Source organism: Klebsiella sp. GFKo11 (assembly GCF_056490265.1).
The window spans coordinates 1209045-1324387 of the sequence record NZ_CM151369.1; the positions used below are offsets into that span (position 1 = coordinate 1209045).

Consider the following 115343-nt stretch of genomic DNA (forward strand, 5'->3'; position numbering starts at 1 on the left):
GCGACCGCGACATCGTCAATATGGGCATGGCCGAAATGGCGCAGTGCCCGGTGATCCTCGTGGCGGATATCGACCGTGGTGGCGTCTTCGCCTCCATTTACGGCACCCTCACACTGCTGCACGACCACGAACGTGCGCGGGTCAAAGGGGTGATCATTAACAAATTTCGCGGCGACGTGACGCTGCTTTACTCGGGTATCGAGCAGATAGAAGCGCTGACCAACGTCCCGGTGCTCGGCGTGATGCCGTGGCTGGATGTTGATCTCGAAGACGAAGACGGCGTGGCGCTGCAAAAAGGCAAATACCTGCGCACCGACAAGCGTGACATTGAGATTGCCGTGGTCCAGGTACCGCATATTTCCAACTTTACCGACTTCAACGCGCTGGCGGCGCAGCCGGACGTTCGCGTGCGCTATGTTCGCCAGCCGCAGGAGCTGGCGGGGGTTGATATGGTGATCCTGCCGGGCAGCAAAAATACGCTCGGCGATCTGGCCTGGCTGCGCGAAAGCGGGATGGCGCACGCGGTGCTGCAGGCCCGGCGTCAGGGCGTGCCGGTGCTGGGGATTTGCGGCGGCTACCAGATGCTCGGCGAAACCATTATTGATGAGGTGGAATCGGGACTTGGCACCCAGCCCGGGCTAGGGTTGCTCAATACCGTGACCCACTTCGCACAGCGCAAAACCACCACTCAGGTCACGGCGACACTGGCTCCAGCGCTGCCGGAGTGGCTGGCGGCAACGGCAGGGCTTGCCGTACGCGGCTATGAAATTCATATGGGCGAGACCGAGCTGCACGACGGCTGCCGTTCACTGATGCAATTACATAAAAACGGGCTGAGCGTGGCGGACGGCGCGGTGAGCGACGATGGTCTGGCGTTTGGTACCTATCTTCACGGCTTGTTTGATAGCGATGAATTCACCCGCGCGCTGGTCAACGGCCTGCGCCAGCGTAAAGGTCTGGCGGCGCTCGATAGTGACTTCCAGTATGCGCAGTACAAATCCCAGCAGTTCGATCTACTGGCCGACGCGATGCGCCAGAATATTGATATCGAAAAAATCTACGCCATCATGCGCCAGCATCAGGAGCCCGTATGCTGACTTTAGTCACCGGCGGGGCGCGCAGCGGTAAAAGTCGTCACGCTGAAGCGCTGATCGCCCACTCGCCGCAGGTGCTGTACATCGCCACTTCACAGATTTTTGATGATGAGATGGCGGCGCGGATCCAGCACCACCGCGACGGCAGGCCCGCGCACTGGCGCACGGCTGAGCGCTGGCAGCAGCTTGATGAGCTGATAACGCCGGATAACCATCCCGAAGAAGCGATCTTGTTGGAATGTATTACCACCATGGTCACCAATTTGCTGTTTGCGCTGGGCGGCGACAGTTCGCCGGACGGCTGGGATTACGCGGCGATGGAGCGGGCTATTGACGCCGAAATCGCGGTGCTGATTACCGCCTGTCAGCGCTGCCCGGCTCACGTGGTGCTGGTAACCAACGAGGTGGGGATGGGGATCGTGCCGGAAAACCGTCTGGCTCGCCATTTCCGCGATATCGCCGGGCGGGTGAATCAGCGCCTTGCGGCGGCGGCGGATGAGGTCTGGCTGGTGGTGTCGGGCATTGGCGTAAAAATCAAATAAATCAGGCGCTCCGTACCGGGAGTTATTCTTCCTGCTGGCTCTGCCATGAGCCAGCCAACATGACGAGAACCTCTATGCAAAGCTTAACCTCTCTACTGGGCGCGATCCCTGCGCTTGATGAAAATGCGATGGCGCGCGCGCAACTCCATATTGATGGCCTGCTTAAGCCGCCGGGAAGCCTCGGACGCCTTGAAGACCTGGCCGTACAGCTCGCGGGAATGCCCGGTCTTGAAGGTGTGCCGCAGGTGAAAAAGAAGGCGCTGCTGGTGATGTGCGCCGACCACGGCGTTTGGGATGAAGGGGTGGCGATTTCGCCCAAAGTGGTGACCGCGATTCAGGCGGCGAATATGACGCTGGGCAAGACCGGCGTTTGCGTGCTGGCGGCGCAGGCAGGGGCGGAAATGCATGTGATTGACGTCGGGATTGATGCCGAGCTGATTCCTGGCGTTATCAATATGCGCGTGGCGCGTGGTTGCGGAAATATCGCCGTCGGCCCGGCAATGAGCCGTGGTCAGGCCGAAGAGCTGCTGTTGGAGGTGATTCGCTATACCCGTGGGCTGGCGGAAGATGGCGTCACGCTGTTTGGCGTTGGTGAGTTGGGGATGGCGAATACTACTCCGGCGGCGGCGATTGTCAGCGTTCTGACCGGTAGCGATGCGCAAGAGGTGGTGGGGATTGGCGCGAATTTACCGCTGACCAAAGTCGGTAACAAAGTGGAAGTGGTGCGTCGAGCCATCGCCGTTAACCAGCCTGACGCGAATGATGGCCTGGACGTTCTGGCGAAAGTGGGCGGTTTTGATTTATTGGGGATGGCGGGCGTGATGCTGGGCGCGGCTTCCTGTGGGTTGCCGGTACTACTCGATGGCTTCCTGTCTTACGCGGCGGCGCTGGCGGCGTGCCGAATTGCGCCGGAAGTGAAACCCTATCTGATACCGTCGCACTATTCGGCAGAGAAGGGCGCACGCACGGCGCTGATGCATCTGGAGCTGGATCCGTATCTCAATATGGGTATGCGCCTGGGAGAAGGCAGCGGCGCGGCGCTGGCCATGCCAATTGTCGAAGCGGCCTGTGCGATGTACCACGATATGGGCATGCTGGCGGCAAGCAATATTGTTTTGCCAAAAGGCTGAGGAGATTTGCGGGGACGGTGCTAAGCCGTTCCCGTGAAAGGTCTGGGATTTGCGGAACGCAGAAACAAAAAAACACCCTTGAGGGTGTTTATGATGTTGGTTGCGGGGGCCGGATTTGAACCGACGACCTTCGGGTTATGAGCCCGACGAGCTACCAGGCTGCTCCACCCCGCGTCCGTCTTTACTCTTCATCGAGTAAACTTGCATCAGATTTTAATTGGTTGCGGGGGCCGGATTTGAACCGACGACCTTCGGGTTATGAGCCCGACGAGCTACCAGGCTGCTCCACCCCGCGTCCGTCATTACTCTTCCATCGAGTAACGTTACTTCTCTGATTTTAATTGGTTGCGGGGGCCAGATTTGAACTGACGACCTTCGGGTTATGAGCCCGACGAGCTACCAGGCTGCTCCACCCCGCGTCCGTGGAAGCGCACTATACTCTGCTAACGTTTTGATGCAACCCTTTTTCATAGAAATCGTCAATTTTGTAAGAATTGATGCATATGGAAGCATTGTTAGTCTGTTTTTTGCGCAAAACTGTCTTTGCCGTGCCTAAGCGCATTTCATTAGCCCTGGGGGTTTGTTATCTTCATCACGCACCCGGGCTTAGTTGCATAAAGAAGAGATACCATGAAAGGACGTTGGGCAAAATACGCAGTAACAGGGGCAATGCTGGCAATGCTGGCCGCCTGTTCCTCAAAACCGACCGATCGCGGTCAGCAGTATAATGAAGACAAACTCACCCAGCCGTTTTCATTGGTTAACCAACCTGATGCGGTCGGCTCACCGATTAACGCTGGTGACTTCTCCGAGCAGGTGAGCAAAATCCGTAGCGCCTCGCCGCGCCTCTATAATAGTCAGAGTAACGTCTACAACGCGTTGCAGGATTGGCTGCGCTCCGGCGGTGATACCCGCACGCTGAGCCAGTTTGGTATCGATGCCTGGCAGATGCAGGGGACGGACAACTACGGTAACGTCCAGTTTACTGGCTACTACACGCCGGTGGTGCAGGCGCGCCATACTCGCCAGGGCGAGTTCCAGTATCCGATTTACCGTATGCCGCCCAAGCGCGGTAAGCTACCGTCCCGCGCCAGCATTTACGCGGGCGCTCTGAGCGACAACTACATCCTGGCCTACAGCAACTCGCTGATGGACAACTTTATAATGGACGTGCAGGGCAGCGGCTATATTGATTTTGGCGACGGCTCGCCGCTGAACTTCTTTAGCTATGCCGGGAAAAACGGCTGGTCCTATTACAGCATCGGTAAGGTGCTTATCGATCGCGGCGAAGTGAAGCGTGAAGATATGTCGATGCAGGCGATCCGCGAATGGGGTGAAAAGCACAGCGAGGCGGAAGTTCGTGAACTGCTGGAGCAGAACCCGTCGTTCGTCTTCTTTAAGCCTCAGTCTTTCGCACCGGTGAAAGGCGCCAGCGCGGTGCCGTTGATTGGTCGTGCATCGGTGGCCTCCGACCGTTCGATTATTCCTGCGGGAACCACGCTGCTGGCGGAAGTGCCGCTACTGGATAATAACGGTAAGTTTAACGGCCAGTACGAGCTGCGCTTAATGGTTGCTCTGGACGTTGGCGGTGCGATTAAGGGTCAGCACTTTGATATTTACCAGGGCATTGGCGCAGATGCCGGGCATCGTGCCGGTTGGTATAACCACTATGGTCGCGTATGGGTGCTGAAAAACGCGCCGGGCGTTGGCAACGTCTTTAGCGGTTAACGCGCACCTGGCCGATATTTTGTAGCCCGGGTAAGGCGCTTGCGCCGCGACCCGGGAATTCCCACTAATTCTGAGGTTTTATGTCTGTTGTAATCAGCGATGCCTGGCGTCAGCGTTTTGGCGGTACGGCACGTTTATATGGTGAAAAAGCGCTGCAGTGTTTTGCCGATGCGCATGTCTGCGTGGTCGGCATCGGCGGTGTGGGTTCCTGGGCGGCGGAAGCGCTGGCGAGAACCGGGATTGGCGCGATTACCCTTATCGATATGGATGATGTCTGCATGACTAATACCAATCGCCAGGTTCACGCTCTGGGCGGTAACGTCGGGCTGGCGAAAGCGGAAGTGATGGCGGAACGCATTCGCCTGATCAACCCCGAGTGTCGGGTGACGGTGGTGGACGATTTTGTCACCCCGGAAAACGTCGCGGAGTATCTCGGCGTCGGCTTTAGCTACGTGATTGACGCCATCGACAGCGTGCGCCCGAAAGCGGCGTTGATCGCTTACTGCCGCCGCAATAAGGTGCCGCTGGTGACTACCGGTGGCGCGGGAGGGCAAATCGACCCGACGCAAATTCAGGTCGCTGATCTGGCGAAAACCATCCAGGACCCGCTTGCAGCCAAGCTGCGCGAGCGGCTAAAAAGCCAGTTTGGAGTGGTGAAGAACAGTAAAGGTAAGCTGGGCATTGATTGCGTTTTTTCTACCGAAGCGCTGGTGTATCCGCAGGCAGACGGCAGCGTGTGCGCAATGAAAAGCACCGCCGAGGGCCCAAAACGGATGGATTGCGCATCCGGATTTGGCGCGGCGACGATGGTGACCGCGACCTTTGGTTTTGTCGCCGTGTCCCATGCATTGAAGAAAATGCTGGCGAAGATGGCGCGTGAAGCGGCAGCTACTGCCGGGTAATTCCCCGGAGGCGGTGCTGCGCACCTGTCCGGGCTACAAAACCGCACCACCCCGGGGAAAGCGCGCACGATATTTCAGGCAGAGACATCCCTGGATTGCGGCTGACGCCTTATCCGGGCTACCAGAGCGCGGAGATTCGTGGCTTGCATACCTGTCCGGGCTACAAAACCGCACGAACCCGTAGCCCGGGCAAGGCGCGTCAAGCGCCGCCCCCGGGGTGAGCTTAAACCTCGCGGGCGGCGGTGAGAACCGCTTCGCTCAGCGCATTCAGCCCCTGGCTGCGCGAGGCGCTGAGCTGACCGCGTAGTCCCAGCTCATCAAACAGCGTCAGCGGGTCCCGTGCCAGCAGTTCCCCGGCGTTTTTCCCCTCAATGGCGGTTAATAACACCGCCAGCATGCCGCGCACAATGCGGCCTTCGCTATCGCCGTAGAAATGCAGTTTGCCCTCGGCATCAATGAAATAGCCCAGCCAGACGCGGTTTTCACACCCGGCAATCTCTTTGGCACGGGCTTTCAGGTCGTCCGGCAGCGCCGGAAGTTGCTTACCGAGTAAAATCAGCTGGCGGTATTTATCCTCCCACTGGGTGAGTGGAGTGAAGGTCTGGCGCAAGGCCTCTTCAGTAATGTGGGTACCAAAAGGGTGAGAAGTCGTCATCAATCCACCAGTATTTGCAGGGCGCGGTCAACGGCGTGCACCAGCGCATAAACATCGTCTTGCGTATTATAAGGCGCGAACGAGGCTCGCAGGGTACCGCTGACGCCAAGCGCCGCCAGCAGCGGCTGAGCACAGTGTTGACCGGCCCGCAGTGCGATGCCGGACTCCGCCAGTAGCGTGACCATGTCGCTATGGTGCACGCCGTCAAAATCAAACGCCAGCAGGCTGGAGTCCTGGCAGCGGAAGGAACGGAAGCCCGGACGCTTCGCCAGCTCCTCTTCCGCCAGCGTAGCCAGGCTGCGGCTCCAGTTTTCCGCCTGGGCAATATCGGTTTCTTCCAGCCACTCCAGCGCCGCGCTCAGGCCAATTACTCCGGCGATATTTGGCGTTCCTGCTTCGAAGCGGTAAGGCGCAGGCTGGGTTTTGAAGCCGTCGAAGGTGACTTCAGTAATCATTTTCCCGCCGCCGAGCCAGGGCGACATCTCGGCCAGCAGTTCGCTTTTGCCATACAGCGCGCCGATGCCGGTTGGTCCGTAAAGCTTATGACCCGAGAAGGCATAAAAGTCGATATCCAGCGCCTGCACGTCCGCCGGGAAATGCACCGCGCCCTGCGCGCCATCCACCATCACTACCATATTGGCAGCGTGGGCCAGACCAATCGCCAACGCCAGATCCGGACAGCCGCCGGTGACGTTGGACATCTGGCCGATAGCCAGCACCCGGCTGCGCGGCGTAATTAGGGAGCTCAGTTGAGCCACATCCGGCAGGCGATTGGCCGCAAGCGGAAGCTTCACCACCCGGGCTCCGGTCTGCTCTGCGACCATCAGCCACGGAACCAGATTGGCGTGATGCTCAGCTTCGCTGACGATAATTTCATCGCCCGGCTTCAGGCGCGGACGGACGTAGCTCTGCGCCACCATGTTGATGGACTCAGTGGTGCCGCGCGTCCAGACAATATCCTTGCCGGAAGGGGCGTTAAGCAGCGCTGCCACGCGTTCGCGCGCGTCTTCATAGCGTTCGGTTAAGCGTTGAGCAGCGGCGAACTGGCTGCGATGGACGTTACCCGCGCTGAGCCGATAAAACTGGTCGCTGGCCTCGATTACCGCCAGCGGCTTAAGCGCCGTTGCTGCGCTATCAAGATAGACGCCAGCATCGGCCAGCGCCGGAAACTGGGCGCGAAATTGGACGGGGTTGAATGCGTTCATGAGCTCCTCATTTTGATTCGGCGATCGTCGCGCAAATCGGCTGGCGATACAAGGTTTCTGCTAACGAGTGGAATTTTCTGAATGTGACTTCGGTGGTGTAAAAGATGGTTATGCTAAATAGTGTTGGGTTTGCGTTTTAACCTGGTGATGAATGAATCATAAACAGTATAAATAGTCGTAAGGAGAGAAAGATGAAAATGAATAAGACTGCCGCCATTATTTCTGCCTGTGTGCTGACCTTCAGTCTGAGCGCCTGTTCTTCCAACTACGTGATGCACACTAATGACGGGCGCACCATTGTGACGGACGGGAAACCGCAAACGGACAATGATACCGGGATGATTTCCTACAAAGATGCCTGGGGCAATAAGCAGCAGATTAATCGCTCAGATGTAAAACAGTTGGGCGAACTGGATAAGTGATTGACATTTAGCAGGCAAAAAAAAGCACCGCGCATTGCGGTGCTACATTAAATCACTATGGACAGACAGGGTAAATGTACAGGAAGTGAAAAAGGGGTAGCTTAGCTACCATGGTCCGCACACACAGACCAATTGCAAACACAACAACACAACATCACAACCGTAAGCCAAAAGCTTGTTGGAACACGCATTCCAAAAAAAGCTCTTCGTTCCGGCTCAGGAAGTGCCGCCACTATAGGTATTTGCTGGTAGAACCTCAACGGACAAATTATAATGGCTCAGATAAAAAAAACTAATAGGTTAACTGTTGTTTCCTGTTTGTTAAATTGCCTTAACATCTAAGCCAGAATAACTATGTCAAAGCGTTTGCCACCTCTGAATGCATTACGTGTTTTTGATGCAGCCGCACGTCATCTTAGCTTCACTCGCGCCGCCGATGAGCTTTTTGTGACCCAGGCCGCAGTCAGCCACCAAATCAAGTCCCTGGAGGATTTCCTCGGCCTCAAGCTGTTCCGTCGACGCAATCGTTCTCTTCTTTTGACGGAAGAGGGACAGAGCTATTTTCAGGATATTAAAGATATTTTTTCCCAGCTCACCGAGGCGACCCGCAAGCTTCAGGCACGAAGTGCAAAAGGGGCGTTGACCGTCAGTATGCTGCCCAGTTTTGCCATACAGTGGCTGGTGCCGAGACTCACAAGCTTTAACTCAGCTTATCCGGGAATCGATGTCAGAATCCAGGCGGTAGACCGTCAGGAAGACAAGCTGGCGGATGATGTCGACGTGGCGATTTTTTATGGCCGCGGCAATTGGCCGGGGCTGCGCGTTGAAAAATTATACGCCGAATATCTGCTCCCGGTTTGCTCGCCATTGTTGCTTACCGGTGACAAAGCGTTGAAAACACCTGCCGATCTGGCGCAACATACGCTGTTACACGATGCTTCCCGTCGCGACTGGCAAACTTATACCCGCCAGTTGGGTCTAAACCATATTAATGTGCAACAGGGACCGATTTTTAGCCACAGCGCAATGGTGCTGCAGGCCGCAATCCATGGACAAGGTGTCGCTCTGGCCAACAACGTGATGGCGCAGTCCGAGATTGAGGCAGGCCGTTTGGTCTGCCCGTTTAATGATGTTCTGGTCAGCAAGAATGCGTTTTATCTCGTTTGTCATGACAGTCAGGCTGAACTGGGTAAAATAGCTGCCTTCCGCCAGTGGATTCTGGCAAAAGCGGCTAATGAACAAGAAAAATTTCGCTTTCGTTACGAACAATAAATCATTGTAGGGTAATCACATGACCAGCCGTTTTATGCTGATATTCGCCGCGATAAGCGGTTTTATCTTTGTGGCTCTGGGCGCTTTTGGTGCGCATGTTTTAAGTAAAACGATGGGCGTTGTGGAAATGGGCTGGATCCATACCGGCCTGCAATATCAGGCTTTCCACACGCTGGCAATTTTTGGTCTGGCGGTGGCGATGCAGCGCCGTATCAGCATCTGGTTTTACTGGAGCAGCGTGTTTATGGCGCTCGGTACCGTTCTTTTTAGCGGCAGCCTGTACTGTCTGGCGCTATCGCATTTACGCCTGTGGGCGTTCGTTACGCCGGTGGGAGGCGTCTGCTTCCTTGCCGGTTGGGTATTAATGTTAATTGGTGCAATTCGTCTGAAACGTAAGGGCGTTGTTCATGAATAAAGTTGTCCTCTATTGTCGCCCTGGGTTTGAGAAAGAGTGCGCAGCAGAAATTACCGATAAGGCTGGCCGCCTTGAGGTATTTGGTTTTGCCCGAGTCAAAGACGACTCCGGCTATGTGATTTTTGAGTGCTATCAGGCTGAAGACGGCGAAAAGCTGGTGCGTGAACTGCCGTTCAGTTCGCTGGTGTTTGCTCGTCAGATGTTTGTTGTCAGCGAGCTGCTGCGCGACCTGCCGCCGGAAGACAGGATCACTCCGATTGTCGGGATGCTGCAGGGCGTGGTCGAAAAAGGCGGCGATCTGCGCGTTGAGGTCGCTGATACCAACGAAAGCAAAGAGCTGATGAAGTTCTGCCGTAAGTTTACGGTACCGCTGCGTGCGGCGCTGCGCGAGGCGGGGGTGTTGACCAACTATGAAACGCCAAAACGTCCGGTGGTGCATGTGTTCTTTATCGCCCCCGGCTGCTGCTATACCGGCTATTCGTTGTCCAATAACAACTCGCCGTTCTATATGGGTATTCCGCGCCTTAAATTTCCGTCGGACGCGCCGAGCCGTTCAACCCTCAAGCTGGAAGAGGCGTTTCATACCTTTATTCCGGCAGATGAGTGGGATGAGCGTCTGGCGAACGGTATGTACGCGGTAGATCTCGGGGCTTGTCCCGGCGGCTGGACCTATCAGCTGGTGCAGCGCAACATGTGGGTCTCCTCGGTGGATAATGGCCCGATGGCGCAAAGCCTGATGGATACCGGGCAGGTGACCTGGCTGCGTGAAGATGGCTTCAAATATCGTCCGACGCGCAACAACATCTCATGGATGGTGTGCGATATGGTGGAAAAACCGGCGAAAGTGTCGGCGCTTATGGCGCAGTGGCTGGTGAACGGCTGGTGTCGTGAAACTATCTTTAACCTTAAACTGCCGATGAAAAAACGCTATGAAGAGCTATCGCGCAACCTGGCTTATATTCAGGAGCAACTGGACGAGCACGGTATTAACGCGCAAATCCAGGCGCGCCAGCTGTATCACGATCGCGAAGAAGTGACCGTTCACGTGCGCCGCCTGTGGGCTGCCGTCGGTGGTCGTCGCGACGAACGCTAGTTTTGTCGATTTTTGCAGGCCGGGTAAGGCGTTAAGCTATTATCCGGCGCTGCAAATAGCCGTTATGACTGCGATACATCAGAAACAATATGCGTCACATCATTCAGATGGCCGATCCGCGCCTCCCCCGAACGATTAAATTTGCTCTTATCAATCAACAGTAACGATTGCGAAGCCCGCTTCAGCAGCAGCGATTTAAAATCGGCATTGACCGTATTCGAGTCCCAAAGCGCGCCGTCGCTGTCGATGCCTTCACACGAAAAAATAAACAGGTCGATTTCCAGCGATTTGAGCTGCGAGATAAGCGACGAGCTGACGTAACAGCCATATTTGCGCTGGAGCGTACCGCCGGAGCAGGTGAGCTGAATATTTTCGCGCTTGCTCAACTCCTGGCAAATCGGCTGGCTATTGGTAAACACATGAAGGTCGATATCCGGCAGCTGGCGGGCCAGATACCAGCAGGTTGAGCTGGCATCAAGGGCGATAACCATCCCTTCTTCTATCCACGCAAGGGCTTCACGCGCGATATCTGCCTTGTGGGCGTAATGACTTTTAAGACGGATGTGAAAAGGGTCGCCGCTATCCTGGTTTTCCCGATGAATCACTTTTGCCCGACCGTGGTTGCGCAGCACTTTCCCCTGGGACTGGAGTTCGCTGAGGTCGCGACGAATGGTTTCCCGGCTGACGTTAAGCTGTAGCGATAAGGCTTCGGTGGTCAGGCTGGTATGGTTCATGAGCAGGTCTAGAATCGCTTGCTGTCGTGCCGCTTTCATTTTTCTCACCCTGGCGTTCGATGAGCGCCCGCATTGGACGGGCGCTGCGGCATGAGATTACGGCGTTACCCCTTTTTTTAAAAGAATATTCCCGTACTTGGCACGCTCACCTGTGATAACGATCGCAAAGGCTTTTTGCGCCCGCTCGTAGAAGGCAAAGCGGTCGATGCGGGTGATATCCGGGCAGGGTGCAGAGCCTGAAAGCGCATCGCGATAGCGCGTTTCAACCTGCGGGTCGAGCGTATCGCCTTCTACCGCAGCCATCATCACCAGCGGCGGGGCGTAGCTGTCGAGTTCAAATAACGGAATAATGGCTTTCAACAGATCGCTAACTAACAGCCCGTCGGCGCGAATCACCTGCGGCCCCATGCTGTGCGCCGGGAAGTGGGCATCGGAAAAAATGATCTCATCCCCATGCCCCATTTCCGCCAGCACTTTCAGCAGTTCTGGAGAGATTAACGGTGAAATAGTCTTTAGCATCTCAAATTCCCTCAATCAGTTCGGGTTCGGTTTGCGGATAAAAATAACGGTATTGGTAGCTCACCTGCGCTCTGGCATGTTCCGGGCTGGTAAATTCACCGACGCCGTACCAGCCGAACATTGCCGCTCCGGCCACGGTGGTTTCGGCATCATCCAGCACCTTAATCGGAATATCGAGCACATTGGCTTTGATCTGATTCCACAGCGCGTTACGGCTGCCGCCGCCGACCAGCAGCAGTTCGGTCGCTTTAAAGTGGCCAATTTTTTGTAGCGTTTGCAGGTTGCGCGCAAGCTGTTCCGTTAACCCTTCCAGCGCAGCGCGATAGAAATGACCGCGAGTGGTGTTGAGCGTCACGCCCTGCCACCCCGCGTTTTGGCAGGCGAGCAGGTCGCATTGCATCTTCACGCCTTCAGCTCCCTCAGGAATAACCCGCGCCTCTTCAATCAGCGTCTGCCACGGCGTTTCCGACGTCCACAGCAGCTTGCGCACCCATTCGAGCACGCCGGAAGCCAGCCATTGCATGCCCGGATTATAGAGATCTACCTGGCTATCCAGCTCGCAGGTGGAACCTGCGTAGTGGCTAAGCAGCGGTGTGTTGACCTGGGCGCTGCGCACCATCAGAATTTCCCAGGTGCCGGATGAGAGTACCGGTTCATCCTGCTCTGCGCCCGCGCCAAACAGCGCAAACTGCGTGTCGTGTCCGGCGGAGATAACCGGAATACCGGCGGGTAAGTCCAGTAAGTTCGCGGCATCAGATTGCAACATGCCTATTTTCTCGCCCGCTTCGACCAGGCGGGGAAAGAGGCGGCGCGGCAGACCGGTGGCTTGTAAGATTTCCGTGCTGAAATCCCGCTGGTGGATGTCCAGCATCTGGCTGGTGCCCGCCATCGTGATATCGGTGGTGAATTCCCCAGTCAGCCGGTGGTTGATGAGCGAGGAAATAAACAGCCAGGCGTGGGCCTGCTCCAGCAACTGCGGGTGGTTCTCTTTCAGCCATATCAGCTTATACAAGGTGTTGAAGCTAAACGCGCCGACGCCGGTGATTTGCTGGAGCTGCTGCGGGGGCATAAAACGGCTGATACTTTCCATAACGGCCGCGGTGCGCGGGCATTTCCAGCTGATCACCGGATAGAGCAGCTCGCCGTGTTCATCAACCAGCGCGCCATCGACGCCGAAGGTGGTGACCGTGATGCCGCGAACCCGACAGGAGGACAGCTCGCTGCGAATCTGCCGACAGCACTGTGCGAAGCGTTGCACAATGGCCTCCAGCGACCACTGGTGCCAGGCGCTGTTCTCCACGGCAATATCGCTGGCGTTTGCGGTGGCGGCACGGGCAATAATTTTTCCTTGTCGGTCAACGGCAATCGCCCGCACGTTGGTGGCGCCGCAGTCGAGGACCAGGATGACGTCTTTTTTCATATATAACTCCATAAACGTCGCCGGATGGCGCTGCGCTTATCCGGCCTACGGTTCACGCGCCCGTAGGCCCGGTAAGCTTGCGCCACCGGGCAAAGCCGCATTAACGTTTATACAGCGGGCCATAGTTCTGGCAGGCGCGGTAATCCTGGCCTTCTGTGTCCATGCCGTGCGCAGACCAGGTGGAAGGGCGATAAATTTTCGCCTCTTCGACGTTATGCATGCACACCGGAATACGCAGCATAGACGCCAGGGTGATAAAGTCGGCGCCGACGTGGCCGATGGTCAGCACGCCGTGGTTAGCGCCCCAGTTCGCCATCACTGAATAGACGTCGGAGAACGGGCCTTTACCGGTCAGGCGCGGTGCAAACCACGTGGTAGGCCAGGTGGAGTTGGTGCGGGCATCAAGCTGGTCGTGCATCTCTTTCGGCAGCTCAACGCTCCAGCCTTCGGCGATTTGCAGTACCGGACCAATGCCTTTGATGATATTCACGCGGGTCATAGTGAACGGCACGCCGCCTTCGGTCAGGAAGCGGGAAGAGAAGCCGCCGCCGCGGAAATATTCATGAATCGCCGGGCACCACTCGGTGGCTGCCAGGCAGGCATCGGCCTCCTGTTGGCTGATTTCCCAGTGTGGTTTCATGGTCGGTTTGCCGTTGTCATCTCGCTGTTTACAAGATCCATCCAGCGCCGCCGAGCCGGAGTTGATCAGGTGGATGATGCCGTGCTCAGCCAGCCCAGTCAGCGGTTTTCCGGTGACGCGTTCTACCGCTTCCGGCGACCAGTAGGTGCGGACGTCGGCAAACACTTGAGCGGTACCGGTTAGCTGATGTCCCATCAGCATTGCCACGCCGTTGAGGCTGTCGTTCTCGGTGGCGACGACAAACGGCTCACGTACGCCGTTCCAGTCGAATGAACTATTGAGCAGCGCTTCGGCGGTATCGCCGTTGGGGTATTGAGCGGTCCAGTGACGCTGGCCCTGGAAGCCGGCGGCGATGGCGTTATAGCCCAGAGACTCTTCCACCAGCCCTTTTTCCGCCAGCTTCTTGTTGCCCTGCATCATGTCGCGGATGCACATCGCCATCAGCAGGCTCTCTTTGAGCACCGCGCGGCTCTGCTCTTCATTACGCTTGTACTGCTGCGCGTTCTGGTCTTCGCCATAGCGGAAGTTTTTATCCGCCCACGCCAGCGCCATTTCCAACTCGGCTTCGTCATAGATTTTCTGATCGATACGGCGGCGCAGTTCGGTCATATCCACCGCTTGCACCTTCATGCCGAGCCAGGATTCGAAGAAGTTGTGATCGACAATGGAACCGGCGATCCCCATCGACACGCCGCCGACGGAAAGGTAGCTTTTGCCTTTCATGCTGGCGACCGCTAAACCGGCGCGGGCAAAGCGCAGCAGTTTTTCTTCGACATCTGCCGGAATGGAGGTGTCATCGGCATCCTGCACGTCATGGCCGTAAATGGAGAATGCCGGAATGCCTTTCTGGCTGTGCGCCGCCAGCGCTGCCGCAAGATACACCGCGCCAGGGCGCTCGGTGCCGTTAAAGCCCCAGATGGCTTTTGGGCGCAGCGGGTCCATGTCGATCGTCTCGCTGCCGTAGCACCAGCACGGAGTGACGGTAATGGTGACACCGACGTTGTGGCTGCTGAATTTCTCTTCACAGGCGGCGGATTCGGCCATTCCCGCGATACAGCTATCGGCGATCACGCATTCAATTTGTGCGCCGCAGGCGTGGCGGAGTTTCTCGGTGATAAGCGCGGCGGTGGCTTTCGCCATATTCATGGTTTGCTCTTCCAGCGACTCGCGCACTCCCATGCGACGTCCATCAATCACCGGGCGAATACCAATTTTCGGTAAGCTGATTTTTTTCATTACAGATTCCTCACGTTATTCGGATAAATGTTTAGTTAGCTGCCGTTTGTGAACGGAAACGGGCAAAGATGAAGATGATGGCAAAGCAAAGTGCCGGAATGAGCTCTGCGGTCGTAATACTGCCTGCGGCGTCGCTGACAAAACCCATGACCGGGGTAACGATGCCGCCGCCAATGATGGTCATGACGATGAAAGAGGAGCCGTATTTGGTGTCCTGTCCCAGATTTTTGATACCCAGCGAGAAGATGGTCGGATACTGAATCGACATAAATGCGCTGCACAGCGTCAGGGCCAACAGGCCGATTTGGCCGCCCGTGAAGGCTGAAATCAGGCACAGGATCATGGCAAGCAGGGCGTAGGCTGCCAGGACTTTATGCGGCGCGAAGCGGCTGACAAGCCAGGTACCGGTGAAGCGACCGATAAAGAAGCACACCATGGTGCCGGTCAGATAGTTGGCGGCAAAGCCTGGGGTCATGCCGGGGATCTCTTCGATAGCGTAGCGAATCAGATAGCTCCAGCAGGCGGTTTGCGCGCCGACGTAGCAGAACTGCGCCAGTACCGCCCAGCGCCAGTGGCGAATGTGCACCAGGCGGGAAAACGATGCTGAAAATGAACTCTGTCCGACATCACTATGATCATCACTTTGCAGGGCTGGGAATTTGGTCAACATAATCAGCAGAGCGACCAGTAAGACGACCGCGACGATGATCATATAAGGGGTTTGTACCGATAACACCAGGCTGTGCTTATAGGCGCTGAGCTGTTCGGGCGCCATTTTATCGAGCACTTCCTGAGATTGATGCGGCACGTTAGACAAAATAAGATTTTGCCCAAAGACGACGGCGATAATGGCACCAAAAGAGTTAAAAGTTTGCGCCAGATTAAGTCGGAAGTGTCCACCACTTTCTGGCCCTAAAACGGTAACAAAAGGATTCGCCGCCGTTTCCAGACAACCTAAGCCTGCGGCGATAATAAATAACCCAATCAGGAATAAGGTGTAGTTCATCACTTCGGCGGCTGGCCAGAATAATGCTGCGCCTAAAGCATATAAGAATAATCCGGTAATAATTCCTGCTTTGTAACTTAATTTCTTCATCAAGATCCCTGCAGGGATAGGAATGACGAAGTAGCCAAAATAAAAAGCGGATTGGATTAGTCCGGCCTGAAAATTAGTTAGCGTAAAAGCTTGTTGAAATTGGGGTAATAAGATGTCATTCAGGTTATTGGCGACTGCCCAAAGGAAAAATAGCGAGCACAGTAAGGCGAAGGGAATAATGTAGCGCTTGCTTTGCCCTGTATCTACCGCACGAAAACTCTGCGTTTGTATTGTTGTGTTTCCCATAGCATCCTCATTGGTTCAGAAGCGTGTTCAGCAGCATTAAAGTGTGGTTGGTTATACCCACCAGACCGCAAAAATCAGGGGAGTTCCGGTGACGGTGTAAACAGTGAAATAAACATCACGGAATGAACTCATGAATGCATTTTCAAATAAAAAACGTCTTTTAATATGATGGTGGTCACACTTAGCATCTATTGAGTGATTTTATGTGATTATCATCACTTTAATAATCAGGAAAACATGACCGTTTGAGAATGTTAATTCTAAAACCCACAAAGAGAATGACCGATTAAATTTATAATGTGGAAAACGGGCAGTTGTTACAATTATCGCTAAAATGCCCGTTTTTTAATGTATCAGTAATAACGGGCATTTTTGAGAAATTTAAAATGAGTTATCTGTTTTTTTTAGCTTTAAATAAGTGAGGGGTATCACAGAACGTGGTGATGTAAATTCCTTTCTCATTATTCAGGATGATGATGGTGAACAATTATTCGCATTATTCAACAGCGCCAGGGCGTCATGCCAGGTGAGTCGTCTGTTGTCGTATTGAGCATCATAAAGAGAGGTAAGAAATGGAACGAAATAGACTGGCCCGGCAGATTATTGATACCTGCCTGGAAATGACCCGCCTGGGATTAAACCAGGGAACCGCAGGTAATGTGAGCGTGCGTTATCAAGGGGGAATGCTCATAACGCCTACGGGCATCGCTTATGAAAAACTGACCGAAGCGCACATTGTTTATATTGATGCCGACGGTCAGCATGAACAGGGCAAACTGCCGTCCAGCGAGTGGCGTTTTCATATGGCGGCTTATCAGACGCGTTCTGACGCTAACGCGGTGGTGCATAACCATGCGGTTCACTGCACGGCGGTTTCGATCCTCAACCGTCCTATTCCGGCTATTCACTACATGATTGCGGCGGCGGGCGGTAATTCTATCCCCTGCGCGCCATACGCCACTTTTGGGACCCGCGAGCTGTCTGAATATGTGGCCGTAGCCCTTAAAAACCGTAAAGCGACGTTGTTGCAGCACCATGGCCTGATCGCCTGCGAAGCGAATCTGGAAAAAGCACTGTGGCTGGCGCATGAGGTGGAAGTGCTGGCGCAGCTCTACCTCAGCACGCTGGCTATTGTCGATCCGGTTCCGGTGCTTGATGACGAGGCGATCGCTATCGTGCTGGAAAAATTCAAAACCTACGGATTACGTATCGAAGAATAAAGCTGTAAGAGAACGTGTTCTCCCCGGGGGCGGCTGGCGGCGTATCGCCTTATCCAGCCTGTGTTTGATGCCGCTTTGTGGGCAGGATGCAACAGGTTTACCGCCGTCTGCGGGATGGTAGCCCGGACAGATGCGCAGCATCGCCTCCGGGAAATTCTGCCCCTCTGCACTCTGCTCCCGGGGGCGGCGCAAAGCGCCTGCCCGGGCTACGGGGTAGCCGCCGTCTGTGGGCAGGATGCGCCATCCGGGCAACGGGTTTACCATCGTCTGCGGGCCGGATAGCGCTACCGTGCCAGACGCAGCTGTTGCAGGTTGCCATCCAGCTGCAAATCGGTTTGCAGGCGTGCAATCTCACGGCAGGTAAACGCCATCTCTTTATGTTCTTCCAGCTTCTTACGCCACTTATCCGGCACTTCCGCCAGTCGCGCGTAGATCCCTTCAAGATCCTGATAATCGGTTAACAGTTGGGCGGCGCTTTTCGGCCCAATCCCCGCCACGCCGGGAACCTTTGAGCTGCTGATGCCCGCCAGCCCCCAGTAATCAGGCAGTTGCTCGGGCGTGACGCCGAACTCTTTGGCGATAAACGGCGCATCCAGCCAGCGTTTCTGGAAATAATCGCGAATGCGGATAGTTGGCGACAGCAGCTGGCAGTAGCCTTTATCGGTGGAAACAATGGTGGCCTGATGCCCGGCCTGCGCCACTTTCACCGCCAGAGTGGCGGCAAGGTCGTCGGCCTCGCTGCCGGAGATCGCCCAGCAGCGGAACCCACGCTGCTCGAACGCCGCTCGCAGTGCTGGCATCTCCGCTTCGAGGGTTTCCGGCATCGGTGCGCGTCCGGCTTTATAGTCCGGCAGGCGCTGATGTCGCCAGCCGTGAGCGCGGTCTTCATCATCAAACACCGCCACGACGTGAGTCGGCTGGCTATGGACAACCAGTTGTTCAAGCGCGTGCAGGCAGGTATCGGCGCAGGGCGACCCCTGCACCGCGTGGATGCGGCGAATGAGATTAAGTGCGTCGACGATGAGTAGATGAACGGCCACGGATGTCCCCATAGATAGGCTCCTGTTCTTAATGCCTTTTAGGGTAACATCGCTGCGCGGATGAGGCTATTGGCACCAGGAGAATCAGGAAGATGACTCGCAGTTTCGACCTAATCGACGTGCATCAGCAGGCTGGGTTCGCTATTAGTGGCGTCGCCGTACCAGACCGCTTCGCGCACCGAAATCGGTTTGTTGATAAGCCCCAAGGCGTAAAAACGATCGGCGATACTTTGCTGGGCGCGAATCACGTTGAGTTCCATCGGGCGTGTACGATGGCTGCGGCGGCCTAATGCTCGGGTCAGCGAAGCGGCGTTAATCCCCAGCTCCGCAGAGAGCAGGTTTGCAGCTTCATCACGGTGCTGGTCGATAAACTGCCCGGTCTGCGTTAATTCGGCTACCAGGCGCTGCATAATATCGTTATTGCGGATGGCGTAGTCGCGGCGCGAGAGGTAGAAATGGTGGTTGTTGACGCGCCCCTCGCCGCTGGTGACGACCCGTAATTCACCGCTATATTCCGCATCGCTGAGTAGCGGATCCCACATCATCCACGCATCAACTGTTAGATAATCGCTGGCGGTTAGCGGGTATTTCGGTGGAATGTAGACCACTTTGACGTCATTCAACTCTAGCCCGGCCTCTTCCAGAATATGCAGCAGCAGCCAGTGAACGTTAGAGCCTTTATTCAGCGCGATGCGCTTGCCGCGCAGGTCGGCAATGGTGTGGATATCGCTGTGCTGCGGGACGACCATCGCCACGCTTTGCGGTGCGGGCGGCTCCCAGGCGACGTAGACCAGATCGCTGTTGTTGGCCTGAGCGAAGACCGGAGGCGCTTCGCCAGTGGTACCGAAATCTATCTCATCGCAGGCCAGCGCGTGCAGCAACTGTGGCCCGGCGGGGAACTCGCTCCACAGCACGCTGACGCCGTGGCTGGCAAAGGCTTTCTCCAGACTTTGCCGCGCTTTCAGGATACCGAGGTTGCCGAAACGCTGAAAACCGATGCGCAGTTCCCGGTCATGACTGTCACTATTTATTACCGCCGGACGATAAGTCGGCTCCAGCCTGCGGCGGCCTTTAATCATGCCAAAATTCGCCAGCTGCGTGCGCAGCGTGTGGCGACTAATGCCCAGCAACGCCGCGGCCTGGCTTTGGTTATCGTCGCAGTGGGCCATCGCGCCGCGAATCAACGCCCCGGTGACCCGCTCCCACAGCGGCTCGCCCGGGAGGGAGAGCTGGTGGTGAATAAAGTCGTCCAGTTCATTATCGCTGGCTGCCGGTAGCGCACTGCTTAGGGTCGTCAACCGTAGCTGGGCAGGGCTAATGACCTCTTCTTTACTGAGTAGCACCGCGTTATGCAGGGTGTTCTCCAGCTCGCGGATATTGCCCGGCCAGGGGTAATCCATCAGCCTTGCAAGGGTTTCCGGGGCCAGACGGCAAACCGGGCGACCCAGACGATGGGCGTAGAGCGAGAGGAAATGGTCCGCCAGCACGGGAATATCCTGACGGCGCTGGCGCAATGGTGGCAGCGGCACGATGGCGATATTCAACCGGTAGTAGAGGTCTTCGCGGAAACGACGTTCGCGGATGGCCTGCATCAGATCAACGTGGGTGGCGGCGATCACCCGCACATCGACCTTGATCGCTTTGCGTGAGCCGACGCGGGTGATTTCGCGCTCCTGCAGGACGCGCAGCAGCTTGACCTGTAGCGACAGGCTCAGCTCGCCGATTTCATCGAGCAGCAGCGTGCCGCCTTGCGCTGCCTCGAACCAGCCAGGATGGCTTTGTATCGCGCCGGTAAAGGCCCCTTTTTCATGACCAAACAGCTCCGCTTCCGCCAGGCTTTCGCTGAGCGCGCCGCAGTTGACCGCCAGAAACGGCCGGTGACGGCGCGGGCTGTGGTGATGCAGGTAGCGGGCGACAACCTCTTTACCGGTGCCGGTTTCGCCGACGATCAGCACCGTCGCTTCGGTAGGGGCCAGTTTATCCAGCAGACTCTGAAACGCTTTTGACGCCGGGTCGATTAGCACGGGCGTAGCGGATGGGAATTCAGGGTTCAGCATGGCGGATCTCCGGTAGTTGATGCCCTGAACTTATCCTGTGCCGACGGCGGAAACCAGAGGGTAAACTCGCCGGACTGTTGCAAAAACGACAATCTGGCCGCATTGGTTGGCGTATTTGCAACAGCAAGGTGAAATTTAATCTCTGCCAACGCACTGAATTTGTTTGGTTAATTTTTTATTTACCATTGGCATGATTATCGCTAACACTCATATAACTAAATTAAAACAACACTTCGATAAATATCGAATATGGTTATATAGGAAAGAGATAATGACGCAAAAAGCCGACGAGAAAATCAATGTGTTCTGGTTCCTGCCTACCCACGGTGATGGCCGCTACCTGGGCACCGCAGAGGGGGGACGCCCGGTTGATTTGCCTTACCTGCAGCAGGTGGCGCTGGCGGCCGATAGCCTTGGCTACTACGGCGTGCTGATCCCCACCGGGAAAAGCTGTGAAGATTCTTGGCTGGTGGCCTCGGCGCTGGCGCCGCTGACCCGCCGTCTGCGCTACCTGGTCGCCGTCCGTCCAGGCCTGCAACCGCCGACGCTGGCGGCGAGAATGGCGGCGACGCTCGATCGCCTGTCTGGCGGTCGGCTGCTGATTAACGTCGTCACCGGCGGTGACCCAGTGGAGAACAAAGGCGACGGTATATTCCTCAGCCACGGCGAACGCTATCAGGTAACCCGCGAATTTCTCGACGTCTACTCCCGTCTGCTGAAAGGCGAAAAGGTGGACTATCACGGCGAGCATATTCATGTTGAAGGCGCGGAAGTGCTGTTTCCTCCGGTGCAGGAAAATGGCCCGCCGCTCTATTTTGGCGGTTCTTCTGAAGATGCCATCGATGTTGCCGCTGGCCAAATCGATACTTACCTGACCTGGGGTGAGCCGCCCGCGCTGGTGGCCGAAAAGCTGGCCGTAGTGCGCGAACGTGCCGCCGCTCGTGGACGCACGTTGCAATACGGTATTCGTCTGCATGTGATTGTTCGTGAAACCGAAGAGGAAGCGTGGGCTGCTGCCGATCGCCTGATTTCTCATCTTGATGACGAGACTATCGCTCAGGCGCAGAAAATTTTTGCCCGCATGGACTCCACCGGACAGTCGCGGATGAGCGCACTGCACAAAGGGTCGCGCGACAATCTGCGCATTGCGCCAAACTTGTGGGCGGGCGTAGGGCTGGTACGAGGCGGGGCAGGGACGGCGCTGGTTGGCAACCCACAGCAGGTGGCGGAGCGCATTCGTGAATATCAGGCGCTCGGCATCACCAACTTTATCTTCTCCGGCTATCCGCATCTGGAAGAGGCGCATCGCTTCGCAGACCTGGTGATGCCGCTACTGCCGCTGGCAGGCCATGATCATCCGAAAGCGCGTAGCGTGAATACCGGCCCGTTCGGTGAAACTATCGGCGGCGACAAGCGTCCGGTAAAACAGGTTAGTGCAAGCTGAAGGGGGGCCGATGTATGCAAACTGAACCCCATGTGGTGATTGTCGGCGGCGGATTTAGCGGCGCGGCGGTGGCGATTCATCTCCTGCGACTGGCCCCGGTTGGCGTGCGGGTGACGCTACTGGAACCGCGCGAGATCCCCGGCGCGGGCGTGGCCTATTCCACGACGGAGCCGAGCCATCGGATCAACGTTCCTGCCGCGCGGATGCAGCTGGCGGGGGAAGAGGACGGTGCATTTGATAGCTGGTACCGCCACCAGCCTGCTTTTGCTGACGATCCGCAGGCCCTGCTTGCCGACGGCGCGGTTTATCCGCAGCGCGGGCAGTTTGGCCGTTATGTGGCCGAGCGTTTTGCCGGGGCGGTGCGGGCCAGCGGAGGACGGCTGGTACATCTGCGCGAACAGGCGCTGAGCTTTAATGATGGCGAGGTGGTCACCGACGGAGGTCGTCGGTTATCAGCCGATCTGCTGGTACTGGCGATAAGCCATCCGCCGCCTTCTTTACCGTTGCTGGCTAAACCGTTTGAGAAACATCCGGCGTTAATCGCTAACCCCTGGCGAGCGGGCGCTCTGGAAAATATTGCACCAGAGACGAGCGTGGCGGTTATGGGGACTGGCCTGACGATGGCGGATACCATCGCCACCCTAACGCGCCTGGGTCATCGGGGGCCGATTACCGCGTTTTCACGCCGTGGGCTGCTTTCCCGCAGCAACCTGAGTGGCGGCGGCGAGCCCTGGTCAGGCGAATACGGCGAGGGCTCTCTGCGCCAGCGGCTACGGCTGATCCGCAATGATATCGACTGCGCAGTGGAGCAGGGATTGGCCTGGCAGGTGGTACTGGACGCGGTGCGCAACCAGGGGCAACGCATTTGGCGGGGACTGAGGGTTGCCGATCGTCAGCGCTTTCTGCGCCATTTGCGCAGCTACTGGGATGTTCACCGCTACCGTATCGCCCCGCAGGTGGCTGAGGTGCTTGAACAGCGCCAGCGTGATGGCAACCTGAGCGTACAGGCCGCGAGATTGACGGCGCTGGAAGCCGACGCGCAAAAGCTGACGCTAACCCTGTCGCCCCGGCGCGGTGAACCGCAACGAGTGACCGTTGATCATTTAATTTTAACCACCGGCCCGGCGCACGGCGCGTTGACCGACAGCCAGCCGCTGCTGCGCCAACTGAGCCAGCGCGGGCTGATTTGTGCCGATGCCCTTGGGCTGGGGCTGGATGTTGATGAGCACTCCCGCGCCGTTGATCGGGAGGGCCGTACCGTGCCCAACTTGCTGATCTCCGGGCCTGCCGCGCGGGGTTCTTTGGTGAACTGATGGGACTGCCGCAGGTGGCTGACCATGCCGCCGACGTCGCCGCCGAAGCTCTGCTAACTCTGGGCATCAAACAATCCACCCGATGTCCGGCGTTCTGAACGTCTTTTATCCCTGATTCCCTTAATGATTATGCGTGCGTCCCGTTGCCGGGGCGCACCGTGGAGAAGTGCTATGTCATCACAACGTGAAATCCGCCTGAACGCTTTTGATATGAACTGCGTCGGCCATCAGTCGCCGGGGCTATGGGCCCATCCGCGCGACCGCTCCTGGCAGTATAAAGACCTTGAGTATTGGGTCGATCTGGCGCGGTTGTTGGAGCGCGGTAAGTTTGATGGCCTGTTTATTGCCGATGTGCTCGGCGTTTACGATGTGCTGAACGGCAATGGCGATGCGGCGCTTCGCCAGGCGGCACAGGTGCCGGTTAACGATCCGCTGGCCCTGATTACGCCGATGGCGCTAGTGACGGAGCATCTGGGATTCGGCCTGACCGCTTCGCTCTCCTTTGAACATCCGTATCCGTTTGCCCGTCGTCTGTCGACTCTCGACCATCTGACCAAAGGGCGGGTCGGCTGGAATATTGTGACTTCATACCTTGAGAGCGGTGCGCGCAATATTGGCCAGAAAGCGCAGACCGACCACGACGCCCGCTACGACTATGCCGATGAGTATCTGGAGGTGGTCTATAAGCTGCTGGAGGGCAGTTGGGAAGACGGTGCGGTGCTGCGCGATAGGGAGCGTAAGATCTTCAGCGATCCACGAAAAATTCACCCGATTAACCACCAGGGTCATTTCTTTTCGGTACCGGGGATCCATCTTTGCGAGCCGTCTCCGCAGCGCACGCCAGTGCTCTATCAGGCGGGCGCTTCCAGCCGCGGTAAGCAGTTTGCCGCCGGGCATGCGGAGTGCGTGTTCGTTGGCGCGCCGTCGAAGGTGCTGCTGAAAAAGACGGTGGCGGATATTCGCCGTCGTGCCGAAGAGGCCGGACGCGATCCGCGCAGCATCCTGATCTTCAATATGCAGACGGTCATCGTCGGTGAGACCGACAGCGAAGCGCAGGCGAAATGGCAGGAGTATAAACCGTACGTCAGCTACGAAGGGGCGCTGGCGCTGCTCTCGGGCTGGACCGGAATAGACCTCGGTCAGTATCAGCCAGATCAGGTTCTGGAGTATCTGCATACCAATGCGATTCAGTCAATGGTGGAGGCGTTTTCTACCGCTGACCCGAATAGCCAGTGGACGGTGCAGAAGCTGGCGGATTGGGCCGGGATCGGCGGCTTCGGCCCGCTAGTGGTGGGGAGCCCACAGACGGTTGCCGATGAATTGCAGTCCTGGGTGGAGGAGACCGATGTCGATGGCTTCAACCTCGCCTATGCGGTGACGCACGAAACCTTCCGCGACGTGGTCGACCTGCTGATCCCTGAACTGCAAAAGCGCGGTGTGTTCAAGCAGGAGTATCGCGAAGGAACCCTGCGTGAAAAGCTGTTTGGCGCAGGTCCACGGCTCACAGCGCCGCATCCGGGGGCCAGCTATCGCCACGGCGCACCGGTCGCGGTCGGGAGCGAAGAGAAGGTGGGTTGAGTTTTACCAGGCCAGTACAGATGGTGCAGTTGGTTCCCCTCACCCTAACCCTCTCCCCAAAGGGGCGGGGGACTGGCTCGTGCGGTTTGTGGGGCCGGAGCGCTTTCCCGGAGGTGGCGCTTGACGCGCCTGTCCGGGCTACCGATCCGTGCAGTCTGCGGTTTCGTAGCCCGGGTAAGGCGCTTGCGCCGCCACCCGGGGATGGGAGGCTAAGTTACTGTTTATCCAGCGACCAGGTAGCGCTGCGCACATCGACTTTCACCGGCAGCAGGCCGATGCGGGTGAAGGTATCCGCCAGCGCCTGCTGTTCGTTGTAGACCGCTGGCGTCATGCGCTCGGCACCGTAGGGCAGGCGGGCCAGCGTCTTCAGCCAGATGGCCTTATCCAGCCCGGTTGAGGTGGAAAGGATCCCGGCGGCATCATCCTGATGGCTATTGGCCCATTCGCTGAGTTTATCCAGTTCATCAACCACTTGCTTCGCAGTATCCGGATAAGTATCGGCAAATTTACGGCTTGCCAGATAGAAGGTGTAGTGCGGCACCAGCCCTTCGGCGTTGCGTATCTGTCGGGCTTTAGCATTGGTTTCCACTTCCGCCAGGAACGGATCCCAGATAACCCACGCGTCAATGGCGCCACGCTGGAAGGCGGCGCGGGCGTCGGCAGGCGGTAGGTAGACCGGGGTGATATCTTTATAGCTCAGTCCGGCTTTTTCTAGTGCGGCCACCAGCAGGTAGTTCACGTCGGAGCCTTTGTTTAACCCCACGCGCTTGCCTTTAAGATCGGCGACAGTCTTAATCGCTGAGTTTTCCGCCACCACAATGGCTTCTGTTTTCGGGTTCGCCGGTGAATGGGCCAGATAGACCAGATCTGCCTGTGCGGCCTGGGCGAAGGCCGGTGGCGCATCACCGGTCGCGGCGAGGTCGATGCTGCCGACGTTCAGCCCTTCCAGCATTTGTGGCCCAGCCGGGAACTCTATCCAGCGCACGGCGATCCCCTGCTTTTTAAAGTTCTCATCAAGAGTGCCGCGGTATTTCAGCAGGGCGAAGATATTGGCTTTCTGGTAGCCGATATTGACGGTTTCCGGCGTTTTCGCCAGCGTGGAAGTGGATAAGCCAGCAAGCAGTAGCAGCAGGGCCGGGCGAGATAGTTTGAGCATGATTCGTTCTCCTTAAGCGGTTTTGCGTAAGGTAACAAATCGTCTTTATAACCAATAAATAACTAAATTTTCATTTATATAACGTAAATGAAGGAGAGAGGCCCGGTATGCTGCAGCATACCGGGCGTGAGCGTTAATCGCAGGCGACAATCTTCATCGCCAGGCCGCCGCGAGAGGTTTCGCGGTATTTGGCATTCATATCTTTGCCGGTTTCGTACATGGTTTCGATGACTTTATCGAGGCACACGCGCGGCTCGCTGGTGCGGCGCAGGGCCATACGCGCGGCGTTGACGGCTTTAACCGCAGCGATAGCGTTACGCTCGATGCACGGCACCTGCACCTGCCCGGCCACCGGGTCGCAGGTCAGGCCGAGGTTGTGTTCCATGCCGATTTCTGCGGCGATGCACACCTGACCGGGGCTGCCGCCCAGCAGTTCGGTCAGACCGGCCGCAGCCATTGAGCAGGCCACGCCGACTTCACCCTGGCAGCCTACTTCAGCGCCGGAGATCGATGCGTTCATTTTATACAGTGAGCCAATGGCGCTGGTAACCAGTAGATAGCGCGCCAGCGAGTTGGCATTCACTTTGCGGATAAACTTGTCGTAGTAGGCCAGCACCGCAGGCACGATGCCGCAGGCACCGTTGGTCGGCGCGGTCACCACGCGGCCACCGGCGGCGTTCTCTTCGTTGACCGCCAGGGCGAACATGTTGATCCAGTCCACCACCGCCATTGGGTCGCTATTGGTGTTGTCCTGACTTACCAGCATCCGGCGCAGCGCGGCGGCACGACGCGGTACGCGCAGCTTGCCCGGCAGGACGCCTTCGGTGGTGATTCCGCGTTCAATCCCGCCGCTCATCACTTCCCAGACCGCAGTGAAGTGCTGTTCCAGCTCTTCTTTACTGTGCAGCGCCAGCTCGTTTTGCATCATCAGTCCAGAAAGCGACAGCCCGCTTTCCTGGCAATGGCGCTGTAAATCGGCGGCGTTTTTGTAGGGATAAGGGACGGCGACCGACGCGTCGTTGGTCAGGCCGAAATGGTCTTCGTCGACGATAAAGCCGCCGCCGATAGAGTAGTAAGTCTGGCTGTAGAGAACCTGGTCGCCGCCCAGGGCGGTAATCCGCATGCCGTTCTCATGCAGCGACAGGTTGTCGGCATGGAAATTCATGCATTGATCGACCGGAAACGCGACTTCCTGCTGGCCGTTTGCCAGCATCAGACGGCCATGGGTGTTGACGTCCTGGATAAAGCCAGGGATAGCGTCGATGTCGACGGTATCCGGCAGGTTGCCCGCCAGGCCCATAATAATCGCGATGTCGGTGTGGTGGCCTTTACCGGTCAGGGAAAGGGATCCGTAGACGTCGACGATGACTTTGGTTACCTCGGGAAGTAGCCCGCGCTCAATAAGATCGTCCGTGAATTGTTTGCCCGCTTTCATCGGTCCAACGGTGTGGGAGCTGGAAGGGCCAATGCCGATTTTAAAAATATCGAATACGCTGATCATGATGCATCCAGTGCTGTCTGCGCCGCCGTTAGGCGGCGCGAGGGGATATTAGCTAAACAGAGAGTAGAAAATCGCGGAGATAGCAATCAGGCCCATCAGCACCACGAAGACGTTGCTGATGTGGCCGCTGTATTTGCGCATTGCCGGGACTTTCTGGATGGCGTACATCGGCATCAGGAACAGAATCATCGCAATAATCGGGCCGCCAAGGGTTTCGATCATCCCGAGGATGCTCGGGTTCAGGGTCGCCACAATCCAGGTGGTGACCAGCATGAACAGAGCAGTGATCTTGTTCAGTTTGGTGATTTCGATGGATTTTCCTTTACCGCGCAGGGATTTAATCACCATGCCGTTAAAGCCTTCACGAGCGCCCAGATAGTGGCCGAGGAAGGATTTGGTGATAGCAATCATCGCAATGATCGGGGCCATCCAGGCGATAACCGGCGCGTTAAAGTGGTTTGCCAGGTAAGAGAGGATGGAGATGTTCTGGTCTTTCGCTGCCGCCAGGTCTGCCGGAGAGAGGCTCAGTACGCAGCTGAAGACGAAGAACATCACGGTCAGCACCATCATGATGTGCGCGCGCGCCAGAATGCTTGAACATTTTTTCTCTGCGCCCTGGCCGTACTCTTCGCGTTTTGCCACGGCGAAGGAGGAGATGATCGGCGAGTGGTTAAAGGAGAACACCATCACCGGAATCGCCAGCCACAGAGTCATCCACAGGCCGTTGCCGGTAGAGGCTGCACTACTCAAGGACAAGGTTTCCAGCGCAGAGCCGTTCCACTGAGGGATCAGGTACAGAGCCAGAATCATCAGCGCCACAACGAACGGGAACACCAGCACGCTCATCGCTTTGACGATCATATGTTCGCCGAAGCGCACAATGGTCATCATACCGACAATCAGAATCAGGGAAAGAATGGCGCGCGGCGGCGGCGTTATGTGCAGCTGGTGCAGCATAAAGCTCTCGACGGTATTGGTGATCGCCACGCTATACACCAGCAGAATCGGGTAGATAGCGAAGAAGTAGAGCAGGGTAATCAGCTTGCCTGCACCGACGCCGAAATGCTCTTCGACCACTTCGGTGATGTCTTCACCCGGATTTTTACCGGACAGCACAAAACGAGTCATACCGCGGTGGGCGAAGAAGGTCATCGGAAAGGCCAGAATCGCCATGATGATCAGCGGGATCAAACCGCCTACGCCCGCGTTGATCGGCAGGAAAAGTACGCCCGCGCCGATAGCCGTGCCGTACAGGCCCAGCATCCACATGGTGTCCGTTTTACGCCAACCGCTACGGGTAGCATCCGAAACGATGGTGCTGGTTTGAGTGGTTTCCATCTGTATCTCCTGGAGGAAGCAACAAAATCTAATGAAGAAAAACGACTGAATAATATGAAATTCGTTTGTTTACGGTTTTTTAGGCATTTTCTCCGTAACAATTGGTGCGGGAAGATACATTTATATGGTGAATTCATCAGTGATCGCGATCCCAAATGCAATAATCCACTTTTAATGTGCGTATTTTTAGTTCAACAGCCTGTTTGTGGTTGTCAGCTAGTTATTTGTGGCGCGGAGGCTATCATTTTCAGCATATGAGATAATAGTAGGCTTGCGTAATAACGAGGTTTTTACTGTGGAAACACGATGTTCTCGACGTTTTTGCGTTAAAAAGTATTTTTTATAGTGATATTTATTGCTTTTTTTGGAAACGCAAACGATTGGCTATGCAAAAATGTTTTAAAAGATTCATAAAGAAATAGAATTTATTGGAAAGCATGCGGACTGATTAATGGACGAGGGAACAGGGCTTTTGTGCAGAGTGAGGCTTTACCGGTTTGTGAGGAAGGGTAGCCCGGATACCTTCGGGAAACTCAGCCCCTCTGCGCTCTGCTCCCGGGGGCGGCGCGATGCGCCTGCCCGGGCTACAGGTGCTACGGGTCTACCGGCGTCTGCGGACTGGTAGCCCGGACAGATGCGCAGCATCGCCTCCGGGAAATGTGCCGGACCTGAGATTTCACCGCGGCTTCTTCCCGGCTCGCGCTGCGCTTAGCCGGACTACAGGTTTACAGCTATCTACTGGAAGGTAGCCCGGACAAGGCGTTAGCCGCTGTCCGGGGTAAAAGAACTCAGGAGCAGATTTCGTAGCAGGGGATGTAGGCGGTACCGCCAGGCAGTTTCATACGATGCTGAGCAACAAAGCCCTGCAGCAGGTCATCCATGCGGCGCATCATCGCCTGATCGCCATGAATTTTATACGGACCGAACTTCTCAATAGCCTGGATGCCCACTTCTTTTACGTTACCGGCGACGATACCGGAGAAGGCTCGACGGAGATCGGCGGCCAGCACTTCCACCGGCTGATCCGGGTAGAGCTTGAGATTGGCCATGTTTTCATGCGTCGGTTCGAACGGCATTTGCAGATCCGGGGCGATGCGGATAGACCAGTTGAAGCTGTAGGCATCGCCGGTTTCGCGGCGATTCTCTTTCACCATTGGCATCGCTTTTTTCATCTGCCGCGCCACTTCTGCGGCGTCGTCAATGATAATGCGATAGTGACGGCGCGCGGATTCGCCCAGCGTATGCACGATAAACTCATCCAGCACGCGGAAATAATCGGCGCTCTCTTTTGGTCCAGTAAGGATCAACGGTAGCACCTGCGACTTGTTCGACGGATGCATCAAAATGCCGAGCAGATAGAGCAGCTCTTCCGCCGTACCCACGCCGCCCGGGAAGATGATGATGCCGTGGGCGATACGCACGAAGGCTTCCAGACGTTTTTCGATATCCGGCATGATGATTAATTCGTTCACCAACGGGTTCGGCGGCTCGGCGGCGATAATAGACGGCTCGGTCATGCCGATAAAGCGGCTGTCTCTGTAACGTTGCTGTGCGTGGCCGACGGCGGCGCCTTTCATTGGCGCTTCCATCGCGCCCGGCCCGCAGCCGGTGCAGATGTTCAGCTCGCGCAGACCCAGCTGTGTGCCGACGCGGCGGGCGTACAGATACTCATTTTCGTTAATCGAGTGGCCGCCCCAGCAGACAATCATATTTGGCGCTTCGCCGACGTGCAGGGCACGGGCGTTACGCAGAATAGAAAAGACCAGGTTGGTGATATGCACCGAGCTTTCCAGATCAAGATTTGGGAAGCGCACGGTGTTGTGGATTTGGCCGTAGACGAACAGGATATCGCGCAGTACGGCAAACAGGTTGGCCTGCAGGGAACGAATAATACGTCCGTCAACGAAAGCGTCTTCCGGCGGGTTGATCAGTTCCAGCTTCACGCCGCGTTCGCGACGCAGCACGTTAATATCGAAGTTTTCAAAACGAGACAGGAGCTCTTTGCTGTTATCGGTCAGGCTCCCCGAGTTGAGCACAGCAAGCGAGCAGTTGCGAAAGAGTTGATACAGGTCACTGCTGGCGGTGCGTTTAAGCATATCCACTTCCAGCTGCGACAGCATATCCATTGAACCAAGCGGGCTAACATGTGTAATCAAGTGAACTCCTTACAGGACGATTATCGTCTTCCTGTGATTACAATAGCCCTGCTGACGGCGTTTTCACAACCTTGCGCGCGCGTTAACGCACGCAAATTGTGAAAATGTTTACTATTGACGGGCGAGGCGAGCGATGGCCGGGACAAATTTGCTATTGCTGCGCCACGGGTTGATATCCAGACCACCACGTCGCGTGTAGCGAGCATAAACGGAAAGGGATTCCGGCTGGCAGAAACGCTGAATATCGTTGAAAATACGCTCAACGCACTGCTCGTGGAACTCGTTGTGGTGGCGGAATGATACCAGGTAGCGCAGAAGCTTTTCGCGATCGATTTTCGCCCCGCGATACTGAATCTGCACCGAGCCCCAATCCGGCTGGTGAGTAATCAGGCAGTTGGACTTCAGCAGATGGCTAACCAGCGTCTCTTCGACCACTTTGCCGGAAGCCGCGCCCTGTAGATAGTCGGCGTTAAACTGGTAGTTGTCGATTTCAATATCCTGACTGTCGATGCAGGTGCCGTGCAGATGCGCCACCGGCTGGCCTTCGAGTTCATCAAGGCGATACAGCGACACCTTTACTTCGCCCTGTGCGCAGGCGCTAAGATCGCGCGCCAGCGTCGCCTGAACCTCCTGCCAGTCGGCGAAGCGGGTCTGGTTAAAGCTGTTGAGATAAAGCTTAAAACTCTTTGATTCCACCAGATTCACGGTGGTGTCGTTCAGCTCAACGTGGCCCACGGCGACCTGCGGCAGACCTTTGGCGTTCAGCCAGGAGAGTTCATACAGCGTCCAGATATCGGCACCGTGAAACGGCAGGTTATCGGCGTGCAGATCCAGTGGATCGCGGTTCAGGCTGCGCGGGACGCCCTGAAGCAGGCTGGCGTCGTAGGTATCGCGGTAATCAGTTGATTTACCGAGCGTCAGGCCAGCCAGCGCCTGATGATTATCGTAAGAAGACATGTTTCACCATAGTTAAAGCGGTTACACTATATGCCAAGTGTATCCTGTCTAACGTGAAGAGAGAAACCGGTGGACCATCAAACCGCAGAAGCGCTGCAAGCATTTACTCAACGTTATTGCGATGCGTGGCAGCAGCAATATTCCAGCCTGCCGCGTAGCGAGGAGCTTTACGGCATCCCGTCGCCGTGCATTAGCGCGACGGATGATGATGGCGTTTTCTGGCAGCCGCAGCCGTTTTCTTTAGAGCCTAACATTAGCGCAGTTGAACGGGCGCTGGATATTATGGTACAACAGCCGCTTCATGCTTATTATACCACTCAGTTTGCGGGTGATATGACGGCGCGCTTTGCCGATGAGGCCATGACGCTGCTGCAAACCTGGAGCCCGGATGACTTACAGCGGGTGCAGGAGAATTTAATTGGTCATCTGCTGGTGCAAAAGCGTTTGAAGCTGTCGCCCACATTGTTTATCGCCACGCTGGACAGCGAACTGGATGTGATTTCGGTTTGTAATATGAGCGGTGAAGTGATCAAAGAAACGCTCGGAACCCGTAAACGGACCACCCTTTCTCCCTCGCTTGCGAGTTTCCTTAATTCCCTTAAGCCTAGTCTGTAATCCAAACTACCCAAAACTTTGTGAGAGATCTCTTACAAGACCTGTAAGAGATCGTCATCATTTAAGCCGATCCGTTACCACCCTTGTTTTGATAAAAGCAATATTATTCAAGTGATTATAGATTTTTTGATTCTTGCTAATAGCGATAAATCTTAAGATATTGTCTCAAGAAGGGTTGTAAGACGAGGCGGAATCAGGGATTCTATACACATCGACAGGGAGTCGAGAGATGAAGTGAACATCAGGATGATGACACTTCTACAGGACCCGCCGGGATGGCGTAGCAAGGACAGGCTTCAGGATGAAGCACAGGATAACGCAGGATAGCGTAAAGGGACACCTCCAGGATGGAGAACGAGAGCCGGTCGGGATGTTCGGTGGATCAGGAAGATCAGGATAGACTTACGGATGAGTTATTTCACATCGGGGTGGTGTGAAAGCAGGATGCAACAGTTTACGGATGAACATGGTCAGGAGACCTCAGGAAAAGTTTTCAAGGACGAGCAGGGAGCACCAATGTAGCTGGATTGCTGCAAAACGAACCGGGAGCACTGTTTATACAGTGCTCCCTTTTTTTATTTCTCTTCTGAATTTGCTATTCTGCGCCGGTTTACAACTCACTGAGGTTCCCCATGACTCTTCACCATCGCGTGCGTGAGCGCCTGCTCGCCATTGAAGCGCTGCTGCGCGAAACGGAACACTGGCAGGAAAATGCGCCAGAGAGCCGTGCGTTCGCCAGCGATCAACCATTCTGCCTTGATACCATGGAACCGCTGGAGTGGTTGCAGTGGGTATTAATCCCGCGTATGCATCAGCTTCTGGAAAGCGAGATGCCGCTACCGCAGAATTTCGCCGTCGCCCCCTATTATGAGATGGCTCTGGATAATGCCCATCCGGTACGTGAGCAGGTGCTGGCGGAACTGGTCCTGCTGGATACGCTATTTGCGGGCGGTGAGGTCTGATGCTGGAGATCGTCTATCAGGACCAGTGGCTGGTGGCGGTGAACAAACCTTCAGGCTGGCTGGTACATCGTAGCTGGCTGGATCGCGATGAAAAAGTGGTGGTGATGCAAACCGTGCGCGATCAGATAGGCCAGCACGTGTTTACCGCACACCGCCTCGACCGACCCACCTCCGGCGTGCTGCTGATGGGGCTATCGAGCGAAGCGGGAAGATTGTTGTCGCAGCAATTCGAGCAGCATCAAATGCAGAAACGCTATCATGCGATAGTTCGCGGCTGGCTGAGTGAAGAAGCGGTGCTTGATTACCCGCTGGTCGAGGAACTGGATAAAATTGCCGACAAATTCGCCCGCGAAAATAAAGACCCGCAGCCAGCGGTGACGCATTATCGTGGCCTGGCGACGGTAGAAATGCCGGTGGCAACCGGGCGCTATCCCACGACTCGCTATAGTCTGGTGGAGCTTGAACCGAAAACCGGGCGTAAACACCAGTTACGCCGCCACCTCTCCCATCTTCGCCATCCGATTATTGGCGATAGTAAACATGGCGATCTGCGGCAAAATCGCAGCGCGGCGGAGCATTTTGGCTGCGAACGGCTGATGCTGCACGCCAGCCAGCTATCGTTAACGCATCCCTTTACCGGCGAGCCGCTGGTGATTCGCGCTGGTCTGGACGACGTCTGGATGCGCGCGCTGTCGCAGTTTGGCTGGCGCGGCCTTCTCCCGCTAAATGAAAGGGTTGAGTTTGCCGACGACAGCAGTCAGGATGAGAGAGTTGAGGATAATCCAGGGAGATAGTCATGGCGGAAGTCGGAATTTTTGTCGGCACGATGTATGGAAATTCGCTCCTGGTCGCTGAAGAGGCGCAGGCCATTCTGAGCGGACTGGGGCATCAAGCAAAAGTGTTTGAAGATCCAGAGGTCAAAGACTGGGAATCATATACCGGGAAATACGCGCTGGTTGTAACATCGACCACTGGACAGGGTGATTTACCGGATAATATTGTGCAATTGTACGAAGGCATCAAAGACATGTATCAGCCGCATTTGCGCTATGGAATTATCGCGTTGGGCGATAGCACCTACGCCAACTTTTGCGGCGGCGGTATGAAGTTTGATGCGTTATTACAGGAGCAGGGCGGTAAGCGAATTGGCGAGATGCTAATGATTGACGCCAGTGAAGATCCTGAGCCCGAAAGCGTCTCTAACCCTTGGGTAGAGCAGTGGGCGACGCTGCTGGATTGAAAAGTTTCGCCCTCTCCCTACGCAGAGGGCGTCCCTTTTTACTTATTTTCAATGCCAGTGCCGGATTAACGGCCAAAAAGATCGTAACAATTCTCTGCCGTTCCGGCTTCGGGCATTTGCCTTAAAACCTCTACCATACCAGGGTCTTTACCGGGCTATTTCACGGGGTCAAGAGAGTTGATTCACACTCCTGTCTTTTGTGCCGCTATTTCCCCTTCAGAACAGGCTTTGCTTTTCATTTCCGTGAACTATCCCCCATCCCGTTAGGCATAAGCCACAAATCAGATTTACTACTGCGATGAAAGCTGTGTATTTGCACGGTGAGCCCGTCACCCCCTCTTTTTATACTTTTCCTGCCAGTTACAAATGCAGTGCCAGATATAACGACAATTATGAAAAAACACTAACACGTCATTCTGAGTACCCTACAGGTTGTGCTGTTCAGAATGAACGTAGCTAACGCTATGATTCAGGAGTGCAACAATGAGTTCATTAAGTCAGGCGGCGAGCGGCGCTGAAAAGCGCACCAATGCTCGCTACTGGATAGTGGTGATGCTGTTTATCGTCACATCCTTCAACTACGGTGACCGCGCCACCTTATCTATTGCCGGTTCGGAGATGGCCAAAGATATTGGCCTTGATGCTGTCGGTATGGGGTACGTTTTCTCTGCGTTCTCATGGGCTTATGTTATCGGCCAGATCCCCGGCGGCTGGTTGCTCGACCGTTTTGGGTCAAAACGCGTCTACTTCTGGTCCATCTTTATTTGGTCCATGTTTACCCTGCTGCAAGGCTTCGTCGATATCTTTAGCGGCTTTGGCATTATCATCGCGCTGTTTACGTTGCGATTCCTTGTCGGTTTAGCTGAAGCACCTTCCTTCCCCGGCAACAGTCGCATAGTCGCGGCGTGGTTCCCGGCACAGGAGAGGGGCACGGCGGTATCGATTTTTAACTCTGCTCAGTACTTTGCCACCGTTATCTTTGCGCCAATCATGGGTTGGCTGACTCACGAAGTGGGCTGGTCGCACGTGTTCTTCTTTATGGGTGGCCTCGGGATCATTATCAGCTTTGTCTGGCTGAAGGTGATTCATGAACCGAACCAGCATCCAGGCGTAAACCAAAAAGAGCTGGATTACATCGCTGCAGGCGGCGCGCTGATCAACATGGATCAGGCTGCAGCCAAAGCCAAAGTACCGTTTAGCGTGAAGTGGGGACAAATCAAACAACTGCTGGGTTCACGCATGATGATTGGCGTGTATATCGGCCAGTACTGTATTAACGCTCTGACCTACTTCTTTATCACCTGGTTCCCGGTCTACCTGGTGCAGGCGCGCGGGATGTCGATTTTGAAAGCGGGTTTTGTCGCTTCGGTGCCGGCTATCTGTGGCTTCGTCGGCGGCGTGCTTGGCGGAATTATTTCCGACTGGCTGATGCGTCGTACCGGCTCGCTGAATATTGCGCGTAAAACGCCAATCGTCATGGGGATGCTGTTGTCGATGGTGATGGTGTTCTGTAACTACGTCAACGTGGAGTGGATGATCATCGGTTTTATGGCACTGGCCTTCTTTGGTAAAGGCATTGGTGCGCTGGGCTGGGCAGTCATGGCGGATACCGCGCCGAAAGAGATCAGCGGCCTCAGCGGCGGTCTGTTCAATATGTTCGGTAACATTTCCGGTATCGTCACGCCGATTGCCATCGGCTACATCGTTGGCACCACCGGTTCGTTCAACGGCGCGCTGATCTACGTCGGTGTCCATGCGCTGGTTGCGGTGCTGAGCTATCTGGTGCTGGTGGGCGATATTAAGCGTATCGAACTGAAACCTGTCGCAGGACAATCATCATGACAACACAATCGAGCCCCGTTATCACCGACATGAAGGTTATCCCGGTGGCCGGGCATGACAGCATGTTGCTCAACATCGGCGGCGCGCATAACGCGTACTTTACCCGCAATATCGTGGTACTTACCGATAATTCCGGGAATACCGGCGTCGGTGAAGCGCCGGGCGGTGAAGTGATTTATCAGACGCTAGTTGATGCTATCCCGATGGTATTAGGCCAGGAAGTCGCCCGCCTGAATAAGGTGGTACAGCAGGTGCATAAAGGTAATCAGGCCGCTGACTTTGATACCTTTGGCAAAGGTGCCTGGACCTTTGAGCTTCGGGTGAACGCGGTAGCCGCTTTGGAAGCGGCGCTGCTCGACCTGCTGGGCAAAGCGCTCAACGTGCCAGTTTGCGAACTGCTAGGGCCGGGCAAGCAGCGCGATGCGGTCACCGTGCTGGGCTATCTGTTCTACGTAGGCGATCGCACGAAGACTGATTTGCCTTATCTGGAGACGACGCCGGGCAACCATGACTGGTATCACCTGCGCCATCAGCAAGCGATGAACAGCGAGGCGGTAGTGCGTCTGGCGGAAGCCTCGCAGGATCGCTATGGCTTTAAAGACTTCAAACTCAAGGGCGGCGTGCTGCCTGGCGAGCAGGAAATTGAAACCGCCCGAGCGCTGAAAAAACGCTTCCCGGACGCGCGTATTACGGTTGACCCCAACGGAGCCTGGCTGCTGGATGAGGCTATCGCGCTGTGTAAAGGGCTAAACGATGTGCTGACCTACGCCGAAGATCCTTGCGGTGCCGAACAAGGTTTCTCTGGTCGCGAAGTGATGGCGGAGTTCCGCCGTGCGACCGGTTTGCCCGTGGCGACCAACATGATTGCCACTAACTGGCGCGAAATGGGTCATGCGGTGATGCTTAACTCGGTGGATATTCCGTTGGCCGATCCGCACTTCTGGACGCTTTCCGGCGCAGTGCGCGTGGCGCAGTTGTGCGATGACTGGGGCCTGACCTGGGGCTGCCACTCGAACAACCACTTTGATATTTCGCTGGCGATGTTTACCCATGTTGGTGCAGCAGCGCCCGGTAAGCCTACGGCTATTGATACCCACTGGATCTGGCAGGAGGGCGATTGCCGCCTGACCAAAAATCCGCTGGAGATTAAGAACGGGAAAATTGCTGTTCCGGATGCGCCTGGACTGGGCGTGGAGCTGGACTGGGATCAGATTAACAAGGCTCATGAAGCCTACAAGAGACTGCCCGGAGGCGCGCGTAATGACGCGGGCCCGATGCAGTATCTGATCCCTGGATGGACTTTTGACCGTAAACGCCCTGTTTTCGGCCGTCACTGATTACGCAATAAGGATTGAATTATGAGCACTCAATTTACGACTCCAGTTGTTACCGCGATGCAGGTGATCCCCGTTGCGGGCCACGACAGTATGCTGATGAACCTGAGCGGCGCACATGCCCCGTTCTTCACGCGTAATATTGTGATTATCAAAGATAACTCCGGGCACACCGGCGTCGGCGAAATTCCCGGGGGCGAGAAAATTCGCCAGACCCTGGAAGATGCGATTCCGCTGGTAGTGGGTAAAACGCTTGGTGAATATAAAAATGTGCTGAACGCGGTACGTAACCAGTTTGCCGATCGCGATGCCGGTGGGCGCGGTTTGCAGACCTTCGATCTGCGTACCACTATTCATGTGGTCACTGGCATTGAAGCCGCAATGCTTGACCTGCTCGGCCAGCATCTGGGCGTAAACGTCGCGTCTCTGTTGGGCGATGGTCAGCAGCGTAGCGAAGTCGAAATGCTCGGTTATCTGTTCTTCGTCGGCAACCGCAAAGCGACGCCGCTACCGTATCAGAGCCAGCCGGATGAGAAATGTGACTGGTATCGCCTGCGTCATGATGAAGCGATGACCCCGGATTCGGTGGTGCGCCTGGCGGAAGCGGCATATGAGAAATATGGTTTCAACGACTTTAAACTGAAAGGCGGTGTGTTGGCTGGGGAAGAAGAGGCGGAATCCATTGTTGCGCTGGCGAAACGCTTCCCACAGGCGCGTGTGACGCTGGATCCAAACGGCGCGTGGTCGCTCAATGAAGCGATCAAAATTGGTAGGTACCTGAAAGGCTCTCTGGCTTACGCAGAAGATCCGTGTGGTGCAGAGCAGGGCTTCTCCGGGCGTGAAGTGATGGCGGAATTCCGTCGTGCTACCGGTCTGCCGACCGCGACCAATATGATCGCCACCGACTGGCGTCAGATGGGGCATACGCTGTCGCTGCAATCGGTTGATATCCCGCTGGCGGACCCGCACTTCTGGACCATGCAGGGCTCAGTTCGCGTGGCGCAGATGTGCCATGAGTTCGGCCTGACCTGGGGCTCGCACTCTAACAACCACTTTGACATTTCTCTGGCGATGTTCACCCATGTCGCGGCTGCGGCACCGGGTAAGATCACCGCCATCGATACCCACTGGATTTGGCAGGAAGGCAACCAACGCCTGACCAAAGAGCCGTTTGAAATCAAAGGCGGCATGGTGCAGGTACCGGCGAAACCGGGTCTGGGCGTAGAGCTCGATATGGATCAGGTGATGAAAGCCCACGAGCTGTATCAGAAACACGGTCTGGGCGCGCGCGATGACGCCATGGGGATGCAGTATCTGATCCCAAACTGGACGTTTGACAACAAGCGTCCGTGCATGGTGCGCTAAGAAAACGCCGGTTCCTGCGGGGACCGGCTTATTTCGCGTTACCGGGTAAATGCTCATTTTAAGGACAGCTTATGAAGATAGTGATCGCACCGGATTCATACAAGGAGAGCCTGAGTGCGCTGGATGTTGCAACCGCGATAGAGCAGGGTTTTCGGGAAATTTATCCGGACGCGGAGTATGTCAAACTGCCGGTTGCGGACGGTGGTGAAGGAACCGTCGAAGCGATGGTTGCAGCGACTCAGGGGTATCAGGTTGAGGTCACCGTCACCGGGCCGCTTGGTGAACCTGTCGCGGCTTTTTACGGACTTTCAGGCGACAAGCAGTGCGCTTTTATCGAAATGGCGGCGGCGAGCGGTCTGGAGAGCGTGCCGTCGGCGCGACGTAACCCCCTGCTGACTACGTCATGGGGGACGGGAGAGCTTATTCGTCATGCGCTGGACGCAGGCGTGAAGCAGATTATTATCGGCATCGGCGGCAGCGCCACTAACGATGGCGGAGCCGGAATGGTACAGGCGCTGGGGGCGAAGCTTCTGACCCACGACAACCAGCAGATTGCGCTCGGCGGCGGTGCGCTGGATAGCCTGGCGCGTATTGACATCAGCGAGCTTGATGAACGTCTGGCTAAATGCCGTATTGATGTCGCCTGCGATGTGACTAATCCGCTGACTGGCCCGCAAGGGGCAACGGCGGTATTTGGTCCGCAGAAAGGGGCGACGGCGGAAATGATTGTCAGTCTGGATAAGGCGCTGGCCCATTTTGCCGGGATTATTCACCGCGATTTAGATCTCGACGTGCTGAACCTTGAAGGTGGCGGCGCGGCGGGCGGTATGGGCGCAGGCTTGTACGCCTTTTGCGGTGCGAAACTGCGACCAGGAATTGAGATTGTCACCGATGCGTTGCATCTTGCCGATATCGTAGCGGATGCGGACCTGGTGATTACCGGTGAAGGGCGTATCGACAGCCAGACGATTCACGGTAAAGTGCCGGTTGGCGTGGCGAGGGTGGCTAAACGTTACAATCTTCCGGTGATTGGCATTGCCGGCAGCCTGACGGCGGACGTTGGTGTGGTGCACGATCATGGTCTGGATGCGGTATTCAGCGTGATTTATTCCATTTGCACGCTTGATGAGGCACTTGAAAATGCCGCCGAAAACGTGCGCATGACGGCGAGAAACGTCGCCGCGGTGCTGAAAATGGGGCAAGTGATATAAGTTTTCCCCGGTCGTGCAGCGCAGACCGGGGATGACGTTTTAAAGGCCCATCAGCTTGCACGCTTCGCGTGCGACGTTATCCATTTCATCCAGCAGTTCAAGAAACTCCGGCTCCAGCTCTTCGGCGACGGTACCTGAGCGTAGCTGAGTCTCGATGGTCTGACACAATTTCTTCAAACGAGGAACGCCGCTGTAGCTACAGCTGCCGTGGAGTTTATGAATCAAATCCAGCAACCCTTCCGGCTGCTCGCCGACCAGTTGCTCTTCCACTCTATTACGAACTTCCGGCATAAAGGCGATCAGCATTTGCAGCATTTCCTGCGCCAGATCTGGCTTCATTGCCGCCTGGCGTAGCGCTAACTGCCAGTTCAGAGTGACGTTATGATCGATCGGCAGTTCGACAGGCTCTTTTACCGCGAGCGGTGCAACATGCTTGCCCGGCTGATAGCGCAGCAGCAGGCTATAGAGCTTGTCTTCTTCAATCGGTTTCGCCAGATAATCATTCATTCCTGCGCTCAGGAGCTTTTCGCGCTGGCCTTCCAGCGCGTGCGCGGTCACGGCAATGACCGGAGTTTGCTGTTGATGAGGAAGCTGGCGAATCAGTTCGCAGGCGCGAATACCGTCCATTTCTGGCATCTGAATATCCATCAGAATCAGATCCTGCTGCTTTTCTTTAGCCTCTTCGACGGCATGCTGGCCGCTGTCGCAAAGGATGACGTGCTGAACCAGGTCTTCCAGTAGCGCACCGATGAGCTTCAGGTTTGCCGGGTTATCATCGACCGCCATCACCGTCATCGGCAGTTTTTTACTGTCTGAATACACCGGTAACATAGCGGGTTGAGCCTGACAGGTGGCCGTCAGCGCGGGGAGCAAGCGCGTTGAGGTTAGCGGCTTGAGTAGGCAGGCCGTAATGCCATCTTGTTTCAGCGCTTCGGCGCTGACCTGGGCGTGGCACGGCAGCGCCAGCAGCAGGTGATCCGCAAGTTTGCAGGCCCTTGCAAGTTTATCTCGATGTAGTCCCAGGTCACGCACCGACACTGGGGTTCCGACCAACAGGATATCGTAATGTGCATCAGGCAGGGCGGACATGGTTGGGCTATAGACCACCTCTAACGGCGTTGTTGCCAGCAGTTCCATGGTGCACTGCGACGCCGTGGCGTTAGCTTCAATATAGGCCAGCTTTTTGCCTGTCAGACAGTCGGTTGACACGCTATCGGGGACGGCGTTGGGGTTAAGATCGAGGCTGATATGGAACCAGAACGTTGAGCCGCGATTCGGCTGGCTGTGGAATGAAATATCGCCGCCCATCTCCTTCACCAGGCGCTGGGTGATGACAAGTCCCAACCCGGTGCCGCCGTGGCGGCGTGAAATACTGGCGTCGGCCTGACGGAAAGCCTGGAACAAGCGCGATTGATCGCGCTCAGGAATACCAATACCGGTATCGTGAATTTGTACCTCAATCTGCACTCTGGAGTTGCTGATTGCGCGCTGTTCCACCAGGACGTCGATATTGCCGTGCTCGGTGAATTTAATGGCGTTACCCATCAGATTAGTCACAATTTGCTGCAGGCGCAGCGGGTCGCCAATCACGTTATCCGGAACATCATTTTTGATGTTCAGCGTCAGCTCCAGGCCTTTATCATGCGCCGAATGGGCCAATAATGTGACCACTTCATCCAACGAGTTGCGCAGCAGGAATGGGATACTTTCCAGAATCAGTTTGCCCGCTTCGAGCTTAGAGAAGTCCAGAACATCGTTGATGATCGCCAGCAGATTGTTGGCTGAACGCTCAATAGTGGTCAGGTGATCGCGCTGAGTGGTATTTAAGTTGGTTTTCAGCGTCAGGCGCGTGAAGCCGATGACGCCGTTGAGCGGGGTGCGCAGCTCGTGGGACATATTGGCCAAAAACTCGGATTTAATTCGCGCGGCTTCTTGAGCACGCTTTTTCGCCAGGTCCAGTTCGACGTTCTGAATCTCCATCTGCTCAAGCGTTTCACGTAGGTCGGACGTGGCCTGATCGACGTTATGCTGCATCTCTTCATGATAGGCCGCCAGCGACATGGCCATCGAGTTAATGCCATTTTTGAGCATATCCAGTTCGCCGAGCATAAAGCCCTCGACGCGGCTATCAAGCTGACCGCGGCGAATGCGGTCGACGGTGTTCACCATATTGCGAATCGGGCCGGTGACATCGCGCATCAGACGCCAGCCGAAAATTAACGCAATACCGATACAGAACAGCATCATCACGCTGGAGATGAAAATCTCTTTGTACTGCTGCAATCGCACCGATTTGAGATCCAGCTCAAGGGCCACGTAGCCCAGCATGTTGTCCGGCATTTTGGCGTCAGTTCCCGGTGATTCATCTGGTGAATAGCTTTCCGAGACGATCGGGGTGCGCAAAATCATCAAGTCACCATTGCGAATCACGCTTAAGCGCCGAGGGAAAGGAGCCCCTTTGGGAAGCTGAAGTTCGCCGGGATCAAGCTGAAAGTTGGAGGTGACAAACAGCTTGTTATGCGAGTCGTAGATAGAAATTGCGCGCACGATATCGGAATGGCGGCGGTGCAAAACGCTAATAAGCTGCCTGATTGACTCGCGGTTTTGCAGATTCATGCCATATTCACTGGAAACCGCCAGCGGCTCAATAATACTGGCTCCAGCATCTTCCAACTGGCGCTGAAGGTCGTTATAGCGGTGTGCGACGAAGAAAATACTGAGCAGCAAACCGATCAGAACGGTGGGCGCCAGAATTAGAATCATCATGCGAGCACGAAGGCTGTAGTTGGTCATGCGGTTCCATTATGGGAGAATATATAAATTATCCTTCAGGCTGCTTTCATGTCGGCTGCACTTGCTTGCCGCCGACGCATCTCTGAACGATCTCGTTATATTTAATTGAGACAAATCTCTACGATGGCGCAATTCTACTCTGCAAAACGGCGTGTGACGACGCGCCAGATCATAACCGTTACAGTCAATGACCTTGACCCTTTTGGTCAAGGCGTTGCGCGTCATCAGGGTAAAGCGCTGTTTGTCAGCGGCTTATTACCGCAAGAGCAGGCGGAAGTTGTCCTGGTCGAAGATAAAAAACAGTATGCCCGCGCACAGGTTAAACGCCGTCTTAGCGACAGCCCGCAACGACAAACACCGGGCTGCCCGCATTTTGGCGTCTGCGGAGGATGCCAGCAACAGCACGCCAGCATCGACCTGCAGCAACAGAGAAAACGCGCTGCACTTGCCAGGCTAATGAAACGCGATGTCGATGACATTATAGCCGCTTCACCCTGGGGCTACCGTCGCCGGGCGCGGCTGAGCTTGAATTATCAGCCAAAGACCCAACAATTACAGATAGGCTTCCGGAAGGCTAATTCTAACGAAATTGTCGATGTGGTGCAGTGCCCTGTTTTGGTGCCCGCTCTTGGTGCGTTATTGCCTGCCGTCCGTGAGTGTTTGTCGGGGCTGAAGGCGGCTCGTCAGCTTGGTCATGTCGAACTGGTGCTGGCGGATAACGGCCCGCTGATGGTATTGCGCCACACCGCCGCCCTTTCTGCGGCAGATAAAGAAAAACTGGAACGCTTTTCGCAATCTCACGGTCTTTCCCTGTATCTGGCACCGCAAAGCGAGATACTGGAGCATATTAGCGGGGAATCTCCCTGGTACACATCTGACGGTCTACGCTTAGTGTTCAGTCCGCGCGATTTCATCCAGGTGAACGACGGTGTGAACCAGTTAATGGTGCGCACGGCGCTGGAGTGGCTGGATCTTCAGCCAGAGGACCGGGTGCTGGACCTGTTTTGCGGAATGGGCAACTTTACTCTGCCGCTGGCGAAACGCGCGGCGCAGGTCGTCGGCGTTGAGGGGGTTCCCGCGCTGGTGGAAAAGGGCCGTGAAAACGCAGCGCTTAACGGGTTGCACAACGTGACGTTCTTTCATGAAAACCTGGAAGAGGATGTCACCCGCCAGGACTGGGCGAAACACGGTTTTGATAAAATTTTGCTCGACCCGGCGCGAGCCGGTGCTGCGGGCGTAATGTTACATATTATAAAGTTAGCCCCGCGCCGGGTGGTGTATGTTTCTTGTAACCCGGCGACGCTGGCGCGCGATAGCGACGTTTTATTACAGGCGGGATATACCATTCAACGCCTGGCGATGCTGGATATGTTCCCCCATACCGGGCATCTGGAATCAATGGTGTTGTTTGAGCATAAAGATTAGTTGAGGCTTGCCGACTTCGGCAGGCCGGTCCCTTAAGGAGAGGACAATGGTTGCGGTAAGAAGTGCACATCTAAATAAAGCTGGTGAATTTGACCCGAAGAAATGGATCGCGAGTCTGGGAATTTCCAGCCAGCAGTCGTGTGAACGCTTAGCCGAAACCTGGGATTACTGTCGAGAGAAAACGCAGGGACACCCGCAGGCAGATCTGCTGTTGTGGCGCGGCGTGGAGATGGTGGAGATTCTCTCCATGCTCAGCATGGATATCGACACGCTGCGGGCTGCGTTGCTTTTCCCGCTGGCGGACGGCAACGTCGTCAGCGAAGAAGTCATGCAGGAGAGCGTAGGTAAATCCGTCGTTACCCTCATTCACGGCGTGCGGGATATGGCCGCCATACGCCAGCTTAAAGCCACCCATACCGACTCGGTCTCTTCTGAACAGGTGGACAACATTCGCCGCATGCTACTGGCGATGGTCGATGATTTCCGCTGCGTGGTTATCAAACTTGCCGAGCGGATTGCCCATCTGCGTGAAGTGAAAGATGCGCCGGAAGATGAGCGCGTGCTGGCGGCGAAAGAGTGTACCAATATCTACGCGCCGCTGGCTAACCGCCTGGGGATCGGTCAGCTCAAGTGGGAGCTGGAAGATTACTGCTTCCGCTATCTGCATCCGGCGGAATACAAACGCATTGCTAAGTTGCTGCATGAACGGCGTATCGATCGTGAACATTACATCGACGAGTTTGTGGGCCATTTACGCTCGGAAATGAAAACCGAGGGCGTCAAAGCCGAAGTGTACGGGCGACCAAAACATATCTATAGCATCTGGCGCAAAATGCAGAAAAAGCATCTCGCGTTTGACGAGCTGTTTGATGTGCGTGCGGTGCGCATTGTCGCCGAGCGTTTGCAGGATTGTTATGCCGCGCTGGGCATTGTACATACTCACTACCGTCATCTGCCGGATGAGTTTGACGACTATGTTGCCAATCCGAAGCCCAATGGCTATCAGTCGATTCACACTGTGGTGCTGGGTCCCGGCGGCAAAACGATAGAAATTCAAATTCGTACTAAACAGATGCATGAAGATGCTGAGCTGGGCGTGGCTGCGCACTGGAAGTATAAAGAGGGCGCCAGCGCGGGGGCCAGCGGCGCGCGCGGTTACGAAGATCGCATTGCCTGGCTGCGTAAGCTGATCGCCTGGCAAGAAGAGATGGCGGATTCCGGCGAAATGCTGGATGAGGTTCGCAGCCAGGTCTTTGATGACCGGGTTTACGTCTTTACGCCAAAGGGCGACGTTGTGGATTTACCTGCTGGCTCAACGCCGCTTGATTTTGCCTACCATATTCACAGCGATGTCGGACACCGCTGCATTGGGGCGAAAATCAGCGGGCGCATCGTACCTTTTACCTATCAGCTGCAAATGGGTGACCAGATTGAAATCATCACCCAGAAACAGCCGAACCCGAGCCGCGACTGGCTGAACCCGAACCTTGGCTACGTCACGACCAGCCGTGGGCGTTCCAAAATTCATGCCTGGTTCCGCAAGCAGGATCGCGATAAGAATATTCTTGCCGGGCGGCAGATCCTCGACGACGAGCTCGAACATCTGGGTATCAGCCTGAAGGATGCGGAAAAACATCTGTTGCCGCGCTACAACTTTAACGAGCAGGACGAACTGCTGGCAGCGATTGGCGGCGGTGATATTCGTCTTAACCAAATGGTCAACTTCCTGCAAGCGCAGTTCAATAAACCGAGCGCCGAGGAGCAGGATGCCGCCGCGCTGAAACAGCTGCAGCAGAAAACCTATACGCCACAGAATAACCGCAGCAAAGATAACGGCCGGGTGGTGGTTGAGGGCGTTGGTAACCTGATGCACCATATTGCGCGCTGCTGTCAGCCGATTCCTGGCGATGAGATTGTCGGTTTTATTACTCAGGGACGTGGGATCTCGGTGCATCGTGCGGATTGTGATCAGCTTGCGGAATTACAATCACATGCCCCGGAGCGCATTGTGGACGCGGTGTGGGGCGAAAGCTACTCGGCGGGCTACTCGTTGGTCGTGCGTGTTCAGGCTAACGATCGTAGCGGCCTGCTGCGCGATATCACCACCATTCTTGCCAACGAGAAGGTCAACGTGCTGGGCGTTGCCAGCCGCAGTGATACCAAACAGCAGCTTGCCACAATCGATATGACCATTGAGATCTACAACCTGCAGGTGCTGGGCCGTGTGCTTGGCCGGTTGAATCAGGTACCGGATGTGATTGACGCCCGTCGTCTTCACGGCGGGTAAATTCCCCTTCCTGTAGCCGTAAACCGCTGCGTTGGATTCCAACGCAGCGGTTTTTTTTTGCCTTGCCGACGGTAACGATATGTTCACTGCAATAAATAATCTACTTTTTACATTCAGGTATTTTTGTATTTATTCTTAATTTCGATCATTTGCCTATAAATATATTCATGTTGAATGTTTGTGGTCGAATTAAAATCATTATTGATCTATCGGGTGAATGTATTTCAATTGAAAGATCTACTGATGCTATGTTAATTATTTTAAATTGAGTTAAATCAATAAAACCATTTTATTACATTGTGGCAACGTTTTTGTTGATGTATTTTCATTTTCACGAAATGACTAACACCAGTACACAATTAGAATTATTTAATAAAGGAATATCTTATGAAAAAGTCAATGATTGCAGCCGTCGTCCTGTCTTCACTGTTTACTGCGCAATATGCTTTAGCTGCTGATACTGAAGAAGGAACATTACAAATTAACGGCGTTGTTTTGCCGACAACCTGTAAATTTGTTGATGGGAATTCTCAGGCAACAATTACTATGGCCCCTGTAGGTAAAGCACAGTTTGCGGGATTAACGGCCGGGCAGTCCTATGTCGGGTATTCAAATGATGCGAACCAGGAATTAAAGCTGAAGTGTGAAGGCGATAAAGTTCCTCATATTTCATTTGTCACTACCGGATTTGATGATACCCACCCAACAATTACTGCGGCAACCGGCGGGGCAAGCGGTGTTGGTTATACGTTGAAGCTGAATGGTAATTCGGTTAATCCAAGAGAGGGTGTAAAATTAACGGCTAATACAGCCGGGGAATATGATCTTAACTTCTCCGCACAATATGCAATTACTACCGCGCCGGGTAATATACAGGCCGGTAACGTGAATTCTACCGTTGTTATGCAGGTTAACACCGACTAAAGAATTTAGCCGACGGCCAGGCCGTCGGCTCATTTCCCCCGCAGGAATCTCACCATGAAACGTCTAATCGCATTATTACTGGCAAGTATGATTATGCCTGCCTGGGGCGGCATTATTATTTACGGCACACGGGTGATTTATCCCGCACAGAAAAAGGATATTACGGTTCAGATACTAAATGATGATTCACGCAGTTCGCTGGTACAGGCATGGATTGATGATGGCGATGTCAGCATTCCGCCTGAAAAAATCAAGGTTCCATTTATGCTCACGCCTCCGGTTGTCCGCGTAGCTGGGGGGGCCGGACAACAGCTGAAAATTAAGAGTCTGGCTAATCATCTGGCGACCGATCGTGAAAGCCTGTTCTATCTTAACGTCCTTGATATACCGCCGAACTCTGCGGAAGGTGAGGGTAAAAATCGTATTAAATTTGCGATGCAAAATCGGATTAAATTAATTTATCGGCCGCAGGGTATTAGCGGGGTAGACAAAAAATCTTTTTCACGACTTAAGCTAAATTCGACCGCTGGCGGCATAAAGGTAAAAAATGAATCAGCCAACTGGATAGTTATTCCCACAATCGAAGGTAGCGGAAAGATAAACAATCAAACCTTATTATTGGCACCGCGCTCAGAGCAATTAGTCGCCGTGAAAATATTCGTCAGCCGCTATACCGTAACGTTGATTGATGACCATGGGAATTATTTAAGTGAGAAGGTTGACGTAAGAAAATAGCTCAAGGACTGATTATGCCAAAGATAAATATCCTCGCTATGGCTATTCTTTTCGCGCTTGCTGCCGGGCCAGCGTATGCTGAAAAAGAAAGCTTTGATACCCATTTTATGGTTGGTGGGTTTAATGGTGAAAAGGTTGATGAATACTGGTTTGATGAAACTAAACCTTTGCCTGGCGATTATGAACTGGATGTTTATTTAAACGATCAGTTTCGTGGGCGCTATGAGCTTCATTCATATTAAAGAGAATGTTGATGCAACCTGTTTGTCCCTGGCGCAAATAGAGGCGATGGGAATTATTACTAAAAATATTTCGGCTGCAAAAAAACAGGATTGTCTGCCATTAACGATAGCGGTACAGGGTGGTTCAGTACATTATGATATTGGCCAATTTAATCTTTTTCTGAGCGTGCCGCAGATCTATGTCCGGGAATATGAAGCAGGCTATATGCCGCCGGAAAGTTGGGATCGAGGCGTTAACGCATTGTTTACATCTTATTATGCCAGCCAGTACTACAGCGATTATAAAAACGGCGGTTACAGTAAAAATAGTTATCTCAACTTTAATAGCGGGCTGAATCTATTGGGCTGGCAGCTAAGGGCGACGACCAGTTTTACCCAGGCTAACGATGGTGCAGGGCAGTGGCATAGCAATACAGTCTATCTGGAGCGCGGTATCGCGGAAGTTCTTGGCACATTTCGCGCGGGAGATATGTATACCTCTTCCGATATGTTTGATTCTTTACGTTTTCGCGGCGTGCGCTGGTTTCGTGATATGCAAATGTTGCCGGATTCACAGCAAAATTTTACGCCAGTGGTGCGCGGTATTGCGCAGAGTAACGCCCTAGTCACCATCGAGCAAAATGGGTTTGTCGTTTATCAAAAAGAGGTGCCTCCCGGTCCTTTTGCGATTCAGGATCTGCATCTGTCCGGCGGCGGAGCCGATCTCGACGTCACGGTAAAAGAAGCGGATGGCTCGACCAGTCATTATTTGGTCCCCTATTCTTCGGTGCCGAATATGTTGCAGCCAGGGGTCACGAAGTACGATTTCGTCGCTGGCCGCAGTCATGTCGAAGGTGCCAGCAATCAAGCCGATTTTTTACAGGCTAGCTATCAGTATGGTCTGAATAACGTTCTGACCTTATATGGCGGGGTGATGGCGGCGGATCGTTATCATTCTGAAGTTATTGGCACCGGCTGGAATACGCCGATTGGCGCAGTGTCATTTGACGCCACCTTTTCCCATAGCAAACAGGATAATGGTGATGTCTTTGATGGGCAGAGCTATCAAATCGCCTGGAATAAATATATGCAGGCTACTGGCACCCATTTTGCACTGGCGGCCTGGCGCTACTCTTCGCGTGGGTTTCGTACCTTTAATGATTATATCTGGGCGAATAACAAGCAGGAATACCAGCGGGATATCAATGATGTCTACGATATTGGTGATTATTACGCTGAGGATTTTGGCCGTAAAAACAGTTTCTCAGTCAATGTGAGTCAAACGCTGCCGGATACCTGGGGATCTTTGGCGCTGAGCGGCTTGTGGCGCGATTACTGGCAACGCAGCGGCACTGGAAAAGACTATCAGTTTAGCTACAGCAATAGCTGGCGGCAAATAAGCTATACCCTTTCGGCCAGCCGTACGCAGAATGATGATGGCAATCATGACAATCGCCTCAACCTGTTTTTCTCTATCCCTTTCAACTGGGGAGACGGAATTACCACGCCACGTCGACATTTATCGCTAACTAACTCAACGACCTTTGAAGATAAATATCAATCGAATAACACCAGTCTTAGCGGGATTGTCGGCAACCGGGATCAGTTCAGCTATGGTGTTAATTTTAGCCAGCAACAACAGGGACATGAAACTGCTGTTGGCGGCAATCTGGGCTGGCGCACGCCATTTACCACCCTGAACGGCAGCCTCAGTCAGTCGAATAAATATAACCAGACCAGCGCCAGTATGCAGGGGGGAATCGTTGCCTGGTCCGGCGGGATTGAACTGAGCAATCAGCTTTCCGATACCTTTGCCATTGTACGTGCTCCGGGGTTAAAAGGCGCAGCGGTGCAGGGCCATCGTTATCTGACGACCGATAACCAGGGCAAAGCGATTTACAGCGGCTTAACGCCTTACCGGGAAAACTCGCTGACCCTTGATCTTTCGCATACTGATAGCGATGTGTCGCTATTAGGCAATCGGCGGTCGCTGGCACCGTATCGTGGGGCGGTTGTGCTGACGGAATTTGAAACCGATAGCCGTAAGCCGTGGTATTTGCGCGCCGAGCAGGCTAACGGCGATCCGTTGCCTTTTGGTCACGAAGTGATGAATGAGGCCGGGGAGTATATTGGCCTGGTGGGGCAGGGAAGCCTTTTATTTATGCGTGCGAACGAAATTCCACCGCAGATTCGCGTTGAGCTGGATAAGGCGCTGCAGCAGTTTTGCACCATCGCTCTTGAGAAGCATCTGGAAGATGGACGTGTTTACGTCTGCCGATAAGAGGATAGGGACATGATCAGAGTTTTAAATATATTTGGCGGCGTGCTGCTTCTCTTTTCAGGAATGTCTTTTGCAACCTGCAACTCGCCTGCTTCGCAAACTAGCCATTTCACGATCAACGTGGATGGCTCAACGACGCAATCGGCGATTCAGGTCAATTTTTCCGGGCTGTCATGTACCAACAATACCACCGTCAACTACCCCAGTTTTAGCGATGTGGTCATTGGTTTTAATGGTGGTGAGGATAAATTTAAACTGAAATTCGCCTGGCAAAGCGGTAACAGCGGTTCGCTGCAATCAAGCAATAACAGCATTAACATCGGCTTTACCGTGTCGGCGACTCGAGATACCGGAACCGCGACCTATACCAATAGCGGCAATACAGTGACGATTCCAGGCGCGGTGCTGGCCTCAACGGCTTCGAACAGCGATTATAATAGTGCCTGGACCGCTTTTATCTTGTGTATATTTAACCCCTCGCAATGGGGAACGTGCCGGGAAAGGTTCAGTCAGGCTCTGTATAAAGCAGGCGGCGCGTTTTCTTCCGATTTGGTGGTGACCTACAACCGTATCGCTACGACCTGTAAACCAGAAAACCTACAGCTGGATCTCACGGCGATTCCTGTTGGCAAAGTTCGCACTTACGGCGTGGTCAGTGAGGGCAGCGCTGCGGGTAATATCACCCTGAACTGTAACGCCAGCCAGACCAATCAGAAAGCGAACCGCACGGCGACGGTGTATCTGAAAAGCAGCACTTTACTGGACAGCGATCCTTCGATACTGCAGGCCAACGCGAATAACGGTGTTGGGTTTATCCTTGAAAACGGCTCCGGGCAGCGCATTGTTCTCGCTCGTGCTGGCGATGCCATCAATGAAGCGGTCACTAAGCTGGCTATTATCCCGAAGAGTACAACCACCACGCTTTCGGCAACGCTGCAAATCCCTGTCCGGGCTAAGTACTTTGTCTACGACCCAAATAAGAGTCGCTCGGGGACGTTATCCGCCACGGCGACGATTGTTGTGGAGCATCAATGACGTCGCTATGTTGTCGTTGGTATAGCAGGTAAAAAAAGCGCGGGTGCAATTTGACCCGTGTTTTTTTATCATTGTGCGCAGACATCGCTACCTTAATATTGCGCACTGGCGGGATGCCCGTGTACGGGACGTTCATTGATGAACCTGAGCTTCAGTTTTTTCGTGCTTTATCTCCTCTCCTCCCTCACGCTGATCGCCGTGCAAATCTGGCTATTTTTTGTTGTTTATTCACCTGCCTGGTCGTTGGTTTCTCATCTGATTTGTCGTGCTGGAAATGCCTTCGCAGTATTTTTTCAGTTTTTCGTGGCAGTCTCTGGAGAGTTTCCTTTTGGCATCCTCGTGTCGCAAACCCGCTACATTGATGACGTGGTACGCATGCTGGCGCTGATGTTTGTACTGTTACATGGCATAGTTTATGTTTTCGTAATACACGGCGGCTTGCCGAAACCCAGACGCGAATGGCGCGACTGATAATGTAAAGAGTTCAGAATGATGAATACGATAGTTAACAATGAGATGACCCGGCTGCTTGGCATAATGCAGCGCCTGCGCGACCCGGAAAGCGGCTGCCCGTGGGACAAAGAGCAGACTTTTGCCACCATCGCCCCCTATACCCTCGAAGAAACCTATGAAGTACTTGATGCTATTGCCCGGGAAGATTTCGACGATCTGCGCGGCGAGCTGGGCGATCTGCTATTCCAGGTCGTGTTCTATGCTCAGATGGCACAGGAAGAGGGGCGTTTTGATTTTAATGATGTTTGCGCCGCCATCAGCGACAAGCTGGAGCGCCGTCACCCGCATATTTTCGGCGATGCTTCAGCGGGTAACAGCAGCGAAGTACTGGCGCGTTGGGAACAAATTAAAAGCGCAGAGAGAGCCGAAAAGTCCCAGCACTCTGCACTGGACGATATTCCGCATAGCCTGCCCGCGCTGATGCGCGCGCATAAAATCCAGCGACGCTGCTCGGCAGTAGGTTTTGACTGGACTTCGCTTGGCCCGGTTTTGGACAAAGTGCACGAAGAGATTGATGAAGTCATGCACGAGGCGCAGCAGGCGGTGATTGATGAAGCTAAACTGGAGGAGGAAGTCGGCGACCTGCTGTTCGCGACGGTCAACTTATCCCGCCATTTAGGGGTGAAAGCCGAAGTTGCGCTGCAAAAAGCGAACCTCAAATTTGAGCGCCGTTTCCGTGAAGTTGAGCGGATTGTCGCCGCGCGGGGCCTGGAAATGACCGGTGTTGACCTCGATACCATGGAAGATGTGTGGCAAGAGGTAAAACGCCAGGAAACTGATCTCTAAAGGGTTTTCGTGATCAAGCGCTATTTGTGTGATTTTTTAAATAACAAGCGCTTGATTTACGTCAAAAACATTTCGCCGAAAGCGGCTATTTTCTCACTCCCTGCGTTGTGTGGGCCTGATGAAAAGGAGGGATAATGAAAGTTTGTGGCGTTAGTCATGATCGGGTATACTGCTTTCCCGTCTTGGTTATTCCATCGTCTTTTAAACCTAACTTCTCAGGTTCAGCATGACAACGAACTATATTTTTGTGACCGGCGGGGTCGTATCCTCTCTGGGTAAAGGCATTGCCGCAGCTTCCCTGGCAGCCATTCTTGAAGCCCGTGGGCTTAACGTGACCATGATGAAACTGGATCCGTACATCAACGTCGATCCAGGCACCATGAGCCCAATCCAACACGGGGAAGTGTTCGTTACTGAAGACGGCGCTGAAACCGATCTGGACCTTGGCCACTATGAGCGTTTCATTCGCACCAAAATGAGCCGCCGTAACAACTTCACTACGGGTCGTATCTACTCCGACGTTCTGCGTAAAGAGCGCCGTGGCGATTATCTGGGCGCAACCGTACAGGTTATTCCGCATATCACCAACGCTATTAAAGAGCGCGTGCTGGCGGGCGGCGAAGGCCATGATGTGGTGCTGGTTGAAATTGGTGGTACCGTCGGCGATATCGAGTCGCTGCCGTTCCTCGAAGCGATTCGCCAGCTGGCGGTGGATATCGGTCGTGAAAACGCACTGTTTATGCATTTGACTCTGGTGCCGTACCTGGCCGCTGCGGGTGAAGTCAAAACCAAGCCGACCCAGCACTCCGTTAAAGAACTGCTCTCCATCGGTATTCAGCCTGATATTCTGGTCTGCCGTTCCGATCGCGCTATTCCGGCGAACGAACGTGCCAAAATTGCATTGTTCTGCAATGTGCCAGAAAAAGCCGTTATTTCGATGAAAGACGTCGATTCTATTTATAAAATTCCAGGCCTGTTGAAATCTCAGGGGCTGGACGATTATATTTGTAAACGATTCAGCTTAAGCTGTCCGGAAGCGAACCTGGCCGAATGGGAACAGGTTATTTACGAAGAAGCCAATCCGGCAGGTGAAGTCACCATTGGTATGGTCGGCAAGTACATTGAACTGCCGGATGCCTACAAGTCGGTGATTGAAGCGCTCAAGCACGGTGGTCTGAAAAACCGCGTTACCGTCAACATCAAGCTGATCGATTCGCAAGATGTAGAAACGCGCGGCGTCGAAATTCTGAAAAATTTAGATGCTATCCTGATTCCTGGTGGCTTCGGCTATCGCGGGGTTGAAGGTAAGATTGCCACTGCGCGCTATGCACGTGAAAACAATATTCCATATCTGGGAATTTGCCTGGGTATGCAGGTTGCGCTGATTGAGTTCGCGCGCAACGTAGCGGGGATGGAAAACGCCAACTCCACGGAATTTGTGCCAGACTGTAAGTACCCGGTTGTGGCCCTTATTACCGAATGGCGTGATGAAGAAGGTAATGTCGAAGTCCGTTCTGATAAGAGCGACCTCGGCGGCACGATGCGCCTTGGAGCGCAGCAGTGCCAACTGGGTGACGATAGTCTGGTGCGCCAGCTGTACGGCGAACCAACCATTACCGAACGCCATCGCCACCGCTATGAAGTCAACAACATGCTGTTGAAACCGATTGAAAATGCGGGCCTGCGTATTGCGGGACGTTCCGGGGATGATCAGTTGGTCGAGATCATCGAGGTGCCGAATCATCCGTGGTTTGTTGCCTGTCAGTTCCATCCGGAGTTTACTTCGACGCCGCGTGATGGTCACCCGCTGTTTGCTGGCTTTGTGAAAGCCGCAGCCGAGTACCAGAAGCGTCAGGCGAAGTAAAAGAGTTAGAACGGCAATGCACCCATCCGGGTGCATTGTTTGTCTGGAGTTTTAGTTTAACTTGTACTGAGGAAAACCTAATGTCCAAAATCGTTAAAGTCATCGGTCGTGAAATCATCGACTCCCGTGGTAACCCGACTGTTGAAGCTGAAGTACACCTGGAAGGTGGTTTCGTCGGTATGGCAGCTGCTCCGTCAGGTGCTTCTACTGGTTCCCGCGAAGCGCTGGAACTGCGTGATGGCGACAAATCCCGTTTCATGGGTAAAGGCGTACTGAAAGCTGTTGGCGCGGTTAACGGCCCGATCGCTCAGGCAATCCTTGGCAAAGACGCCAAAGATCAGGCTGGCATCGACAAAATCATGATCGACCTGGACGGTACTGAAAACAAATCTAACTTCGGTGCGAACGCAATCCTGGCCGTATCTCTGGCTAACGCCAAAGCCGCTGCTGCTTCTAAAGGTCAGCCGCTGTATGAGCACATCGCTGAACTGAACGGCACCCCGGGCAAATACTCCATGCCGGTTCCGATGATGAACATCATCAACGGTGGCGAGCACGCAGACAACAACGTCGACATCCAGGAATTTATGATTCAGCCAGTTGGCGCTAAATCCCTGAAAGAAGCCGTACGTATGGGTTCTGAAGTGTTCCACAACCTGGCTAAAGTTCTGAAAGCTAAAGGTATGAACACTGCAGTTGGTGACGAAGGCGGCTACGCGCCGAACCTGGGTTCCAACGCTGAAGCACTGGCTGTTATCGCTGAAGCTGTTAAAGCTGCTGGCTACGAGCTGGGCACCGACATCACCCTGGCGATGGACTGTGCAGCTTCCGAATTCTACAAAGACGGTAAATACGTTCTGGCTGGCGAAGGCAACAAAGCGTTCACCTCTGAAGAATTCACTCACTTCCTGGAAGACCTGACCAAACAGTATCCGATCGTGTCTATCGAAGACGGTCTGGACGAATCTGATTGGGATGGTTTCGCATACCAGACTAAAGTACTGGGCGACAAAATCCAGCTGGTTGGTGACGATCTGTTCGTAACCAACACCAAGATCCTGAAAGAAGGTATCGACAAAGGCATCGTTAACTCCATCCTGATCAAATTCAACCAGATCGGTTCTCTGACCGAAACTCTGGCTGCGATCAAAATGGCGAAAGACGCTGGCTACACTGCCGTTATCTCTCACCGTTCAGGCGAAACTGAAGACGCTACCATTGCTGACCTGGCTGTTGGTACCGCTGCAGGCCAGATCAAAACCGGTTCTATGAGCCGTTCTGACCGCGTTGCTAAATACAACCAGCTGATTCGTATCGAAGAAGCTCTGGGCGAAAAAGCACCGTACAATGGTCGTAAAGAGATCAAAGGCCAGGCATAAGCCTGTCTTTATCTGATATGAAAATGCCAGCCTTCAGGCTGGCATTTTTTTGCCTTTACAAAAGCAGCTACTTAAAATCTACCGCCATTTGCTGCGGAATAGAAAGCCCGCGCGTGGTCTGCACGCAGCGGTCGATATAATCGGTAAAGCGCGGCGGTTTTGGCATCCCCATACTCAGCAGCTTGTCGTTACTGAATCGCACGTTAAGCGTGGCGAACGCGCCGTACAAACGCATAGCTTTTAGCATCAGACGCTCGTTGCAGGGGCCAAAGATATCCTTCAGCTCGCGGCGCATTTTAACCAGCGTCTCATAGCTGACCTGGGCGTATTTATTGCCAACCGGAGCCTGTTCCAACGCCGATGCCATAGCGCTGTCGATATCCGCAAATCTCACGCTATTTTCTTCACCTGCCGAAATGTGCACTATCTCTCCGCGAGCAAGCGGGCTGTTGAGCAGCATCAGCAGCGCATCGGCGCAGTAATCGACGGGGATAACGTCAATGCGGTCTTCCATCGAACACATAAATTTTTGTAGCATCAGACCCATGCTGAATACCCAGAAGATGCTGCTGGAAGGCTGACAGCCGTGATGAGTGTGACCAACCACAATCGAGGGGCGGGCAATAACCAGTGGCAGCGTTGGGCACTCCTGTTGCATCAGGCGTTCTATGGTTGATTTAGAGTGGGTGTACTCGACCAGATGCTCGGCGCGTTCACGGAACTCTGCGTTTTCCGACACCAGTGAATCCTGTTCAGGTGAACACGACATTGCCGTGCCTACATGCAGGAAGCGCTGAAGGCTGATGACATGCGCCATTCTCCGGACAAACTTAAGCGTTCCCTCGACATTCACTTTCCAGATGAGCGGGTTGTTGCCAAAGGAGGCGACGGCGGCGCAGTTGATAACGTGAGTGACCTGATCCAGGCGAGGGTCGGTAAGAAATACTTCCGGATCCGCCAAATCACCCAGCAGAATGCTCCGTGAATTCAGTGCTGCCAGCTTCTCTTCTGCAATATTGAATTTACGCAGGTTTTCCTTTACCCGTTCAAGTGCGGCTGCATCATCATTGGCGCGAACAAGCAGTAGCAGATTAAATCTATTTTCCTGATTAAGAATATTTTCTAAAACTGCCCCGCCCAGAAATCCGGTCACGCCTGTGATTAACAATGTATTCATGAGTTCAATCTCGTCATGGTTGGTTTACGGATTCTAGGTGCAGGGGATTAAACGGAAGGTAAATGAAAAATTAGATGTTTTTCAGTGTGTTAAGCTTATCTTAAGCTTGCGTGATTCAGTGGATCAAGTTGGACTTCGGGTAATGACAATAAATTCATAATTTCATGTATCAATTTGTATAATAGTGATATGTAAGCTTTTTTATTTTTGAGGTATTTATTTCTATTTCTGTTTTTTTTAATATTTTGTTACATCAAAAATAAAACTATATTAAATTTGTTGTCAGTAATAACTATTACTCAGCTAATTAGGCTCTGGATTAACCATGCAATGTATTTAACATGTTTCTACTGCCTTTCCTTAAATGTATGAGTAATGTATGACAACGTTTCTTCTGGAAGGCGCATACCGATATCGTGGAAATCCTCCCTGGTGGTTCGGCGTATTTTTCGTATCTTTTGTTGTTATCCGATGATATGCAGAAATTTCAACTTTGGTACAGAAAGTACACTATTTTGGTAAGCTTCACGAGAATATGAGTGTCTGATTTTTTATCATTTAAAATAATGTGGTTAGATGCTATTCAATAATGCATGTTTGTAATGATTACGTTGGTAGAGTGTTGTCTTGTAAAAATAGTATTATAAAAAAGGGTATATATTTAGGTGTTCCCCGCGCCAGCGGGGTGTCATATTTAGTGGGGTAGCAGCATACCCGGGTATTAAAAGGACTGTTTCATCAGGTCGCGTAGTACCACGATATTCATTACCACCATTCCCACAATAATCATTATCCTGATGAATTTTCTACCGTTTGTAACATATGAGACAAAGTCGTCGAGAGATACATTGCGAAAGCTCATACGTTTTCGCTGCCAGACCTTATAATCCCATCGGAGATCCTTTCTCTCGGGAGTGGGGTTGATTAAGCTATAAATACAAAAGTAAATAAGTACATCAAAAGCGATAAGCGATATCAGCATCGCCAGAACAGGCGTTCCCCAATGATTCGCGCCCATATCCTTGATCAGATAAATACTGGCAGCAAAATAGAGTGCACCGAAAATAAACTTACATAGCCTGGGGTGCTGGGCTAAAAAATGATTAATATGCATTTGTTGCTCCTGAATAAGACATGACTACCAGCGCCCGGATGCACCGCCTCCCCCTGAAGAGCCGCCGCCACCGCGAAAACTACCGCCGGACGATGAGCCTCCGCCCCCTCCGGATTTAAAGCCACCGCCGAGAACAATGACGACAATCGCCAGGACTGCGATGATAAATTCTACGAACCGACTCGCGGCATTTGCTAACCATTCGGTATCCAGGTAGAGGGCAAGGATAATTAATGCGACTACGATGAACAGCACGACGCCCGCTATTTTTTTTCTGCTTTTGGACTTTTCAATTAAATCGGAAGTGGGTGACGATGCATGAGATTTTTTTCCTGCCCTGGAGGGGTTCTTCTTTTTTTTGCCCTTCACGACATCGCTTATTGACGCGATTATTATGCGGCCGTTAACGAAAATATTACGTAGACACGATAACAATGGCATAAATATCAACAGGCTGAAACTAATGTTCCCAATCTGTCGCATGATAGCGTCTTCTCGAAGAACGAAGGACCACATACACATTGTGACCAGTGAAATCGCGGCAATAATCGTTTTGCTACAGCCGAATCGGTACAAGGCGACGATGATAACCATCATCAGCAGCGTGAAGGTGAAGCAGGGGAGGGTCAGCTTCGGCTTAGCGAGCAAATGATCTGCTAATGCTTCAAAGATGTCGCCCCCGATCTCAGTCTGGCGAGTGGGCATTTGTTCTGCCGCCGCCAACGTACTGGTGAGATCGGAAATTGGCGGCGTTTGGTCAGCAAACGCAGGCAATCCGCACAGCGCCAGCAATAAAAGAAGAATACGCATTATGATTCCCTTGCGTGGAGTAATGTTACCAGCGCCCGGACGCGCCACCGCCGCCTGAAGACCCGCCGCCGCCGCGAAAATTATCACGCGATGAGCGGCGAGTACGAACGCCGCTACGGCCTGAAGATCTACCGTTCTTTTGTTCTTTCGCGGTGTTTGATGCCCGGACTATTTTCCTGAAAGCTTTTCCGGCGGCAGTCGGCGTTAGCATAAGAATCAAAAACACAATAAACGGCGTGGCGAAGCCAAGCAGGGCGAACAGTTTTCCCCAGCCAGCGGCATGGCCTGAAATGGGCAGCGCAAATGCCAGGACTATGGCTGTTAGACAAATCAGTCCCAGGGTTTTGAGGCCACTTTTTATGGCGATGCTCAGCAATACCACGGTCCAAATGAGCAGCGCCCAGCCCCCATTGAACGGCATGGGCTTGTTCGCAGGGACGATCGAAACTGCGTTTGCTGGCTGCTGTTCACCGTTGGCGAGGCGTTCCCCAATAGCGGCAACCCCTTGCTGCAGTCCCACCATCAGGTCGCCGTTTTTAAACGCTGGAATAATCTTCTGACGGATGATTTGCCCAGCCTGCGCATCGGTCAGGGTACCTTCCAACCCGTATCCCACTTCGATACGGACCGTATGATCCTGCCAGGCGACCAGCAGTAAAATGCCATCATCGCGCTTTTGGTCGCCCAGTTTCCAGGCGTCAAAAACCCGCGTGGTATATTGCTCAATGGTCTCTTCGCCGCTAGTCGGGACCACCAGAATGGCCACCTGGCCGGGTATCGCGCGAACCTCTTGTGTCAGAACGTTGGTCTGCGCTTCGCTGAGCGTGTGGGTTAAATCCGTCACCTGATAGCGCAATTCCGGAACAGGAACAGCGAGTGATTGAAAGCTAAAGAAAATCAATAAAAATACGATGACGCGCACGGCTTAACCTCCTGTTAATGCTGGCTGAAATCAACAGTCGGCGCTTTGCTGATGGTCGCAACGTCATCCGGCAGATAATTCTTCTTCGGCTGGTAATCAATAACCTTCGCCGTCATGACGGCAGGGAATTGGCGGATGGTGACGTTATATTTTTCAATCGCTTTAATATAACGACCGCGGGCGACAACAATGCGGTTTTCGCTGCCTTCCAGTTGAGTCATCAGATCCTTATATAACTCTTGTGCTTTTAATTCAGGATAACGTTCGCTGATAATGGTTAATTGCCCAAGCGAGCGGGTTAATTGTCTTTGTGCCTGCTGCCAGTCAGCTAATTTTTGCGCATCATCGGGTGCCTGCTGTAGTTTGCCGCTGGCAAGATTAGCCTGAGCACGAGCCAGCGTCACCGCTTCCAGTACCTCACTTTCATGGCTGGCGTAACCCTTAACGCTGGCAACAAGGTTGGGGATAAGGTCTGCGCGGCGCTGGTACTGGTTAAGAACCTCCGACCAGGCTGAGTTGGTTTGTTCATCGTAGGCCTGGATGTCGTTATAGCCGCAGCCGGATAAATTCACTATAAATATAAAAATAATAAATATTCTGAGCATGTCATATCCTTTTGAATTATTGCTCCCTCAGCATATATTAAGCATGATTGGTTATGATTTTATCTAATTATTTTCTGAATTTTAGCCAGTAATTATTTAAATGAAACACTCTGTAAAGCATTTTATTGTGTCCGAGGGAAAGCAAAGCAGTTTTGCCTGATTATGCACGATCTGCGATAATGCGCGCTCACAACCCCAGACAGAGATGATTATGCAGTACCCGATTAACGAGATGTTCCAGACCTTGCAAGGCGAGGGTTACTTCACCGGCGTTCCCGCCATTTTTATTCGTCTACAGGGATGCCCGGTAGGCTGCGCCTGGTGCGATACCAAACATACCTGGGATAAGCTTGCCGATCGGGAAGTGTCGCTGTTCAGCATTCTGGCAAAAACCAAAGAGAGCGATAAGTGGGGTCCGGCAAGCGGCGAGGATCTGCTGGCGATCATCGGGCGTCAGGGTTGGACTGCCCGCCACGTGGTGATTACGGGCGGTGAGCCCTGCATTCATGATTTAACGCCATTAACCTTGCTGCTGGAGCAAAACGGGTTTAGCTGTCAGATAGAAACCAGCGGCACGCACGAGGTGCGCTGTACGCCCCATACCTGGGTGACGGTATCGCCAAAGGTGAATATGCGCGGCGGCTATGATGTGCTGTCTCAGGCGCTACAGCGAGCGGATGAAATTAAACATCCGGTTGGACGCGTACGCGATATCGAAGCGCTGGATGAACTGCTGGAAACGCTGGCTGACGACAAACCACGGATTATTGCGCTGCAACCCATCAGCCAAAAGGACGATGCGACCCGCCTGTGCATCGAAACCTGTATCGCCCGCAACTGGCGTCTCTCCATGCAGACGCATAAGTATTTGAATATTGCTTAGATATTTCGCCGGGTAGATATCATCCGCCCGGCGTACTCATTACGCGTTCGACCAGCTTTGAATCGCGTCGACGTTATCCAGATTGCCATGGGTAACTTCGTATGATTTTTTCAAAATCACATCGGTGTGTTGAGTTAAATCCCTGAAGATCCCCTTATTCAATGCCTCGTACCGGCTGGCATTGTTCTCAATCGGCATAAACACATCTTTTACCCGGACCATGTTTTCAATCGCCTTCTCATAAGAGGGATATAAGCCCAGTGCAACCGCCGTGTTGATTGCCGCCCCCAGGCTCGCGCAGCCGTTAATGGCGTTGCGTCTGGCCGGCAGGTTGAACACATCGGCAAAGATTTGCATAAACAGGTCGCTGTTCGAACCACCGCCGGTAATGATGATATGTTTGGCGAAGTGGTTCATTTCATTGCACATATTGTCGTAGTTATTTTTCAACGTCAGAGCAACGCTCTCCAGAATAGAGCGGTAAATCCACGCGTAATCCATGCTGGAGTCAAAGCCGATCATGATGCCGCGTTTGTAGGGCTCCCAGGGATTGGTCAGCCAGTCCAGCACGGTCATCAGACCGTTGCAGCCCGGAGGCACGACGGAGGCTTTTTTATTGAGCAAGTCTTCCGGCGACAGACCCTGCGCCTGAGCATCCTGGATTAAGGACTCACCCAGCATGTCCCGTAGCCAGCTAACCGTCCACATCCCCTTGCGAATGCCATATCCTTCGTACAGCAGGGTTTCAGGAATGGAAGACATGATTGGCCAATAGGCGACGGGGTCTTTCGGCAACGCTTTGCCGTTCATCATTAGGGCGATATAGGTACCCAATGAGATCACCGCCGTTTCGTCATCCAGTAACCCTGCACCGAGCGCTTCAACCGGTTTGTCGCTGGTAGTGCAGATAACCGGCAGCCCAGCCGGGAAGCCGGTGGAGAGAGCAGCCTGCTCGGTAAGATGGCCTAAGATGGTGCCCGGCATCTGCACATCGAACAGCATCTTGCGCGGAATATTAAACTTCTTCACCACCTCGTCGTCGTCGCTCCACGCCCAGGTTTTATAATCCACCGGCCATTGACCAAAGTAGTTAGCGATGTTGTCTTTGAACTCGCCGGTTAAGCGGTGCGACAAATAGCCTGAAAACGAAGTAACCCAGGCAACATTGGGATTGGTATGCTCATAGGGCCGGGTGACGCGGGCGTCCTGCCAGCTAATAAGCGGCTCGGCGGGCGTACCGTCGGCTTTCAGTAACGCGCGGCAGCAGCGGATGGAGCCCAGTCCAATGCCGACAATATCTTCTCTATGTCCGGCGAATTGACTCATCAAGTCCTTTCCGGCGAAACATAAAGAGGTCCATAAATCGTCGTCAGGGTGCTCAGCCGTATCGGCATCCGGGGTGTGCATCGGCTGCAACAAGCCTTTTCCCTCGCAGACCACGTTTCCCTGCAGATCGTACATCACGACCTTGGTACTCTGGCTTCCGCCATCAATTCCAATGATGTATTTCTTTGACATTATTATTCTCCTTTAAATTTTCACCATCACTCGCCAGTAGCGTTAGCGGCCAGCGATGTTTCGTTTTCTGGTGTGACATCGGCGCTACGTATTTTTCTGAACAACAGGAAGGTAAAGAGGATCACCATGCATAGTGCGACTAAGCCCATCAACCACATATTGCGGTAGGCTTCTGTCGGGGGCAGGGTGTCCTGCCAGTGGCCGATAATCGGATAGACAAAAACATCGGGCAGGAAGCCAATGACCGAGCAGATACCGACGGTGGTTCCCATGATGTAATTTGGCGTTCTCGCTTCGCCAGGGCAGGCCCAATAGAGCCCGCGTGAGGCATAGCAGGTGAAGCCCAGCAGCAGAATCAGGCCGATACCCATGGCAACGGATTGTGGGTTTGAGTTGGTTGCCAACAGCGCGATCAGCGCTACGACTCCAACAATTGACAGTAATTGAATGACCCGGGTCGGCGATTTTACTTTGCTATAAGTCGTGATAATGCCGCCCAGCGGGCCGCAGAAGGCGCGGAAGATCTTGTTGATCACAATTCCCATATAGCTCGCGGCCACCAGCGACATACCGTACATTTCCGTCAGATAGTTGGTGGAGTAGCTGAGAATGGCGTAGATAGTAAAGACGCCAAAAATCACCATGCTGCAGTACCAGGTGGTGCTAATACGCAGAACGGCGAGAATATCGCTGAGCTGGAACGCTTTTTTCTCTTCTTTTTCCGCATTGCTGTGCTGAGGAGCGTCACTAACGAAGAACCAGCACAATATTCCCAACAGGATATAGACCACGCTGTAGATGATGATGACCGTCTTCAGGCTGTTGCTGTCATCAGGCTCGAAGCGGGAAAATGCCCACATGGTAAATACCGCCAGCGACATCACGCCGACGCCGCGCAGCCCCTCCATCCAGCCCATGATTTTCCCCTGCTCGCTATGATCGCCAAGCAGAGAGGCCGCTTTAATTGACACTGACCACAGCATCAGAATAGTGGTTATAGCAAAGGCGACCTGAATACAAAGCATGACCCACAGCGGCGGATAAGTCGCCATTAATAAACCCAGTAGTCCGGTAACAATCATCGCTGAAGTAATCATTTTGCGATGGGAGAATTTATCGGCAATAACCCCGCTGGGCGCGTAAAGAATAATGGCGGCAATACCGAATGTGCTCATTATTAAGCCGATCTCGGTATTGCTAAATCCCATAAACTTAGCCATTGGAATTTGATAGATATAGCGTAAATAGGCAAGGTCGAAACTGACGCCACCGCTGAAACTAATAATGGCAAGCGTTATCCAACGGCGATATGAGGTTTGTTGCATATCGTAATCTCATTTTGTATAGACGAAAAAAAGAGAAAAGTAAACCCGCCTTGTTCAGGTGGATTACTTTTCTCAGGTCTCTAGTAATTGTGACTAGAAATAGCATGTCAGCGTGACATTTAGTGTGAGAATAATCACGATTCGTAGTTTTACGCTCGATTGTGAAGTGAAAGATTCATCTGTGATTACGATCACATTAGATGCTTAAGCGTTGTGTTAAAAATTTACCCCAGTTACCAGAGATAATGAGAAAGGTGACTTCCCTCTTGCGGGGGAAGTTGCCTTTCTTTTTTTTTGCCTAAAGGAATTTGGAGCTTAACTATGTCGATCGAATCTCTTAATGCATTCTCAATGGATTTCTTCTCACTGAAAGGTAAAACGGCGATTGTCACTGGCGGCAATAGCGGGCTGGGTCAGGCCTTTGCCATGGCGCTGGCGAAAGCCGGAGCAAATCTGTTTATCCCAAGCTTTGTGAAGGATAACGGTGAAACAAAAGAAATGATTGAAAAACAGGGTGTTGAGGTTGAATTCATGCAAGTGGATATCACCGCTAAAGGTGCCCCGCAGCAGATCATCGCCGCCTGTTGCGAGCGCTTTGGCACGGTAGATATCCTGGTCAACAACGCCGGGATTTGTAAGCTGAACAAGGTTCTGGACTTCGGTCGTGCGGATTGGGATCCGATGATTGACGTTAACCTGACGGCGCCATTTGAGCTGAGCTATGAAGCGGCAAAAATTATGATTCCGCAAAACAGCGGAAAAATAATCAATATTTGTTCTTTATTCTCTTACCTTGGCGGACAGTGGTCTCCGGCTTATTCAGCAACTAAACATGCGCTTGCCGGTTTCACAAAAGCATATTGTGATGAATTAGGGCAGTATAATATTCAGGTTAATGGTATCGCTCCGGGTTATTACGCTACCGATATTACTCTGGCTACCCGTAGCAATCCTGAAACTAATCAACGGGTGCTCGATCATATCCCGGCAAATCGCTGGGGTGATACTCAGGACTTAATGGGGGCTGCCGTATTTTTAGCCAGTCAGGCATCAAATTATGTTAACGGTCATCTGTTGGTCGTCGATGGTGGTTATCTGGTGCGTTAATTTGTAACCGGTGGTTTCTGTTTCCATTTATTATATTACACAAAATCATTCAAGATGCATCGAGGCGGCAAGGGAATTAAATCCCCAGGAGCATAGATGACTATGTGACTGGGGTTTATGAGCGCAGCCAACAAAGAGGCAGTTTGAAGGATGACGTGTATATTCCGAATTAATTATCAGGAAGGAATTACTATGTCTCTATCCCGTGAAGCGATTGTTGACCAATTAAAAGAAATTGTTGGCTCCGATCGCGTTATTACTGATGAAACCGTTTTAAAGCGAAATAGTATTGACCGTTTTCGTAAATATGCGGACATCCATGGCGTTTTTACACTGCCGCTGCCTGCCGCAGTGGTTAAGTTAGGCTCGACCGAACAGGTTTCCAACGTGCTGGCGTTTATGAACCAGCATAAAATCAACGGCGTTCCGCGTACCGGTGCATCCGCGACCGAAGGCGGCCTGGAAACCGTGGTGGAAAATTCCGTGGTGCTGGACGGCGCTGGAATGAACCAAATCCTCAATATTGATATTGAGAATATGCAGGCGACCGCGCAGTGTGGCGTACCGCTCGAAATTCTGGAAAACGCGCTGCGGGCTAAAGGCTATACCACCGGACACTCACCGCAGTCTAAACCGCTGGCACAGATGGGCGGCCTGGTGGCAACCCGCAGTATCGGCCAGTTTTCCACGCTGTACGGGGCGATTGAAGATATGGTGGTCGGGCTGGAAGCCGTGCTGCCGGACGGCACCGTCACCCGCATCAAAAACGTCCCGCGCCGCGCTGCCGGCCCGGACATTCGCCACATCATTATCGGCAACGAAGGTGCGCTGTGCTATATCACTGAAGTCACAGTGAAAATCTTCAAGTTTACCCCGGAAAATAACCTGTTCTATGGCTATATCCTGGATGACATGAAGGTTGGGTTCAATATCCTGCGCGAAGTGATGGTGGATGGGTATCGCCCGTCAATTGCTCGCCTTTACGATGCAGAAGATGGCACCCAACACTTTACCCATTTTGCCGACGGCAAATGCGTTCTGATCTTTATGGCGGAAGGCAACCCGCTGATGGCGAAAGCGACCGGTGAAGGGATTGCGGAAGTGGTTGCGCGCTATCCACAGTGCCAGCGCGTGGACAGCAAGCTGATCGAAGCCTGGTTTAATCACCTGAACTGGGGCCCGGAAAAAGTGGCTGCTGAACGTGTGCAGATCCTCAAAACCGGTAATATGGGCTTCACTACCGAGGTTTCCGGCTGCTGGAGCTGCATCCATGAAATCTATGAAAGCGTGATCAACCGCATCCGCACCGAATTTCCTCACGCGGACGATATCACCATGCTGGGCGGCCACTCTTCACATAGCTACATGAACGGCACCAACATGTACTTCGTCTACGACTACAACGTGGTGGACTGCAAGCCGGAAGAGGAAATCGATAAGTACCACAACCCGCTGAACAAGATTATCTGCGAAGAGACGATTCGTCTCGGCGGTTCGATGGTGCATCACCACGGGATTGGTAAACATCGCGTTCACTGGAGCAAGCTGGAACACGGTAGCGCCTGGCCGCTGCTGGAAGGGCTGAAGAAGCAGTTTGATCCAAACGGTATCATGAATACCGGAACGATTTATCCGATTGAAAAATAAGAGTGACACGGCTTCTCAACCGGGAAGCCGTTTTTATCGGACCATGAAGGGATAGAAATGAACACTTCACCGGTGCGAATGGACGATTTACCGCTTAACGGTTTTCACTGCCGCATTGCCGCGCTGACCTTCGGCGCACATCTGGTTGACGGCTATGTCCTCGGCGTTATCGGTTACGCCATTATTCAACTGACCCCTGCTATGCATCTGACGCCTTTTATGGCCGGGATGATTGGCGGGGCGGCGCTGCTTGGGCTTTTTATCGGCAGCCTGGTTCTGGGATGGGTTTCGGATCATATTGGCCGCCAGAAAATTTTCAACTTCAGCTTTGTGCTGATTACCGTCGCTTCATTTCTGCAATTTTTTGCTACCACGCCCGAACAGCTGATTGGTTTGCGAGTCCTGATAGGGATCGGCCTCGGCGGAGATTACTCCGTGGGCCACACGTTGCTGGCCGAGTTCTCGCCGCGCAAACACCGAGGGATTCTGCTCGGTTCGTTTAGCGTGGTATGGACCGTCGGTTACGTCCTGGCAAGCCTTGCCGGGCATCATTTTATTAGTGAAAACCCGGATGCATGGCGCTGGCTGCTGGCATCGTCAGCCCTGCCTGCGCTGCTCATCACACTGTTGCGCTGGGGAACGCCGGAATCCCCACGCTGGTTGATGCGTCAGGGGCGATTCGCTGAAGCCCATGCCGTGGTGCAGCGCTGTTTTGGTATGCACGTACAACTGGGCGATGAGGTAACGAAAGAGACGAATAAACATATCCTAACCCTGTTCTCATCCCGCTACTGGCGGCGCACGGCTTTTAATAGCATCTTTTTTGTCTGTCTGGTGATCCCATGGTTCGTTATCTACACCTGGCTTCCCACCATTGCTGAAACCATCGGCCTTGAAGATGCATTGACCGCCAGCCTGATGCTAAATGCGCTGCTGATCGTTGGCGCGCTGCTGGGCCTGGTATTGACCCATCTGCTGGCCCATCGCCATTTCCTGCTCGGCAGCTTTCTGCTGCTTGCGGCGACATTAATCGTGATGGCCTGCTTACCTCAAGGTAGCCACTGGACGTTGCTGCTTTTTGTCTTATTCAGCACCACGATTTCGGCGGTGAGTAACCTGGTAGGGATTTTACCCGCAGAAAGTTTTCCGACGGATATTCGCTCGCTGGGCGTTGGATTCGCCACCGCTATGAGCCGACTTGGCGCCGCAATCAGCACCGGCCTGCTGCCCTGGACCCTGGCGCAATGGGGGATGACGGTGACGCTGCTGCTATTGGCCGGGGTATTGCTGGTTGGCTTCGTGGTGACCTGGCTGTGGGCGCCGGAAACCAAGGCGCTGCCGCTGGTGGCGGCCGGAAGCGGCGACCAAAGACAAGGAGGTAAAAATGAACATTCTATTGGCGTTTAAGCCGGAACCTGATGCCAGCATGCTGGCTGAAAAGGACTGGCAGACCGCCGGGCGGGATACCTGCGGCCCTGATATCTCGCTATTGCGTTGCACTATCGGTGCCGATGAACAGGCCGCGGCTGCGCTGTTGTTGGCCCAGCGCAATGCAGGCTGCGAGATGAACCTGACCGCCTTAAGCATTGGCGATGAACGCGCGCTGCACTGGCTGCGCTACTTCGCAGCGCTGGGATTTGATCAGCGGGTGCTGCTGGAGGTGGCTGCGGATTTACGCTTTGCGCCATCGTTTATTGCCGGGCAAATTGCCGACTGGCAGCGCAGCCACGGTGCTGAGCTGATCGTCACCGGCTGTCAGAGCAGCGAAGGGCAGAATGGCCAGACGCCGTTTCTGCTGGCGGAAATGCTGGACTGGCCCTGTTTCACCCAGGTTGAGCGCTTTACCCTTGAGCCGCCTTTTGTCGTCATCGAGCAGCGAACAACCCACGGTATCCGCCGTTGCAAGGTGCGGCTACCGGTGGTCATTGCCGTCAGGCAGTGCGGTGAGGTAGCGCTTGCGGTGCCCGGTATGCGCCAACGTCTGGCGGCGGCAAAGGCGGATATCGTGCGTCAGGCGGTCACCGCTGAGGTGATGCCCGCCGTTCAGTGCTTGCGTCTGACTCGCCCGGAACCGCGGCGCAGCGCGGTTATTGTCGACGGGGCAACGGCGCAGGAGAAAGCCAGGATGCTATGGGAGAGTTATCTACGTCAGAGGATACAGCCATGAAGATAGCGATGGTGATGACAACCGGTGACCGCGCCGCGATGGGACACTGGCTGGCGACAAATGAGCCTGGTCAGGCGGAGGTGGAACGCTGGATTATTGATGCCGAACCGGAAGTTGCTGAGCAGCTTCTTGATGCGCTGGTCGTCCAGTGGCGGCAGACGCCGGTCGATATGTTGATATTTCCAGCCGGGATTTTGGGCGATGAGCTGGCAACAAGGCTGGCCTGGCGTTTACAAGGCGGCAGCGTATGTCAGGTGCTGTCAGTCAATGCGCAAGAGGGTAGAGTGACCAAATCTCATTGGGGCAATGCATTGACGGCTACCCTGGGGTTTAGCGCCCGACCGCTGTGCCTGTCTCTGGCGCGGCAAGCCGGCGGTAGCGTGACTGGTGATTTTCCCGCCGATCTGACGACACGCCATATTGCGCCGACGGTTTTACCCAACTGGTTAATCAGTGTTGAAAGCGTGGAGCGCTCGGGAGATCATCCCTTGCAGGAGGCGAATCAGGTGCTGGTTGTCGGGCAGGGCGGTGAGGTCGTTGATGCCGAAAAAATAGCGGCTATCGCGCAACGTCTGGGGGCGGAAGCGGGATACAGCCGTGCGCGGGTGATGAACGGCGGCTATGATGCCGATCGCCTGATTGGCATCTCAGGCCATCTTCTGGCTCCGGATGTTTGCATTGTGGTGGGCGCATCGGGCGCGGCGGCGCTGATGGCAGGCGTTCGGGATAGCCGGTTTATTGTGGCGATCAATCATGATGCCAGCGCGCCGGTATTCTCTCAGGCGGATGTTGGTATTGTTGACGATTGGCTACCGGTGCTTGAGGAACTGGTCGCCTGCGTAGAAGCATAGTGGCCGGATGGCGGCTAGCGCCTTATCCGGCCTACAGATCGTGCGCTTTGTGGGAGAGTGGTTTTGTAGGCCGGGCGAGGCGTCAGCCGCCGCCCGGCAAAGACGCGAGCACAATATCTAAAACAGGTCCGGTAGCCCGGGTATGGCGTTTACGCCGCGACCCGGGAACAAAGCCGATAAATTAATTAAGCTGTTTTGCTAATTTCCAGACGTTGGTATTGGTGGTTGAAAGAGCCGCGACGCCCGCTTTCATCGCATTGCGCGCATCTTCCTCATCGCAAACCAATCCCCCGGCGATCAGCGGCTGGCGAATTTTCTCCGTTACCCATCCCAGAACTTTCGGCATACAGCCAGGCAGGATTTCAATGCAATCCGGATTAGACTGCGCCACCTGCTTATCAATATTGTGAAAGGAAATAGAGTCGACGATAAACAGACGATGAATGCAGAAGAAGCCTTCCGCTCTGGCCGCTTTGAGCATCGGCGCTTTGGTGCTGATGATGCCGTCCGCCTCGGTAACCAACTTCAAAAACTGAATCACCACCTCTTTATTAGACGCGCCCTCCAGCAGGTCGACATGAATAAACGCATATTTACCGGCGTTTTTGATCTTCTTGACGATGTTGCTGATGGTGCAGATATTGCCGTACAGCACGGAGATAAACTGGCATTCGGAATCGATGGCTAATTGCAGGCTGGCGTTATCTTTGACGGCCGCAATGACCGGATTTTGTCGGAGCAGGTGTAGCAGGGGCATGGTGTGTCCTTTGTATTTTATTCGTCATACTTCAAGCTGCTGGTACGGTTTTCTCCCTCTCCCCGAAGGGGAGAGGGAACCGTTCTGCTGGCGTTTTTTATTACATAACAATGTATTAGCCTTTCAGCTTTATTACCCAAAACGGAATGTAATACCAAAACCAGAGTCAGGATAGCGCCATTCTTTCAGCGTTGCCTCATCGCATAACAACCGGCAGGTGCCGCATTCCAGACAGCCGCGATAGTCGACCCGCAGCTCACCTTCCGCCGTGCGTGAGAAAAGCCCGGCGGGGCAGGATTGAATCAGCAACTCGGCGATTTCCGGAGTCGGTGAAGCGGATGGAACAATATGCGGGCTGTCGGCGGGACGCCAGACGTTGCGGGCTACAGACATCGTAAACTCCTGACAAGATCGCCTGCCAGATGGCGCAGGCCGTGACGGCGAAGCTGACGCCAGACTATCTGGCGCAGCGGCGGAACCGGGCTCGCGCCCTGCAGCCAAAGTTCGCGGGAAATGTCTTCCATTAACGCAGGCCACTGGCGATACCAGCCGGGGCGTTGCAGCAGTGCGGGCACATGCTGATAGCGCTGAAGAATCTCCCACAGCAGGCTGCGTTCAACGTCCTGGTGATATTGTGCAAACAGGTTTTGCGGCGCGATTTGCTGACAGGCTCGAATCAACGTTTGCGCTGCCGCCTGAGCACCGATGAGCGCCATATCCATCCCGCGCACGGTAAAGCCGGTATTGATACAGGTGCGTAGCGCATCGCCAACCAGTAGCCAGCCGTCTCCGCCGTACTGCACGGGCATGCTATGCAGACCGCCTTCGGGCACCAGATGCGCACCATACTCCAGCGTTTCACTCCCTCGTAGCAAAGGGCGCAGGGCCGGATGTGATTTGAGATTCTCCAGCAGTTCAGAGGCCGGAACCGCGCCTTTTCCCAGCGAGGAGAGCGGGCAAACAATGCCGAATGAGAGGGTATCCTGATTGGTATAAAGAAACGCGCCGCCGGGCAAATCCCCGCAGACGCCGCCGGTGAAGAGCATCGCCGCCCCCTCGTTACCTTCCAGGCGAAAGCGATCTTCCAGCGTTTTTTGCTCCAGCGCCAGCACCGCTTTAATCCCTAACGCCATTGACGATGGGGAAGGGCGAGGCACTAAATCATGCCGCTCCGCCAGCTCACTGTTAGCCCCTTCAGCCAGTACGACGTAGCGGGCGTGCAGGGTTTCATTATCGCAAATGACGCCGCAGACCCGACCATTTTCGCGATACAGCGCCTCGACCGTCGCCCCAGTAATACACTGGACGCCTTCATCTTCGGCCTGGCCGACAAACCACGGATCGAAGCGGGCGCGCAGGAGACTCCAGGAGTCGCCGTTGGGTTGCAGGCTGGAATATGTCGTTGCGCCGTTTGCGGTCATCAGGGCCAGACTTTCCTGGGTGATGCGGCGTTCAAGCGGAGCGGATTGCTGAAAATGAGGAAGGAGTTCGGCAAGCGCATGGCAATACAGCCGCCCGCCGGAAAGATTTTTACTGCCGGGAAGTTCGCCGCGTTCAAGCAACAGAACGGAAAGTCCTGCCCGCGCACAGCGTAAAGCACAAGCGGTGCCAGCTATCCCTGCACCAATGATAATAATATCAAAATCGTCAGCCATATTGCGCCCCAGATATCCAGAGCGCATAAGCTAACATGACGTTATTTAAGGAATATTGACCGCCGACACAAACGCTTTAATCACTCGCCGCGATAGACGCAGCCCGCCGTGCAGGTCTCTTTAATCATCACCGCGCTCAGTAGCGGAATCAGAGGTTTCATCTGATCCCAGATCCATTTTGCCAGCACTTCGCTGGTGGGATTTTCTAGCCCCGGAATATCGTTCAGATAATAGTGATCAAGCCTGTCGTAAGTCGGCTTAAACGCGGCCTTCAGCTCGGCAAAATCCATTATCCACCCGGTATGGGGATCGACTTCACCGGTAATCTCCAGGCGCACCATAAAAGAGTGACCGTGCAGGCGACCGCACTTATGCCCTTGCGGTACATGCGGCAGGTGGTGAGCGGCTTCGAAGGTGAAATCTTTAAACAGCGTGGTGGACATCTTTTATTCTCAATATGGCAAAAAAACCGCCGTAGGGTACCGGAAAGCACCTTTTTTCGCATTAACTAAAACGGCCCTGAGCAGAAAATGGACACATTCATCTGGTTTATTGGAATTAAATTATTATATATCATGGGGTTATTTAATCGATTTTGTTGTTAATAACTATAACTAAAACAGGTTAGTCCATTTGGTTATTTGTTATTTCCATCCCTTCTTTAATTGTTACTATCTGCACCGTTACCCTTCTATTCTCTTCTGTTTTATCGCGCTGACAGGCTGCGACTAACAGCTTTGCTTACTGGAACATAACGACGCATGACGACACAGGCCCCACCTTCTAATTTGCTACCGCTTAACCCGGAGCAAATGGCGCGCCTTCAGGCGGCCACGACTGACTTCACGCCAACCCAGCTGGCCTGGGTTTCCGGCTATTTCTGGGGCGTGCTGAACCAGCAGCCCGGCGCGGCGGTTGTCGCTCCAGCCCAGGCAGCTGAAGTCCCTTCCATTACCCTTATTTCGGCATCGCAAACCGGCAACGCCCGCCGCGTCGCTGAAGCGCTGCGTGACGATTTGCAGGCCGCGCAACTGAACGTGAAGCTGGTTAACGCAGGCGACTATAAATTCAAACAAATTGCCTCCGAGAAACTGCTGGTTGTCGTGACGTCAACGCAAGGCGAAGGTGAGCCGCCGGAAGAAGCCGTCGCGCTGCATAAGTTCCTGTTTTCGAAAAAAGCGCCGAAGCTGACCGATACTGCGTTTGCCGTATTTGGCCTTGGCGATACCTCCTATGAATTCTTCTGCCAGTCCGGCAAAGATTTTGATAACAAACTGGCCGAACTGGGCGGTGAACGCCTGCTCGACCGGGTTGACTCTGATGTGGAATACCAGGGTGCCGCCGCTGAATGGCGCGCCCGCGTGGTTGAGGCGCTGAAAGCCCGCGCGCCTGCTGCCGCGCCGTCCCAACTGGTGACCAGCGGGGCGGTGAATGAGATTCACACCAGCCCGTATACCAAAGAAGCGCCGCTGACCGCGACGCTCGCCGCGAATCAAAAAATCACCGGTCGTGATTCAGAAAAAGATGTGCGCCATATTGAAATTGACCTCGGCGACTCTGGCCTGCGCTATCAGCCGGGCGATGCGCTGGGCGTCTGGTACCAGAACGATCCTGCTCTGGTCAAAGAACTGGTGGAGCTGCTGTGGCTGCAGGGCACGGAACCGGTGACGGTTGACGGTAAAACCCTGCCGCTTGCTGAAGCGCTGGAGTGGCACTTCGAGCTGACGGTTAACACCGGCAATATCGTTGAGAACTACGCCACCTTAACCCGCAGCGAATCTCTGCTGCCGATGGTGGGCGATAAGGCACAGCTCCAGCATTACGCCGCGACCACGCCGATCGTCGACATGGTGCGTTTCTCTCCGGCGCAACTGGATGCTCAGGTAGTGATTGACCTGCTGCGCCCGCTGACGCCGCGCCTGTACTCTATCGCCTCTTCGCAGGCGGAAACCGAAAACGAAGTGCATGTTACCGTCGGCGTTGTCCGCTATGACATCGAAGGCCGCGCCCGCACCGGCGGCGCTTCCAGCTTCCTTGCCGACCGCGTCGAAGAAGATGGCGAAGTTCGCGTCTTTATCGAGCATAACGATAACTTCCGTCTGCCTGCTAACCCAGAGACGCCAGTTATCATGATTGGCCCGGGTACCGGCATCGCGCCGTTCCGCGCCTTTATGCAGCAGCGCGCGGCAGAAGGCGCAGAAGGCAAGAACTGGCTGTTCTTCGGCAACCCGCACTTTACCGAAGATTTCCTCTACCAGGTGGAGTGGCAGAGCTACGTCAAAGAGGGCGTACTGAGCCGCATCGATCTGGCCTGGTCTCGCGACCAAAAAGAAAAAGTATACGTACAAGACAAACTGCGCGAACAGGGCGCAGAGCTGTGGCGCTGGATTAACGACGGTGCCCATATTTATGTCTGCGGCGATGCCAATCGTATGGCAAAAGACGTTGAGCAGACGTTGCTGGAAGTGATTGCCGAATTTGGCGCGATGGACGCCGAAGCGGCGGACGAATTTTTAAGTGAGCTGCGCGTTGAGCGCCGTTATCAGCGAGATGTCTACTAATGAGCGAAAAACATCCAGGCCCGCTGGTGGTCGAAGGTAAACTGGTCGATGCCGAGCGCATGAAGATCGAAAGTAACTACCTGCGCGGCACCATTGCGGAAGATCTGAACGACGGTCTGACCGGCGGTTTTAAAGGCGATAACTTCCTGCTGATCCGCTTTCACGGCATGTATCAGCAGGATGATCGCGATATTCGCGCCGAGCGTGCGGCACAGAAGCTGGAACCGCGCCATGCGATGCTGCTGCGCTGCCGCCTGCCGGGCGGGGTGATCACCACTAAACAGTGGCAGGCGATCGATAAATTCGCTGCCGATAACACCATTTACGGCAGCATCCGTCTGACCAACCGTCAGACCTTCCAGTTTCACGGTATTCTGAAGAAGAACGTCAAGCCGGTGCACCAGATGCTGCATTCGGTCGGGCTGGATGCGCTGGCGACCGCCAACGATATGAACCGTAACGTGCTGTGTACCTCTAACCCGAACGAGTCTCAGCTTCATGCTGAAGCCTATGAATGGGCGAAGAAGATCTCCGAGCACCTGCTGCCGCGTACTCGCGCTTATGCAGAGATCTGGTTGGATCAGAAGAAGGTCGCCACCACCGATGAAGAGCCGATCCTCGGTCAGACCTATCTGCCGCGTAAGTTCAAAACGACCGTGGTGATCCCGCCGCAGAACGATATCGATCTGCACGCTAACGATATGAACTTCGTAGCGATTGCCGAAAACGGCAAGCTGGTGGGCTTTAATCTGCTGGTTGGCGGCGGTTTATCCATCGAGCACGGCAACAAGAAAACCTACGCCCGCACGGCGAGCGAATTCGGCTATCTGCCGATTGAGCACACTCTGGCGGTGGCGGAAGCGGTGGTGACCACCCAGCGCGATTGGGGTAACCGTACCGACCGTAAAAATGCCAAAACCAAATATACTCTTGAGCGCGTCGGCGTTGAGACCTTCAAGGCGGAAGTGGAGCGCCGGGCGGGGATCAAGTTTGAGCCGATTCGCCCTTACGAGTTTACCGGCCGCGGCGATCGCATCGGTTGGGTAAAAGGTATCGACAATAACTGGCACCTGACGCTGTTTATTGAAAACGGTCGTATCCTTGATTACCCGGGGCGTCCGTTGAAAACCGGCCTGTTGAAGATTGCGAAGATCCATAAAGGTGAATTCCGTATTACGGCCAACCAGAACCTGATCATTGCCGGTGTTCCTGACGATCAGAAGGCGAAGATCGAGAAGCTGGCCCGCGATCACGGTCTGATGAATGCCGTCACGCCGCAGCGTGAAAACTCCATGGCCTGCGTGTCGTTTCCGACCTGTCCGCTGGCGATGGCCGAAGCCGAACGCTTCCTGCCATCGTTCACCGATAAAGTTGAGGGAGTGATGAGCAAGCATGGCGTCGCTGATGAGCATATCGTCACCCGCGTGACCGGCTGCCCGAACGGCTGCGGCCGCGCGATGCTGGCGGAGGTGGGTCTGGTGGGTAAAGCGCCGGGCCGCTACAACCTGCACCTTGGCGGCAACCGCAGCGGGACGCGTATTCCGCGCATGTATCGGGAAAATATTACCGAGTCGGAAATTCTCGACTCACTTGACGAACTGGTAGGGCGCTGGGCGAAAGAGCGCGAAGCGGGTGAAGGCTTCGGCGACTTTACGGTGCGTGCGGGCATCATTCGCCCGGTGCTCGACCCAGCCCGGGATTTCTGGGAATAACACCGTCACCCCTCACCCTAACCCTCTCCCCGTGGGGGAGAGGGGATAGTTCGGTGCCGTCTTTTCTCTCCCCGTTCCTACGGGGCTAGTAGGCCACCGGAGCTGTCTTTTCTCCCTCGCCCCTTTGGGGAGAGGGCCAGGGTGAGGGGAACAAACAAATGAGGTCTTTATGTCCGTACTCGATCTAAACGTGCTTAACGAATTACCGAAGGTCGATCGCGTTTTGCAACTGGCGGAAACCAACAGCCAGCTGGAAAAGCTGAGCGCGGAAGAGCGTGTTGCGTGGGCGCTGGAAAACCTGCCGGGCGAATACGTGCTCTCTTCGAGCTTTGGTATTCAGGCGGCGGTAAGCCTGCATCTGGTCAATCAGGTTCGCCCGGATATTCCGGTCATTCTGACCGACACTGGCTACCTGTTCCCGGAAACCTACCAGTTTATCGACGAGTTAACGGACAAACTCAATCTGAACCTGAAGGTCTACCGGGCAAAGGAGAGCGCCGCCTGGCAGGAAGCGCGCTACGGCAAGCTGTGGGAGCAGGGCGTTGAAGGCATTGAGAAATACAATGACATCAACAAGGTTGAGCCGATGAACCGGGCGTTGGAAGAGCTGAACGCGCAAACCTGGTTTGCGGGCCTGCGCCGCGAGCAGTCCGGTAGCCGCGCACATTTACCTGTGCTGGCAATCCAACGCGGCGTATTTAAGATTCTGCCGATCATCGACTGGGACAACCGCACCGTCTATCAGTATCTGCAAAAACACGGCCTGAAATACCACCCGCTGTGGGATCAGGGTTATTTGTCGGTGGGAGATACCCATACCACCCGCAAATGGGAACCGGGAATGGCGGAAGAAGAAACGCGGTTCTTTGGGTTGAAAAGAGAGTGCGGGTTGCACGAAGGTTGAAAGATTAATATGAATCCCGGCGCTGCCGGGATTTTTTTACGTAAATGATTAATGAGTTATTCGGTGCCTTTCTAAATTTTTTCGTTATTGTTGAGTGCGGTAAACTCCGGCTTCGGGCAATTCTGACCAAAATTTTCTGCCCACGGGAACGGTGCGCCGTTTTTCACGTAGCGCTTGTACAGACGTCGTGCTGATTGGGGGTCCTGAGCCCATATCCAGCCTGTCGCATTGCACAGTACGGCGGCATAGGCCTGTGATTTGCGCGGCAATAAATCGGCGGCTTTCTCTGCAAGCTTCACCGCCTGCCAGCGATAGTGCATAAAATGATTATCCTGTTTGGGCTGCGAGAGCTGAACGCGATAGCGCTCACCAGCGCTAATCCACGATTTGGTCGCCGGATTTTCTTCCGGGCCCCAGTCGTAATATGGCCAGGAATACCCGCCGTCGAAGAGTGCAAAATCCGGGGCCATCTCATAGCCAGTCAGCCACATTCCTTGATTGCGTAGAACTAGCGCGGCCTGCCACCAGGCCTGCGCTGTCGCTATTTTTTGCCCTTTTTTTGGCACGGTATTAATAAATGAGAGAGCCCTTTCTCGATCCTCGGGAATGGCAAAATAAGTCAGCGCTTTTTGATACTGACCTTCACGCATCAGACGGCGGGCGAGCAGGGCGCGCAGCCTGACGTCAGCGCTATAGCGCGCGGTATTTTCAGGCTGATTGAGTAAAGGAGGATTCGGCGCGGGGACATATTTATCCACAAACGCGATAAGCTCCTTTACCGTCAGCACCTGTTCGGCAATCTGCGCTAAGTCCGGCCAGTAGCTGTCTTTGGCTTTGTACATTAAGCGCATCGCCTCCAGATAGTCGTTGCGGTTTAACGCCAGGATCGCCTGCTCGGCATTGATACGACAGGACGCAATAACAAACTCATCGCCAACAATCTCACTATTATCAGGCTGGGGACCCCATACTTCGTTTACCGGAAACGATGCGGCGGCTTTTGCATACCATGCGGTCGCGGCTTTTACATCTCCCTCTCGCAGCGCCATTTTGGCTTGCACCCATGCGGTTAGCCCATTTTCTTTAGCATTTTTCAGCAGCAGGGTCACCAGAGGATACTGACCATTGCGGTAGGCAAGGGCGATCAGACGATCGCTGCCGGGCATGTCGTAATTTATTTTCTGCGCCAGCTTCGCTATCACCTCATTATGGTAATTTTTGATCTCTTTCTCGTTATTGGGTCTGGGTTCTGGCTCGAACAAGGAATTGGAAGATCGCGTGAAAAAACTCACAATAAGCAGTTGCTGAATAACCGGATCGTCAATGCCCGGTTGCAGGAAGTTCTCGTTTTCCGGATGGCTCAGAATATCGGCGGTATAGCGTAAGGAGAGGCTGCCGGTGGGCGAACCCTGAGCCGCTTGCTGGGCGTAGAGGTGGGCCGCGGCAAGCGGTTCGCTCTGCCAGTGTTTGATGCGTCCCTGCTGACCGAGGCTTGCCAGCGAGAGCAGCTCCGGGTCTTCTTGTCCATTGCGCACAGCGTCGATAATTTGCTGATAAAGCTCGAAAGCTTCACGCAGCTCCTGCTCGCTACCGTGAGAATTATCTTTGCTGGAAAGCGGATATCCGCTCTCAGAGCGAGGCGCAGGATAGTCACCCATTAAATCCCGGGCCAGCGAGTAGCGCGCTTTTAGCCCCCATTCACCCTGCTGATCTACAGGAAGCGCTATCACCTGGCGAAAGTAGTCGCGCGCCCGATTATCGTAAGTGGCAAAGGCTACCGCCCCGAGCACATACAGACGTGCTGCTGTCGGCAGGCTGACCGCCAACTTTTCTGCCGCGTCTACTGAGCCACTGGCGCGGATCTCTTTGATTAAAACGTCCTGCGCGGAAGGCGGTGCGGGTTTATCGCCAGACGTATCACGCCATTGCGGCAGACGCGGATCGGCAGGCACCAGGCGGCTACTCTCTAAATCAAAGCTCCCCTCCGGGAGATAAAGCAGATTGGCGTTACGGTTTTGTAGTAAATAGTTGGGGAAGTACGGCCCACAGGCATGGCTATTGATGGCGGCCAGCGCGGTGGTCAGGAGCACGGCCAGAGGTAATTTACGGGTTAACATGAAACTCTCCTTGTGGTGGCGATGGGCATCTTGCCCAGCCGATGGCCCGCGTCTGCCCGGCGCGCAGCAGTGCCGGGGAGGTCAGGTAAAATGTCTGCTCGTCAAAGCGGTAGCTGCCCACACCGTCTGCGGCGAGGCAATCTTCAGTCTGCAACGTAATGCTTGCCGGGAGCTGCGCATCAATGTCGCCCGCATTTTTTATCGCCAGTTCGTAGAGCGTGGAGTCTGCGCTGGCGCTCGTTTGGTCAGGAACCGCCAGCCACTGCCAGCGGGAGCTTAATGGCCGGTGGTGGATAACCGCTTCCAGGGTGGAAAGCGACCAGGCGCGGCTGTCGCTCTCCAGCGGCAGGCGGAACCAGGCGATGCCCGCAAAGTTTTTGGGCGGATGCTGTTCGAGTTCGCGGGTAAAGGCGTCGATTTGCGGCGGCGATACGCTAAGTTCTTGTTTCTCGCCCGCGATGCCCAGCGGCGACTCGCTTTCTACCCGAGCGGGCTGTCCGGGCGTGGAAACCAGCGCGGAACCATAGGCCGGGAGCGCCAGGTAATACGGATGTGGGGAGATCAGTGCATATTGCCCGCTCCAGCGCAGCGCTTGCACTGGGTCAAACAAACCCTGCTGTGGCGACAGCACGCTGTGCAGTTGCAGCACGGAACTGTCGACCGTTGCCAGTAGTGCAGGAAGTTGTGGTGAAGAGAGCCAGGTCGGCAGCGCGGTCAGGCTGAGCGCCATCTCTGGAGGCAGCGCCTGGCGTAATGCAGCAAGTAGACGCTGGTATTCGACGAGGCGCGAGGTGGGCGCATCGTAATCTATTTCTATCGCGGTGAGGTTCACGCTAGCGCTGCGCCAGCGGGTGATGATGCTTTGAATCTGCGGCAAAATCGCCGCCGCATCCAGCTGCGTCAGGCTACCGTCGAGGCGAACCACCAGCCACACCGGGCGGCCATCCTGCTGTAATAATGGTGTGTCGACCCGGGCAATGCGTGCACCTTCCTGGGGATGGATTTGCAGCCCCAGTACGCGCAAAGTGGAAAAAAGATCGTGGCTTTGGCGCAACGCCGTTTCATGCCCGACGTTCCAGACCCGCTGCCAGATATAGACCTGGCTGTCGGCAACAGAATGCCCGCTGACAGCCAGTAAAAGAAACAACAGCATGAAAAAACGAGCGTGCATCATGGCGACAATCCTTGTGGCCTGGCTTTAATAACAGCCTATTTTGATTGAAGTTTCTTCTCCGCCTTCGCCAGCTCTTTAACCAGCGGCAGCATAATCTTCATCACATCGCGACTGCGCTGCGCAATCCGGCCCGGCAGGGCTTTATCAATATATTGCTGGTTATCCAGTTGCACGTTGTGCCAACTGGTGCCGTCGGGGAACGAACGGGATTTCGCGCGCTGCTGGTAGCCATCTTTGCGCCCAAGAGACCAGTTGGTGGCTTCCACGGATAGCACCGGGATCCCCGCCTCATCAAACACGCTGGCATCATTACAGCAGCCGGTTCCCTGCGGATAGTCCGGATTCTTACCGGGATTGCTGGATGCGGTAATCCCTTTGCTACGGGCGATGGTCAATGCCCGGTCGCGGGTTAGTTTACGTACCGAGGCTGGCGTGCTGCGACCGCTATTAAAATAGAGTTTGTCGCCGACGACCAGGTTATCAAGATTAATCACCAGCAGAGTATTTTTCTTTTCGGCTTCGCTCATGCGTTTGAGCATATTCTGCGCCCCGAGACGACCTTCTTCTTCGCCGCTGGTCGCAACGAAGCGGATCCCATAACGGGTAGGGACGTTCTTTAACTGCTCGGCAAGTTCCAGCATGATGCCCAGCCCCAGCGCGTTATCATCGATACCCTGCAACGTCAGGCCGCCAAGGTTATTTTCGACGTCGGCATCGGTCTGCGGTGCGTAGGTATCAAGGTGCGCCATGATAATAATCTGTTGGCGATCTTTACCTTCATGCGCGGCAATAACCGTGCTGCCGGTAACGTTTTGCCAGTTTTTGCGCTGATCGTTGTTGGTGTAAATGTACCGGGTGTTAAAGCTGCGAATATCGCTTTTATAGCCCATTTGTGTGAACTGCTGGCGCAGATAATCTGCCGACAGCATTTCGGCGGGCGAGCCGGTCATTCTTCCGGGAAAAACGGTAGCGATGTGACGAGCCTGCGCATTGGCGGTGTCGCCCAGGGCGCTCAATGCCGGGGCGGCGGAGAAGACAAAACCTGCGCCCAACGCCAGAGGAAGCAGGCGACGGCACAATGCGGAAAACATAGGGGGTCCTTACACGATCAAAACAATTTTACCCGCGTAGTATGAAACTGTGACCGAGGTTAAACAATTTCAATCGCTCTTAAATCCCGGAAAAACCGCGTGTTAAGCACTTTTTGATATTTGCTTTTCCAGGGCGTTATTCCTTTGAGTAACAACTCATTCCATTTCGTAATTTCATTTGCTCTAACCCGCACCCTATAGTCGCTCTATGACTGATTGTAAGAGAGTTGTTGCGCTGTGGACTACTTGCCGATATTTGCCGAATTGAAAGACAGACCCGTACTGGTTATCGGCGGTGGCGAGATTGCCGCACGCAAGATTACTTTCCTGCTGCGCGCCGCAGCGAAGGTGCAGATTGTCGCCGAAGCGCTGATACCGGAACTTGCCGGGAAGGTTGAGCACCAGGAAATCCAGTGGCGGGCAAGCGTATTTACAGAGCAGCAGCTTGATGATGTTTTCCTGGTGATTGCCGCAACCGAAGACGACGAGCTGAACCAGCGCGTTTTTGCTGCGGCGAACGCACGCTATCGGCTGGTCAACGTGGTGGATAATCAGGCGCTGTGCTCGTTTGTATTCCCATCAATCGTCGACCGCTCTCCGCTGATGGTGGCTATCTCTTCGAGCGGGAAAGCGCCGGTGCTGTCGCGCATTTTGCGCGAAAAAATTGAGGCGCTGCTGCCGACTAACCTGGGGCGGATGGCGGAAGCGGCAAGCTACTGGCGTCACCATATCAAAACTCACCTTAAAACCACCGCCGAACGCCGCCGTTTTTGGGAACGCGTGTTTACCGGCCGTTTTGCCAGCCTGATGCTGGCAGGCAACAAAGCCGAAGCGGAAAAGGCGCTGGAAGAAGAACTTAAACAGCCGGAAAAGCGCACTGGAGAAATTATTCTTGTTGGGGCAGGGCCGGGCGATGCCGGACTGTTAACCCTGCGTGGTTTGCAGGCGATTCAGCAGGCTGATGTGGTGTTTTACGACAACCTGGTTACTCCGGAAGTGCGCGAGCTGGTGCGACGCGATGCGGAGCTAATTTGCGTTGGCAAAAGCGCTGCTGGCAATTCTGTGCTCCAGCCGGAAATTAACCGCATGCTGGTGGACGCGGCAAAAGAGGGCAAAACGGTGATTCGCCTGAAGGGCGGCGACCCGTTTATTTTTGGCCGCGGCGGCGAAGAGCTGCAGGCCGCGACCGAAGCTGGCATTCCGTTTCAGGTCGTCCCAGGCGTGACGGCGGCGGTGGGCGCAACGGCCTATGCCGGTATCCCGCTGACTCATCGGGATTATGCCCAGAGCGTGGCCTTCGTCACCGGACACTTCAACGCGGAAAACTCTCCGCTCGACTGGGCGCGGTTAGCGCAAAGCGGTCAGACTCTGGCGATTTATATGGGCAGCCTGAAGGCGGCGGAAATTAGCGCTCAGTTGATCGCCCATGGTCGCGACCACGACACTCCGGTAGCGGTCATCTCTCGCGGGACTCGCGCCGATCAGCAAGTGAAGACCGGCACATTACAACAACTCGAAAACCTGGCGAAAGACGCCCCGATGCCCGCGCTGCTGGTGGTGGGTGAAGTGGTGCAATTACATCAACAGCTCGCCTGGTTTCAACACACAACGACAGCAGAGGGGTTTAACTCTTCTGTGGTAAATCTGGCTTAAGGAACGGTTATGGACCAAAAACGACTCACTCACCTGCGGCAACTGGAGGCGGAAAGCATCCATATCATTCGTGAGGTGGCCGCCGAATTCTCTAACCCGGTGATGATGTACTCCATCGGCAAAGACTCCAGCGTGATGCTGCATCTGGCGCGTAAAGCGTTTTATCCCGGCACTCTGCCGTTCCCGCTGCTGCACGTCGATACCGGCTGGAAATTCCGTGAGATGTACGAATTCCGCGATCGTACGGCTAAAGCCTACGGCTGTGAGCTGCTGGTACATAAAAACCCGGAAGGGGTAGCAATGGGCATTAGCCCATTCGTGCACGGCAGCGCTAAGCACACCGACATTATGAAAACCGAAGGTCTTAAGCAGGCGCTGAACAAATACGGCTTTGATGCCGCATTCGGCGGCGCGCGTCGTGATGAAGAGAAATCCCGCGCTAAAGAGCGTATCTACTCTTTCCGCGATCGTTTCCACCGCTGGGACCCGAAAAACCAGCGTCCGGAGCTGTGGCATAACTATAACGGCCAGATTAACAAAGGCGAAAGCATCCGCGTGTTCCCGCTCTCCAACTGGACCGAGCTGGATATCTGGCAGTACATCTATCTGGAAAATATTGAAATCGTTCCGCTGTACCTGGCGGCAGAGCGTCCGGTGCTGGAACGTGACGGCATGCTGATGATGATCGACGACGATCGTATTAATTTACAGCCCGGCGAGATGATCAAAAAACAGATGGTGCGCTTTCGTACCCTCGGCTGCTGGCCGCTGACCGGCGCGGTGGAATCCAACGCGCAAACGCTGCCGGAGATCATCGAAGAGATGCTGGTCTCCACCACCAGCGAACGACAAGGGCGCGTGATTGACCGCGACCAGTCAGGCTCCATGGAGCTGAAGAAACGTCAGGGTTATTTCTAAGGAGCCGCCATGAATACCACTATTGCACAACAAATTGCCGATGAAGGCGGAGTCGAAGCCTACCTGCATGCCCAGCAGCACAAAAGCCTGCTGCGTTTTCTGACCTGCGGCAGCGTCGATGACGGTAAAAGTACGCTGATTGGCCGGCTGCTGCACGATACCCGACAAATTTACGAAGATCAGCTCTCTTCGCTGCACAATGACAGCAAACGTCACGGTACTCAGGGCGAGAAGCTCGATCTGGCGTTGCTGGTAGATGGCTTACAAGCCGAGCGCGAGCAGGGCATTACTATTGACGTGGCCTACCGCTATTTCTCCACCGAGAAGCGCAAATTTATTATCGCCGACACCCCGGGGCATGAGCAGTACACCCGTAATATGGCGACCGGCGCATCGACTTGCGACCTGGCGATCTTGCTGATCGATGCGCGTAAAGGCGTGCTGGATCAGACCCGTCGCCACAGTTTTATCTCTACGCTGCTGGGGATCAAGCACCTGGTGGTGGCGGTGAACAAAATGGATCTCGTCGATTTTAGCGAAGAGACCTTTAACCGCATTCGCGAAGAGTATCTGACTTTCGCCGAACAGCTGCCGGGCAATCTGGATATTCGCTTTGTGCCGCTGTCAGCCCTGGATGGGGATAATGTTGCCAACCAGAGCGACAAAATGCGCTGGTACAGCGGCCCGACGCTGCTGGAGGTGCTGGAAACCGTTGAAATTCAGCGTGCGGTCGAAAATCAGCCGCTGCGCTTCCCGGTACAGTATGTTAACCGTCCGAACCTCGATTTCCGCGGCTTTTCTGGTACCGTGGCGTCCGGCACCGTGACGCTCGGTCAGCGCCTGAAGGTGCTGCCGTCGGGCGTGGAATCCAGCGTCGCGCGTATCGTCACCTTTGACGGTGACCTGCCGCAAGCGGGTGCCGGGGAAGCGATCACGATTGTGCTGAAAGACGAAATCGATATTAGTCGTGGCGATCTGCTGGTTGATGCAGCGGTCTCTCTGCCTGCGGTGCAGAGTGCCAGCATCGACGTGGTTTGGATGGCGGAACAAGCGTTGACCCCAGGCCAGAGCTACGACATTAAAATCGCCGGTAAGAAAACCCGCGCGCGTATCGATGGCGTTCGCTATCAGGTGGATATCAATAACCTGACCCAGCGAGAAGTGGAATCGCTGCCGCTGAACGGTATTGGCCTGGTGGATTTGACCTTTGACGAACCGCTGGTGCTGGATAAATACCAGGATAACCCGGTGACCGGAGGGCTTATCTTTATCGACCGTCTGACTAACGTCACCGTTGGCGCGGGCATGGTACGCGAACCGAACGAGCAGGCGCAAACGGGCGCTTCGCAGTACAGCGCGTTTGAGCTTGAGCTGAACCAGCTTGTTCGCAAGCACTTCCCGCACTGGGACGCTCGCAACCTGCTGGGAGGCAAATAATGGCCCAGCATGACGAAAACGTCGTCTGGCATGCGCATCCGGTGACCCAGGAGCAGCGCGAGCAGCATCACGGCCATCGCGGCGTGGTGCTGTGGTTCACCGGGCTTTCGGGCTCGGGGAAATCCACCGTTGCCGGTGCGCTGGAAGAGGCGCTGCATCAGCTTGGTGTGAGCACTTATTTGCTGGATGGTGATAACGTGCGTCATGGCCTGTGTAGCGACCTTGGATTCAGCGATGATGACCGCAAAGAAAACATTCGTCGCGTGGGTGAAGTGGCGAAGCTGATGGTCGATGCCGGGCTGGTTGTATTGACGGCATTTATATCTCCGCATCGTGCGGAGCGGCAAATGGTGCGCGAGCGGCTAGGCGAAGGGCGCTTTATCGAGGTTTTTGTCGATACACCGCTGGCTATCTGCGAGGCGCGGGACCCGAAAGGCTTATACAAGAAGGCGCGGGCGGGGGAATTGCGTAATTTTACCGGGATTGATTCAGTATATGAATCCCCGGAGAGAGCGGAAATCCATCTCGACGGTGAACAATTGGTAACAAATTTGGTGCACCAACTATTAGACCTGCTCCGACAGAGCGATATTATCAGATCCTGAAACGGCGACGGCATCGATGGGTGCCGGTCGCCCGGTCAACAGGATTCGATATGCGTAATACCCAGAACATTACTATTTTTCGTTCAGAACCGCCCCCCGTGGCTAATGACGAGACCACCTGGTCTCTGTCAGGTGCTGCCGTGGGCTTTATTTCATGGCTGCTGGCGCTGGGTATTCCCTTCCTTATCTATGGCGGTAACACGCTATTTTTCCTCCTCTATACCTGGCCCTTCTTCCTGGCAATCATGCCGGTTGCCGTGGTGGTCGGGATCGCGCTGCATTCCCTATTGGACGGTAAACTTCGCTACAGCGTTGGTGCGACGATTTTGACCGTCGGACTGATGTTCGGTCTGCTGTTCCTCTGGCTGCTGGGATAGTCCTTTTTACGAATGAATCTAGCCTGGGTATCAACGGTAAAAATGTGGTACAGTCCCCGCGTTACGCGGCGTCGTCCGCGCGCCAGAGTAGAGTACTCGGGCGAGTTATGGGATGATGATGCCGTTTTTCAGGGGGCAGGATGGGTAAATTAACGCTGCTATTATTGGCTTTGCTGGTCTGGCTGCAGTACTCGCTTTGGTTCGGCAAAAATGGTCTGCATGACTATAGCCGGGTTAATGACGATGTCTCCGCTCAGCAGGAAACCAATGCCAAATTAAAAGCACGCAACGATCAGCTGTTCGCCGAAATTGACGACCTCAATGGCGGCCAGGAAGCTATCGAAGAACGTGCGCGCAATGAGCTCAGTATGACCCGCCCGGGCGAAACGTTTTATCGTCTGGTGCCGGATGCGTCAAAACGCAACCAGGCGGCGGGACAACAGCAGAATAATCGATAGACAGGCCCAGGATTACGACATGGCAGCCACTTTTCCGGGCGTTTGCGCCGTGGTGCCGGCAGCCGGTTTTGGCCGCCGCATGCAAACGGAATGCCCGAAACAATATCTCTCAATCGGTAACAAAACGATTCTCGAACACGCGGTTGCTGCGCTGTTGGCGAACCCGCGCGTGCAGCGGGTGGTCATCGCCGTCAGCCCTGGCGATGTGCGTTTTAGCCAACTTCCGTTAGCGAATCACCCACAAATTACCGTCGTTGATGGCGGCACCGAGCGCGCGGACTCCGTCCTCGCGGGCCTGAAGGCGCTGGATGAGGCCGATTGGGTGCTGGTGCACGATGCCGCGCGCCCCTGTCTGCATCAGGACGACCTCAGCCGCCTGCTTCAGCTGTGTGAAACCAGCCGAGTGGGTGGCATTCTGGCCGCTCCGGTTCGCGATACCATGAAGCGCGCGGAGCCGGGCAAAGTCGCTATCGCCCATACCGTCGAGCGCAACGATTTATGGCATGCGCTGACGCCGCAATTTTTCCCTCGTGAGCTGCTTGTTGATTGCCTGACGCGCGCGCTCAATGAAGGGGCGACCATTACTGATGAAGCCTCGGCGCTGGAGTACTGCGGCTTCCATCCTGAACTGGTTGCCGGACGAGCTGATAATATTAAAGTGACGCGCCCGGAAGACCTGGCGCTGGCCGAATTTTACCTTACCCGTTCCCGACACCAGGAGAAGGCTTAATGCGAATTGGACATGGTTTTGACGTACACGCTTTTGGCGGTGAAGGCCCAATCATTATCGGTGGCGTGCGCGTGCCTTATGAAAAAGGGCTGCTGGCACATTCCGATGGCGATGTGGCGCTGCATGCGCTGACCGACGCGCTACTGGGCGCGGCTGCGCTAGGCGATATTGGCAAGCTCTTCCCGGACACTGACCCGGCTTTTAAAGGAGCCGATAGCCGCGAGCTGCTGCGCGAAGCGTGGCGGCGGATTCAGGCGAAGGGCTATAGCCTTGGCAACGTCGACGTCACCATCATCGCCCAGGCACCGAAAATGCTGCCGCATATCCCGCAGATGCGCGTCTTTATCGCAGAAGATCTGGGTTGCCATATGGACGATGTTAACGTCAAAGCCACGACGACCGAAAAGCTGGGCTTTACCGGGCGCGGCGAAGGCATCGCTTGTGAAGCGGTGGCGCTATTGCGTAAGGCTGACAAATGATTGCGTTTGACGAACTCACTTATCTGCATGGAAAACCGCTGGCTCAGGGGCTGCTAAAAGCGAACCCGGAAGACTTTGTGGTGGTTGAGGATCTCGGCTTTGAGCCTGACGGTGAAGGCGAGCACGTGTTGGTGCGGATTCTGAAAAATGGCTGCAATACGCGTTTTGTTGCTGAAGCTCTGGCAAAATTCCTTAAAATTCATGCGCGTGAAGTGAGCTTTGCCGGACAGAAGGACAAACACGCGGTCACCGAGCAGTGGCTGTGTGCCCGAGTGCCGGGTAAAGAGATGCCTGACCTGAGCAAATTTCAGCTCGAAGGCTGCCAGGTTCTCGAATACGCGCGCCACAAGCGCAAGCTGCGTCTGGGGGCACTGAAAGGCAACCAGTTCACTCTGGTGCTGCGTGAAGTTAGCGCCCGTGATGATGTCGAAAAGCGCCTGCAGGCGATTGCTGATCAGGGCGTTCCGAACTATTTTGGCGCTCAGCGCTTTGGTATCGGCGGTAGCAATTTGCAAGGCGCCCTGCGCTGGGCAGAGAGCGGTGCGCCGGTGCGCGATCGCAATAAACGCAGTTTTTGGTTGTCGGCGGCCCGCAGTGCATTGTTTAATCAACAGGTTGGTATTAGATTAAAAAAACCGGAATTTAATCAGGTTGTTGATGGCGATGCGCTACAATTAGCGGGGCGCGGAAGCTGGTTCGTTGCGACCTCTGAAGAATTCGCGGAACTCCAGGTACGGGTTGATAACCGTGAACTGATGATCACTGCTGCGCTTGTGGGTAGCGGCGATTGGGGAAGCCAACGGGATGCGCTGGCCGCCGAGCAGGCGGCAGTAGCCGAAGAGACGCAGTTACAGGCGCTTCTGGTGCGTGAAAAAGTGGAAGCGGCTCGCCGGGCGATGCTGCTCTACCCGCAGCAGATGAGCTGGAACTGGTGGGATGACGTCACCGTGGAACTGCGTTTCTGGCTGCCAGCAGGCAGCTTCGCTACCAGCGTGGTAAGGGAGCTTATCAATACAACGGGTGATTATGCGAATATTGCTGAGTAACGATGACGGGATTCATGCGCCAGGGATTCAGACCCTGGCGAAGGCCTTACGGGAATTCGCTGAGGTTCAGATAGTTGCACCCGATCGTAACCGCAGCGGAGCATCGAACTCCCTGACGCTGGAATCCTCACTACGCACCTTCACTTTCGATAATGGCGATATCGCCGTGCAAATGGGCACGCCGACGGACTGCGTTTATCTCGGCGTTAACGCCCTGATGCGCCCGCGTCCGGATATCGTCGTTTCCGGTATTAACGCCGGGCCTAACCTCGGCGACGACGTTATTTACTCCGGTACCGTAGCCGCTGCAATGGAAGGCCGCCATCTGGGCTTTCCGGCGCTGGCCGTGTCGCTAAACGGCTATCAGCATTATGACACCGCCGCCGCGGTCACCTGCTCTATTCTGCGTGCATTAAGCCGCGAGCCGTTGCGCACCGGGCGCATTCTCAATATCAACGTACCGGATCTGCCTCTTGAGCAGATTAAAGGTATCCGCGTGACCCGCTGCGGCAGTCGTCATCCTTCCGATCAGGTGATTCCGCAGAAAGATCCGCGCGGCAATACGTTGTACTGGATTGGTCCGCCAGGCGAAAAGTACGATGCCGGGCCGGATACCGACTTTGCGGCCGTGGATGATGGCTACGTTTCCGTCACTCCGCTGCATGTCGATTTAACCGCCCATAGCGCACATGAAGTTGTTAGCGGCTGGTTGGAACGCGTCGGGGTTGATACGCAATGGTAAGTAAACGTGTTGAAAGTCTTCTCAATCAGCTTCGCACTCAGGGCATTGTCGACGAGCGCGTACTGGACGCTATCGCTCAGGTGCCGCGAGAAAAGTTTGTTGATGAAGCCTTTGAACATAAAGCGTGGGAAAACACGGCATTGCCGATTGGTCAGGGGCAAACTATCTCGCAACCCTATATGGTAGCGCGGATGACCGAGCTTCTGACGCTAACGCCGGACTCAAGGGTGCTGGAGATTGGCACTGGTTCAGGCTATCAAACTGCAATACTGGCGCATTTGGTGCACCATGTCTGCTCGGTTGAGCGGATTAAGAGTTTACAGTGGCATGCGCGCCGCCGCCTGAAACAACTTGATTTACACAATGTTTCAACCCGTCACGGCGATGGGTGGCAGGGTTGGCACGCGCGTGCGCCGTTCGACGCGATTATCGTTACCGCCGCGCCGCCGGAAATTCCGGCCGCACTGCTGGCGCAACTGGATGATGGCGGCGTGCTGGTATTGCCAGTGGGCGAAGAGCATCAGTTCCTGAAGCGGATCCGTCGACGCGGCAACGAGTTTGTGATTGATACTGTCGAAGCCGTGCGCTTTGTTCCTCTTGTCAAAGGGGAGTTGGCCTGAACCCGGATTATTCCAGGTTTTTTTGCTTAAGTTTAGGCATAGGGTGGACGCATTTTTCGTGTCCTGGCCGGGCGCTGCCCGGTGAGCAAGATATTGGCAGTTAACATATTCCTGGGGGATAAATGAGCGCGGGAAGCCCAAAATTTACCTTAAGTCGCATTGCGGCTTTATCACTGGTGTCACTCTGGCTGGCAGGCTGTAGCAGCTCCAATAATGCGCCAGCGCCGGTCAGTTCGGCTGGCGGTGCTTCATCTTCCAGTACCAATTCCGGAATGCTGATCACGCCGCCGTCAAATACCGGCACTTCCACCGTTCCACAGGCGCGCCCGGTACAAACTCAACCGGTACAGACGCAGCCTACCCAGATTCAGCCGATGGCCCAGCAGCCGGTACAAACGGTTGATGGCAAGATTGTCTACAACCGCAAATATGGCGATATTCCTAAAGGTAGCTACACCGGAGGCAGTACTTATACGGTTAAACGCGGCGATACGCTGTTCTATATTGCATGGGTCACCGGGAACGACTTCCGCGACCTGGCTCAGCGTAATAATATCCCGGCACCGTACGGTTTGAACGTCGGTCAGACGCTTCAGGTCGGCAACGCGTCAGGCCAGCCGATCACCGGCGATAACGCTGTTGCCCAGGCTAGCGCGCAGGCCAGCAGCGGTGGGATGCTGACCGCAAATTCTGCACAAAAATCGACCGCGGTGGTTGCGTCACAACCAACTATTACGTATTCTGAATCTTCAGGTGAACAGAGTGCTAATAAGATGTTGCCGAATAACAAGCCTGCGACGACGACTACAATCGTCGCGCCAGTTACGGCTCCAGCTGTCAGCACAACCCAATCGACTGCAAGCAGTACGTCAACCAGTTCGCCGATCTCTTCATGGCGCTGGCCGACTGATGGCAAAGTTATCGAGAACTTTAGTGGCTCCGAAGGAGGCAACAAAGGTATCGATATTGCAGGCAGTAAAGGACAGGCTATTGTCGCGACCGCAGATGGGCGCGTCGTCTATGCCGGTAACGCACTGCGCGGTTACGGTAATCTTATTATCATCAAACACAACGATGATTACCTGAGCGCCTACGCTCATAACGATACGATGCTGGTAAAAGAGCAACAAGATATCAAAGCGGGGCAGAAAATCGCTACCATGGGTAGCACAGGTACAAGTTCGACACGTTTGCATTTTGAAATTCGTTACAAGGGGAAATCCGTCAACCCGCTGCAGTATTTACCGCAGCGATAATTTGGCGAAGTACGCATAAGCGTAGCATCAGTGAAAAGGCGTCAGGGCGGGAGATATAAAGATTACCGTCCGGGCGTCGTTTGAATGATGTTTAGCGAAGGTGCTTTGCTCAGGGATCACGGGTAGGAGCCATCTTTATGAGTCAGAATACGCTGAAAGTTCATGATTTAAATGAAGACGCGGAATTTGATGAGAACGGAGTCGAGGTTTTTGACGAGAAAGCCTTAGTTGAAGAGGAACCCAGTGATAGCGATCTGGCTGAAGAAGAGCTTCTTTCGCAGGGAGCAACCCAACGGGTGCTTGATGCGACGCAACTCTACCTTGGTGAGATTGGTTATTCCCCACTGCTGACCGCCGAAGAAGAGGTTTATTTTGCTCGTCGCGCGCTGCGTGGTGACGTTGCGTCACGCCGCCGGATGATTGAAAGTAACCTGCGTCTGGTCGTCAAGATAGCCCGTCGTTACGGCAATCGTGGTCTGGCTCTGCTGGATCTGATTGAAGAAGGTAACCTGGGGCTGATTCGCGCAGTTGAGAAGTTTGATCCGGAACGTGGGTTCCGTTTTTCGACTTATGCGACCTGGTGGATTCGTCAAACGATTGAACGGGCGATAATGAACCAAACCCGTACCATTCGCTTGCCTATCCATATTGTTAAAGAGCTGAACGTCTATCTGCGTACCGCACGCGAGTTGTCCCATAAGCTGGACCACGAGCCAAGCGCGGAAGAGATTGCCGAACAGCTGGATAAGCCGGTTGATGACGTGAGCAGGATGCTGCGTCTGAACGAGCGCATTACCTCGGTGGATACGCCGCTGGGTGGTGACTCGGAGAAAGCGCTGCTGGATATCCTGGCCGATGAAAAAGACAACGGCCCGGAAGACACCACGCAGGACGATGACATGAAACAATCCATCGTCAAATGGCTGTTCGAATTGAACGCCAAGCAGCGTGAAGTGCTGGCTCGTCGCTTTGGTCTGCTGGGTTATGAAGCCGCAACGCTTGAGGATGTGGGCCGTGAAATTGGTCTGACCCGCGAACGCGTGCGTCAAATCCAGGTTGAAGGTCTGCGCCGTCTGCGGGAAATTCTGCAAGGTCAGGGGCTGAACATCGAAGCGCTATTCCGCGAGTAAGATACCTTTCCTAAAAAAGGCTCAATCAGATGATTGAGCCTTTTTCTTTTTAGCGGCCCGCTATCCCTGAGCCGTTTCGTGCAGACGCAGCCAGATGACCTTCTTCTCTTGCAGGTGGAAGATAACCGTCGACCAGCGCACAGTCTCCTCTTTACCCGGAAGATATTGGGTTTCGCGATACTCAACCGCTGCGCCATCGTGCCATTCGGCGAGCAGAGCGGCACTATCAACGACAATCTTTAAACCCGGTCGTCTGGCGCGAGCACTCTTGAAAAAGGCGCTAACTTCCTGACGGCTCATCCGAATTCCGCTTGTTGGGATCATCGTAAAATCGGCGCTAAAACGGAGCATTAACGTCTCTATGCTCCCTTCGCCCTGACTTAGCCAGTTTTCGATGACTACGTGCGCGTCGAGTACTTCCTGGATATAGCGATTCATTGGTTCTCCATTTTGCTCTGTAGGTGCATGACTATCGCCCGGTTATTAAACCTCAGGCAGCTCAGTAGCGGTACGAGGGTAACCATGGCGGCGGTGATAAATACGGCGCGCCAGGCCAGCGCCGTTGGGTAGTAACGCAGAAGGGCGCTAAGCAACGCAGCCAGTACTGCTGAGCCAATCAGAAAGCTAAGCTGGCGATTGATATTCCACAGCGCGCTGGCGTCCGGCATATCAGGATTCGCCACGTTAAGAAACGCGCTGCTCTGCGCCGAACTGCTGCACAGGCTGCCGCCTGCGCCCATTAAGGTAAATGCCAGTATTAGCGTACTGCCGGCGGTATGTGGATCCACGCCGACCAATATGAAGATCCCTGCGGCCTGTAGCAGGCAGCCCGTAGCAATTAACGGGCGTGGACCAAGACGATTAAAATAACGACCGGTTACCGAGATAGCCGCAAACGAGGCCAGCGACCACGGCAGCATCAGAGAGCCGATGGCGGAAGGTGGCAATCCGGTGACGTTTTGCAAATAAAACATCCCGACGACGTTAATGCCAATAAACGTCCCCGGTACACAGAGATACACCAGCATCGAAAAACGCAGCAGCGGATCGCGCAATAAAGGGAGATGCAGGAAACGACGCGTTCGCGGGGTGTTGTTCTCATCCTTCAGCCACAGTGCGGCCAGGCCAAGCGTGATGAATGCGAGCGGCAGGCTGACAAAGAAAACCCACCGCCAGCTAAGTGATTGGACTAATACTCCGCCCAGGGCCGGAGAACATGCCGGAGCCAACAAGCCGACCATCATCACCGCGGCGGAGAGTTTAGCCCGCTCGTGAGACTTAAACTGCTGCCATGTCAGCGCCTGACCTATTGGAATTAACAGCCCGCCGCCCATCCCTTGCAACGCGCGCCACAAAATGAGGCTTGTCAGAGAATCAGCCAGTCCTGAGGCCAGCGCTCCGACGCTGAACAGGCCCAGTGAAAGCAAAAAGATGCACCGGGCACCAAATCGCTGGCTGAGCCAGGCGCTGAAAGGCAGTACCAGGGTGAGTCCGGCGATATAGCCATTGCTCACCCACGCCAGTTCGCCCAGCGATGCGTGCAGCGCCTGACTCATCGCTGGAAAGGCGACGCTGGCGATAAACATATTGATTAAGTCGAGAAAGAAGCCAAGCAGAAAAACGGTTGCGACCTTGCTGCGATACGTCATTTTAAATCCCCCTGAAGGCCGCTACTCTAAACCTCGTCGGTGGGGCGGATAAACGCGACGTTCGGGGATATACTGTCTAAAATTTTTTGACAATAAGTGATGGCATGCTGAATTTACAGCGAATGAGCATGTTTGTGGCGGTGGTGGATAGCGGCAGCTTTACCGCTGCGGCAGCGGCGCTTGGGCAAACCAAAGCGGTGATCAGCTTTAACGTCCGACAGCTGGAGAGCGAACTTGGCGTCACGCTGTTGTTGCGATCCACGCGCAGGCTTACGCTGACTGAGGCCGGTTCGCTGTTCTATCATCGCGGCGTTGCGTTACTGAAAACGGCTGAAAACCTGCAAGATGAGGTGCGGGCCAGCCACTCGGGGTTGAGCGGCGAACTGCGGATGACCACGACGCCAGAATATGGTGCGCAGGTGATTATTCCTGCGCTGGCGGAGTTCAGTGCGCGGCACCCGGCGCTGCGCGTGCGCCACGTTTCCTCTTCGCATCACGCGGATTTAATCTCCGGGCGTTTTGATGTGGCGATTCGCCTCGGAACGCTGGCGGATTCACGTTATCGGGCGGCGTTGATATCCCGCTTTGCCATTATCCTGGTAGCTGCCCCGTCATGGCTGGCTGAGCATCCTTTGAAAACCCTTGAGGCGCTGGCTCAGGCGGATTGGATTATTCATGAGCGCCTGTCCGCACCGCTACGCTGGCAGCTCACTGGGCCGCGCAATGAGAGCATCGCTTTTGACATTAAAAAGGTACCGCGTCTGTCGGCAGACAGCGCCAGTGCGCTGATGGCATTTGCGCTGGCGGGTAGCGGTGTTGCATTGTTACCCGAGTGGCTGGTGGCGACTGCGCTAAGAGAGCAAAAACTGGTTCAGGTGGTGCCGGAATTTACTTTTCCGCATCAGGGTGTGTTCGCGGTCTACCCGGATGCGCAGCATGTACCCACTAAGGTCCGGGCGTTTATTGATTTTTTACGCGAACGCCAGGGTTAATCTTTTTGTTCTTGCGCGATCAGCTTATGGATAATATGTGAAAACTGCTGGCGCTCTTCGTCGCTCAGACGACCCAAAAACTCTTCATCAACAGCGTTTCCCAGCGGCATGGAGTTTGCCAACAACGCCTGGCCTTCCTCGGTTAAATAGACAAAACGGCGGCGTTTGTCGGCTGGATCGTGCTCACGACGCACCAGTCCCCGGCTCTCCATGCGGCTCAGCATTTCCGCCAGCGTCGCTTTGGTGCTGACCGCTGCCTCCGTTAGCGTCACCTGTTCAATGCCCGGATGCTCCGCAATCGAGCGCATCACCGCATACTGTGGTTTGGTGAGATCCGGCAGTTCGTGCTGCCAGCGGGCGGTGTGCCGTTGAAAAAGCTGGCGCAATAGATGGAACGCCTCGTTTCTTAACTCCATGACAACTCCGTAATAAAACAGTCGGCTCTATGATAGCCGTTCGCAGCGCTTTTGCGCATTTTTCCTGTTTTGATTAAAAATGCGGACGTATATAAACAACCTTGCGTAGATGGCCTTGCAAGCGTAGGGTTAATAAAAATGTTCGTATACGAACAATATATGAGGTGATGATGAAGTTAATTGTTGGGATGACAGGGGCGACGGGCGCTCCGCTGGGCGTGGCGCTGCTTAAGGCGCTTCGTGAGATGCCGGAAGTGGAAACCCATTTGGTGATGTCGAAATGGGCCAAAACCACGATAGAACTGGAGACGCCGTACAGTGCGCGCGAAGTGTCTGAACTGGCTGATTTCTCGCATAGCCCTGCCGACCAGGCCGCCATCATCTCATCTGGTTCATTTCGTACTGACGGCATGATTGTCATCCCTTGCAGTATGAAGACGCTGGCCGGTATTCGTGCCGGATATGCCGAAGGGTTAGTTGGTCGAGCGGCTGACGTGGTGCTGAAAGAGGGCCGCAAGCTGGTGCTGGTCGCGCGCGAAATGCCGCTGAGCACCATCCATCTGGAAAACATGTTGGCTCTGTCCCGCATGGGCGTTGCGATGGTGCCGCCCATGCCCGCTTATTACAACCACCCTGAAACCATTGAAGACGTCACTGACCACGTTGTCGCGCGGGTGCTGGATCAGTTTGGTCTGGATTATCACAAAGCACGTCGCTGGAACGGGTTACGGACGGAAGAGAATTTTTCACAGGAGAATGAATAATGGCTTTTGATGATTTGCGCAGCTTCTTGCAGGCGCTGGACGACCAGGGGCAACTGCTGAAAATTAGCGAAGAAGTTAACGCGGAGCCGGATCTGGCTGCCGCCGCTAACGCCACCGGACGTATTGGCGATGGTGCACCGGCGCTGTGGTTCGACAATATTCGCGGTTTTATCGATGCCCGTGTGACGATGAATACTATCGGTTCGTGGCAGAACCACGCTATTTCGATGGGTTTGCCGCCGAACACGCCGGTGAGAAAACAGATTGATGAGTTTATTCGTCGCTGGGATAAATTCCCGGTAACGCCGGAGCGTCGGGCAAACCCAGCGTGGGCAGAAAATACCGTCGACGGTGAAGACATTAATCTGTTTGATATTCTGCCGCTGTTTCGTCTGAACGATGGCGATGGCGGTTTTTATCTCGACAAAGCCTGCGTGGTTTCTCGCGATCCGCTGGACCCGGACAATTTTGGCAAGCAGAACGTTGGTATCTATCGCATGGAAGTGAAGGGCAAGCGTAAGCTGGGCCTGCAACCTATCCCCATGCATGACATCGCACTGCATCTGCACAAAGCCGAAGAGCGCGGCGAAGACCTGCCGATCGCTATCACCCTCGGTAATGACCCGGTTATCACCCTGATGGGCGCCACGCCGCTGAAGTACGATCAGTCGGAATATGAGATGGCGGGCGCGCTGCGCGAAAGTCCGTACCCGATTGCCACCGCACCGCTGACCGGATTTGACGTGCCGTGGGGCTCGGAAGTGATTCTTGAGGGCGTTATTGAGAGCCGCAAGCGCGAGATCGAAGGGCCGTTTGGTGAATTCACCGGCCACTACTCCGGTGGGCGCAATATGACGGTGGTACGGATTGATAAAGTCTCTTATCGCACCAAACCGATTTTTGAATCTCTCTATCTCGGTATGCCGTGGACAGAAATCGACTACCTGATGGGCCCGGCGACCTGCGTGCCGCTGTACCAGCAGTTGAAAGCGGAATTCCCGGAAGTGCAGGCCGTCAACGCCATGTACACTCACGGCCTGCTGGCGATTATCTCCACTAAAAAACGCTACGGCGGATTTGCCCGTGCGGTTGGCCTGCGGGCGATGACCACGCCACACGGTCTGGGCTATGTGAAGATGGTGATTATGGTTGATGAGGACGTTGATCCGTTCAACCTGCCACAGGTGATGTGGGCGCTGTCTTCGAAAGTGAACCCGGCGGGGGATTTGGTCCAGTTGCCGAATATGTCCGTGCTGGAACTTGACCCAGGCTCAAGCCCGGCGGGGATCACTGACAAATTGGTTATCGACGCGACTACGCCGGTTGCGCCGGATCTTCGTGGTCACTACAGCCAGCCGGTACAGGACCTCCCTGAAACCAAAGCCTGGGTTGAAAAACTGACCGCCATGCTGGCCAACCGTTAATAAGGAGATAAAGATGATTTGTCCACGTTGCGTCGATGAACATATTGAAGTGCTGGCGAAGTCGCCGGTAAAAGATGTCTGGACGGTATTTCAGTGCCAACACTGTTTCTACACCTGGCGTGATACCGAGCCGCTACGCCGCACCAGCCGCGAGCACTATCCGGAAGCGTTTCGCATGACGCAGAAGGATATTGATGAATCGCCAATGGTGCCGAGTATTCCGCCGCTGCTGGCGGAAGATAAGCGCTAAAAGAAACGGGCCCGCTAAGTCGGGCCCGTTTTATATTTGATTTATAAATTAAAGCTGGGACTAATAGATATAAATTCTTGCGAGCATTATCGCAACCTGCAATAAAAAGATGGAATTCAACTTACTCAAGGTAATTTTCGTCATCAGCGGGTATAGAATAAACGCGGGTGCTTGAGGCTATCTGGCTTTGAGCATTTTTGAGGTTCCAGATAGACGAAAGCCCCAGGAGATATTTCTATCAACTGAGGCTAACGGATGAACATCGACAATTCAGATGTTAGTCTCTTCTTTGCAGGGAGGCAAGACATGCTGACAAAATATGCCCTTGTGGCAATCATTGTGCTGTGTATCACAGCGCTGGGATTTACGCTGATGGTACGTAACTCGCTATGCGAGCTAAGTATCAAAGAGCGTAGTATGGAGTTTAAAGCTGTTCTCGCTTACGAATCGAAGAAGTAGCATCAACGCGGGGGCGACCCCGCGTACTGGTTGTCAGGTTTCATTCTCATGCACCCCATTCTTTCAGCCGCTCTATTTCTCCAGCGCTTTTTTTGCTTGCTGATGACCATTATTGGCGGCGAGCTGATACCAATATGCGGCCTGTTTTTTATCTACCGGAACGCCATCTCCTTCGTCGTATATTTCTCCGACAATATATTGTGACTCGGAATCATTTTGTTCGGCGGCTTTGCGAAACCAGGATAAGGCCTGCGCTTTGCTTTTTGTTACGCCGTTACCATCGTTGTACATTACGCCTAAATTAAACAGGGCGTTAACATCGTTCTGTTTTGCCGCCTTCATAAACCACTCCCAGGCTAAAGCATAATTTTGCGGAACGTATTGACCGAAGTAATAGAGCTGGCCGAGGGCGAACTGCGCGGAAGCAGAGTTTTGCGCCGCCGATTTTTTATACCAATAGATAGCTCGCTCAATATCAGGGGCGATACCGATGCCTCTTTCATAACTGCGGCCTAAATTTTGCTGACCTGCTGCATCTCCCTGCGCCGCAGATTTTTTATACCAACTGACCGCCTGTTGTACGTCTTGCTTGACGCCATCTCCGGTCATATACAAGACGCCAAGATTGCTTTGCGCGGTGGAGTTGTCGTTGTTTGCCGCTTTCAGATACCAGAGAGCGGCCTCCCGGGTATTTTTCGCTACGCTATAGCCCAGATGATACATATTGCCTAACCAGAGCTGGGCTGGAGCGTAGTTTTGCCCGGCGGCCAGCCGCATCCATTTTTCCCCTGTTTGCGGGTCATAAATATTTCCCGCTTTCTTTTCCAGATAATATGCGCCGAGATTATATTGGGACTTTGGATTATCGCGAATCGCGGAAATTTCCAAAAATATGCCTGGCGTGTTTATACCTTTATCAACGGAGGGGGATTTAATTAAGTTAACGAAATAATTTAACGTGGCTTTATCATGACGAGTGGTTTCTGCTGGTTGGAGTATATACATAACTAATGTCGCAATGCATATTAATAATATATATAAATATTTCTTTTTCATTGTCAGGATGTTGTTCACCATATCAATATATATGGCGTTAATCGTTTTTGTTTATGGAGGTTGTCATTATACGGGCAACCGAAGCTACCCGTATAGACGACTACATCAACTACACCAGATTTTTCAGCCGATAAATCCACTCCAGCGCCTGACGTGGGGTCAGTGAGTCCGGGTCGAGATTTTCCAGCGCCTCAACCGCAGGCGACGTTTCTTCCGGAGCGGAAAGCAGCGACATCTGCGTACCATCTACTTGAGTGGCGGCGGTGCTCGGGGCAATGCTTTCCAGCTCGCGCAGTTTCTGTCGCGCGCGCTTAATCACCTCTTTCGGCACTCCAGCCAGCGCTGCGACGGCCAGACCGTAGCTCTTGCTGGCCGCACCATCCTGTACGCTGTGCATAAAGGCGATGGTATCGCCGTGCTCCAGTGCATCAAGGTGGACGTTGGCGACGCCTTCCATTTTTTCCGGCAGTTGGGTCAGCTCGAAGTAGTGGGTAGCGAATAGGGTCAACGCTTTAATTTTATTCGCCAGATTTTCCGCACAGGCCCACGCCAGCGACAGGCCATCGTAGGTTGAAGTACCGCGGCCAATTTCATCCATCAGCACCAGGCTGTGCTCGGTGGCGTTATGCAAAATATTGGCGGTTTCGGTCATTTCTACCATAAAGGTCGAGCGACCGCTGGCAAGGTCATCCGCCGCGCCAACGCGGGTGAAGATACGGTCGATAGGGCCAATTTCGACCTTTTGTGCCGGGACGTAGCTGCCAATATAGGCCAGCAGCGCAATCAGCGCAGTCTGGCGCATATAGGTACTTTTACCGCCCATGTTCGGACCGGTGATAATTAACATTCGGCGCTGTGGCGTCAGGTTTAGCGGGTTAGCGATAAACGGCTCTTTCAGCACTTGTTCAACCACCGGGTGGCGGCCTTCACTGATACGAATACCCGGTTTATCGCTAAAGGTTGGGCGACAGTAGTTGAGGGTTTCCGCGCGCTCGGCAAGGTTAACCAGCACATCAAGCTCCGCCAGCGCGCTGGCGCTCTGTTGCAGGTCGCCAAGATGCGGCAGCAGCATATCGAATAATTGATCGTACAGCTGTTTTTCCAGTGCCAGGGCTTTCCCTTTCGACGTCAGTACCTTGTCTTCATACTCCTTCAGCTCAGGAATAATATAGCGCTCGGCGTTCTTGAGGGTTTGACGACGGACGTAGTGAATCGGCGCATGCTGGCTCTGACCGCGACTAATCTGGATGTAATAGCCGTGAATGGCGTTGTAGCCTACTTTCAGCGTATCCAGCCCCAGGCGCTCGCGTTCGCGGATCTCCAGCTTGTCGAGGTAGTCCGTCGCGCCATCAGCCAGCGCCCGCCACTCGTCGAGTTCTTCATGGTAGCCGGGAGCGATAACGCCGCCGTCGCGAACCAGCACCGGCGGCGCATCGATAATCGCCCGCTCCAGCAGTTCGCGCAGTTCGGTAAACTCGCCCATCTTCTCACGTAGCTGTTGCACCGGTGCGCAGTCAACATCGGCCAGCATAGCGCGCAGTTCCGGCAGTTGTTGGAACGCGTGGCGCATACGTGCTAAGTCGCGCGGACGGGCGGTGCGCAGGGCCAGACGCGCCAGAATACGTTCGAGATCGCCAACCTGGCGCAGTATCGGCTGCAGTTCAGTGTAACGTTCCTGCAGCGCGCCGATGGTCTGTTGGCGTTCTACCAGCACATCGGTATCACGCGCTGGCATATGCAGCCAGCGCTTAAGCATACGGCTGCCCATTGGGGTGACGGTGCAGTCGAGCACCGCGGCTAGCGTGTTATCAATGCCGCCAGCCAGGTTCTGGGTGATCTCCAGATTACGGCGAGTGGCGGCATCCATAATGATGCTGTCCTGCTGGCGCTCCATGGTGATGGAGCGGATATGCGGCAGCGAGGTACGTTGGGTATCTTTGACATATTGCAGCAAACAGCCAGCAGCACACAGTCCGCGTGGCGCATTTTCTACACCAAAGCCGATGAGATCGCGGGTGCCGAATTGCATATTGAGCTGCTGGCGCGCAGTGTCGATTTCAAACTCCCACAGCGGGCGGCGGCGTAGTCCGCGGCGGCCTTCGATCAGTGAGGATTCGGCGAAGTCTTCAGCGTACAGCAGTTCGGCGGGATTGGTGCGCTGAAGTTCTGCCGCCATGGTTTCCCGGTCAGCCGGTTCGCTCAGGCGAAAACGCCCGGAGCTGATATCCAGCGTGGCATAGCCAAAGCCTTTGCTGTCCTGCCAGATGGCGGCCAGCAGGTTATCCTGACGCTCCTGCAATAGCGCTTCATCGCTGATGGTGCCGGGCGTAACAATGCGCACCACTTTACGCTCGACCGGCCCTTTGGTGGTGGCCGGGTCGCCAATCTGTTCGCAAATGGCGACCGATTCACCCTGATTAACCAGCTTGGCGAGATAGTTTTCCACCGCGTGGTGCGGGATCCCGGCCATCGGGATCGGCTCGCCCGCCGACGCTCCGCGTTTGGTCAGCGAGATATCAAGCAGTTGTGATGCGCGTTTAGCATCATCATAGAACAGCTCGTAAAAGTCCCCCATCCGGTAAAACAGCAGGATCTCCGGGTGCTGGGCTTTCAGCTTGAGATACTGCTGCATCATAGGGGTATGGGCGTCAAGATTCTCTAGTGTACTCATCAGTTTATGATGTCCATTTTCTTAAGTTTTAATGAGTTAGCGGAGTTTATTGTTCTCATTACGTCGCACTCCGCCTCATTGGTTCCTGTGAAACTCTGCATTTCTTTTCATCTGCACATAGGCAGCATGATAACGGAGTCTGAATGTCAGGAAAACAAGAAGGAAGAGGTGGGGCCAGAGTGGGTGGCATGGTGAAGTTAAAGATGAGGAATAGCGTGCTTATGGCAGCGTAGCGGCGAGCTTTGTTCGATGTCTGCTATCTGTCTCAGAAACGCCATGAAACATATTGTTTCTTCAATATGTTTTGCGATTTTCTATCATGACATGGATTGGATTTATTTTAATGTTAATTAAATGTAATATAATTTACAATTATTCAACGATGGCTTTTTATAGTTTTTAATCTATTAATAACCTTTCGTAATTTGTTTTTAGGATGTATCTCAATGCTCTGCGAGTTAATTTCCTGGGCTAACAATGTTCGCGAGGTTAAATGTTTTTTTAATTACCTGTTCAATGTATTACTTTTTACATGGAAAATGATTTGATAATATTTTTGTCGACCAGGGGATCTGGCTGTAATTAAATCTTATTGTGGCGGTTTAATTATTAAAACGGATTTTTCGGTAATGCGGAGGGCAGCAGGTCGTTGGGCAAATATAATACCACGACTTTATCGCTCTTTACTTTTTAGGATAAAAATTTATAACGCAGGAATTTTCTATGAAACTGAATAAAGTTGCTATGGCTGTGGCATTAACTGCTGCTCTCGGTTCTATGTCTGCTCTGGCTGATACAACTAACGGTCAGATTGAACTTCAGGGTGAGCTGGTCAACACCGCTTGCGGTTTAGCCCCGTCGTCCAGCCCGGTAACCGTTGATTTTGGTCAGGTTCCTGTTTCCCTGCTGCAAGGCGGTGGTCAGGCAACTGAAACCAAAAACATCGAACTGCAGTACTGCGATACCACCATTGCCAGCAGTGCCGTTGTTTCCTACACTCCGACTTCGGTTAACCCGAACGATCCTACTCTGGCAGCATTCACTTCTGGTTCCGCATCTGGTGCGGGTATCGGCCTGAAAGACAGTGCTAGCCAGACTGTTACCTGGGGCGCGCAGACTACTCCGGTAACTCTGGTTGATGGAACTAACACCATTCCTTTCGTGGCCTTCCTGAAAGCAGAAGCAGCAGCAACCGGTTCTACAACTACCGTGACCGCTGGTGCATTCCAGTCAACGATCAATTTCACTATCGATTATCAATAATCGATTTTGAGTTATCGTTCGCGGGGAGATTTCTCCCCGCGATATTTGGCTATATACCAGATAATATGGAATTCTGAGTATGGTAAAGGATACAGAGAAAAAGAGACTGGTAGGGTTATTCGTATCTGTATTGCTCTTTTCCGGACATGCTTTGAGTACTAATTTTACCCCAGGAAAGTTAGAGCTTTCTGGCGAGCTGGTTGCCGCCGCATGTGATATTGATCCTGACTCGCGAGAGCTATGGGTGGATTTTGGTAATATATCCGCTCGCGATATTAATATGGATCAAGAGGGAAAGCTTACCCGGCCTTTTCTGGTGCGCTTAATCGGCTGCGAGTCTTTCGGCAGTGATAATCAGCCAAGTCCAGGCGCTTTTGCCACGATTACCTTTACAGGAAACGCCTCTTCGCAAGATTCTACGGTATTAATACCTGATGGCGAAGGGAAAGGGTTTGGTATACAGATTCGCGATCGCTATGGAGAGGTTTTAACCTTTGGGGAACCCTCTTCGGGATATCTTTTGAGTGATGAGAATAATACGCTGAAATTCACCGCTTCACTGGTTCCGGTTCAGCAACATATTAAGGCAGGGGATTTCTACGCCGTCACTCGTTTCTTTATGGATTATAACTAGAAACAAGCCAGTTATTCTTGTTTTAGCTTGTTTGTCGCGCACGATATTTTACTGAATGATTCGGGATGAATAGTCATGTCAGCAGAACAAAAAATAAAAATAAACGTAATCCTCTCTCAGATACTTTTCTTCTGCTGCACCTCTATAGCTTGCGCTTCCTCGGATGTAGAATTCAATACCGACGTACTGGATGCCGCCGACCGCGGCAATATTGATTTAACCCGTTTTGCTACCGATAACTATGTTCCGCCAGGCGAATATCTCTTAGACATTAAAATTAATGGCCAGGCAGTGGGGCAGCAAAAAGTTCGTTATCTGGCCTCCAAAGACGAGAAACATACCCAGGCCTGTATTAACGGCGAAATTCTCTCAAGATTAGCGTTGAAAGAGGAAGCGCAACAGAAGGTTGCACAGCCGTTTGCGGATTGCTATGACCTGCTGAGTCTTCCCGGCGCCACGCTGAGTAACTATGCCGGGGTGCTGGACATCACCGTCCCGCAGGCATGGATGAAATACAATGATCCAAACTGGGTGCCACCAGAGCGTTGGGACCAGGGAATTGGTGGGTTTCTACTCGACTACAGCCTGACCGGGCAATATACCCGCCAGCTTGATATGCACGAAGATTACAGCACCTTAAGCGGCTATGGTCAGACTGGGGTCAACCTCGGTGGCTGGCGTTTGCGTGGTGAATACCAGACCAGCTATTACAGCTCGACGCACCAGTTCGATTTCGACATGAATCAGGTCTACGCCTATCGTCCGCTGCCAATGCTGGCGGCAAAATTGACGGCAGGGGAGATCTACCTCGATTCTCAGGTCTTCGACACCGTACGTTTTACCGGGCTTAATCTCGCCAGCGATGAGCGCCAATTGCCGCCGAACTTGCAAGGTTATGCGCCAGAAATTCGCGGTCTGGCCAAGACTAACGCCAAAGTGACGGTGAAGCAGAGCGGGCGCATTATTTATGAAACCACGGTCCCTGCCGGGCCATTTAATATCCAGGACTTACGTAGTTCTGTGCGCGGTACGCTGGATGTACAGGTGGAAGAGCAGGATGGTTCAATCTCCACTTTCCAGGTCAACACCGCCAATATTCCTTATCTCACGCGTCCGGGCTATGTGCGCTACAACGTGGCGATCGGTGCGCCATCCCGCTACAGCCATAAAATTCAGGGACCGGGATTCGCTTCTGGCGACTTCTCCTGGGGGATAAGCAACGCCTGGTCGCTATATGGTGGGCTGCAAAGCGCGGGGGCTGAATATACTGCGGTTTCCGCTGGTATTGGTCGTGATTTAAGCGTTCTTGGCGCGCTCTCGCTGGATGCCACAGAATCTTATAGTCAGCAGTCGAATAAGAAACGACTTAAAGGCACCTCATTTAAGCTGAGCTATGCGAAAACCTTCGACGAATATAACAGTTCAATTACCTTCGCCGGATATCGCTTTTCTCAGGAAGATTTCCGCTCTTTCTCGCAATATCTCAACGAGCGTTATGAGGGATATGACAGCCTTGGGCGCGAAAAAGAAGTTTATACCATTACCGGGAATAAAACGTTCTGGGCCGATGAGCCGGGCAAGGCGACCACCGTATTCCTGACCTATACCCACCAGAATTACTGGAATCGCAGCAGTCAGGATCGCTACGGCATCTCTTTAGGGCGCTCGTTTAACGTCGGTAATATTCGCGGGATCACCACCAATATTTCAGCATATCGTTCTGATTATGAAGGACGTAAAGACGACTCGATCGCTATTTCGCTTTCTGTTCCGGTTGGCGATAGCAAATGGAGTGGTCTGGACGTGCAGACCAATAACGGCAAAACCAGCCCGATGCTCTCATATACCGATAGCAGCGACTACAACAACCTGTGGCGACTGCGTGCAGGGGCGAGCCAGAGCGGTTATGCCAACGTCGACGGCTATTATCAGCGCCGCTCGCAGTATGCCGAAATCAACAGCAACGCCAGCTATCAGCAGGATCACTATATCTCTCTGAGCAGCACTCTGCGCGGCGGCTTTACCGCCACCCGACATGGCGCGGCGATCCACAACAGCGGCGCGACGCTCAACACCGCTCGCGTGATGGTGAATACCAACGGCATCGGCGACGTCCCGCTAAATGACGGGAAATCAAGAACTAACAATTTCGGCATCGCCGTGATTCCGGACATCGTGAGCTACAACAGCTTTGATACCCGGGTTGATGTCGATGCGATGTCGGAATCGATTGAACCGGCAAAAGCCATCAGCACCGCCACGCTCACCGAAGGCGCTATCGGCTATCAGACCTTCGGCATGGCGAAGGGCGAGAAGATGATGGGCATTATTCGCCTGGCTGACGGTACCTATCCTCCGTTTGGCGCCGAGGTTATTAACGGCGATGGCGTTAGCGTGTCGATGATTATGGAAGGCGGACAGGGATGGCTGGCGGGGGTGAACCCACAAGAGGCGCTAAGCGTGATGTGGAGCGGGAAAAAGCAGTGTCAGATAACCATTCCGCCATCTATAGAGCGTCGTTCGACAGCCGCGCTATTGCCGTGTAAATGACAGTGACAGTAATAAAAGGCCAAAAATGAGCATGACAAGTAACAAACTCTGCTGGATGGGCGCCCTGATGCTGACAGCGGTAAGCAGTACCGCTCAGGCGGGCGTTTCACTGGATCGCACTCGCTTGATTATCACCGGTAAAGATAGCTCGGCAAGCGCGAATTTGACCAACACCAGCCCGGATATTCCGTTTCTGGCGCAGTCCTGGGTCGAGGACAGCAAAGGCAATAAAATCACCTCTCCGCTGGTGGTGCTGCCGCCTTTGCAGCGAATTAACGGCGGGCAAAAAGGCGTCGCGCGCGTGACCAAGACTGATGGCATCAATCAGCTGCCGCAGGATCGTGAAAGCCTGTTTTATTTAAGCGTGCGTGAAATTCCGCCTAAGCCGGATAAAGCGAATGTCCTGCAATTAGCGATGCAGTCGCGGATTAAATTATTTTTCCGCCCAACCGCCATTATCCCAAAAAGCAAAAGCGAGATTTGGCAGGATCAGGTCGTCTTTCAAAAAAGCGGCAATAAAATGAGCGCGCAAAACCCGACGCCTTATTACATCACCATTATTAGCCTGTCGCGGACGAAGGGTGAAAAAATAACGAAATTTCCGGGAATTATGATTGCACCGAAATCCAGTCTGGAGTTCAGCGTAACAGATGGCGGAATTAGTGATTTTTCCATGATGTACGTGAATGACTATGGCGGCCATCCGGAACTGAAATATCGCTGTGCGGGAAATACCTGTAAAGCTCTGCCGCCGTCGCAGCAAGGGTAATTGAGAGGAACCTGATGATGAAAACGCGTTTATCGCTATTCGCACTGTTTGTATTCGGTCTCAGCATGCCAGCGCTGGCCGACGCTGATATTCCGCTACAGCCGCAGCACTATAACCAGGATCATCAGGGGGAAGATGGCGGTAACGTGATATTTCAGGGCTCCGTTTACGCCTCGCCGTGCGTCCTTGCCCCGCAGAGCCGTCTGCAAATCATCGAACTGGGTGAAATTAGCGCCCGCCGTTTTCATCAGGCGGGCGATCGTAGCCAACCGGTACTGGTTCGCGTTGAACTGCGAGATTGCCTGAAAGGGGCGTCACAGGCGCGAGACAGCATTGCATCAAGGACTACGGGAAATAGCAAGCACCTCTATACCACTGGCGAGCAGGCGGTGCAGATGACGTTTATCGGCGAGTCGGACGAGAATAATCGTCAACTGTTACGCCTGACTGGCAGCACCTCCGGAGCCGGTATTCGTCTGCTGGATATCAAAGAGCGCGCGCTGGATATCAATCAAACCCAGCCGCCGTTTATTGTGAAAACCGGCGACAGCAGCCTGACGTTTATTGCGGTACTGGAGTCTACCGGCCGAAACGTGACCGCCGGTAATTTTAGCGGACTGCTGCGTTTAAAAATGGAGTATCTGTAATGGCTGCTATGGTTATCTGGCGTAAAACCCGCGTCGCTATTTTGCTATGCGGTGGCCTGCTGTCCTGGGAAACCGCAGCGGCAGTTGAAGGGGAAATTACGCCGGTTGGCGGACCTAAAATGTATAATATTGACGTCGCCAACCAGGATATTACCAACAACAGTATCGGGGCGACCATTCCTTATACTTTTGCATTAGGCGGCCAATACTCTGGTGTAGCCAGCTGTACTATCACCATGGAAAATCAGGCCATCTATTATTCTGCTACTGCCTCGTTACTTCAGCAGGGTAGTTCGGCAGGGTATTTAAAACTCAATGACTATATGGATGTGAAAATTGAAATTTACATTCGCGGTCAGCGCATGGCCTATCTTCCGGTCCCTTTTAATAATGAGTCAAACGAGGCTTTTCAGAACAAATGCGTACCACCAACCACTCAGTTTAATAACTTTGAGTCCGGCGCTCAGGGGAGGGTGACGTTCATGATCACCAAGCCGATTGTTAACGGCGTAAACCTGTTGGGTACCGAAATAGCTAAACTTTACGGTCGCCTGGGCAATTACAGCGCCGGGATGGGGACCACGCCAATGTCTATTGTCTCTATTAACTCTGGAGTTATTACCGTTCCGGACAAATGTATCGTCAACTCCGGCTCGCCGATCACTGTTGATTTTAACACTATCCCCAGCTCTGGATCACTGCTTAACGGCAACAACTACAGCCAGTCTGTGCCGATTCAGGTGAAGTGTGAAGGGGGAAGTTTTGCGACCGGTAACTTGAATATACGCCTGGGAATTCAGCAGGCTAATACCGCCAGTTTCAATAGCGATTATTTAGGTACCACCGGGGCCGTCGACCGCTCCAACCTTGGCATTATCTTGAAGGATTCCGGCGGCAATTTAGTGGCCGCGAATAAGTTTTATGACGTCCCGGGTTTTAATAATAACCAGGGAACCTGGAATCTGACCGCCGCACCGATTGCCAATGCCGGGACCAACGTACTTGAAGGGGATTTCCAGGCATCGGCCACCGTGGTCGCTGAGTTTCAGTAAGGGGACAGCATGCGTCAATTAATCGCATCAATGATACTCATATGTTCGCTACCGGTAGTCACCCCGGCGTATGCCATCGGGGAGCTGATCGGCGGCGATTTAAACTTCAAAGGAACCGTTGTTGCCCAGGACTGCAGTATCGTCCCTTCGTCAAAAAACATCGCCGTGGATTTTGGCCAGATTTCAACCCGCTCGCTGTATGCCGAAGGGAAATCGCAGCCCAAAGCGTTTGTTATTGAGCTAAAGGATTGCAGTACCGATGTCTTTAATTCCGTCACTGTGACCTTTAGCGGGACGGAAAATGCCAATATGAGCGATCGCCTGGCGATTACGCCGGTAGCGCCCAATTCCGCCAGCGGGATTGGTATTGGCTTTGAAGAGAGTAACGGTACGGCTATTTCACTGAATACGCCGACGACCGCGGTTGCCATTTCCGATGTCACCATGCAGTTAAATTTTAAAGCTTTTGTGGAAGGGGAACCGGATGCCTTGAGTAACGAAACCTTGCAAACCGGTGCCTTTCAGGCCACGGCAAATTACACCCTAAACTACCAGTAGAACCGATCAAGGATGATTAAAAATGAGCCGCCATTTCTTTCTCTACGATAAAAATATTTTTTTCTCTGAAGGTGTGCGTTCCGCAGTTGCCGATCTTACTGCCCGCGAGCCGGACTGCTCTTTCTCAAAGATCAAACATTTTTCGCAGCTGATTAGCACGCTGCGTTCACCAAAAAAGAGAAATGAGCTGCATTGGATCCTCTGTGATGTCGACAGCTTACCGGATGAACGCTTTAATGCGTTGTATACCATTAAAGAACATTATTGCCGGGAAAATCAGCAACTGGTTATTTTGTTAGATAGCAATAATCTCGCTCTTTTTTTTGCACTGCATTCGCTTCTCCCGGAAGCCAGTTGGTTATTAAAGAATGAATCACTGAGCAACTTTTCTAGCTTTATCGAAGATTCTCAGGCATTAGTAGCAAAAAAAATATTCTTTAGCCGTTCGTTGATTAACTACACACGGCAAAAATGGTTGGCAAGAGATTTTAATAACAGCATCTCCAGTGATGACTGGTGGTTAATGGAAGAAATATTCAAAGGAAAGTCGCTTTCGCAAATTTCCTCTGAGCAACAAATTGATGTTCGTCGCTTAAGCCGCAGTAAACGAGGGCTGATGAAAAAATTAAATGCCAAAAATAACGTTGAGCTTTTTAATATTTTCAAGTGTATCGTCGCCACCCCTTGCATATAGCAGCGTGCAACGTATGACATCGACAAAATTACTGGCAGGTATCTAAGCCAGTAGGTAAGTGTAAGAAAATACATTTCAATATAAATAGTTAAGGAACTAACAAATGCAAAAATTAAGCATGATTGAAGCAGCGGGTATTATTGGCGGGACCTGTAAGGAAACTTGCACCAGCTCTTACGAAACTGTGGTTGTTGGCGGTGTTTCTTCTTGTAAAGAAGTAACCACCTGCACAGATAAGCATGGCAACTCAACCGTTAGCATGAAAGATGCTGCTGATGGTATGTGCGTAGTACCGAACCGCATTCGCCAGTAATTTCTGCAGTGGTATATGGAGGGGAAACCCTCCATATATTTTTACGCCTTTTTCGCGAGCCTGGTATCGAAATGAAAATAAAACCTATTACCGCTGTTGGCTACACGTTTCTGGTGGCGTTAATTTCGTCGCTGATAACTGTTCTGTGTTATCACATCTTTGTATTTAATACTTTTTCATTAGATAGCAGTAAGCCTTCGGCGCTACGGAAAATTGATGAGGCAATTGTTGCCAGTAGCCCAATAAAACATGAGAGCAGTATTATTGAAGTGCTGTCCTATGGCTGCCACTACTGCGCGTCGAATGAGGAAGATATCGAAAAATTTGCCGCCACCTTACCGGTAGATAGCACCTTCGAAGTTATCCATATCACCGCTGAAAGAAATGGTCTGGCGGTTTATGCACCGGTTTTTGCGACGCTTGAAGTGATGGGCCTTGAGCGTCAGACGCGCGACTCGGCATTTAACGCGGTAATGGTTCGCGGTATTAATTTAGCTGATGATGAAGCGCTGAATGCCTGGCTGAAAAAGAACGATATTGATGTGGCGAAATATCATCAGGTACGCCAAAGCAAAGCCGTTGCCGAACGGCTGGAATATATGGCGAAAATCACCGAGCTCTATGACATTAACGCGACGCCGTTGTTTATTGTTAATAAAAAATACGTCGTGGCGAAGGATCGTCAATTTCCTGAATTTGCCGACTATATGCGCCAGCTGTTAGCTCAGGACAAGGAGTAAGCGTGACGCGCTTTCTGATCGTCTGGGGCGTCTTCAGCGTAAGAAAATGGTCCGCGCAGCTTGCCTGGCGACACCGTCCTTTTACCGGCTACGGGCAAAAGACGGTGCGGGCAGTGATGCGTTATACCCCTATGTCACTGCTGTTGCTAACCGTTCGCGCGCTGTGCACGCTGCGGTTGTTGGGCAGACAATATTGCGGGCGTACCGCCGTGGCGACGCAGAACTATCGCTGCCTGACTGGTGGCGATGGACGAGTTGACGCCGCGTGGATCGCCATGCGCCGCCAGCTGCTGGAGATGGGCGCGACCTGGGGTCAGCACCCGGCAACGTTGCGCCAGATGCTGGCGTGCACGCAAGAGCTTGATGCGGTGGTTGCGCCACTGGTGGCGCAAAAGACGCCGGTGGTCCTCGCGCCGCTGCACTGCGTTTCCGATATTTTAGCCGCGATGGTCGGGGCCGGCGTGACGCCGGGCAAAGCCAGCGTGGTGGTCTCATCCAGCGCGGAAAGCTACACCGTCGCCAGTCGCGCAATGGGCGGCGTCGCGCTCTCTTACTGCTCCATCCACCAGGATAATACGTCGCTGGCCAGCGAGCTGATGGCGCTAATGACTAACGTCTCTGAAGGGCGGGAAAATATGATTATTTTCCCCGATATTCCAGCCGATTACACCGTTCAGACCCATGAAGCGCAGTCCGGGAAAATAAGCTGTCGGCTATTTGGCCGTCCGGCAAAACTACACAACGGCGTACAGCGGTTTTCGCGCATCGTGTCGGCGCAGGTGGTTTTTTATCACCTCTATTATCAGCAAGGGATAAAAATAAAAATCTATTCCCCGCTGTCGCCAAAAGAGATCGCGGCAACGTTGCCGACGATTATTGAAAACACCCTGCGTGATTATCCGCAGGATTGGCTTTTGTGGCACAGCCATTCGCTCTATTTTATTAATCACTGATGCATCAATATGAAAAATATTATCCCTGATATGGTTTTTCAGGAAGAGACCAATGAGTGCGGCCTCTCCTGTATTGCGATGCTGGCGCAAACCCAGAATATTCAGTGCTCTCTTCCGGCATTGCGGGAGATTTTCCCGGCGTCCGATCATGGGACATCGTTGAGCGATTTATCCGTCATCCTGCAACAGGTTGGCATTGCCACTGCTCCAGTGCTCTTCGATCACGACGAGCTACATGGGCTGCCGTTCCCCTCCATTTTGCACTACGGTGCCAGTCACTATGTCCTGCTGGCGTGGCGCAAGGGGGACTACGTCTGCGTGATGAACCCGGCAATTGGTCAGCAGTGGTTGCCGTTCTCAGCGTTAAAAAAAGAGATCAGCGGCTATGCGCTGATCCTTGAAGAATCCCCCTCATCAGGAGTCATCCCCAACCCTGTTATCGCCGAAGCGCAGCAGGAGATGCCGCGGGCTATGAGCCTGAAGGAGACGGCGGCGGTTCCGGGCATTTACAAGCTGATGCTATTAACATTCCTGGTGGCGTTAACGCTGTTTTTAATGCCGACGATGGTCAGCCGCGCGATTAATCAGGCGTTCTCAGATGCGCAGAATACGGATTTTCCATATCTGTGGTTCATCCTCGCCTTTGTGGTCTCCACGCTGTTAGCGCTGGGCGTCCGGGTGATTAGCGAGCGTTTCATCCGCCGCTTTGTGTTGCTTAATAGCGATATTGGTTTTTCGCGATTACTGAATAATCCCCTGCGCTTTTTTGAAAAACGCGCGCCGGGGGATGTTTTCAGCCGCTTTATTGCCTGGCAGAGCGGCATGCTGCAAAAAATTGAGCTGGATAACGGCCTGCGCTCGGACTGGATTATTTGCGTTATCGCCATCGGCATCATGTTCTGGATCTCCCCGGTGCTGGCGCTGATTTCCGCCGTGGGCATTGTGGTGATGGGGTTAATTAGCGTCTGGGCGATATTTCGCGACCGCTGGTATACGCAGCAGCTTCAGCTCAAGAGCGCG

102 protein-coding genes, 3 tRNA genes and 2 pseudogenes (2 of these 107 cut by a window edge) are annotated in these 115343 nt (G+C 53.9%); 70 read left to right on the forward strand and 37 right to left on the reverse strand.

Translation table 11 applies throughout. The features are described from left to right. The 3 genes from AC07P6_RS05815 to cobT form a co-directional block, all read left to right on the forward strand. Positions 1 to 1097 carry the 3' portion of a cobyric acid synthase gene (locus AC07P6_RS05815; RefSeq protein ID WP_478315820.1) on the forward strand. It extends 427 nt beyond the left edge of the window, so 1097 of the gene's 1524 nt are visible here — the last part of the coding sequence; its start codon lies off the left edge, out of view; its stop codon occupies positions 1095 to 1097. After that, positions 1091 to 1636, forward strand: a complete 546-nt coding sequence (cobU, locus tag AC07P6_RS05820) for a bifunctional adenosylcobinamide kinase/adenosylcobinamide-phosphate guanylyltransferase (protein WP_478315822.1) — start codon at positions 1091 to 1093, stop codon at positions 1634 to 1636. The genes AC07P6_RS05815 and cobU overlap by 7 nt, the downstream gene beginning before the upstream one ends. A 74-nt stretch (positions 1637 to 1710) precedes the next feature. Continuing rightward, the gene (gene cobT / locus AC07P6_RS05825) at positions 1711 to 2766 is read left to right on the forward strand and encodes a nicotinate-nucleotide--dimethylbenzimidazole phosphoribosyltransferase (RefSeq protein WP_182234610.1); all 1056 of its coding nucleotides are present in this window, start codon (positions 1711 to 1713) and stop codon (positions 2764 to 2766) included. 97 nt (positions 2767 to 2863) lie between these two features. On the opposite strand, the gene AC07P6_RS05830 is transcribed toward cobT, so the two are convergent. The 3 genes from AC07P6_RS05830 to AC07P6_RS05840 all read right to left on the reverse strand — a co-directional run bounded on the left by AC07P6_RS05830 (position 2864) and on the right by AC07P6_RS05840 (position 3185). Beyond that, a tRNA-Met gene (locus AC07P6_RS05830) sits at positions 2864 to 2940 on the reverse strand. Between the two features lie 44 nt (positions 2941 to 2984). Continuing rightward, positions 2985 to 3061 (reverse strand) — tRNA-Met (locus tag AC07P6_RS05835). Between the two features lie 47 nt (positions 3062 to 3108). Beyond that, positions 3109 to 3185, reverse strand: a tRNA-Met gene (locus AC07P6_RS05840). 211 nt (positions 3186 to 3396) lie between these two features. On the opposite strand from AC07P6_RS05840, the gene mltA reads away from it, so the two are divergent. Continuing rightward, a complete protein-coding gene (gene mltA, locus AC07P6_RS05845) occupies positions 3397 to 4494 on the forward strand; it encodes a murein transglycosylase A (RefSeq protein ID WP_478315823.1) in 1098 nt (365 codons plus the stop codon). Between the two features lie 80 nt (positions 4495 to 4574). Next, positions 4575 to 5396 carry a tRNA cyclic N6-threonylcarbamoyladenosine(37) synthase TcdA gene (gene tcdA, locus AC07P6_RS05850; protein WP_478315824.1) on the forward strand — a complete coding sequence of 274 codons (822 nt, stop codon included), beginning with the start codon at positions 4575 to 4577 and terminating at the stop codon, positions 5394 to 5396. Positions 5397 to 5619: 223 nt separating this feature from the next. Here tcdA and csdE read toward each other — a convergent pair whose 3' ends face one another. Together csdE and csdA are read right to left on the reverse strand one after the other, a co-directional pair. Further along, positions 5620 to 6051, reverse strand: a complete 432-nt coding sequence (csdE, locus tag AC07P6_RS05855) for a cysteine desulfurase sulfur acceptor subunit CsdE (protein ID WP_478315825.1) — start codon at positions 6049 to 6051, stop codon at positions 5620 to 5622. Beyond that, positions 6051 to 7256, reverse strand: a complete 1206-nt coding sequence (gene csdA, locus AC07P6_RS05860) for a cysteine desulfurase CsdA (protein ID WP_478315826.1) — start codon at positions 7254 to 7256, stop codon at positions 6051 to 6053. The genes csdE and csdA overlap by 1 nt, the downstream gene beginning before the upstream one ends. A 197-nt stretch (positions 7257 to 7453) precedes the next feature. Here csdA and AC07P6_RS05865 point away from each other — a divergent pair, with 197 nt between their 5' ends. The 4 genes from AC07P6_RS05865 (at position 7454) to rlmM (ending at position 10458) form a co-directional block, all read left to right on the forward strand. Next, positions 7454 to 7678 carry a YgdI/YgdR family lipoprotein gene (locus AC07P6_RS05865; protein ID WP_478316946.1) on the forward strand — a complete coding sequence of 75 codons (225 nt, stop codon included), beginning with the start codon at positions 7454 to 7456 and terminating at the stop codon, positions 7676 to 7678. Positions 7679 to 8032: 354 nt separating this feature from the next. After that, positions 8033 to 8950: a glycine cleavage system transcriptional regulator GcvA gene (gcvA, locus tag AC07P6_RS05870; protein WP_181485065.1), complete on the forward strand. Its 918-nt coding sequence runs from the start codon at positions 8033 to 8035 to the stop codon at positions 8948 to 8950. 19 nt (positions 8951 to 8969) lie between these two features. After that, positions 8970 to 9365, forward strand: a complete 396-nt coding sequence (locus AC07P6_RS05875; protein WP_112213909.1) for a DUF423 domain-containing protein — start codon at positions 8970 to 8972, stop codon at positions 9363 to 9365. Further along, positions 9358 to 10458, forward strand: a complete 1101-nt coding sequence (rlmM, locus tag AC07P6_RS05880; RefSeq protein WP_110275899.1) for a 23S rRNA (cytidine(2498)-2'-O)-methyltransferase RlmM — start codon at positions 9358 to 9360, stop codon at positions 10456 to 10458. The genes AC07P6_RS05875 and rlmM overlap by 8 nt, the downstream gene beginning before the upstream one ends. A 62-nt stretch (positions 10459 to 10520) precedes the next feature. Here rlmM and fucR read toward each other — a convergent pair whose 3' ends face one another. The 5 genes from fucR to fucP form a co-directional block, all read right to left on the reverse strand. Beyond that, positions 10521 to 11231 (reverse strand): L-fucose operon activator, encoded by a 711-nt coding sequence (gene fucR, locus AC07P6_RS05885; RefSeq protein ID WP_181485067.1) that lies wholly within the window; start codon positions 11229 to 11231, stop codon positions 10521 to 10523. A 57-nt stretch (positions 11232 to 11288) separates the two neighbouring features. Beyond that, complete coding sequence (fucU, locus tag AC07P6_RS05890; protein ID WP_112213906.1) at positions 11289 to 11711, reverse strand: L-fucose mutarotase; 423 nt, start codon at positions 11709 to 11711, stop codon at positions 11289 to 11291. A gap of 1 nt (position 11712) precedes the next feature. Beyond that, a complete protein-coding gene (gene fucK / locus AC07P6_RS05895) occupies positions 11713 to 13131 on the reverse strand; it encodes an L-fuculokinase (protein WP_478315827.1) in 1419 nt (472 codons plus the stop codon). A 100-nt stretch (positions 13132 to 13231) separates the two neighbouring features. After that, entirely contained in the window at positions 13232 to 15007 is a 1776-nt protein-coding gene (fucI, locus tag AC07P6_RS05900) for an L-fucose isomerase (RefSeq protein WP_478315828.1), read from the reverse strand. 31 nt (positions 15008 to 15038) lie between these two features. Further along, positions 15039 to 16349: an L-fucose:H+ symporter permease gene (gene fucP / locus AC07P6_RS05905; RefSeq protein ID WP_478315829.1), complete on the reverse strand. Its 1311-nt coding sequence runs from the start codon at positions 16347 to 16349 to the stop codon at positions 15039 to 15041. A gap of 572 nt (positions 16350 to 16921) precedes the next feature. On the opposite strand from fucP, the gene fucA reads away from it, so the two are divergent. Further along, positions 16922 to 17569 (forward strand): L-fuculose-phosphate aldolase, encoded by a 648-nt coding sequence (fucA, locus tag AC07P6_RS05910; protein ID WP_304253292.1) that lies wholly within the window; start codon positions 16922 to 16924, stop codon positions 17567 to 17569. A gap of 284 nt (positions 17570 to 17853) precedes the next feature. Here fucA and xni read toward each other — a convergent pair whose 3' ends face one another. Beyond that, the gene (xni, locus tag AC07P6_RS05915; protein ID WP_478316948.1) at positions 17854 to 18609 is read right to left on the reverse strand and encodes a flap endonuclease Xni; all 756 of its coding nucleotides are present in this window, start codon (positions 18607 to 18609) and stop codon (positions 17854 to 17856) included. A 110-nt stretch (positions 18610 to 18719) separates the two neighbouring features. Next, positions 18720 to 20666 (reverse strand): aliphatic sulfonate ABC transporter substrate-binding protein, encoded by a 1947-nt coding sequence (locus tag AC07P6_RS05920; RefSeq protein ID WP_478315830.1) that lies wholly within the window; start codon positions 20664 to 20666, stop codon positions 18720 to 18722. A 271-nt stretch (positions 20667 to 20937) separates the two neighbouring features. Between AC07P6_RS05920 and ssuD the strand changes: the two genes are divergently transcribed. From ssuD to AC07P6_RS05935, 3 genes and pseudogenes are all read left to right on the forward strand, one after another. Beyond that, complete coding sequence (gene ssuD / locus AC07P6_RS05925) at positions 20938 to 22110, forward strand: FMNH2-dependent alkanesulfonate monooxygenase (RefSeq protein ID WP_478315831.1); 1173 nt, start codon at positions 20938 to 20940, stop codon at positions 22108 to 22110. 14 nt (positions 22111 to 22124) lie between these two features. Continuing rightward, positions 22125 to 23521 (forward strand): annotated as a pseudogene (locus AC07P6_RS05930) (FAD/NAD(P)-binding protein). Positions 23522 to 23594: 73 nt separating this feature from the next. After that, complete coding sequence (locus tag AC07P6_RS05935; protein WP_478315832.1) at positions 23595 to 25001, forward strand: LLM class flavin-dependent oxidoreductase; 1407 nt, start codon at positions 23595 to 23597, stop codon at positions 24999 to 25001. Between the two features lie 214 nt (positions 25002 to 25215). On the opposite strand, the gene AC07P6_RS05940 is transcribed toward AC07P6_RS05935, so the two are convergent. The 5 genes from AC07P6_RS05940 to queF form a co-directional block, all read right to left on the reverse strand. Further along, positions 25216 to 26157: an aliphatic sulfonate ABC transporter substrate-binding protein gene (locus tag AC07P6_RS05940; RefSeq protein WP_434661751.1), complete on the reverse strand. Its 942-nt coding sequence runs from the start codon at positions 26155 to 26157 to the stop codon at positions 25216 to 25218. A 133-nt stretch (positions 26158 to 26290) separates the two neighbouring features. Further along, positions 26291 to 27658: an L-serine ammonia-lyase gene (locus AC07P6_RS05945; RefSeq protein ID WP_434661753.1), complete on the reverse strand. Its 1368-nt coding sequence runs from the start codon at positions 27656 to 27658 to the stop codon at positions 26291 to 26293. A 48-nt stretch (positions 27659 to 27706) separates the two neighbouring features. Beyond that, positions 27707 to 28996, reverse strand: a complete 1290-nt coding sequence (locus AC07P6_RS05950) for an HAAAP family serine/threonine permease (protein WP_304253279.1) — start codon at positions 28994 to 28996, stop codon at positions 27707 to 27709. A 788-nt stretch (positions 28997 to 29784) separates the two neighbouring features. After that, on the reverse strand, positions 29785 to 31152 hold the full coding sequence (gene ppnN / locus AC07P6_RS05955; protein WP_110275885.1) for a nucleotide 5'-monophosphate nucleosidase PpnN: 1368 nt from the start codon (positions 31150 to 31152) through the stop codon (positions 29785 to 29787). Positions 31153 to 31263: 111 nt separating this feature from the next. Beyond that, positions 31264 to 32109, reverse strand: coding sequence for an NADPH-dependent 7-cyano-7-deazaguanine reductase QueF (queF, locus tag AC07P6_RS05960; RefSeq protein ID WP_478315833.1), 846 nt, complete (start codon positions 32107 to 32109; stop codon positions 31264 to 31266). Between the two features lie 69 nt (positions 32110 to 32178). Between queF and syd the strand changes: the two genes are divergently transcribed. From syd to AC07P6_RS06000, 8 genes are all read left to right on the forward strand, one after another. Beyond that, entirely contained in the window at positions 32179 to 32724 is a 546-nt protein-coding gene (gene syd / locus AC07P6_RS05965; protein WP_478315834.1) for a SecY-interacting protein, read from the forward strand. Positions 32725 to 33356: 632 nt separating this feature from the next. Then, positions 33357 to 33686 carry a YqcC family protein gene (locus AC07P6_RS05970; RefSeq protein ID WP_182234572.1) on the forward strand — a complete coding sequence of 110 codons (330 nt, stop codon included), beginning with the start codon at positions 33357 to 33359 and terminating at the stop codon, positions 33684 to 33686. Next, positions 33686 to 34480 carry a tRNA pseudouridine(65) synthase TruC gene (gene truC, locus AC07P6_RS05975; RefSeq protein WP_478315835.1) on the forward strand — a complete coding sequence of 265 codons (795 nt, stop codon included), beginning with the start codon at positions 33686 to 33688 and terminating at the stop codon, positions 34478 to 34480. The genes AC07P6_RS05970 and truC overlap by 1 nt, the downstream gene beginning before the upstream one ends. A gap of 2 nt (positions 34481 to 34482) precedes the next feature. Beyond that, positions 34483 to 34926 (forward strand): flavodoxin, encoded by a 444-nt coding sequence (locus AC07P6_RS05980; protein WP_181485085.1) that lies wholly within the window; start codon positions 34483 to 34485, stop codon positions 34924 to 34926. Between the two features lie 483 nt (positions 34927 to 35409). Then, complete coding sequence (gudP, locus tag AC07P6_RS05985; RefSeq protein ID WP_434661761.1) at positions 35410 to 36768, forward strand: galactarate/glucarate/glycerate transporter GudP; 1359 nt, start codon at positions 35410 to 35412, stop codon at positions 36766 to 36768. Beyond that, complete coding sequence (locus tag AC07P6_RS05990) at positions 36765 to 38105, forward strand: enolase C-terminal domain-like protein (protein ID WP_434661763.1); 1341 nt, start codon at positions 36765 to 36767, stop codon at positions 38103 to 38105. The genes gudP and AC07P6_RS05990 overlap by 4 nt, the downstream gene beginning before the upstream one ends. 21 nt (positions 38106 to 38126) lie before the next feature. Beyond that, positions 38127 to 39467: a glucarate dehydratase gene (gene gudD, locus AC07P6_RS05995; protein ID WP_478315837.1), complete on the forward strand. Its 1341-nt coding sequence runs from the start codon at positions 38127 to 38129 to the stop codon at positions 39465 to 39467. Between the two features lie 71 nt (positions 39468 to 39538). Next, positions 39539 to 40678, forward strand: a complete 1140-nt coding sequence (locus tag AC07P6_RS06000; RefSeq protein WP_182234562.1) for a glycerate kinase — start codon at positions 39539 to 39541, stop codon at positions 40676 to 40678. Positions 40679 to 40717: 39 nt separating this feature from the next. Here AC07P6_RS06000 and barA read toward each other — a convergent pair whose 3' ends face one another. Next, a complete protein-coding gene (barA, locus tag AC07P6_RS06005; RefSeq protein WP_304253267.1) occupies positions 40718 to 43471 on the reverse strand; it encodes a two-component sensor histidine kinase BarA in 2754 nt (917 codons plus the stop codon). Between the two features lie 123 nt (positions 43472 to 43594). On the opposite strand from barA, the gene rlmD reads away from it, so the two are divergent. The 10 genes and pseudogenes from rlmD (at position 43595) to eno (ending at position 56921) form a co-directional block, all read left to right on the forward strand. Further along, entirely contained in the window at positions 43595 to 44896 is a 1302-nt protein-coding gene (gene rlmD, locus AC07P6_RS06010; protein ID WP_478315838.1) for a 23S rRNA (uracil(1939)-C(5))-methyltransferase RlmD, read from the forward strand. 46 nt (positions 44897 to 44942) lie between these two features. After that, positions 44943 to 47183, forward strand: coding sequence for a GTP diphosphokinase (gene relA / locus AC07P6_RS06015; RefSeq protein ID WP_112213882.1), 2241 nt, complete (start codon positions 44943 to 44945; stop codon positions 47181 to 47183). Positions 47184 to 47570: 387 nt separating this feature from the next. Next, positions 47571 to 48107 carry a fimbrial protein YehD gene (gene yehD, locus AC07P6_RS06020; RefSeq protein ID WP_478315839.1) on the forward strand — a complete coding sequence of 179 codons (537 nt, stop codon included), beginning with the start codon at positions 47571 to 47573 and terminating at the stop codon, positions 48105 to 48107. A 54-nt stretch (positions 48108 to 48161) separates the two neighbouring features. Beyond that, entirely contained in the window at positions 48162 to 48842 is a 681-nt protein-coding gene (locus AC07P6_RS06025; protein ID WP_478315840.1) for a fimbrial assembly chaperone, read from the forward strand. Between the two features lie 14 nt (positions 48843 to 48856). Then, positions 48857 to 51344: pseudogene (locus AC07P6_RS06030) on the forward strand (fimbrial biogenesis outer membrane usher protein). A 12-nt stretch (positions 51345 to 51356) separates the two neighbouring features. Further along, positions 51357 to 52379: a fimbrial protein gene (locus tag AC07P6_RS06035; protein ID WP_478315841.1), complete on the forward strand. Its 1023-nt coding sequence runs from the start codon at positions 51357 to 51359 to the stop codon at positions 52377 to 52379. Between the two features lie 138 nt (positions 52380 to 52517). Further along, on the forward strand, positions 52518 to 52850 hold the full coding sequence (locus AC07P6_RS06040; RefSeq protein ID WP_478315842.1) for a hypothetical protein: 333 nt from the start codon (positions 52518 to 52520) through the stop codon (positions 52848 to 52850). A gap of 21 nt (positions 52851 to 52871) precedes the next feature. Continuing rightward, entirely contained in the window at positions 52872 to 53678 is an 807-nt protein-coding gene (gene mazG / locus AC07P6_RS06045) for a nucleoside triphosphate pyrophosphohydrolase (protein ID WP_434663967.1), read from the forward strand. Positions 53679 to 53904: 226 nt separating this feature from the next. Then, positions 53905 to 55542 carry a glutamine hydrolyzing CTP synthase gene (gene pyrG / locus AC07P6_RS06050; RefSeq protein ID WP_182234552.1) on the forward strand — a complete coding sequence of 546 codons (1638 nt, stop codon included), beginning with the start codon at positions 53905 to 53907 and terminating at the stop codon, positions 55540 to 55542. Positions 55543 to 55622: 80 nt separating this feature from the next. Next, positions 55623 to 56921 (forward strand): phosphopyruvate hydratase, encoded by a 1299-nt coding sequence (gene eno, locus AC07P6_RS06055; RefSeq protein ID WP_110275870.1) that lies wholly within the window; start codon positions 55623 to 55625, stop codon positions 56919 to 56921. Between the two features lie 67 nt (positions 56922 to 56988). On the opposite strand, the gene AC07P6_RS06060 is transcribed toward eno, so the two are convergent. The 5 genes from AC07P6_RS06060 to AC07P6_RS06080 form a co-directional block, all read right to left on the reverse strand. Continuing rightward, positions 56989 to 58098, reverse strand: a complete 1110-nt coding sequence (locus AC07P6_RS06060; RefSeq protein ID WP_478315844.1) for an SDR family oxidoreductase — start codon at positions 58096 to 58098, stop codon at positions 56989 to 56991. Between the two features lie 721 nt (positions 58099 to 58819). Continuing rightward, a complete protein-coding gene (locus tag AC07P6_RS06065; protein WP_228727441.1) occupies positions 58820 to 59212 on the reverse strand; it encodes a hypothetical protein in 393 nt (130 codons plus the stop codon). Positions 59213 to 59236: 24 nt separating this feature from the next. Beyond that, positions 59237 to 60022: a hypothetical protein gene (locus tag AC07P6_RS06070; protein ID WP_478315846.1), complete on the reverse strand. Its 786-nt coding sequence runs from the start codon at positions 60020 to 60022 to the stop codon at positions 59237 to 59239. Positions 60023 to 60047: 25 nt separating this feature from the next. Then, positions 60048 to 60944 carry a TPM domain-containing protein gene (locus tag AC07P6_RS06075; RefSeq protein ID WP_478315848.1) on the reverse strand — a complete coding sequence of 299 codons (897 nt, stop codon included), beginning with the start codon at positions 60942 to 60944 and terminating at the stop codon, positions 60048 to 60050. Positions 60945 to 60958: 14 nt separating this feature from the next. Then, on the reverse strand, positions 60959 to 61549 hold the full coding sequence (locus tag AC07P6_RS06080) for a LemA family protein (protein ID WP_478315849.1): 591 nt from the start codon (positions 61547 to 61549) through the stop codon (positions 60959 to 60961). A 211-nt stretch (positions 61550 to 61760) separates the two neighbouring features. Here AC07P6_RS06080 and queE point away from each other — a divergent pair, with 211 nt between their 5' ends. Continuing rightward, positions 61761 to 62432: a 7-carboxy-7-deazaguanine synthase QueE gene (queE, locus tag AC07P6_RS06085; RefSeq protein WP_434661794.1), complete on the forward strand. Its 672-nt coding sequence runs from the start codon at positions 61761 to 61763 to the stop codon at positions 62430 to 62432. A 39-nt stretch (positions 62433 to 62471) separates the two neighbouring features. Here the strand turns inward: queE and AC07P6_RS06090 are convergent, their stop codons facing one another. Together AC07P6_RS06090 and AC07P6_RS06095 are read right to left on the reverse strand one after the other, a co-directional pair. Continuing rightward, the gene (locus tag AC07P6_RS06090) at positions 62472 to 63950 is read right to left on the reverse strand and encodes an FGGY-family carbohydrate kinase (RefSeq protein WP_478315851.1); all 1479 of its coding nucleotides are present in this window, start codon (positions 63948 to 63950) and stop codon (positions 62472 to 62474) included. Between the two features lie 26 nt (positions 63951 to 63976). Further along, positions 63977 to 65275, reverse strand: a complete 1299-nt coding sequence (locus AC07P6_RS06095; protein WP_478315853.1) for an MFS transporter — start codon at positions 65273 to 65275, stop codon at positions 63977 to 63979. A gap of 321 nt (positions 65276 to 65596) precedes the next feature. Between AC07P6_RS06095 and AC07P6_RS06100 the strand changes: the two genes are divergently transcribed. The 5 genes from AC07P6_RS06100 to AC07P6_RS06120 all read left to right on the forward strand — a co-directional run bounded on the left by AC07P6_RS06100 (position 65597) and on the right by AC07P6_RS06120 (position 71047). Next, positions 65597 to 66382 carry an SDR family oxidoreductase gene (locus AC07P6_RS06100; RefSeq protein ID WP_110275863.1) on the forward strand — a complete coding sequence of 262 codons (786 nt, stop codon included), beginning with the start codon at positions 65597 to 65599 and terminating at the stop codon, positions 66380 to 66382. Between the two features lie 192 nt (positions 66383 to 66574). Then, entirely contained in the window at positions 66575 to 68029 is a 1455-nt protein-coding gene (locus tag AC07P6_RS06105; RefSeq protein ID WP_478315855.1) for an FAD-binding oxidoreductase, read from the forward strand. A gap of 57 nt (positions 68030 to 68086) precedes the next feature. Further along, on the forward strand, positions 68087 to 69436 hold the full coding sequence (locus AC07P6_RS06110; RefSeq protein ID WP_228727440.1) for an MFS transporter: 1350 nt from the start codon (positions 68087 to 68089) through the stop codon (positions 69434 to 69436). Next, positions 69414 to 70196, forward strand: coding sequence for an adenine nucleotide alpha hydrolase family protein (locus AC07P6_RS06115; RefSeq protein WP_478315857.1), 783 nt, complete (start codon positions 69414 to 69416; stop codon positions 70194 to 70196). Before AC07P6_RS06110 ends, AC07P6_RS06115 begins: the two co-directional genes overlap by 23 nt. Beyond that, complete coding sequence (locus AC07P6_RS06120; protein WP_478315859.1) at positions 70193 to 71047, forward strand: electron transfer flavoprotein subunit alpha/FixB family protein; 855 nt, start codon at positions 70193 to 70195, stop codon at positions 71045 to 71047. Before AC07P6_RS06115 ends, AC07P6_RS06120 begins: the two co-directional genes overlap by 4 nt. A 181-nt stretch (positions 71048 to 71228) precedes the next feature. On the opposite strand, the gene AC07P6_RS06125 is transcribed toward AC07P6_RS06120, so the two are convergent. The 4 genes from AC07P6_RS06125 to queD all read right to left on the reverse strand — a co-directional run bounded on the left by AC07P6_RS06125 (position 71229) and on the right by queD (position 73902). After that, the gene (locus AC07P6_RS06125; protein WP_181485107.1) at positions 71229 to 71804 is read right to left on the reverse strand and encodes a glycerol-3-phosphate responsive antiterminator; all 576 of its coding nucleotides are present in this window, start codon (positions 71802 to 71804) and stop codon (positions 71229 to 71231) included. 132 nt (positions 71805 to 71936) lie between these two features. Continuing rightward, positions 71937 to 72197 carry a ferredoxin family protein gene (locus AC07P6_RS06130; RefSeq protein WP_181485108.1) on the reverse strand — a complete coding sequence of 87 codons (261 nt, stop codon included), beginning with the start codon at positions 72195 to 72197 and terminating at the stop codon, positions 71937 to 71939. Beyond that, positions 72188 to 73459, reverse strand: coding sequence for an FAD-dependent oxidoreductase (locus AC07P6_RS06135; protein WP_478315861.1), 1272 nt, complete (start codon positions 73457 to 73459; stop codon positions 72188 to 72190). Before AC07P6_RS06135 ends, AC07P6_RS06130 begins: the two co-directional genes overlap by 10 nt. Positions 73460 to 73539: 80 nt before the next feature. Then, on the reverse strand, positions 73540 to 73902 hold the full coding sequence (queD, locus tag AC07P6_RS06140) for a 6-carboxytetrahydropterin synthase QueD (RefSeq protein ID WP_181485110.1): 363 nt from the start codon (positions 73900 to 73902) through the stop codon (positions 73540 to 73542). Between the two features lie 318 nt (positions 73903 to 74220). Between queD and cysJ the strand changes: the two genes are divergently transcribed. The 3 genes from cysJ (at position 74221) to cysH (ending at position 78636) form a co-directional block, all read left to right on the forward strand. Then, positions 74221 to 76020 (forward strand): NADPH-dependent assimilatory sulfite reductase flavoprotein subunit, encoded by a 1800-nt coding sequence (gene cysJ / locus AC07P6_RS06145; RefSeq protein WP_478315863.1) that lies wholly within the window; start codon positions 74221 to 74223, stop codon positions 76018 to 76020. Then, positions 76020 to 77732, forward strand: coding sequence for an assimilatory sulfite reductase (NADPH) hemoprotein subunit (gene cysI / locus AC07P6_RS06150; protein WP_182234526.1), 1713 nt, complete (start codon positions 76020 to 76022; stop codon positions 77730 to 77732). Before cysJ ends, cysI begins: the two co-directional genes overlap by 1 nt. 169 nt (positions 77733 to 77901) lie before the next feature. After that, entirely contained in the window at positions 77902 to 78636 is a 735-nt protein-coding gene (gene cysH / locus AC07P6_RS06155; RefSeq protein WP_304253237.1) for a phosphoadenosine phosphosulfate reductase, read from the forward strand. Between the two features lie 71 nt (positions 78637 to 78707). Here cysH and AC07P6_RS06160 read toward each other — a convergent pair whose 3' ends face one another. The 3 genes from AC07P6_RS06160 to AC07P6_RS06170 are packed head-to-tail and all read right to left on the reverse strand — an operon-like array spanning position 78708 to position 83018. Then, positions 78708 to 80753, reverse strand: a complete 2046-nt coding sequence (locus AC07P6_RS06160; protein WP_478315865.1) for a hypothetical protein — start codon at positions 80751 to 80753, stop codon at positions 78708 to 78710. Continuing rightward, a complete protein-coding gene (locus AC07P6_RS06165; RefSeq protein ID WP_478315867.1) occupies positions 80740 to 81927 on the reverse strand; it encodes a DUF3142 domain-containing protein in 1188 nt (395 codons plus the stop codon). The genes AC07P6_RS06160 and AC07P6_RS06165 overlap by 14 nt, the downstream gene beginning before the upstream one ends. A gap of 35 nt (positions 81928 to 81962) precedes the next feature. Next, positions 81963 to 83018, reverse strand: coding sequence for an aminopeptidase (locus AC07P6_RS06170; protein ID WP_434661821.1), 1056 nt, complete (start codon positions 83016 to 83018; stop codon positions 81963 to 81965). Between the two features lie 246 nt (positions 83019 to 83264). Between AC07P6_RS06170 and cysG the strand changes: the two genes are divergently transcribed. From cysG to rpoS, 13 genes are all read left to right on the forward strand, one after another. Then, positions 83265 to 84671, forward strand: coding sequence for a siroheme synthase CysG (gene cysG, locus AC07P6_RS06175; protein ID WP_478316949.1), 1407 nt, complete (start codon positions 83265 to 83267; stop codon positions 84669 to 84671). A 9-nt stretch (positions 84672 to 84680) separates the two neighbouring features. Next, positions 84681 to 85589, forward strand: coding sequence for a sulfate adenylyltransferase subunit CysD (gene cysD / locus AC07P6_RS06180; protein WP_112213858.1), 909 nt, complete (start codon positions 84681 to 84683; stop codon positions 85587 to 85589). Positions 85590 to 85598: 9 nt separating this feature from the next. After that, the gene (gene cysN, locus AC07P6_RS06185; RefSeq protein WP_478315869.1) at positions 85599 to 87026 is read left to right on the forward strand and encodes a sulfate adenylyltransferase subunit CysN; all 1428 of its coding nucleotides are present in this window, start codon (positions 85599 to 85601) and stop codon (positions 87024 to 87026) included. Beyond that, positions 87026 to 87631 (forward strand): adenylyl-sulfate kinase, encoded by a 606-nt coding sequence (gene cysC / locus AC07P6_RS06190; protein WP_142514524.1) that lies wholly within the window; start codon positions 87026 to 87028, stop codon positions 87629 to 87631. The genes cysN and cysC overlap by 1 nt, the downstream gene beginning before the upstream one ends. 50 nt (positions 87632 to 87681) lie before the next feature. Then, the gene (locus tag AC07P6_RS06195; protein ID WP_110275845.1) at positions 87682 to 88008 is read left to right on the forward strand and encodes a DUF3561 family protein; all 327 of its coding nucleotides are present in this window, start codon (positions 87682 to 87684) and stop codon (positions 88006 to 88008) included. A 140-nt stretch (positions 88009 to 88148) separates the two neighbouring features. Beyond that, on the forward strand, positions 88149 to 88466 hold the full coding sequence (gene ftsB / locus AC07P6_RS06200; protein WP_478315870.1) for a cell division protein FtsB: 318 nt from the start codon (positions 88149 to 88151) through the stop codon (positions 88464 to 88466). 19 nt (positions 88467 to 88485) lie between these two features. Further along, positions 88486 to 89196: a 2-C-methyl-D-erythritol 4-phosphate cytidylyltransferase gene (ispD, locus tag AC07P6_RS06205; RefSeq protein ID WP_110275844.1), complete on the forward strand. Its 711-nt coding sequence runs from the start codon at positions 88486 to 88488 to the stop codon at positions 89194 to 89196. After that, positions 89196 to 89675: a 2-C-methyl-D-erythritol 2,4-cyclodiphosphate synthase gene (ispF, locus tag AC07P6_RS06210; protein ID WP_110275843.1), complete on the forward strand. Its 480-nt coding sequence runs from the start codon at positions 89196 to 89198 to the stop codon at positions 89673 to 89675. The genes ispD and ispF overlap by 1 nt, the downstream gene beginning before the upstream one ends. Next, positions 89672 to 90721, forward strand: a complete 1050-nt coding sequence (gene truD, locus AC07P6_RS06215) for a tRNA pseudouridine(13) synthase TruD (protein WP_142514523.1) — start codon at positions 89672 to 89674, stop codon at positions 90719 to 90721. Before ispF ends, truD begins: the two co-directional genes overlap by 4 nt. Continuing rightward, positions 90702 to 91463, forward strand: a complete 762-nt coding sequence (gene surE / locus AC07P6_RS06220; RefSeq protein ID WP_478315871.1) for a 5'/3'-nucleotidase SurE — start codon at positions 90702 to 90704, stop codon at positions 91461 to 91463. The genes truD and surE overlap by 20 nt, the downstream gene beginning before the upstream one ends. Further along, a complete protein-coding gene (locus AC07P6_RS06225; protein WP_110275840.1) occupies positions 91457 to 92083 on the forward strand; it encodes a protein-L-isoaspartate(D-aspartate) O-methyltransferase in 627 nt (208 codons plus the stop codon). Before surE ends, AC07P6_RS06225 begins: the two co-directional genes overlap by 7 nt. Before the next feature lie 122 nt (positions 92084 to 92205). Next, positions 92206 to 93339 (forward strand): murein hydrolase activator NlpD, encoded by a 1134-nt coding sequence (gene nlpD, locus AC07P6_RS06230; protein ID WP_478315872.1) that lies wholly within the window; start codon positions 92206 to 92208, stop codon positions 93337 to 93339. A gap of 137 nt (positions 93340 to 93476) precedes the next feature. Beyond that, positions 93477 to 94469 (forward strand): RNA polymerase sigma factor RpoS, encoded by a 993-nt coding sequence (rpoS, locus tag AC07P6_RS06235; RefSeq protein WP_110275838.1) that lies wholly within the window; start codon positions 93477 to 93479, stop codon positions 94467 to 94469. A gap of 60 nt (positions 94470 to 94529) precedes the next feature. Here rpoS and AC07P6_RS06240 read toward each other — a convergent pair whose 3' ends face one another. Next, a complete protein-coding gene (locus tag AC07P6_RS06240; RefSeq protein WP_478315873.1) occupies positions 94530 to 94907 on the reverse strand; it encodes a DUF4440 domain-containing protein in 378 nt (125 codons plus the stop codon). Continuing rightward, positions 94904 to 96118, reverse strand: a complete 1215-nt coding sequence (locus AC07P6_RS06245; protein WP_478315874.1) for an MFS transporter — start codon at positions 96116 to 96118, stop codon at positions 94904 to 94906. The genes AC07P6_RS06240 and AC07P6_RS06245 overlap by 4 nt, the downstream gene beginning before the upstream one ends. A 104-nt stretch (positions 96119 to 96222) precedes the next feature. Between AC07P6_RS06245 and AC07P6_RS06250 the strand changes: the two genes are divergently transcribed. Next, the gene (locus AC07P6_RS06250) at positions 96223 to 97110 is read left to right on the forward strand and encodes a LysR family transcriptional regulator (RefSeq protein WP_478315875.1); all 888 of its coding nucleotides are present in this window, start codon (positions 96223 to 96225) and stop codon (positions 97108 to 97110) included. On the opposite strand, the gene AC07P6_RS06255 is transcribed toward AC07P6_RS06250, so the two are convergent. After that, positions 97107 to 97526, reverse strand: a complete 420-nt coding sequence (locus tag AC07P6_RS06255; protein ID WP_182234502.1) for a MarR family winged helix-turn-helix transcriptional regulator — start codon at positions 97524 to 97526, stop codon at positions 97107 to 97109. The genes AC07P6_RS06250 and AC07P6_RS06255 overlap by 4 nt on opposite strands. Before the next feature lie 170 nt (positions 97527 to 97696). On the opposite strand from AC07P6_RS06255, the gene AC07P6_RS06260 reads away from it, so the two are divergent. The 4 genes from AC07P6_RS06260 to AC07P6_RS06275 all read left to right on the forward strand — a co-directional run bounded on the left by AC07P6_RS06260 (position 97697) and on the right by AC07P6_RS06275 (position 100423). Further along, the gene (locus AC07P6_RS06260; RefSeq protein WP_181486348.1) at positions 97697 to 98290 is read left to right on the forward strand and encodes a non-oxidative hydroxyarylic acid decarboxylases subunit B; all 594 of its coding nucleotides are present in this window, start codon (positions 97697 to 97699) and stop codon (positions 98288 to 98290) included. Next, complete coding sequence (locus tag AC07P6_RS06265) at positions 98290 to 99714, forward strand: non-oxidative hydroxyarylic acid decarboxylases subunit C (RefSeq protein ID WP_182234500.1); 1425 nt, start codon at positions 98290 to 98292, stop codon at positions 99712 to 99714. The genes AC07P6_RS06260 and AC07P6_RS06265 overlap by 1 nt, the downstream gene beginning before the upstream one ends. Before the next feature lie 13 nt (positions 99715 to 99727). After that, positions 99728 to 99964, forward strand: a complete 237-nt coding sequence (locus tag AC07P6_RS06270) for a non-oxidative hydroxyarylic acid decarboxylases subunit D (protein ID WP_112213845.1) — start codon at positions 99728 to 99730, stop codon at positions 99962 to 99964. Between the two features lie 306 nt (positions 99965 to 100270). Continuing rightward, entirely contained in the window at positions 100271 to 100423 is a 153-nt protein-coding gene (locus AC07P6_RS06275; protein ID WP_182234498.1) for a Hok/Gef family protein, read from the forward strand. A 72-nt stretch (positions 100424 to 100495) separates the two neighbouring features. Here the strand turns inward: AC07P6_RS06275 and AC07P6_RS06280 are convergent, their stop codons facing one another. Continuing rightward, positions 100496 to 101497 carry a tetratricopeptide repeat protein gene (locus AC07P6_RS06280; RefSeq protein WP_478315876.1) on the reverse strand — a complete coding sequence of 334 codons (1002 nt, stop codon included), beginning with the start codon at positions 101495 to 101497 and terminating at the stop codon, positions 100496 to 100498. A gap of 91 nt (positions 101498 to 101588) precedes the next feature. After that, the gene (gene mutS, locus AC07P6_RS06285) at positions 101589 to 104150 is read right to left on the reverse strand and encodes a DNA mismatch repair protein MutS (protein ID WP_182234494.1); all 2562 of its coding nucleotides are present in this window, start codon (positions 104148 to 104150) and stop codon (positions 101589 to 101591) included. A gap of 723 nt (positions 104151 to 104873) precedes the next feature. Between mutS and AC07P6_RS06290 the strand changes: the two genes are divergently transcribed. From AC07P6_RS06290 to AC07P6_RS06345, 12 genes are all read left to right on the forward strand, one after another. Continuing rightward, positions 104874 to 105413 carry a fimbrial protein gene (locus tag AC07P6_RS06290; protein ID WP_181485128.1) on the forward strand — a complete coding sequence of 180 codons (540 nt, stop codon included), beginning with the start codon at positions 104874 to 104876 and terminating at the stop codon, positions 105411 to 105413. Positions 105414 to 105492: 79 nt separating this feature from the next. Next, on the forward strand, positions 105493 to 106047 hold the full coding sequence (locus AC07P6_RS06295; protein WP_478315877.1) for a fimbrial protein: 555 nt from the start codon (positions 105493 to 105495) through the stop codon (positions 106045 to 106047). 75 nt (positions 106048 to 106122) lie between these two features. Continuing rightward, positions 106123 to 108597, forward strand: coding sequence for a fimbria/pilus outer membrane usher protein (locus tag AC07P6_RS06300; RefSeq protein WP_478315878.1), 2475 nt, complete (start codon positions 106123 to 106125; stop codon positions 108595 to 108597). 25 nt (positions 108598 to 108622) lie between these two features. Then, positions 108623 to 109366: a fimbrial biogenesis chaperone gene (locus AC07P6_RS06305; RefSeq protein ID WP_112213840.1), complete on the forward strand. Its 744-nt coding sequence runs from the start codon at positions 108623 to 108625 to the stop codon at positions 109364 to 109366. 17 nt (positions 109367 to 109383) lie between these two features. Next, positions 109384 to 110013 carry a fimbrial protein gene (locus tag AC07P6_RS06310; protein WP_112213839.1) on the forward strand — a complete coding sequence of 210 codons (630 nt, stop codon included), beginning with the start codon at positions 109384 to 109386 and terminating at the stop codon, positions 110011 to 110013. Beyond that, the gene (locus tag AC07P6_RS06315) at positions 110013 to 111065 is read left to right on the forward strand and encodes a fimbrial protein (RefSeq protein WP_434661846.1); all 1053 of its coding nucleotides are present in this window, start codon (positions 110013 to 110015) and stop codon (positions 111063 to 111065) included. Before AC07P6_RS06310 ends, AC07P6_RS06315 begins: the two co-directional genes overlap by 1 nt. 9 nt (positions 111066 to 111074) lie before the next feature. Further along, entirely contained in the window at positions 111075 to 111623 is a 549-nt protein-coding gene (locus AC07P6_RS06320) for a fimbrial protein (RefSeq protein ID WP_478315879.1), read from the forward strand. A gap of 22 nt (positions 111624 to 111645) precedes the next feature. After that, positions 111646 to 112317 carry a DNA-binding response regulator gene (locus AC07P6_RS06325; RefSeq protein ID WP_478315880.1) on the forward strand — a complete coding sequence of 224 codons (672 nt, stop codon included), beginning with the start codon at positions 111646 to 111648 and terminating at the stop codon, positions 112315 to 112317. Positions 112318 to 112420: 103 nt separating this feature from the next. Next, positions 112421 to 112630, forward strand: a complete 210-nt coding sequence (locus AC07P6_RS06330; protein ID WP_110275820.1) for a DUF4762 family protein — start codon at positions 112421 to 112423, stop codon at positions 112628 to 112630. A gap of 71 nt (positions 112631 to 112701) precedes the next feature. Then, positions 112702 to 113370, forward strand: coding sequence for a DsbA family protein (locus AC07P6_RS06335; protein WP_434661851.1), 669 nt, complete (start codon positions 112702 to 112704; stop codon positions 113368 to 113370). 2 nt (positions 113371 to 113372) lie between these two features. Further along, on the forward strand, positions 113373 to 114323 hold the full coding sequence (locus tag AC07P6_RS06340) for an ABC transporter (RefSeq protein ID WP_478315881.1): 951 nt from the start codon (positions 113373 to 113375) through the stop codon (positions 114321 to 114323). Between the two features lie 9 nt (positions 114324 to 114332). After that, a protein-coding gene (locus tag AC07P6_RS06345) for a peptidase domain-containing ABC transporter (protein ID WP_478315882.1) crosses the window boundary here: on the forward strand, positions 114333 to 115343 show its 5' end (the start). It continues 1101 nt past the right edge of the window; 1011 of the gene's 2112 nt are visible here — the first part of the coding sequence; its start codon is at positions 114333 to 114335; its stop codon lies beyond the right edge, outside the window.

Excerpts from the sequence above, each read along its gene's own strand:
- cobU (WP_478315822.1), top strand. The coding sequence starts at position 1,091 with ATGCTGACTTTAGTCACCGGCGGGGCGCGCAGCGGTAAAAGTCGTCAC.
- cobT (WP_182234610.1), top strand. The coding sequence starts at position 1,711 with ATGCAAAGCTTAACCTCTCTACTGGGCGCGATCCCTGCGCTTGATGAA.
- mltA (WP_478315823.1), top strand. The coding sequence starts at position 3,397 with ATGAAAGGACGTTGGGCAAAATACGCAGTAACAGGGGCAATGCTGGCA.
- tcdA (WP_478315824.1), top strand. The coding sequence starts at position 4,575 with ATGTCTGTTGTAATCAGCGATGCCTGGCGTCAGCGTTTTGGCGGTACG.
- csdE (WP_478315825.1), bottom strand. The coding sequence starts at position 6,051 with ATGACGACTTCTCACCCTTTTGGTACCCACATTACTGAAGAGGCCTTG.
- csdA (WP_478315826.1), bottom strand. The coding sequence starts at position 7,256 with ATGAACGCATTCAACCCCGTCCAATTTCGCGCCCAGTTTCCGGCGCTG.
- AC07P6_RS05865 (WP_478316946.1), top strand. The coding sequence starts at position 7,454 with ATGAATAAGACTGCCGCCATTATTTCTGCCTGTGTGCTGACCTTCAGT.
- gcvA (WP_181485065.1), top strand. The coding sequence starts at position 8,033 with ATGTCAAAGCGTTTGCCACCTCTGAATGCATTACGTGTTTTTGATGCA.
- AC07P6_RS05875 (WP_112213909.1), top strand. The coding sequence starts at position 8,970 with ATGACCAGCCGTTTTATGCTGATATTCGCCGCGATAAGCGGTTTTATC.
- rlmM (WP_110275899.1), top strand. The coding sequence starts at position 9,358 with ATGAATAAAGTTGTCCTCTATTGTCGCCCTGGGTTTGAGAAAGAGTGC.
- fucR (WP_181485067.1), bottom strand. The coding sequence starts at position 11,231 with ATGAAAGCGGCACGACAGCAAGCGATTCTAGACCTGCTCATGAACCAT.
- fucU (WP_112213906.1), bottom strand. The coding sequence starts at position 11,711 with ATGCTAAAGACTATTTCACCGTTAATCTCTCCAGAACTGCTGAAAGTG.
- fucK (WP_478315827.1), bottom strand. The coding sequence starts at position 13,131 with ATGAAAAAAGACGTCATCCTGGTCCTCGACTGCGGCGCCACCAACGTG.
- fucI (WP_478315828.1), bottom strand. The coding sequence starts at position 15,007 with ATGAAAAAAATCAGCTTACCGAAAATTGGTATTCGCCCGGTGATTGAT.
- fucP (WP_478315829.1), bottom strand. The coding sequence starts at position 16,349 with ATGGGAAACACAACAATACAAACGCAGAGTTTTCGTGCGGTAGATACA.
- fucA (WP_304253292.1), top strand. The coding sequence starts at position 16,922 with ATGGAACGAAATAGACTGGCCCGGCAGATTATTGATACCTGCCTGGAA.
- AC07P6_RS05920 (WP_478315830.1), bottom strand. The coding sequence starts at position 20,666 with ATGCTGAACCCTGAATTCCCATCCGCTACGCCCGTGCTAATCGACCCG.
- ssuD (WP_478315831.1), top strand. The coding sequence starts at position 20,938 with ATGACGCAAAAAGCCGACGAGAAAATCAATGTGTTCTGGTTCCTGCCT.
- AC07P6_RS05935 (WP_478315832.1), top strand. The coding sequence starts at position 23,595 with ATGTCATCACAACGTGAAATCCGCCTGAACGCTTTTGATATGAACTGC.
- AC07P6_RS05940 (WP_434661751.1), bottom strand. The coding sequence starts at position 26,157 with ATGCTCAAACTATCTCGCCCGGCCCTGCTGCTACTGCTTGCTGGCTTA.
- AC07P6_RS05945 (WP_434661753.1), bottom strand. The coding sequence starts at position 27,658 with ATGATCAGCGTATTCGATATTTTTAAAATCGGCATTGGCCCTTCCAGC.
- AC07P6_RS05950 (WP_304253279.1), bottom strand. The coding sequence starts at position 28,996 with ATGGAAACCACTCAAACCAGCACCATCGTTTCGGATGCTACCCGTAGC.
- queF (WP_478315833.1), bottom strand. The coding sequence starts at position 32,109 with ATGTCTTCTTACGATAATCATCAGGCGCTGGCTGGCCTGACGCTCGGT.
- AC07P6_RS05970 (WP_182234572.1), top strand. The coding sequence starts at position 33,357 with ATGACTCTTCACCATCGCGTGCGTGAGCGCCTGCTCGCCATTGAAGCG.
- truC (WP_478315835.1), top strand. The coding sequence starts at position 33,686 with ATGCTGGAGATCGTCTATCAGGACCAGTGGCTGGTGGCGGTGAACAAA.
- AC07P6_RS05980 (WP_181485085.1), top strand. The coding sequence starts at position 34,483 with ATGGCGGAAGTCGGAATTTTTGTCGGCACGATGTATGGAAATTCGCTC.
- gudP (WP_434661761.1), top strand. The coding sequence starts at position 35,410 with ATGAGTTCATTAAGTCAGGCGGCGAGCGGCGCTGAAAAGCGCACCAAT.
- AC07P6_RS05990 (WP_434661763.1), top strand. The coding sequence starts at position 36,765 with ATGACAACACAATCGAGCCCCGTTATCACCGACATGAAGGTTATCCCG.
- gudD (WP_478315837.1), top strand. The coding sequence starts at position 38,127 with ATGAGCACTCAATTTACGACTCCAGTTGTTACCGCGATGCAGGTGATC.
- AC07P6_RS06000 (WP_182234562.1), top strand. The coding sequence starts at position 39,539 with ATGAAGATAGTGATCGCACCGGATTCATACAAGGAGAGCCTGAGTGCG.
- barA (WP_304253267.1), bottom strand. The coding sequence starts at position 43,471 with ATGACCAACTACAGCCTTCGTGCTCGCATGATGATTCTAATTCTGGCG.
- rlmD (WP_478315838.1), top strand. The coding sequence starts at position 43,595 with ATGGCGCAATTCTACTCTGCAAAACGGCGTGTGACGACGCGCCAGATC.
- relA (WP_112213882.1), top strand. The coding sequence starts at position 44,943 with ATGGTTGCGGTAAGAAGTGCACATCTAAATAAAGCTGGTGAATTTGAC.
- yehD (WP_478315839.1), top strand. The coding sequence starts at position 47,571 with ATGAAAAAGTCAATGATTGCAGCCGTCGTCCTGTCTTCACTGTTTACT.
- AC07P6_RS06025 (WP_478315840.1), top strand. The coding sequence starts at position 48,162 with ATGAAACGTCTAATCGCATTATTACTGGCAAGTATGATTATGCCTGCC.
- AC07P6_RS06035 (WP_478315841.1), top strand. The coding sequence starts at position 51,357 with ATGATCAGAGTTTTAAATATATTTGGCGGCGTGCTGCTTCTCTTTTCA.
- AC07P6_RS06040 (WP_478315842.1), top strand. The coding sequence starts at position 52,518 with ATGAACCTGAGCTTCAGTTTTTTCGTGCTTTATCTCCTCTCCTCCCTC.
- mazG (WP_434663967.1), top strand. The coding sequence starts at position 52,872 with ATGAATACGATAGTTAACAATGAGATGACCCGGCTGCTTGGCATAATG.
- pyrG (WP_182234552.1), top strand. The coding sequence starts at position 53,905 with ATGACAACGAACTATATTTTTGTGACCGGCGGGGTCGTATCCTCTCTG.
- eno (WP_110275870.1), top strand. The coding sequence starts at position 55,623 with ATGTCCAAAATCGTTAAAGTCATCGGTCGTGAAATCATCGACTCCCGT.
- AC07P6_RS06060 (WP_478315844.1), bottom strand. The coding sequence starts at position 58,098 with ATGAATACATTGTTAATCACAGGCGTGACCGGATTTCTGGGCGGGGCA.
- AC07P6_RS06065 (WP_228727441.1), bottom strand. The coding sequence starts at position 59,212 with ATGCATATTAATCATTTTTTAGCCCAGCACCCCAGGCTATGTAAGTTT.
- AC07P6_RS06070 (WP_478315846.1), bottom strand. The coding sequence starts at position 60,022 with ATGCGTATTCTTCTTTTATTGCTGGCGCTGTGCGGATTGCCTGCGTTT.
- AC07P6_RS06080 (WP_478315849.1), bottom strand. The coding sequence starts at position 61,549 with ATGCTCAGAATATTTATTATTTTTATATTTATAGTGAATTTATCCGGC.
- queE (WP_434661794.1), top strand. The coding sequence starts at position 61,761 with ATGCAGTACCCGATTAACGAGATGTTCCAGACCTTGCAAGGCGAGGGT.
- AC07P6_RS06090 (WP_478315851.1), bottom strand. The coding sequence starts at position 63,950 with ATGTCAAAGAAATACATCATTGGAATTGATGGCGGAAGCCAGAGTACC.
- AC07P6_RS06095 (WP_478315853.1), bottom strand. The coding sequence starts at position 65,275 with ATGCAACAAACCTCATATCGCCGTTGGATAACGCTTGCCATTATTAGT.
- AC07P6_RS06100 (WP_110275863.1), top strand. The coding sequence starts at position 65,597 with ATGTCGATCGAATCTCTTAATGCATTCTCAATGGATTTCTTCTCACTG.
- AC07P6_RS06105 (WP_478315855.1), top strand. The coding sequence starts at position 66,575 with ATGTCTCTATCCCGTGAAGCGATTGTTGACCAATTAAAAGAAATTGTT.
- AC07P6_RS06110 (WP_228727440.1), top strand. The coding sequence starts at position 68,087 with ATGAACACTTCACCGGTGCGAATGGACGATTTACCGCTTAACGGTTTT.
- AC07P6_RS06115 (WP_478315857.1), top strand. The coding sequence starts at position 69,414 with ATGAACATTCTATTGGCGTTTAAGCCGGAACCTGATGCCAGCATGCTG.
- AC07P6_RS06120 (WP_478315859.1), top strand. The coding sequence starts at position 70,193 with ATGAAGATAGCGATGGTGATGACAACCGGTGACCGCGCCGCGATGGGA.
- AC07P6_RS06125 (WP_181485107.1), bottom strand. The coding sequence starts at position 71,804 with ATGCCCCTGCTACACCTGCTCCGACAAAATCCGGTCATTGCGGCCGTC.
- AC07P6_RS06130 (WP_181485108.1), bottom strand. The coding sequence starts at position 72,197 with ATGTCTGTAGCCCGCAACGTCTGGCGTCCCGCCGACAGCCCGCATATT.
- AC07P6_RS06135 (WP_478315861.1), bottom strand. The coding sequence starts at position 73,459 with ATGGCTGACGATTTTGATATTATTATCATTGGTGCAGGGATAGCTGGC.
- queD (WP_181485110.1), bottom strand. The coding sequence starts at position 73,902 with ATGTCCACCACGCTGTTTAAAGATTTCACCTTCGAAGCCGCTCACCAC.
- cysJ (WP_478315863.1), top strand. The coding sequence starts at position 74,221 with ATGACGACACAGGCCCCACCTTCTAATTTGCTACCGCTTAACCCGGAG.
- cysI (WP_182234526.1), top strand. The coding sequence starts at position 76,020 with ATGAGCGAAAAACATCCAGGCCCGCTGGTGGTCGAAGGTAAACTGGTC.
- cysH (WP_304253237.1), top strand. The coding sequence starts at position 77,902 with ATGTCCGTACTCGATCTAAACGTGCTTAACGAATTACCGAAGGTCGAT.
- AC07P6_RS06160 (WP_478315865.1), bottom strand. The coding sequence starts at position 80,753 with ATGTTAACCCGTAAATTACCTCTGGCCGTGCTCCTGACCACCGCGCTG.
- AC07P6_RS06165 (WP_478315867.1), bottom strand. The coding sequence starts at position 81,927 with ATGATGCACGCTCGTTTTTTCATGCTGTTGTTTCTTTTACTGGCTGTC.
- AC07P6_RS06170 (WP_434661821.1), bottom strand. The coding sequence starts at position 83,018 with ATGTTTTCCGCATTGTGCCGTCGCCTGCTTCCTCTGGCGTTGGGCGCA.
- cysD (WP_112213858.1), top strand. The coding sequence starts at position 84,681 with ATGGACCAAAAACGACTCACTCACCTGCGGCAACTGGAGGCGGAAAGC.
- cysN (WP_478315869.1), top strand. The coding sequence starts at position 85,599 with ATGAATACCACTATTGCACAACAAATTGCCGATGAAGGCGGAGTCGAA.
- cysC (WP_142514524.1), top strand. The coding sequence starts at position 87,026 with ATGGCCCAGCATGACGAAAACGTCGTCTGGCATGCGCATCCGGTGACC.
- AC07P6_RS06195 (WP_110275845.1), top strand. The coding sequence starts at position 87,682 with ATGCGTAATACCCAGAACATTACTATTTTTCGTTCAGAACCGCCCCCC.
- ftsB (WP_478315870.1), top strand. The coding sequence starts at position 88,149 with ATGGGTAAATTAACGCTGCTATTATTGGCTTTGCTGGTCTGGCTGCAG.
- ispD (WP_110275844.1), top strand. The coding sequence starts at position 88,486 with ATGGCAGCCACTTTTCCGGGCGTTTGCGCCGTGGTGCCGGCAGCCGGT.
- ispF (WP_110275843.1), top strand. The coding sequence starts at position 89,196 with ATGCGAATTGGACATGGTTTTGACGTACACGCTTTTGGCGGTGAAGGC.
- truD (WP_142514523.1), top strand. The coding sequence starts at position 89,672 with ATGATTGCGTTTGACGAACTCACTTATCTGCATGGAAAACCGCTGGCT.
- surE (WP_478315871.1), top strand. The coding sequence starts at position 90,702 with ATGCGAATATTGCTGAGTAACGATGACGGGATTCATGCGCCAGGGATT.
- AC07P6_RS06225 (WP_110275840.1), top strand. The coding sequence starts at position 91,457 with ATGGTAAGTAAACGTGTTGAAAGTCTTCTCAATCAGCTTCGCACTCAG.
- nlpD (WP_478315872.1), top strand. The coding sequence starts at position 92,206 with ATGAGCGCGGGAAGCCCAAAATTTACCTTAAGTCGCATTGCGGCTTTA.
- rpoS (WP_110275838.1), top strand. The coding sequence starts at position 93,477 with ATGAGTCAGAATACGCTGAAAGTTCATGATTTAAATGAAGACGCGGAA.
- AC07P6_RS06240 (WP_478315873.1), bottom strand. The coding sequence starts at position 94,907 with ATGAATCGCTATATCCAGGAAGTACTCGACGCGCACGTAGTCATCGAA.
- AC07P6_RS06245 (WP_478315874.1), bottom strand. The coding sequence starts at position 96,118 with ATGACGTATCGCAGCAAGGTCGCAACCGTTTTTCTGCTTGGCTTCTTT.
- AC07P6_RS06250 (WP_478315875.1), top strand. The coding sequence starts at position 96,223 with ATGCTGAATTTACAGCGAATGAGCATGTTTGTGGCGGTGGTGGATAGC.
- AC07P6_RS06255 (WP_182234502.1), bottom strand. The coding sequence starts at position 97,526 with ATGGAGTTAAGAAACGAGGCGTTCCATCTATTGCGCCAGCTTTTTCAA.
- AC07P6_RS06260 (WP_181486348.1), top strand. The coding sequence starts at position 97,697 with ATGAAGTTAATTGTTGGGATGACAGGGGCGACGGGCGCTCCGCTGGGC.
- AC07P6_RS06265 (WP_182234500.1), top strand. The coding sequence starts at position 98,290 with ATGGCTTTTGATGATTTGCGCAGCTTCTTGCAGGCGCTGGACGACCAG.
- AC07P6_RS06270 (WP_112213845.1), top strand. The coding sequence starts at position 99,728 with ATGATTTGTCCACGTTGCGTCGATGAACATATTGAAGTGCTGGCGAAG.
- AC07P6_RS06275 (WP_182234498.1), top strand. The coding sequence starts at position 100,271 with ATGCTGACAAAATATGCCCTTGTGGCAATCATTGTGCTGTGTATCACA.
- mutS (WP_182234494.1), bottom strand. The coding sequence starts at position 104,150 with ATGAGTACACTAGAGAATCTTGACGCCCATACCCCTATGATGCAGCAG.
- AC07P6_RS06290 (WP_181485128.1), top strand. The coding sequence starts at position 104,874 with ATGAAACTGAATAAAGTTGCTATGGCTGTGGCATTAACTGCTGCTCTC.
- AC07P6_RS06295 (WP_478315877.1), top strand. The coding sequence starts at position 105,493 with ATGGTAAAGGATACAGAGAAAAAGAGACTGGTAGGGTTATTCGTATCT.
- AC07P6_RS06300 (WP_478315878.1), top strand. The coding sequence starts at position 106,123 with ATGTCAGCAGAACAAAAAATAAAAATAAACGTAATCCTCTCTCAGATA.
- AC07P6_RS06305 (WP_112213840.1), top strand. The coding sequence starts at position 108,623 with ATGAGCATGACAAGTAACAAACTCTGCTGGATGGGCGCCCTGATGCTG.
- AC07P6_RS06310 (WP_112213839.1), top strand. The coding sequence starts at position 109,384 with ATGAAAACGCGTTTATCGCTATTCGCACTGTTTGTATTCGGTCTCAGC.
- AC07P6_RS06315 (WP_434661846.1), top strand. The coding sequence starts at position 110,013 with ATGGCTGCTATGGTTATCTGGCGTAAAACCCGCGTCGCTATTTTGCTA.
- AC07P6_RS06320 (WP_478315879.1), top strand. The coding sequence starts at position 111,075 with ATGCGTCAATTAATCGCATCAATGATACTCATATGTTCGCTACCGGTA.
- AC07P6_RS06325 (WP_478315880.1), top strand. The coding sequence starts at position 111,646 with ATGAGCCGCCATTTCTTTCTCTACGATAAAAATATTTTTTTCTCTGAA.
- AC07P6_RS06330 (WP_110275820.1), top strand. The coding sequence starts at position 112,421 with ATGCAAAAATTAAGCATGATTGAAGCAGCGGGTATTATTGGCGGGACC.
- AC07P6_RS06335 (WP_434661851.1), top strand. The coding sequence starts at position 112,702 with ATGAAAATAAAACCTATTACCGCTGTTGGCTACACGTTTCTGGTGGCG.